General features: G+C 59.4%; 117 protein-coding genes and 2 tRNA genes (2 of these 119 running past the window's edge). 68 read left to right on the forward strand and 51 right to left on the reverse strand.

Annotation, left to right across the window (positions count from 1 at the left end):
- Positions 1–1,175 carry the 5' portion of an ABC transporter permease gene (locus AC0V6X_RS01905; protein ID WP_486182902.1) on the reverse strand. 460 nt of this gene lie to the left of the window's left edge, so the window shows 1,175 of its 1,635 coding nt (coding positions 1–1,175); its start codon is at positions 1,173–1,175; the stop codon falls past the left edge of the window.
- 89 nt (positions 1,176–1,264) lie between these two features.
- Here AC0V6X_RS01905 and AC0V6X_RS01910 point away from each other — a divergent pair, with 89 nt between their 5' ends.
- From AC0V6X_RS01910 to AC0V6X_RS01925, 4 genes are all read left to right on the forward strand, one after another.
- Complete coding sequence (locus AC0V6X_RS01910) at positions 1,265–2,284, forward strand: ABC transporter ATP-binding protein (protein WP_486182903.1); 1,020 nt, start codon at positions 1,265–1,267, stop codon at positions 2,282–2,284.
- Between the two features lie 80 nt (positions 2,285–2,364).
- A complete protein-coding gene (locus AC0V6X_RS01915) occupies positions 2,365–3,384 on the forward strand; it encodes a Fe(3+) ABC transporter substrate-binding protein (protein ID WP_486182904.1) in 1,020 nt (339 codons plus the stop codon).
- 170 nt (positions 3,385–3,554) lie between these two features.
- On the forward strand, positions 3,555–4,385 hold the full coding sequence (locus AC0V6X_RS01920) for a ferredoxin--NADP reductase (RefSeq protein ID WP_486182905.1): 831 nt from the start codon (positions 3,555–3,557) through the stop codon (positions 4,383–4,385).
- A gap of 87 nt (positions 4,386–4,472) precedes the next feature.
- Positions 4,473–5,615 (forward strand): acyl-CoA dehydrogenase family protein, encoded by a 1,143-nt coding sequence (locus AC0V6X_RS01925; protein ID WP_486182906.1) that lies wholly within the window; start codon positions 4,473–4,475, stop codon positions 5,613–5,615.
- A gap of 61 nt (positions 5,616–5,676) precedes the next feature.
- On the opposite strand, the gene AC0V6X_RS01930 is transcribed toward AC0V6X_RS01925, so the two are convergent.
- Positions 5,677–5,988 carry a GIY-YIG nuclease family protein gene (locus AC0V6X_RS01930; RefSeq protein ID WP_486185498.1) on the reverse strand — a complete coding sequence of 104 codons (312 nt, stop codon included), beginning with the start codon at positions 5,986–5,988 and terminating at the stop codon, positions 5,677–5,679.
- 64 nt (positions 5,989–6,052) lie between these two features.
- On the opposite strand from AC0V6X_RS01930, the gene AC0V6X_RS01935 reads away from it, so the two are divergent.
- A complete protein-coding gene (locus tag AC0V6X_RS01935; RefSeq protein WP_486182907.1) occupies positions 6,053–6,793 on the forward strand; it encodes an SDR family NAD(P)-dependent oxidoreductase in 741 nt (246 codons plus the stop codon).
- A gap of 227 nt (positions 6,794–7,020) precedes the next feature.
- Positions 7,021–8,043 carry an aldo/keto reductase gene (locus AC0V6X_RS01940; protein ID WP_486182908.1) on the forward strand — a complete coding sequence of 341 codons (1,023 nt, stop codon included), beginning with the start codon at positions 7,021–7,023 and terminating at the stop codon, positions 8,041–8,043.
- 3 nt (positions 8,044–8,046) lie between these two features.
- On the opposite strand, the gene AC0V6X_RS01945 is transcribed toward AC0V6X_RS01940, so the two are convergent.
- A complete protein-coding gene (locus AC0V6X_RS01945) occupies positions 8,047–10,773 on the reverse strand; it encodes a TonB-dependent receptor domain-containing protein (RefSeq protein WP_486182909.1) in 2,727 nt (908 codons plus the stop codon).
- Between the two features lie 125 nt (positions 10,774–10,898).
- Positions 10,899–12,446, reverse strand: a complete 1,548-nt coding sequence (locus AC0V6X_RS01950) for a hypothetical protein (protein WP_486182910.1) — start codon at positions 12,444–12,446, stop codon at positions 10,899–10,901.
- Positions 12,447–12,763: 317 nt separating this feature from the next.
- On the opposite strand from AC0V6X_RS01950, the gene AC0V6X_RS01955 reads away from it, so the two are divergent.
- The 11 genes from AC0V6X_RS01955 (at position 12,764) to AC0V6X_RS02005 (ending at position 25,307) form a co-directional block, all read left to right on the forward strand.
- On the forward strand, positions 12,764–13,192 hold the full coding sequence (locus AC0V6X_RS01955) for a tetratricopeptide repeat protein (protein ID WP_486182911.1): 429 nt from the start codon (positions 12,764–12,766) through the stop codon (positions 13,190–13,192).
- A 253-nt stretch (positions 13,193–13,445) separates the two neighbouring features.
- A complete protein-coding gene (locus tag AC0V6X_RS01960) occupies positions 13,446–14,144 on the forward strand; it encodes a lytic transglycosylase domain-containing protein (RefSeq protein WP_486182912.1) in 699 nt (232 codons plus the stop codon).
- Positions 14,145–14,192: 48 nt separating this feature from the next.
- Complete coding sequence (locus AC0V6X_RS01965) at positions 14,193–14,513, forward strand: TrbC/VirB2 family protein (RefSeq protein WP_486182913.1); 321 nt, start codon at positions 14,193–14,195, stop codon at positions 14,511–14,513.
- Between the two features lie 4 nt (positions 14,514–14,517).
- A complete protein-coding gene (locus AC0V6X_RS01970) occupies positions 14,518–14,826 on the forward strand; it encodes a VirB3 family type IV secretion system protein (RefSeq protein ID WP_486182914.1) in 309 nt (102 codons plus the stop codon).
- Positions 14,827–14,839: 13 nt separating this feature from the next.
- Positions 14,840–17,287, forward strand: coding sequence for a VirB4 family type IV secretion/conjugal transfer ATPase (locus AC0V6X_RS01975; RefSeq protein WP_486182915.1), 2,448 nt, complete (start codon positions 14,840–14,842; stop codon positions 17,285–17,287).
- Positions 17,284–18,465 (forward strand): TrbL/VirB6 family protein, encoded by a 1,182-nt coding sequence (locus AC0V6X_RS01980; protein ID WP_486182916.1) that lies wholly within the window; start codon positions 17,284–17,286, stop codon positions 18,463–18,465. Before AC0V6X_RS01975 ends, AC0V6X_RS01980 begins: the two co-directional genes overlap by 4 nt.
- On the forward strand, positions 18,462–19,250 hold the full coding sequence (locus AC0V6X_RS01985) for a TrbG/VirB9 family P-type conjugative transfer protein (RefSeq protein WP_486182917.1): 789 nt from the start codon (positions 18,462–18,464) through the stop codon (positions 19,248–19,250). Before AC0V6X_RS01980 ends, AC0V6X_RS01985 begins: the two co-directional genes overlap by 4 nt.
- 22 nt (positions 19,251–19,272) lie before the next feature.
- Entirely contained in the window at positions 19,273–20,397 is a 1,125-nt protein-coding gene (locus AC0V6X_RS01990; RefSeq protein ID WP_486182918.1) for a TrbI/VirB10 family protein, read from the forward strand.
- 7 nt (positions 20,398–20,404) lie between these two features.
- Complete coding sequence (virB11, locus tag AC0V6X_RS01995) at positions 20,405–21,442, forward strand: P-type DNA transfer ATPase VirB11 (protein ID WP_486182919.1); 1,038 nt, start codon at positions 20,405–20,407, stop codon at positions 21,440–21,442.
- A 98-nt stretch (positions 21,443–21,540) separates the two neighbouring features.
- Positions 21,541–23,751: an RNA degradosome polyphosphate kinase gene (locus AC0V6X_RS02000; protein WP_486182920.1), complete on the forward strand. Its 2,211-nt coding sequence runs from the start codon at positions 21,541–21,543 to the stop codon at positions 23,749–23,751.
- Complete coding sequence (locus tag AC0V6X_RS02005) at positions 23,748–25,307, forward strand: Ppx/GppA phosphatase family protein (protein WP_486182921.1); 1,560 nt, start codon at positions 23,748–23,750, stop codon at positions 25,305–25,307. The genes AC0V6X_RS02000 and AC0V6X_RS02005 overlap by 4 nt, the downstream gene beginning before the upstream one ends.
- A 3-nt stretch (positions 25,308–25,310) precedes the next feature.
- Here AC0V6X_RS02005 and AC0V6X_RS02010 read toward each other — a convergent pair whose 3' ends face one another.
- Complete coding sequence (locus tag AC0V6X_RS02010) at positions 25,311–26,195, reverse strand: queuosine precursor transporter (RefSeq protein WP_486182922.1); 885 nt, start codon at positions 26,193–26,195, stop codon at positions 25,311–25,313.
- A gap of 72 nt (positions 26,196–26,267) precedes the next feature.
- Here AC0V6X_RS02010 and AC0V6X_RS02015 point away from each other — a divergent pair.
- A tRNA-Arg gene (locus AC0V6X_RS02015) sits at positions 26,268–26,344 on the forward strand.
- A 170-nt stretch (positions 26,345–26,514) separates the two neighbouring features.
- On the opposite strand, the gene AC0V6X_RS02020 is transcribed toward AC0V6X_RS02015, so the two are convergent.
- From AC0V6X_RS02020 to leuC, 9 genes are all read right to left on the reverse strand, one after another.
- On the reverse strand, positions 26,515–27,303 hold the full coding sequence (locus AC0V6X_RS02020; RefSeq protein ID WP_486182923.1) for an NUDIX hydrolase: 789 nt from the start codon (positions 27,301–27,303) through the stop codon (positions 26,515–26,517).
- A 441-nt stretch (positions 27,304–27,744) separates the two neighbouring features.
- Positions 27,745–28,077 carry a Grx4 family monothiol glutaredoxin gene (gene grxD / locus AC0V6X_RS02025; protein ID WP_486182924.1) on the reverse strand — a complete coding sequence of 111 codons (333 nt, stop codon included), beginning with the start codon at positions 28,075–28,077 and terminating at the stop codon, positions 27,745–27,747.
- Between the two features lie 38 nt (positions 28,078–28,115).
- Positions 28,116–28,349: a BolA/IbaG family iron-sulfur metabolism protein gene (locus AC0V6X_RS02030; protein ID WP_486182925.1), complete on the reverse strand. Its 234-nt coding sequence runs from the start codon at positions 28,347–28,349 to the stop codon at positions 28,116–28,118.
- A gap of 5 nt (positions 28,350–28,354) precedes the next feature.
- A complete protein-coding gene (locus AC0V6X_RS02035; RefSeq protein ID WP_486182926.1) occupies positions 28,355–28,678 on the reverse strand; it encodes a DUF1476 domain-containing protein in 324 nt (107 codons plus the stop codon).
- A 67-nt stretch (positions 28,679–28,745) separates the two neighbouring features.
- The gene (locus AC0V6X_RS02040; protein WP_486182927.1) at positions 28,746–29,744 is read right to left on the reverse strand and encodes an NADPH:quinone oxidoreductase family protein; all 999 of its coding nucleotides are present in this window, start codon (positions 29,742–29,744) and stop codon (positions 28,746–28,748) included.
- Positions 29,745–29,774: 30 nt separating this feature from the next.
- Positions 29,775–30,374 carry a 3-isopropylmalate dehydratase small subunit gene (gene leuD / locus AC0V6X_RS02045; RefSeq protein ID WP_486182928.1) on the reverse strand — a complete coding sequence of 200 codons (600 nt, stop codon included), beginning with the start codon at positions 30,372–30,374 and terminating at the stop codon, positions 29,775–29,777.
- A 23-nt stretch (positions 30,375–30,397) separates the two neighbouring features.
- Positions 30,398–30,613 carry an isopropylmalate isomerase gene (locus AC0V6X_RS02050; protein ID WP_486182929.1) on the reverse strand — a complete coding sequence of 72 codons (216 nt, stop codon included), beginning with the start codon at positions 30,611–30,613 and terminating at the stop codon, positions 30,398–30,400.
- Between the two features lie 27 nt (positions 30,614–30,640).
- A complete protein-coding gene (locus AC0V6X_RS02055; RefSeq protein ID WP_486182930.1) occupies positions 30,641–31,435 on the reverse strand; it encodes a hypothetical protein in 795 nt (264 codons plus the stop codon).
- Complete coding sequence (gene leuC, locus AC0V6X_RS02060; protein ID WP_486182931.1) at positions 31,432–32,862, reverse strand: 3-isopropylmalate dehydratase large subunit; 1,431 nt, start codon at positions 32,860–32,862, stop codon at positions 31,432–31,434. The genes AC0V6X_RS02055 and leuC overlap by 4 nt, the downstream gene beginning before the upstream one ends.
- A gap of 138 nt (positions 32,863–33,000) precedes the next feature.
- On the opposite strand from leuC, the gene AC0V6X_RS02065 reads away from it, so the two are divergent.
- The 5 genes from AC0V6X_RS02065 to AC0V6X_RS02085 all read left to right on the forward strand — a co-directional run bounded on the left by AC0V6X_RS02065 (position 33,001) and on the right by AC0V6X_RS02085 (position 35,570).
- Complete coding sequence (locus AC0V6X_RS02065) at positions 33,001–33,402, forward strand: acyl-CoA thioesterase (RefSeq protein ID WP_486182932.1); 402 nt, start codon at positions 33,001–33,003, stop codon at positions 33,400–33,402.
- A 64-nt stretch (positions 33,403–33,466) separates the two neighbouring features.
- Positions 33,467–34,291 (forward strand): fatty acid desaturase, encoded by an 825-nt coding sequence (locus tag AC0V6X_RS02070; RefSeq protein WP_486182933.1) that lies wholly within the window; start codon positions 33,467–33,469, stop codon positions 34,289–34,291.
- Entirely contained in the window at positions 34,288–34,788 is a 501-nt protein-coding gene (locus AC0V6X_RS02075; protein ID WP_486182934.1) for a sterol desaturase family protein, read from the forward strand. Before AC0V6X_RS02070 ends, AC0V6X_RS02075 begins: the two co-directional genes overlap by 4 nt.
- A gap of 9 nt (positions 34,789–34,797) precedes the next feature.
- Complete coding sequence (locus tag AC0V6X_RS02080; RefSeq protein ID WP_486182935.1) at positions 34,798–35,148, forward strand: hypothetical protein; 351 nt, start codon at positions 34,798–34,800, stop codon at positions 35,146–35,148.
- Positions 35,149–35,177: 29 nt separating this feature from the next.
- A complete protein-coding gene (locus AC0V6X_RS02085) occupies positions 35,178–35,570 on the forward strand; it encodes a hypothetical protein (RefSeq protein ID WP_486182936.1) in 393 nt (130 codons plus the stop codon).
- 3 nt (positions 35,571–35,573) lie between these two features.
- Here the strand turns inward: AC0V6X_RS02085 and AC0V6X_RS02090 are convergent, their stop codons facing one another.
- The 14 genes from AC0V6X_RS02090 to AC0V6X_RS02155 all read right to left on the reverse strand — a co-directional run bounded on the left by AC0V6X_RS02090 (position 35,574) and on the right by AC0V6X_RS02155 (position 40,912).
- Positions 35,574–35,921: a YbaN family protein gene (locus AC0V6X_RS02090; protein WP_486182937.1), complete on the reverse strand. Its 348-nt coding sequence runs from the start codon at positions 35,919–35,921 to the stop codon at positions 35,574–35,576.
- A gap of 5 nt (positions 35,922–35,926) precedes the next feature.
- A complete protein-coding gene (locus AC0V6X_RS02095) occupies positions 35,927–36,343 on the reverse strand; it encodes a SufE family protein (RefSeq protein WP_486182938.1) in 417 nt (138 codons plus the stop codon).
- A 47-nt stretch (positions 36,344–36,390) separates the two neighbouring features.
- Entirely contained in the window at positions 36,391–36,642 is a 252-nt protein-coding gene (locus tag AC0V6X_RS02100; protein WP_486182939.1) for a hypothetical protein, read from the reverse strand.
- On the reverse strand, positions 36,639–36,986 hold the full coding sequence (locus tag AC0V6X_RS02105) for a hypothetical protein (protein ID WP_486182940.1): 348 nt from the start codon (positions 36,984–36,986) through the stop codon (positions 36,639–36,641). Before AC0V6X_RS02105 ends, AC0V6X_RS02100 begins: the two co-directional genes overlap by 4 nt.
- A 70-nt stretch (positions 36,987–37,056) precedes the next feature.
- Entirely contained in the window at positions 37,057–37,362 is a 306-nt protein-coding gene (locus AC0V6X_RS02110; protein ID WP_486182941.1) for a hypothetical protein, read from the reverse strand.
- Positions 37,362–37,736: a hypothetical protein gene (locus AC0V6X_RS02115; protein ID WP_486182942.1), complete on the reverse strand. Its 375-nt coding sequence runs from the start codon at positions 37,734–37,736 to the stop codon at positions 37,362–37,364. Before AC0V6X_RS02115 ends, AC0V6X_RS02110 begins: the two co-directional genes overlap by 1 nt.
- Complete coding sequence (locus tag AC0V6X_RS02120; RefSeq protein WP_486182943.1) at positions 37,733–38,089, reverse strand: hypothetical protein; 357 nt, start codon at positions 38,087–38,089, stop codon at positions 37,733–37,735. The genes AC0V6X_RS02115 and AC0V6X_RS02120 overlap by 4 nt, the downstream gene beginning before the upstream one ends.
- A complete protein-coding gene (locus tag AC0V6X_RS02125) occupies positions 38,089–38,403 on the reverse strand; it encodes a hypothetical protein (protein WP_486182944.1) in 315 nt (104 codons plus the stop codon). The genes AC0V6X_RS02120 and AC0V6X_RS02125 overlap by 1 nt, the downstream gene beginning before the upstream one ends.
- A gap of 33 nt (positions 38,404–38,436) precedes the next feature.
- The gene (locus tag AC0V6X_RS02130) at positions 38,437–38,694 is read right to left on the reverse strand and encodes a hypothetical protein (protein ID WP_486182945.1); all 258 of its coding nucleotides are present in this window, start codon (positions 38,692–38,694) and stop codon (positions 38,437–38,439) included.
- A gap of 30 nt (positions 38,695–38,724) precedes the next feature.
- Positions 38,725–38,985, reverse strand: a complete 261-nt coding sequence (locus AC0V6X_RS02135; RefSeq protein WP_486182946.1) for a hypothetical protein — start codon at positions 38,983–38,985, stop codon at positions 38,725–38,727.
- Between the two features lie 52 nt (positions 38,986–39,037).
- The gene (pspC, locus tag AC0V6X_RS02140) at positions 39,038–39,415 is read right to left on the reverse strand and encodes an envelope stress response membrane protein PspC (protein ID WP_486182947.1); all 378 of its coding nucleotides are present in this window, start codon (positions 39,413–39,415) and stop codon (positions 39,038–39,040) included.
- Positions 39,415–39,717, reverse strand: coding sequence for an envelope stress response membrane protein PspB (gene pspB, locus AC0V6X_RS02145; protein WP_486182948.1), 303 nt, complete (start codon positions 39,715–39,717; stop codon positions 39,415–39,417). The genes pspC and pspB overlap by 1 nt, the downstream gene beginning before the upstream one ends.
- Before the next feature lie 2 nt (positions 39,718–39,719).
- Positions 39,720–40,736, reverse strand: coding sequence for a phage shock protein PspA (pspA, locus tag AC0V6X_RS02150; protein ID WP_486182949.1), 1,017 nt, complete (start codon positions 40,734–40,736; stop codon positions 39,720–39,722).
- Positions 40,737–40,747: 11 nt separating this feature from the next.
- On the reverse strand, positions 40,748–40,912 hold the full coding sequence (locus tag AC0V6X_RS02155; RefSeq protein ID WP_486182950.1) for a hypothetical protein: 165 nt from the start codon (positions 40,910–40,912) through the stop codon (positions 40,748–40,750).
- A 179-nt stretch (positions 40,913–41,091) separates the two neighbouring features.
- Here AC0V6X_RS02155 and pspF point away from each other — a divergent pair, with 179 nt between their 5' ends.
- The 13 genes from pspF to rbfA all read left to right on the forward strand — a co-directional run bounded on the left by pspF (position 41,092) and on the right by rbfA (position 51,275).
- On the forward strand, positions 41,092–42,150 hold the full coding sequence (gene pspF / locus AC0V6X_RS02160) for a phage shock protein operon transcriptional activator (RefSeq protein WP_486182951.1): 1,059 nt from the start codon (positions 41,092–41,094) through the stop codon (positions 42,148–42,150).
- Positions 42,151–42,242: 92 nt separating this feature from the next.
- Entirely contained in the window at positions 42,243–42,500 is a 258-nt protein-coding gene (locus AC0V6X_RS02165; protein WP_486182952.1) for a hypothetical protein, read from the forward strand.
- Between the two features lie 51 nt (positions 42,501–42,551).
- A complete protein-coding gene (locus AC0V6X_RS02170; protein WP_486182953.1) occupies positions 42,552–42,860 on the forward strand; it encodes a hypothetical protein in 309 nt (102 codons plus the stop codon).
- A gap of 114 nt (positions 42,861–42,974) precedes the next feature.
- Positions 42,975–43,316: a hypothetical protein gene (locus tag AC0V6X_RS02175; protein ID WP_486182954.1), complete on the forward strand. Its 342-nt coding sequence runs from the start codon at positions 42,975–42,977 to the stop codon at positions 43,314–43,316.
- Between the two features lie 14 nt (positions 43,317–43,330).
- A complete protein-coding gene (locus AC0V6X_RS02180) occupies positions 43,331–43,726 on the forward strand; it encodes a PilZ domain-containing protein (RefSeq protein WP_486182955.1) in 396 nt (131 codons plus the stop codon).
- 160 nt (positions 43,727–43,886) lie between these two features.
- A complete protein-coding gene (gene rimP, locus AC0V6X_RS02185; RefSeq protein WP_486182956.1) occupies positions 43,887–44,453 on the forward strand; it encodes a ribosome maturation protein RimP in 567 nt (188 codons plus the stop codon).
- Positions 44,453–46,135, forward strand: coding sequence for a transcription termination factor NusA (gene nusA / locus AC0V6X_RS02190; RefSeq protein ID WP_486182957.1), 1,683 nt, complete (start codon positions 44,453–44,455; stop codon positions 46,133–46,135). Before rimP ends, nusA begins: the two co-directional genes overlap by 1 nt.
- Entirely contained in the window at positions 46,116–46,826 is a 711-nt protein-coding gene (locus tag AC0V6X_RS02195; protein ID WP_486182958.1) for a DUF448 domain-containing protein, read from the forward strand. Before nusA ends, AC0V6X_RS02195 begins: the two co-directional genes overlap by 20 nt.
- A gap of 80 nt (positions 46,827–46,906) precedes the next feature.
- Complete coding sequence (infB, locus tag AC0V6X_RS02200) at positions 46,907–49,435, forward strand: translation initiation factor IF-2 (protein WP_486182959.1); 2,529 nt, start codon at positions 46,907–46,909, stop codon at positions 49,433–49,435.
- Positions 49,432–49,830 (forward strand): hypothetical protein, encoded by a 399-nt coding sequence (locus AC0V6X_RS02205; protein ID WP_486182960.1) that lies wholly within the window; start codon positions 49,432–49,434, stop codon positions 49,828–49,830. Before infB ends, AC0V6X_RS02205 begins: the two co-directional genes overlap by 4 nt.
- Complete coding sequence (locus AC0V6X_RS02210; RefSeq protein ID WP_486182961.1) at positions 49,827–50,270, forward strand: PaaI family thioesterase; 444 nt, start codon at positions 49,827–49,829, stop codon at positions 50,268–50,270. Before AC0V6X_RS02205 ends, AC0V6X_RS02210 begins: the two co-directional genes overlap by 4 nt.
- Positions 50,270–50,815, forward strand: coding sequence for a DUF1697 domain-containing protein (locus AC0V6X_RS02215; protein ID WP_486182962.1), 546 nt, complete (start codon positions 50,270–50,272; stop codon positions 50,813–50,815). The genes AC0V6X_RS02210 and AC0V6X_RS02215 overlap by 1 nt, the downstream gene beginning before the upstream one ends.
- Positions 50,816–50,831: 16 nt before the next feature.
- Positions 50,832–51,275, forward strand: coding sequence for a 30S ribosome-binding factor RbfA (gene rbfA / locus AC0V6X_RS02220; protein WP_486182963.1), 444 nt, complete (start codon positions 50,832–50,834; stop codon positions 51,273–51,275).
- A 217-nt stretch (positions 51,276–51,492) separates the two neighbouring features.
- Here the strand turns inward: rbfA and AC0V6X_RS02225 are convergent, their stop codons facing one another.
- On the reverse strand, positions 51,493–52,068 hold the full coding sequence (locus AC0V6X_RS02225) for a YceI family protein (protein ID WP_486182964.1): 576 nt from the start codon (positions 52,066–52,068) through the stop codon (positions 51,493–51,495).
- Positions 52,069–52,166: 98 nt separating this feature from the next.
- A complete protein-coding gene (locus AC0V6X_RS02230; RefSeq protein WP_486182965.1) occupies positions 52,167–53,810 on the reverse strand; it encodes an AbgT family transporter in 1,644 nt (547 codons plus the stop codon).
- Between the two features lie 137 nt (positions 53,811–53,947).
- On the opposite strand from AC0V6X_RS02230, the gene AC0V6X_RS02235 reads away from it, so the two are divergent.
- On the forward strand, positions 53,948–54,541 hold the full coding sequence (locus AC0V6X_RS02235; RefSeq protein ID WP_486182966.1) for a thymidine kinase: 594 nt from the start codon (positions 53,948–53,950) through the stop codon (positions 54,539–54,541).
- Here AC0V6X_RS02235 and galK read toward each other — a convergent pair.
- The 4 genes from galK to AC0V6X_RS02255 are packed head-to-tail and all read right to left on the reverse strand — an operon-like array spanning position 54,538 to position 60,444.
- Positions 54,538–55,581: a galactokinase gene (gene galK / locus AC0V6X_RS02240; protein ID WP_486182967.1), complete on the reverse strand. Its 1,044-nt coding sequence runs from the start codon at positions 55,579–55,581 to the stop codon at positions 54,538–54,540. The two genes, AC0V6X_RS02235 and galK, sit on opposite strands and share 4 nt — an antisense overlap.
- Entirely contained in the window at positions 55,578–56,663 is a 1,086-nt protein-coding gene (locus tag AC0V6X_RS02245) for a galactose-1-phosphate uridylyltransferase (RefSeq protein WP_486182968.1), read from the reverse strand. Before AC0V6X_RS02245 ends, galK begins: the two co-directional genes overlap by 4 nt.
- Positions 56,660–58,168, reverse strand: a complete 1,509-nt coding sequence (glpD, locus tag AC0V6X_RS02250; RefSeq protein ID WP_486182969.1) for a glycerol-3-phosphate dehydrogenase — start codon at positions 58,166–58,168, stop codon at positions 56,660–56,662. Before glpD ends, AC0V6X_RS02245 begins: the two co-directional genes overlap by 4 nt.
- Before the next feature lie 8 nt (positions 58,169–58,176).
- Positions 58,177–60,444, reverse strand: a complete 2,268-nt coding sequence (locus tag AC0V6X_RS02255; RefSeq protein ID WP_486182970.1) for an alpha-galactosidase — start codon at positions 60,442–60,444, stop codon at positions 58,177–58,179.
- Between the two features lie 114 nt (positions 60,445–60,558).
- Between AC0V6X_RS02255 and AC0V6X_RS02260 the strand changes: the two genes are divergently transcribed.
- From AC0V6X_RS02260 to AC0V6X_RS02300, 9 genes are all read left to right on the forward strand, one after another.
- The gene (locus AC0V6X_RS02260) at positions 60,559–61,431 is read left to right on the forward strand and encodes a helix-turn-helix domain-containing protein (protein ID WP_486182971.1); all 873 of its coding nucleotides are present in this window, start codon (positions 60,559–60,561) and stop codon (positions 61,429–61,431) included.
- A gap of 231 nt (positions 61,432–61,662) precedes the next feature.
- Positions 61,663–64,575, forward strand: coding sequence for a TonB-dependent receptor (locus tag AC0V6X_RS02265; RefSeq protein ID WP_486182972.1), 2,913 nt, complete (start codon positions 61,663–61,665; stop codon positions 64,573–64,575).
- 457 nt (positions 64,576–65,032) lie between these two features.
- Complete coding sequence (locus AC0V6X_RS02270; RefSeq protein WP_486182973.1) at positions 65,033–66,502, forward strand: SLC5 family protein; 1,470 nt, start codon at positions 65,033–65,035, stop codon at positions 66,500–66,502.
- 31 nt (positions 66,503–66,533) lie between these two features.
- Positions 66,534–67,457: a tRNA pseudouridine(55) synthase TruB gene (gene truB, locus AC0V6X_RS02275; RefSeq protein WP_486182974.1), complete on the forward strand. Its 924-nt coding sequence runs from the start codon at positions 66,534–66,536 to the stop codon at positions 67,455–67,457.
- 12 nt (positions 67,458–67,469) lie between these two features.
- Complete coding sequence (gene rpsO / locus AC0V6X_RS02280) at positions 67,470–67,739, forward strand: 30S ribosomal protein S15 (protein ID WP_223071645.1); 270 nt, start codon at positions 67,470–67,472, stop codon at positions 67,737–67,739.
- Between the two features lie 293 nt (positions 67,740–68,032).
- On the forward strand, positions 68,033–70,324 hold the full coding sequence (pnp, locus tag AC0V6X_RS02285; protein ID WP_486182975.1) for a polyribonucleotide nucleotidyltransferase: 2,292 nt from the start codon (positions 68,033–68,035) through the stop codon (positions 70,322–70,324).
- Positions 70,325–70,496: 172 nt separating this feature from the next.
- Entirely contained in the window at positions 70,497–71,180 is a 684-nt protein-coding gene (locus AC0V6X_RS02290) for a spermidine synthase (RefSeq protein ID WP_486182976.1), read from the forward strand.
- A gap of 69 nt (positions 71,181–71,249) precedes the next feature.
- The gene (locus tag AC0V6X_RS02295; protein WP_486182977.1) at positions 71,250–71,810 is read left to right on the forward strand and encodes a phosphoribosyltransferase; all 561 of its coding nucleotides are present in this window, start codon (positions 71,250–71,252) and stop codon (positions 71,808–71,810) included.
- 13 nt (positions 71,811–71,823) lie between these two features.
- On the forward strand, positions 71,824–72,849 hold the full coding sequence (locus AC0V6X_RS02300) for an adenosine deaminase (RefSeq protein ID WP_486182978.1): 1,026 nt from the start codon (positions 71,824–71,826) through the stop codon (positions 72,847–72,849).
- Between the two features lie 8 nt (positions 72,850–72,857).
- Here AC0V6X_RS02300 and AC0V6X_RS02305 read toward each other — a convergent pair whose 3' ends face one another.
- The 3 genes from AC0V6X_RS02305 to AC0V6X_RS02315 form a co-directional block, all read right to left on the reverse strand.
- Positions 72,858–73,799, reverse strand: a complete 942-nt coding sequence (locus AC0V6X_RS02305) for a DUF481 domain-containing protein (protein ID WP_486182979.1) — start codon at positions 73,797–73,799, stop codon at positions 72,858–72,860.
- Between the two features lie 14 nt (positions 73,800–73,813).
- Positions 73,814–74,323 carry a DUF1993 domain-containing protein gene (locus AC0V6X_RS02310; RefSeq protein WP_486182980.1) on the reverse strand — a complete coding sequence of 170 codons (510 nt, stop codon included), beginning with the start codon at positions 74,321–74,323 and terminating at the stop codon, positions 73,814–73,816.
- Between the two features lie 81 nt (positions 74,324–74,404).
- Entirely contained in the window at positions 74,405–75,100 is a 696-nt protein-coding gene (locus AC0V6X_RS02315; RefSeq protein ID WP_486182981.1) for a GcrA family cell cycle regulator, read from the reverse strand.
- A gap of 95 nt (positions 75,101–75,195) precedes the next feature.
- Here AC0V6X_RS02315 and AC0V6X_RS02320 point away from each other — a divergent pair, with 95 nt between their 5' ends.
- Entirely contained in the window at positions 75,196–76,038 is an 843-nt protein-coding gene (locus tag AC0V6X_RS02320; RefSeq protein WP_486182982.1) for an ABC transporter permease, read from the forward strand.
- 3 nt (positions 76,039–76,041) lie between these two features.
- Here AC0V6X_RS02320 and AC0V6X_RS02325 read toward each other — a convergent pair whose 3' ends face one another.
- Together AC0V6X_RS02325 and hspQ are read right to left on the reverse strand one after the other, a co-directional pair.
- The gene (locus tag AC0V6X_RS02325) at positions 76,042–76,626 is read right to left on the reverse strand and encodes a hypothetical protein (protein ID WP_486182983.1); all 585 of its coding nucleotides are present in this window, start codon (positions 76,624–76,626) and stop codon (positions 76,042–76,044) included.
- A 60-nt stretch (positions 76,627–76,686) separates the two neighbouring features.
- Positions 76,687–77,067 (reverse strand): heat shock protein HspQ, encoded by a 381-nt coding sequence (gene hspQ, locus AC0V6X_RS02330; protein WP_486182984.1) that lies wholly within the window; start codon positions 77,065–77,067, stop codon positions 76,687–76,689.
- Between the two features lie 221 nt (positions 77,068–77,288).
- On the opposite strand from hspQ, the gene AC0V6X_RS02335 reads away from it, so the two are divergent.
- Positions 77,289–77,378: transfer RNA gene (locus AC0V6X_RS02335), tRNA-Ser, on the forward strand.
- Between the two features lie 385 nt (positions 77,379–77,763).
- On the opposite strand, the gene AC0V6X_RS02340 is transcribed toward AC0V6X_RS02335, so the two are convergent.
- The 4 genes from AC0V6X_RS02340 to AC0V6X_RS02355 are packed head-to-tail and all read right to left on the reverse strand — an operon-like array spanning position 77,764 to position 79,856.
- Positions 77,764–79,350: a recombinase family protein gene (locus AC0V6X_RS02340; protein WP_486182985.1), complete on the reverse strand. Its 1,587-nt coding sequence runs from the start codon at positions 79,348–79,350 to the stop codon at positions 77,764–77,766.
- A complete protein-coding gene (locus AC0V6X_RS02345; RefSeq protein ID WP_486182986.1) occupies positions 79,350–79,556 on the reverse strand; it encodes a DUF2924 domain-containing protein in 207 nt (68 codons plus the stop codon). Before AC0V6X_RS02345 ends, AC0V6X_RS02340 begins: the two co-directional genes overlap by 1 nt.
- Positions 79,465–79,725, reverse strand: coding sequence for a DUF2924 domain-containing protein (locus AC0V6X_RS02350; protein ID WP_486182987.1), 261 nt, complete (start codon positions 79,723–79,725; stop codon positions 79,465–79,467). The genes AC0V6X_RS02345 and AC0V6X_RS02350 overlap by 92 nt, the downstream gene beginning before the upstream one ends.
- Positions 79,722–79,856 carry a DUF3489 domain-containing protein gene (locus AC0V6X_RS02355; protein WP_486182988.1) on the reverse strand — a complete coding sequence of 45 codons (135 nt, stop codon included), beginning with the start codon at positions 79,854–79,856 and terminating at the stop codon, positions 79,722–79,724. Before AC0V6X_RS02355 ends, AC0V6X_RS02350 begins: the two co-directional genes overlap by 4 nt.
- Positions 79,857–80,117: 261 nt before the next feature.
- Between AC0V6X_RS02355 and AC0V6X_RS02360 the strand changes: the two genes are divergently transcribed.
- Positions 80,118–81,512: a site-specific DNA-methyltransferase gene (locus AC0V6X_RS02360; RefSeq protein WP_486182989.1), complete on the forward strand. Its 1,395-nt coding sequence runs from the start codon at positions 80,118–80,120 to the stop codon at positions 81,510–81,512.
- Between the two features lie 97 nt (positions 81,513–81,609).
- Here AC0V6X_RS02360 and AC0V6X_RS02365 read toward each other — a convergent pair whose 3' ends face one another.
- Together AC0V6X_RS02365 and AC0V6X_RS02370 are read right to left on the reverse strand one after the other, a co-directional pair.
- Positions 81,610–82,374, reverse strand: coding sequence for a DUF2189 domain-containing protein (locus tag AC0V6X_RS02365; protein WP_486182990.1), 765 nt, complete (start codon positions 82,372–82,374; stop codon positions 81,610–81,612).
- 52 nt (positions 82,375–82,426) lie between these two features.
- Positions 82,427–83,113, reverse strand: a complete 687-nt coding sequence (locus AC0V6X_RS02370) for an OmpW/AlkL family protein (protein WP_486182991.1) — start codon at positions 83,111–83,113, stop codon at positions 82,427–82,429.
- Positions 83,114–83,302: 189 nt separating this feature from the next.
- Between AC0V6X_RS02370 and AC0V6X_RS02375 the strand changes: the two genes are divergently transcribed.
- The 10 genes from AC0V6X_RS02375 (at position 83,303) to hemN (ending at position 93,732) form a co-directional block, all read left to right on the forward strand.
- A complete protein-coding gene (locus tag AC0V6X_RS02375) occupies positions 83,303–84,001 on the forward strand; it encodes a helix-turn-helix domain-containing protein (protein ID WP_486182992.1) in 699 nt (232 codons plus the stop codon).
- Positions 84,002–84,259: 258 nt separating this feature from the next.
- Positions 84,260–85,927 (forward strand): cytochrome-c oxidase, cbb3-type subunit I, encoded by a 1,668-nt coding sequence (gene ccoN, locus AC0V6X_RS02380; protein ID WP_486182993.1) that lies wholly within the window; start codon positions 84,260–84,262, stop codon positions 85,925–85,927.
- Positions 85,928–85,939: 12 nt separating this feature from the next.
- Positions 85,940–86,707: a cytochrome-c oxidase, cbb3-type subunit II gene (gene ccoO, locus AC0V6X_RS02385; protein WP_486182994.1), complete on the forward strand. Its 768-nt coding sequence runs from the start codon at positions 85,940–85,942 to the stop codon at positions 86,705–86,707.
- Entirely contained in the window at positions 86,704–86,865 is a 162-nt protein-coding gene (locus AC0V6X_RS02390) for a cbb3-type cytochrome oxidase subunit 3 (RefSeq protein WP_486182995.1), read from the forward strand. Before ccoO ends, AC0V6X_RS02390 begins: the two co-directional genes overlap by 4 nt.
- Positions 86,858–87,802: a cytochrome-c oxidase, cbb3-type subunit III gene (gene ccoP, locus AC0V6X_RS02395; RefSeq protein WP_486182996.1), complete on the forward strand. Its 945-nt coding sequence runs from the start codon at positions 86,858–86,860 to the stop codon at positions 87,800–87,802. The genes AC0V6X_RS02390 and ccoP overlap by 8 nt, the downstream gene beginning before the upstream one ends.
- Positions 87,756–89,330, forward strand: a complete 1,575-nt coding sequence (ccoG, locus tag AC0V6X_RS02400) for a cytochrome c oxidase accessory protein CcoG (RefSeq protein WP_486182997.1) — start codon at positions 87,756–87,758, stop codon at positions 89,328–89,330. Before ccoP ends, ccoG begins: the two co-directional genes overlap by 47 nt.
- Before the next feature lies 1 nt (position 89,331).
- Complete coding sequence (locus tag AC0V6X_RS02405; protein WP_486182998.1) at positions 89,332–89,799, forward strand: FixH family protein; 468 nt, start codon at positions 89,332–89,334, stop codon at positions 89,797–89,799.
- Entirely contained in the window at positions 89,800–91,953 is a 2,154-nt protein-coding gene (locus AC0V6X_RS02410) for a heavy metal translocating P-type ATPase (protein ID WP_486182999.1), read from the forward strand.
- Positions 91,950–92,102, forward strand: coding sequence for a cbb3-type cytochrome oxidase assembly protein CcoS (ccoS, locus tag AC0V6X_RS02415; protein ID WP_486183000.1), 153 nt, complete (start codon positions 91,950–91,952; stop codon positions 92,100–92,102). Before AC0V6X_RS02410 ends, ccoS begins: the two co-directional genes overlap by 4 nt.
- 319 nt (positions 92,103–92,421) lie before the next feature.
- Entirely contained in the window at positions 92,422–93,732 is a 1,311-nt protein-coding gene (gene hemN, locus AC0V6X_RS02420) for an oxygen-independent coproporphyrinogen III oxidase (RefSeq protein WP_486183001.1), read from the forward strand.
- Between the two features lie 487 nt (positions 93,733–94,219).
- Here the strand turns inward: hemN and AC0V6X_RS02425 are convergent, their stop codons facing one another.
- A complete protein-coding gene (locus AC0V6X_RS02425) occupies positions 94,220–95,047 on the reverse strand; it encodes a LytTR family DNA-binding domain-containing protein (RefSeq protein WP_486183002.1) in 828 nt (275 codons plus the stop codon).
- 528 nt (positions 95,048–95,575) lie between these two features.
- Here AC0V6X_RS02425 and AC0V6X_RS02430 point away from each other — a divergent pair.
- Positions 95,576–96,382, forward strand: coding sequence for an IclR family transcriptional regulator domain-containing protein (locus AC0V6X_RS02430; protein ID WP_486183003.1), 807 nt, complete (start codon positions 95,576–95,578; stop codon positions 96,380–96,382).
- A 19-nt stretch (positions 96,383–96,401) separates the two neighbouring features.
- Here the strand turns inward: AC0V6X_RS02430 and AC0V6X_RS02435 are convergent, their stop codons facing one another.
- The 3 genes from AC0V6X_RS02435 to AC0V6X_RS02445 are packed head-to-tail and all read right to left on the reverse strand — an operon-like array spanning position 96,402 to position 100,098.
- Positions 96,402–97,601, reverse strand: a complete 1,200-nt coding sequence (locus AC0V6X_RS02435) for a class I SAM-dependent methyltransferase (RefSeq protein WP_486183004.1) — start codon at positions 97,599–97,601, stop codon at positions 96,402–96,404.
- Positions 97,598–98,788, reverse strand: coding sequence for an MFS transporter (locus AC0V6X_RS02440; protein WP_486183005.1), 1,191 nt, complete (start codon positions 98,786–98,788; stop codon positions 97,598–97,600). Before AC0V6X_RS02440 ends, AC0V6X_RS02435 begins: the two co-directional genes overlap by 4 nt.
- Positions 98,789–98,832: 44 nt before the next feature.
- Complete coding sequence (locus AC0V6X_RS02445) at positions 98,833–100,098, reverse strand: hypothetical protein (protein ID WP_486183006.1); 1,266 nt, start codon at positions 100,096–100,098, stop codon at positions 98,833–98,835.
- A gap of 216 nt (positions 100,099–100,314) precedes the next feature.
- On the opposite strand from AC0V6X_RS02445, the gene AC0V6X_RS02450 reads away from it, so the two are divergent.
- The 8 genes from AC0V6X_RS02450 to AC0V6X_RS02485 all read left to right on the forward strand — a co-directional run bounded on the left by AC0V6X_RS02450 (position 100,315) and on the right by AC0V6X_RS02485 (position 108,750).
- A complete protein-coding gene (locus AC0V6X_RS02450; RefSeq protein WP_486183007.1) occupies positions 100,315–101,508 on the forward strand; it encodes a class I SAM-dependent methyltransferase in 1,194 nt (397 codons plus the stop codon).
- Positions 101,509–101,511: 3 nt separating this feature from the next.
- A complete protein-coding gene (locus tag AC0V6X_RS02455; protein ID WP_486183008.1) occupies positions 101,512–101,874 on the forward strand; it encodes a hypothetical protein in 363 nt (120 codons plus the stop codon).
- Positions 101,875–102,005: 131 nt separating this feature from the next.
- The gene (locus AC0V6X_RS02460; protein ID WP_486183009.1) at positions 102,006–103,418 is read left to right on the forward strand and encodes an MmgE/PrpD family protein; all 1,413 of its coding nucleotides are present in this window, start codon (positions 102,006–102,008) and stop codon (positions 103,416–103,418) included.
- Positions 103,415–103,825 (forward strand): nuclear transport factor 2 family protein, encoded by a 411-nt coding sequence (locus tag AC0V6X_RS02465; RefSeq protein WP_486183010.1) that lies wholly within the window; start codon positions 103,415–103,417, stop codon positions 103,823–103,825. The genes AC0V6X_RS02460 and AC0V6X_RS02465 overlap by 4 nt, the downstream gene beginning before the upstream one ends.
- Before the next feature lie 32 nt (positions 103,826–103,857).
- Positions 103,858–104,373 carry a DUF3598 domain-containing protein gene (locus tag AC0V6X_RS02470; RefSeq protein ID WP_486183011.1) on the forward strand — a complete coding sequence of 172 codons (516 nt, stop codon included), beginning with the start codon at positions 103,858–103,860 and terminating at the stop codon, positions 104,371–104,373.
- 151 nt (positions 104,374–104,524) lie between these two features.
- Positions 104,525–106,939, forward strand: a complete 2,415-nt coding sequence (locus tag AC0V6X_RS02475; RefSeq protein ID WP_486183012.1) for a TonB-dependent receptor — start codon at positions 104,525–104,527, stop codon at positions 106,937–106,939.
- 29 nt (positions 106,940–106,968) lie between these two features.
- Positions 106,969–108,012 carry a DUF1838 family protein gene (locus AC0V6X_RS02480; protein WP_486183013.1) on the forward strand — a complete coding sequence of 348 codons (1,044 nt, stop codon included), beginning with the start codon at positions 106,969–106,971 and terminating at the stop codon, positions 108,010–108,012.
- A 237-nt stretch (positions 108,013–108,249) separates the two neighbouring features.
- Positions 108,250–108,750: a hypothetical protein gene (locus AC0V6X_RS02485; RefSeq protein WP_486183014.1), complete on the forward strand. Its 501-nt coding sequence runs from the start codon at positions 108,250–108,252 to the stop codon at positions 108,748–108,750.
- A 93-nt stretch (positions 108,751–108,843) separates the two neighbouring features.
- Here the strand turns inward: AC0V6X_RS02485 and AC0V6X_RS02490 are convergent, their stop codons facing one another.
- Positions 108,844–109,533 carry a LamG-like jellyroll fold domain-containing protein gene (locus tag AC0V6X_RS02490; RefSeq protein WP_486183015.1) on the reverse strand — a complete coding sequence of 230 codons (690 nt, stop codon included), beginning with the start codon at positions 109,531–109,533 and terminating at the stop codon, positions 108,844–108,846.
- A gap of 29 nt (positions 109,534–109,562) precedes the next feature.
- Positions 109,563–110,374, reverse strand: the final stretch of a protein-coding gene (locus AC0V6X_RS02495; protein ID WP_486183016.1) for an MAC/perforin domain-containing protein. Its footprint extends 1,348 nt past the window's final position; the window shows 812 of its 2,160 coding nt (coding positions 1,349–2,160); the start codon falls outside the window, past its right edge; it ends in the stop codon at positions 109,563–109,565.

Below are 110,374 nucleotides of genomic sequence, written 5' to 3' on the forward strand. Positions count from 1 at the left end.
CCGAGGGGTGCGAGCAGGCCGACCGCTAGCAGCGCACCCGGCAGCGCATAGCCAAGGGTAGAGACCCGGATGCCAGCGCGCACCAGCTTGCTGTCCGAGCGCACCTTGGCAAAGGCGAGCACCAGAGCTGCGACACAGCACAGTGCAGACGCGGCAAGACCAAGCACAACGCTGTTTGTGACATAGTCCCAGACATTGGTGACGGGGTTTGTCGCCGAGGCGATGGCCGTCTCGCTCAAGGCAAGTGTAGCGAGATGCGCGGCGGGAAGCGCAAAGCCGAGTATCACCGGCAGTGCGCAGGCGACAACGGCTAGCGCTTTGCCCAAAGGCGAAAGCTCCACCAGCGCTTCACCCTCTGCAAGGCCATCCTTGCTCGATGTGCGGCCTGATCGCGTTCGAGCCTCCCACACCACTAGTGCGATGACGAACAGCAGCATGACCGCCGCCAGCTTCAGCGCCGCTTGCTTGTCGCCCATCGCGAGCCAGCTGCGGAAGATGCCGGTGCTGAAAGTGGGGATCGCGAAATATTGCGCGACGCCGAAGTCGGCGAGCACTTCCATCAGCACCAGAGCCAATCCTCCCGCTATCGCAGGCCGTGCGGTGGGCAAGGCGACTGTGCGGAAAGCGCGCAAAGGTGAGGCTCCCAGTGACCGGGCGGCGGCGAATTGACGCGCACTCTGCGTCGCAAAGGCCACGCGGGCGAAGAGGTAGACATATGGGTAAAGGACGATGCCGAGGACGAAGGCACCTCCGGGCAGGGATCTAATTTGCGGGAAGGCATAATCGGCGGCGGTCCAACCGGTGACCCCTCGCAGGGCGCTCTGCACGGGGCCTGCGAAATCGAGTAGGTCGGCATAGATATAGGCCGCAATATAGGCGGGCACAGCGAGCGGGAGGACCAGCGCCCATGCGAATATTGTGCGCCCCGGAAAACGCGTCGCGGCCACCAGCCATGCGCAGCCTGTGCCGACGATCACGGCGAGCCCTCCGGCCAGCGCCATCAGAAGCACGGTGTTGAGCACGTAATTCGGCAGCACAGTGCTGGCGAGGTGGGTTATCGCCTCGAACCCGCCGGCAGGAGCGGAGATGACGATGGCGAGGATTGGGAGCACCGCCAGCGCGGCGATGGCCAAGGCGCCCAATGTCCAGCCGTCGGGCAGGATGCTCGGGCGCACTTGAGGGCTTGTAGGTTGCAATACAGCGCTCATCTGGCCATGCACACTTGCAAGACAGACCACACAATCGTGCCAGGCAGGACCAGATTTTGAGCCTTGAGTTTCGACATATTGCCCATGCTTATGGCGAGGAACAGGCGCTTCACGACATCGCCTTCACCGCGCCTACGGGTAAGATTACTTGTCTGCTTGGGACGTCCGGCTGCGGAAAGTCAACCTTGCTGAACTTGGCGGCGGGGCTGCTCAAGCTGCAACAGGGCAGCGTGCATGTGGCAGGCGAGATGATCGCAGACCCGTCGCACAATCCTCCGCCTGAAGCTCGCCCCATCGGCCTTGTTTTTCAAGACGGCGCTCTGTTTCCGCATATGACCATCGCCGACAACATCGCCTTCGGGATGGATGCGGCGGCGGATGTTTCGATTGAGGAATGGCTTGAGCGCGTCGGTCTTGCAGGGCTGGGCGCGCGTTTCCCGCATGAGCTTTCCGGCGGCCAGCAACAACGTGCAGCGCTCGCCCGCGCCATGGCCCCGCGTCCGCAAGTCCTGCTGATGGATGAACCCTTTGCGAGCGTCGACATCGTCCTGCGGCGGCGGCTGCGGCGCGATTGTCGGCGGCTGCTGAAAGAGCGCGGCGCGACCACGGTGATGGTGACGCATGACCCTGAGGAAGCGCTTGACGTTGCCGATCAGATCGCGGTGATGGACGCAGGCCGGATCGTGCAAGTGGGCACGCCGGAGGATTTGCACGAGCGTCCAGCCACCGCCGCGGTCGGATCGATCTTCGGCGGCGCGCAGGTGCTCGAAGCGATCCGCGCTGGCGACACTCTGACCAGCGCGCTCGGCATCTGGCCGATTGCGAGCGTTGCGGGAGAGGTGCCGGAGCAAAGCGCGCTCGACCTCCTCATTCACGCCGAAACGCTCGATTGCGAGCCTGACGAAGCCGGCCTCGACGTGCTCGACGTTCATCCGTTGGGTGTGGCCAGTCGTGTGCTCCTGATCGGATCGGGAGGCGAGGAGATCACGGTCCAGACCACTTCTCCGGTCGAAGAGGGGCGCAAATATCGCGTCGTCCCGCGCGTCGGCAGCATCCGCGCTTTTCCACGCCAATAGAGCCTCACGCTAAATCAGCGCTTGCGTTCGCCTGCGCTTTATTGCAAACGGCTCGCAATAAGAAACGGAAGGGCTAATCCATGAAGAAACTGATTCTCGTAAGTCTCGCGGCGCTCACTGTGACGGCCTGTGCTGAGACTGCGGACGAAGAAGTGAACGTCTACTCCGCGCGCCACTACGACACCGATCTGGCGCTGTATGAGGACTTCACTGAGCAAACCGGCATCAAGGTCAACCTGATCGAGGCCGAGGCCGATGCTCTGATCGAACGCGTCCAGAACGAAGGCGAGTTCTCGCCCGCCGACATGCTCATCACGGTCGATGTGGGCCGCCTCTACCGCGCTGAGGAAGCCGGCATCCTTTCCGCTGTCGATTCCGATTTGATTGCCGAGCGACTGCCCGAACATTTGCGCCACCCCGATGGCCTGTGGTTCGGGCTCTCCACCCGTGCGCGCGTCATCATCTACAATAAGGAAGCGGGCGTGCCAGAAGGGCTCGACACTTATGCGGACCTCGCTGATCCGGCATGGCGCGGCGACATCTGCATCCGCTCCTCCTCCAACATCTACAACATCTCGCTGCTTTCAGCGATCATCGCCAATGAAGGGCCCGAGGCGGCCGAGGCATGGGCCAAGGGCGTCGTCGCCAACTTCGCGCGTGAACCGCAAGGCAATGACACAGCGCAGATCGAAAGCACGGCGCTGGGTGAGTGCCGCATCGCGGTCGTCAATTCCTACTATCTCGGCCGCTTTGCCGGTGGAGACGCAGAGCAGCGCGCGATTTTCGATTCCATCGGCGTGATCTTCCCCGATCAGGGCGAGGGCGAGAACGGCACGCACGTCAATGTCTCGGGCGCAGGCGTGGTTGCGAATGCCCCTAACCGCGAGAATGCGATCGCGTTTCTGGAATATCTGACCTCCGAAAGCGCACAGCGTTACTTCGCGGACGGCAACAACGAATATCCCGCAGCCATTGGCATGGAGGGCAACGCTGCCTTGCAAGAAATGGGCACTTTCCGCCCCGACACTCTAAACGCTGCCACGATCGGCGCTGGTCAGCGTGAGGCGGTGGAGATCTTCGACCGTTCGGGCTGGAACTAAGCCTCACCGCAATGGACTTTGTCGGAGGCGTAAAGCGTGCGCTCATCAAGCCGCGCTTTACGCCTCCAACTTTATTCTACCTTGATGCGGAGGCGTAAAATCGCCATTTGGCCACGCAATCACAGGGCGCAATTACGCCCGCAGACACGAATTTCCCGAAGGCCACGACTTTGACCGATACTGCAATCACAGCTCCTATCCCGCCCCGTGAGGCGTTTCAGGAAAGCGGCGCTCTGACCGTTGAGACGATCACCCACGTTCACCAGTGGAACGACGATCTCTTCACGCTCAAGATGACCCGCCCGGCTAGCTTCCGCTTCCGCTCGGGCGAGTTCATCATGATCGGTCTGCCCAAGGAAGACGGCAAGCCGCTGCTGCGCGCATACTCGGTCGCCAGTCCCTCCTATGACGAGGAGCTGGAGTTCCTCTCCATCATCGTGTCTGACGGCCCGCTGACCTCGCGCCTTCAACACATCAAGGTCGGCGATCCGATCTATCTCGGCAAGAAGCCGGTGGGGACGCTCGTCACGGACGCGCTGCTGCCCGGCAAACGGCTGTTCATGCTCTCCACCGGTACGGGTCTTGCCCCATTCATGAGCCTGGTTCGCGATCCGGAAGTCTATGCGATGTTCGACGAGGTCATCGTCGTCCACTCCGTCCGCCGCGTGGCTGATCTTGCCTATCGCGATCTCCTCGAAAGCAAGCTTGAAGGCGATCCGCTACTTGAAGACGAGGACCGGGCGCGCATGATCTATGTGCCGACCGTGACGCGGGAAGACTTCCACACGACCGACCGTATCCAGGTGCTGATCGATGATGGCCGGTTGTTCAAGGACTCCAAAGGTCCGAAGCATTTTGACCCCGAAAACGACCGCGTGATGCTTTGCGGATCGATGGCCATGATCAAAGACCACGCCGCCGATCTGGAAGCCCGCGGCTTCGAAGAGGGGGCGAATAGCAAGCCCGGCCAATTCGTCATCGAACGGGCTTTCGTGGGCTGAGGCCCGGCCACTCACCCCTTTACATTGCCGTCTCTCTGAGGTCAGTTGCTGCACGCAACTTAGACCCAATGAGAGAGACTATCCGCAATGCTGCAAACCGCCCACCGCACGGCTTACAACGAAGATCACGAAGCCTTCCGCGATACCGTTCGCAAAGTCTTCGCCGAGCATATGGAGCCCTATCTCGACGACCATGAGGCAGACGGCATCGTCCCACGTAAGGCTTGGAAGGCGCTGGGTGAGGCGGGGATGTTGTGTCCGACGGTCAAGGAAGAGAATGGCGGGCTGGGCCTCGATTTCGGCTTTAACTGCGTGCTGGCTGAAGAGCTAGCCTATATGGGTTCCTCCGCCGGATTTACGCTCCAGAATGATATCACCGTCAACTATTTCGAGCGGCTCGGTAGCCCGGAGCAGAAGGCCAAATACATCCCCGGCATGGTCTCGGGCGATATCATCACCGCGATTGCGATGACGGAGCCGGGGACGGGGTCTGACCTGCAAGGGATCAAGACCACCGCGATTGAAGATGGCAATCACCTTATCATCAACGGCTCGAAGACTTACATTACCAACGGCCAGAACGCCGACGTGGTGATCGTCGTCGCCAAGACCGATCCGAGCGCTGGAGCGAAAGGCACCTCGCTGGTGCTGGTCGATGCGGACACTCCCGGCTTTCAGCGCGGCCGCAATCTCGACAAGATCGGGCAGCATTCGGCGGACACGTCCGAGCTGTTCTTCGCCGATGTACGCGTGCCCAAGGCCAACATTCTGGGCGGCGAAGGCAGCGGCTTCATCCACTTGATGGAAGAGCTGCCGCAGGAGCGCCTTTCCATCGCGGTCAGCGCTATGGGCGGAGCTCAGCGTGCGTTTGACGAAGCGGTGAAGTTCACCAAGGATCGCAAGGCGTTCGGCACCACAATCTTCCAGTTCCAGAACACCAAGTTCACGCTCGCCGACCTGCAAGCCAAACTGCAAGTCGGCTGGGCGCATCTCGACTGGGCCATCGCCCGGCACCTGCGCGGAGAGCTGACCACCGGAGAGGCCTCCGCCGCAAAGCTCTGGCACACCGAGATGCAATGGGAGATGGTCGACGCCTGCCTCCAACTCCACGGCGGCGCGGGCTACATGAACGAATACGCCATCGCGAGGCTTTGGCGAGACGCCCGCGTTCAACGCATCTACGGCGGGACAAGCGAGATCATGAAGGAAGTCGTGAGCCGGGAGATTTGAGGTCAAATGCGGTGGTTGGTATTTGCTCGCACCGTCGCCCCGTGCTTGACACGGGGCTCGGCTACTTTGCTGTTTGGTCAACGCCAAACCAAGCGTCCCGCAAGTCATCCCACTCTGGGTTTTCATCTTCGATCAAGGCAAATTTCCACTCGCGTTTCCATTTCTTAACGAGCTTTTCGCGGGCGATGGCACTTTCAATCGTGTCATGGCGCTCGGCGAACACAAGTCGTGTTTTGCCGAAGTCACGCACATGGATGGAGCCAGTTCCTTCGAGGTGCTGGTGCGTTCGGGCGAGCAGATTGGCGGTGACGCCAACATACATCCCGCCTCGATAGCGGTTTGCCATAATGTATACCCAGCCACCCTTTGCCATCGTATCGATCAAAAGATAGCCAAGCCCCGTGTCAAGCACGGGGCGACGCTGATAGAGAGAAATCATGACCAACCCACTCGACTTCACCGGCAAACGTATCCTCGTCATCGGAGGCTCGGGCGGGATTGGGAATGGCATCGCGCAGGCCTTCCGCGCTCACGGAGGCGAAGTGATCGTCACCGGCACTCGGCCTGATGCGGGGGATTATCTGGAGGCGGAGGATAGCGACTTTAGCGGCCTCACCTACCACCAGCTCGATGTGACCAACCGGGCGGCTGTTGATGCTCTGCCGGACAAAATGCTCGAGCCTCATGTGCTGATCCAGTGCCAAGGCCTCGTGCGCTATGGGCGGGCGGAGTTTGGTCAAGATGGCTGGGATGAGGTCGTCGATGTGAACCTCAACTCGGTTATGGATGTGGCGCGCGCGTTCCATTCGGCGCTGGAGCATACGGGCGGGACGATGATCGTCATCTCCTCCGTCGCGGCGTTCAGCGCAGTGATCGGCAATCCGGCCTATGCGGCCTCCAAAGCGGGTGCGGCGAGCCTTGTGAAAACGCTTGGCGTGGCGTGGGCCAAACAGGGCATCCGCGTGAACGGCATCGCTCCCGGACTGGTGCCCACCAAGATGACGTCGATCATGACCGACCATCCCGAGCGGTTGGAAGCCATGGTCTCCGGCATCCCTATGCGCCGTCCCGGAACGCCAGAGGAAATGGCGGGCGCGGCCTTATTCCTCGCCTCGCCCATGAGCTCCTACATGACCGGGCAGACGCTGGTGGTCGATGGCGGGATGACTCTGGCTTGATGCAGGTGGCTGCGCGAGGGGCGTTTTCCTACGCTCGTCGAGCCTGCTATCCCGGTCATCCAGGGCTCTTTTTTGCCTGCGAACACCAACGAAATGAAAAGTCACACCTTGAACCACTCCATTTGCGCCTTTCTCTATATTTTTCATGAGCTTGAGGGGATTGGAGGATTCTTCAAACGCCTAGGATCAGTGTGTCAGGCACCGGCCAATCAGGAAGGGATATCGCGATGAAATACACCCGTTTGGGAACGTCCGGATTGGAGGTCTCCCGCCTCTGCCTTGGCTGCATGACCTATGGCGATACGACCAAGGGCTGGCATGGCGACTGGCTGCTGGGTGAGGAAGAGAGCCGCCCCTTCTTCAAGCAAGCTCTGGAAGCCGGGATCAACTTCTTCGACACGGCCAATGGCTACTCCGGAGGCACCTCGGAAGAGATCACCGGCAAGCTGCTTAAAGAGATGGCAAAGCGCGATGAGATCGTGGTCGCGACCAAGGCCTACATCCCGTGGCGCGGTGGCACTCCCAATACCGGCGGCCTTTCCCGCAAGGCGCTGATGCAGGCGGTCGATGACAGCCTAACGCGGCTCGGCATGGATTACATCGACCTCTACCAGATCCACCGGTGGGACGATTCGACCCCGATCGAGGAGACGATGGAGGCGCTGCACGACATCAGACAAGCGGGCAAAGCGCGCTATATCGGCGCGTCCTCGATGTATGCGTGGCAGTTTGCCAAGGCGCAGGAGGTGGCCAAGGCGAACGGCTGGACTCGCTTCATCTCCATGCAGAACCAGCTCAATCTCCTCTACCGCGAGGAGGAGCGCGAAATGCTGCCCCTTTGCGAAGATCAGGGTGTCGGCGTGATCCCATGGAGCCCGCTGGCGCGCGGCCGGCTGGCGCGGCCCTTGGGCGAGGAGACGGTGCGCAGCAAGACCGATGGCTTTGGCAAGGTCATCTACCCTGAGGATGCCGCCGACGATGCGACCGTCAACGCCTTGGCAGACCTCGCCGAGGCGCGCGGGGAGGCGATGGCGAGCCTTGCGCTCGCATGGCACTTCACCAAGCCGTCCGTCGCTTCGCCCATCATAGGCGCCTCCAAACCGCATCATATCGAGGCCGCCGTGGCCGCGCTCGACATCACGCTGAGCGCAGATGAAGTAAGGGCCTTGGAAGCGCATTACCGCCCCAAGGCCCCTACTGGAATGGGTATGGCTCTCCCGCCGACCTCTACGGTCAGCTTGGCGAGCTAAGTCTTAGAAGTCCGCCTTGATCCCGAAGGAGACCGAGGTGCCGACGTCAAACGAGTTGATCTCGACCCGGTTGCCGTTCAGCTCCTGGAACTCGAAATTGTCGCGGCCGAAGATGTTGCGCACTTCAAAGCTCAGCTCCATCGGGATGCCGAGTTCAACCTCGTAGCGGGTGACGAAGTCGACCGTCAGGCCAGGCGCTTCGACCACATCCGGCAGAGAACCGCCACGCAGGGTGACACGCTCGCTGGCGTAATTGACGAGGAAGGTGAACTGCTGGGTCTTCTCGGTGTCTTCGATCCCGATCGAGAAGTTGGCGATGTGGTCGGACTGGCCAACCAGCGGAGCGCCATCGTCGAACAGGTTGAAGGCCGACTGGTTCGGACTTCCCGGGATCGGTGCGATGTCGTCCTCACCCACGCTGATCTCTGACTGGGTGTAGGTGTAGTTCGCAAGGAACAGGAGCTGCTTGGTCTCAAACCAGCTGCCTCCCAGATTGTAGAGGTCGATGCCATAGACAAAGTCGAGCTCCGCCCCGAACAGCTCCGCCGACGGCGCGTTGGCGAAGCTGGTCTGGATCCGGCCCGAGGCGAGCGAGAGGAAGTTTTCGATCGGGTTGTCGATCTCTTTGAAGAAACCAGCGAGGCTGACGCGAGAGACACCGTCAATGTAGTACTCCGCGCGGGCTTCGAAGTTCAGCAATTCGCTGTCCTGAAGGAACGGGTTACCACGGAAACGACGGTTCGATTCAGGGTCGAAGTAGCTCTGCTCAACCAGCTCGCGGAATTGCGGACGGGCGATGGTTTGGGAGGCCGACAGGCGCAATTGCAGGTCAGGCATCGCTTCCCAGGTGATCGTGCCTGATGGCAGCAGATAGTCGTTCTGAATGTCGGTCGGCGACGCACCGGTGATCGGTGTGTTGAAGACCGTCTGGTCGAGGTTCACGAACTGAGCCGCCTCCTCATACCGAAGGCCGCCTTCTAGCGTGAGCGTATCGGTCGGAAGCCAGCGGAACATGCCGTAATAGCCCTGGACCTCCAGCGCTGCATCGAAAACCGGGAACGGGGTCGCTTCGGTTACAGTGACAGTGAAGCCTTCGAGCGTCGCATCGTTGATGATGAGGCCCGGCTGGCGAAGGCCGAGAGCCGTCGCAGCGGTTTCACCAAGCCCATTGCCGCTTGTGGGATCGGGCGAGATAAACGGACGGAACTCACGGCTCGACGAGCGGCGATCAGTGTCGGAATAGGAACCGCCGACGATCAGCTCAAAATTGTCAGTGACTTCGTAGGACAGGTCGATGCTGCCGAACCACAGCTCTTCCTTCAGATCGTCGAACGAAGCGGTCGAGATGCCAGCGTCTGAGAGCTGGTTGAAATACGCCACGAACAGATCGCCGAACTGGTTGCCGGAGAAGTTGGTGCGGGTGTAGCTGAAGTTGGTGTTGAACGGAGCCTCACGGTCGGTCCGCGCATAGCCAGCGCGAACGTCGACGCCGAAGCGGTCAAAGTCGAACTCGCCCACGAACTGCGTGTCCATCAGCTGGCGTTCGAACCAGGCGGTTTGCTGGTCGATGAAGTCGAAGCCGACCTCGCCAGGGAAGATGTCGAAGCCTTCCGACAGGCGCGCCGTCTTCAGCGTGTCGCGGATGTATAGGTTGGTCCAGCGAACGGTGTGGGGACCGAAGTCGAGGCCGAAGCTCAGCAGGCCGTTCACCAGCACGTTCTCATCGGTGATGAAGGTCTCGGTTTGCTGGAGAACTTCTTCGAGCGTTGTGCCGCCATTCTGCGTGAGAACCGAACGGTTTCGCAGGCTGTTCTTGATCGAAGCGGTGGCGATAATGCCGAGGAACGTGTCCTCGCCCAGCTCAAACGAGAGGCCCCCGGTGATCGAGCCGGAGAAGTTGGGACGCTGTGTGCCAACGCGTTGCAGGGTCACGAGGTTGGTCGGGAAAAGCTCTCCGGCGATGCCTTCCTGCACCGCGATTGAGGTTGCACCGATGCGCTCTCCGCTGTCGAGAAAAGCTTGCAGATTGGGCGGCACGTCGCGGTTGCCGGTGTCAAAGCCGAAGGAATCGAGGTCGGAACCGGAATAGGTCAGACCGTTCTGCCAGGTCGTCTCGGTATCGCCGCTGACGCTGAAACCGACGGATAGGAAATCCTCAACCGGTACAGCCTTGGTGGTGAGGTTGATGACGCCGCCGCCAAACTCTGCCGGGTAGTTGGCCGAATAGGTCTTCTGAACCAGCGAAGAGGCGATGACATTGGTCGGGAAAATGTCGAGCGGAACCACGCGGCTGAGCGGCTCGGGGCTGGGCAAGGGGAGGCCGTTGAGCAGCGCGAGTGAGTAACGATCGCCAAGACCGCGCACAAAGACGCGGCCATCGCCGACCAGCGACAGACCAGTGACGCGGCCCAGAGCGCCGGCAATGTCGCCTTCGCCGGTTCGGGCAATGTCTTCAGCCGACAGAACGCTCAGCACCTGTGTGGAGGAACGCTCAGGATTGCGGTTGCGGCGGCCGGTGACAATGATGCCCGAGCCTCCAGGAACGGAGATATCAGGCGCGTCCTGTTCGTCCTCTTCCGCGCCAACTTCGTCAACGTCATCGACGTCTTGCGGTGTCTCCTGCTCATCAGCCTCAGGCGCAGGATCAGCGTCCTGCGCGTAGAGAGCGGTCGGGAAAGTGAGCGACGTGGTGAGAAGCAGCAGTCCTGCTAAACGCGTGCCGGTGGACATAGTGCTAGGCCCCTTTGCTAGCTTGGTCTTGAAAAGGTCAGAGCCTCGAGATGGCTCTCTTTAGATGAAGTGAGAGGCGCCACGTCGATGCGCGGCGCCTCCCGGATCAGTTCAGCGCTGCGACCTTAAGGTGTCGGCAGCGAGGTGCAGGCTCCGCTGGCGCTGCCAAAGTCGAGGATCGACGAGTTGCAGGTCCAGTCGCCAAAGTCGGTGGAGAGGTCGCTCTCGACCGCGCCGACAAAGGTGGAGTTGCTGAAGAATGAAGAACGCGCGGTTGCATCGAACGGCGTGACACCGTTCTCATTCGCACCGTTCACAACACCGGTCAGCGACAGCGTGAAGCGGAAGTCGTTGTTGGTGCCAGCATTGACCTGCGCTTCAACGGCCGCATCGGTCGGCCCGCGGAATGGACGGGTGTCGCCGTCACACACGGTTGAGTCGACAGATGTGTTGGTCACGTTGTCGTCTTCGTCGAGACGCAGGCAAACATCGCCAGCTGTGTCCACGTCGATCACTGTGTTGGTGAGCGAGAGGGAGGCACCGCCACGACCGCGCACCGCTTGGCTCGAAGCCGAAGAGCGCTGGACGAAGGTCGCGTTGTTGACCTGGAAGTTCGACTGCGGAAGCGCATTGGCCGGTGTCGGCTGCTCGTTACCCGGTGAGTCGAGTTCGATAATGCTGTCGCCAGTGTTGGTGCGCTGTACGACGACAACCGTCTCAACATTCACGCGAGCGCCAGAGTCGACGTCGAGTGAATCGTCCGATGCGCCGACAACCGCGATGTTGTTCGCGTTGAAGGTGCCGCCGAAGAACTCAAGGCCATCATCAGAGCTGTTGAACGACTGAACGTGACTGATCGTCGTGCCTGAACCTACGCCGCCAGTGGTCAGCGACTGAAGTTCACTGCCCTGCAGCAGTTCGAAGCCCGAATAGCGGATCTGGTTGTAGGTGAAGGAGCCCGAGCTGTCCTCGTCAAACTCACCGCCGAACAGGATCGTGTTGGCATTGCCTTCCAGCTCCATCTGGCAGTCATTGGTGAAGCTGCCGGGCGTGGTGTTGAAGGTCTGGTCGAAGCAATCCGAAACGCGGCCACGGCCGAGCAGAACGACGCCGCCCCACTGGGCTTGGCTTGCATCGGTGGCGATGCCGAGGATGTTGTCGCGGCTGGTCCAGATGATTGGGTTGGTCTCTGTGCCGTCAGAGAAAAGCTGGTTGCCGCGCGGAACGACCAGGAAGCTTGCGGCTTGCCCGAAAAGGATCGCGCCCGGCTCAATCGTCAGGCTCACACCTTCGCCAATGTCTCCGGCGCCGCCATCAAAGCCTTCATCGACGCCAACAGAAACCTGATCGGAAATCTCGTAGACGAGGCCGTCGATGGCGGGGAGGGTGTCGTCGGTGGTAAAGGTCGCGGGCAGGGTGCAGACGCGATATTCACCAGTCGGACCAGAAATCGTTCCAGCGTCGGTAAGGCCGCCTGGGGTGAGGATGGTTGGGCAACCTGCTGCTGGGGTCACGCTGCCTGTACCGCCTGTCGGGGTCGGCGTTGGCGTCGGCGTCGGATTGTTGATGATGATGTCGCCGTTTGTACCGGGCGAAACAATTTCATCAGCGCCGCAGCCAGCAAGAGCTACAAGACTAGCGCCAAGAACGAGAGAGCGTTGGATACTTTTCACAGCGAGCGGTCCCCTAAAAACCATGAGAATCGGTTGGTACGCGTTTGGTACGCGAGGCCTCGCTAGGGCTGCTAAATGACAGAATTTTTTCGGGCCGCCGCTTTTTGCGTCACATTTGTCACACAGTCGAAATATGACTCTTTTGCCTCAGGAAAGACACCTAAGTGTCACAATTTGAGCGTTCGTCGTGTCAAATAAGCATCTGAAAGGTGGAGGGAAATGGCGTGAAATTGTCGCAACGATGACAATGTGACAGTTATGTTGCATTCAAAAGAAACTTCTGTCATATAGCGTGCAACGAGAAGGAGGACATTGGCATGTCTTACACATCAACACGCACTTTCGGTCTCGCTGCCATCGCAGCTGCAGGCCTTTGCCTTACCGCCCCGCTTGCCGCGCAAAATGCGCCCGTAAATGCAGCGGAAGAAGACGCTGATCTGGCAGCGCAAACTCTGACAGAAGGGCAGGCTGAGCAGGCTATCACTATGCTTGAAGCTGAGCTTGAGCAGGCACCGGGTGATCCCGCTTTGCTGATCAATCTTGGCATTGCTCATGCGCAAACCGGCAATGACGGCGAAGCGCGGGCCAATTTCGAAGCTGCAATGCGCAGCCGCGATGTGATCGATCTGGAAATCGCGAGCGGAGACACGACCGATTCTCGCCGCCTTGCACGCCGGGCTCTCTCAATGCTTGAACGCGGTGAGTTTCAGGGCGAACGGCCAGGCCGCCTGACTCTGCGCGACTAAACGCACAAAGCACCTCAACAAAAGGCGCGAGAGGCATGTCCTCCCGCGCCTTTTGTTTTGCGCTGAACGCTTTTGTTTGCGGCGCGAGACAGGCCGTTGCCAGATGATACAAAGCGTCACCGCAACCCGTAAACGCCCGATATTGCGTCGCTTCCTTCGGGTGCCCTGAAGCGCCAAGACGTCACACATCATGCCCAAGACTGTCACCTCCCTGTCATTTAGGCTAGACAAGGGGGGAGCAGGAGAACGGCTAATGATTCTCGCGCGTGCGAGTGGACAAGGCACTGCCCGAAAGCTGACCGGCCCATCAATGGTGGCTGCCGTGGCTGTTGCTTTGAGCGCTACGAGCGCGCAGGCCGACGTTCTGGAAGTGAGTTCGCAAGGTTCCCGCTGGGTCGCTGGTGGCCCCGAAACGCAAGCCGATGCTGCAACAAGCAACCAGTCCCAGACCTTCCTGACCGAGGAAGAGCGCACCGCTTTGAGCGCGATGATCGTCCCTGATCGCATCGTCGCTGATACAGCTGAGCATGCTGCGGACATTCCACCCGAATATGCGGCCAAGATCCAAGAACTCGCCATGCGTTTCGACCTCAGCCCCAGCCTGCTTGAAGCGGTTGTGTGGCAAGAGAGCCGGTGGCGTGCCAATGCCGTTTCGCCCGCTGGAGCGAGGGGGCTTGCACAGTTGATGCCGGGAACGGCGCGCGATCTGGGCGTTGATCCCGATGATCCGATGCAGAACCTGGAGGGTGGGGCGCGTTATTTGCGCGAGCAGTTAGACCGGTTTGACGGTGATCTTGAGAAAGCGCTCGCAGCTTATAATGCAGGGCCGGGCCGGGTCATCCGCGCGAACGGCATTCCGAACATCCGCGAAACCCGCGAATATGTCGCCGCCATCATGGGGCGGCTTTCCGATCATTCGCGGGTCGAACATTCTGGGGTTGAACCGCAATAAATGCGGGTCAGCTCCGGGCAATCCGTCTTGAAGGATATGGACACACAAATGAAATCGCTTCTTCAATCTGTGACTGAGACTTTTGCGCGTTTCGCTGCTCTGCTGACGCTGGCTGTGATGCCGAGCGCGGCATTGGCTCAGACCGCCAACAACACGACCGGCGGAGACCCGATCACCAGCGCGCTGCAATGGATGCAGGGCATTCTGCTTGGCCCCATCGCGACAGCTGTGGCGGTGATGGCTGTGGCAGGCGTCGGCTTTATGATGCTCACCGGAAGGATGAACTGGCGCTATGGCGGCACGGTCATCATCGGCGTCTTCATCATCTTTGGCGCGCCGCGCTTGGTCGCAACGATTGCCGGGGTCTAAGCATTTGAGCGACCTTATCCGCCATCCCGTGCACCGCACTTTGACCCGCCCGCAGATGTTTATGGGCGTGACGGCAGTATTCTTCATCATCAACATCATGGTGTCGATGATTGCGTTCCTGATCCTGTCACACTTGTTCACCAGCATTTGGGGGGTCCTCGGTTTCATGATGGTGCCGGTTACGATGCATGTGATCGGATATTTCGCGTCGCTGCGTGAACCGCGCATCTTTGACCTTTGGATCACCAAGGTCTCCAAATGTCCCCGCGTGCCGAATTTCCGGCGCTGGGGCTGCAACAGCTACGCGCCGTAAGAGAGCGAGACGAATGGCAAAGTGGATCGGACCTGCAGCATGGAGCGCCAAAGAAGCGCTGGCTGGCGATCGCCTGCCCTATGAACGGCTGATCGACGAGAACACCGTGCTGCTGCGCGATGGCTCTGTCATGAGCGCCATTCAAGTGCCTGGCCTGCTGTTCGAGACCGAGGATTCCGCTGCACTCAACGCCCATGCTGCGACCCGTGAGGTCGTGCTGCGCTCAACGCTTGATGCGCGCTTTGTGCTCTACCACCACGTTATCCGGCGGCGGGTCGAAGTGGAGCTGGATGCGGAGTTTCCCGACGCCCTTTCACGCCATATCGACGCGCGTTGGAAGGAGCGGTTGGCTGGCGGCTCGCTGTTTATCAACGACCAATTCGTGACGCTCATCCGCCGCCCTGCGCGCGGCAAGGCGGGCCTGCCGGAGCGGATTTCCAAGTTCTTCTCGCGCACGGCCCAGGAAGAACTGGAGGCCGACCCCAAAGATATTCGCAGCCTCAAATCCGCCGTAACCGGCCTTGTCGCTTCGCTCGCTCCCTATGGAGCAGCGGTGCTCGGCGACTACAGCGCTCCGGGCGGCAAACGCGCGACCAATTCGGAGATGCTGGAGCTGCTTTCCGCGCTCTACAATGGTGAAATGCGCCCTGTGCGTCGTCCCGATGCGGACACCGATATTGGCCATATGCTCCCCTATCGCCGCGTCAGCTTTGGTCTCGATGCGATGGAGACCAGGGCCGAGGGTGAACCTGTGTTCAGCGCGGTTCTTGGCCTGAAGGAATATCCCGAGGCGACCTCTCCCGGACTGCTCGATCCGCTGCTGCGGCTGCCGTTCGAAATGATCGTCACGGAAAGCTACGCGCCTAACGAGCGCACGACTGCGCGTGAGCGGATTGATCTGGCGCTGCGCCGCTCGCGGTCCGTCGACGAAGAAGCGATGGCAGAGCGCGCCGACATGATGGCCGCGCGTGACGAACTGGGCAATGGCAGCGTCGGCTTTGGCGACCACCATCTGACGGTGCAGGTGCGTGAAAGCGCGCTCGATCGGCTGGACGAAGCCTGTGCAGCGGCGGCAGCAGCGCTGGCGGATACCGGCGCGATTGCGGTGCGCGAAGACACCAATCTTGAGCCGTCCTTCTGGGCGCAGTTTCCGGGTAATGAGAGTTATGTGGTGCGCCGCGCGCTCATCTCCTCGGCCAATATGGCAAGCTTTGGCAGCTTCCATGGCTTTGCGCTGGGGCAGGCCTCGGGCAACCATTGGGGCGATGCGGTGACATTGCTGGAGACGACCAGCGCGACACCGTTCTTCTTCAACTTCCACAATGGTGATTTGGGCAATTTCTCGGTCATCGGCCCGTCGGGTTCTGGCAAGACCGTGGTGATGAATTTCCTCGCTGCCCAAGCGCAAAAGTTTCAGCCGCGCACTATCCTGTTCGACAAGGATCGCGGGGCGGAGCTGTTTATTCGCGGGATCGGCGGGAACTACGACCGGATTTCTCCGGGAGAACCGACCGGCTTCAACCCGCTCTCGCTGCCCGATACGCCTGCCAACAAAGCCTTCCTGCGCGATTGGCTGGGCGTGCTTTTGGAGGCGCAAGGGCCTGAGGAGCTCGCGACGATCAGCGCGGCGGTCGATGCGACCTACGCCAATGATCCGAGCCTTCGCCGCCTGCGCCACTTCCGCGAATTGCTCGCCGGTGCGCGCCGTCCGCAGCCGGGCGATCTTGCGGACCGTTTGAGCGCGTGGATCGGCAGCTCATCCGGCGATGGCGGGGAGCATGCCTGGCTGTTCGACAATGCCAAGGACGCGCTCGACCTCGATCAGCGCGTGCTCGGCTTTGACATGACGCAGCTGCTCGACAATCCGCGCCTGCGCACGCCGACCATGATGTATCTATTTCACCGCATTGATGAGCGGTTGGATGGCGAGCCGACCATGATCCTGATTGATGAGGGGTGGAAGGCGCTGGATGATGAGGTGTTTGCAGGCCGCATCCGCGATTGGCTCAAGACCTTGCGGAAGCGTAATGCGCTGGTGGGCTTTGCCACGCAGAGCGCGCGTGATGCGCTCGAAAGCCGGATATCCACCGCTCTGGTCGAGCAAACCGCGACCATGGTCTTCATGCCCAACAGCCGCGCGCGGGCGGAAGATTATTGCGACGGATTTGGCCTTACCGAACATGAGCTGGCGCTGATCCGCTCGCTCCCTGCACACTCGCGCTGCTTCCTTGTGCGCCAACCCGATGCGAGCGTCGTGGTGCGGTTGGACCTGTCAGGCGCGCCTGAAGTGCTGACGATCCTATCTGGCCGCGAAGCCGCTGTCCGTCGCCTCGACCTGCTGCGCGAAGCGGTGGGGGATGAGCCGAGTGCTTGGTATCCGGCGCTCACCAATGCAGCGTGGCCCGATGGCGGCGCGCCGACAAACCCGGACGGTACGCCCGTCCGACAGGCTGCCGAATGACGACCAGCTGCGACCTTGTTGCCGAAGACATGGGCACAGGCGTTGCCGCCGCACTGACGGCGGTGGACTGCATCGCCAATCAGGTGAGCGAGGAAGCATTCCTGCGACTGTCCGAAGGTCCGATGGGGACATGGCTGCCCATTTTGCTGATCTTCTTCGTCGCATTCTTCGGCATCAGCCTGATGCTGGGGCGCTCGAATCTATCGCTGAGAGCGGCCATCCCCAAGATGGTCACAATCGGCCTGGTGACGACCTTTGCGACCAGCTTCTTCATCTTCCAGCAGTTCTTCTACAACATCTTCGTGCTCGGCCCGGACTCGATTGCGGGGACACTGACGGGCAGTCCGGGATCGGCCACAGCAACCTTCGCGGCCAAGCTCGACGTTGTGTTTATCGCGGTCCAAGAAGCCTCGACCGGTCAGCAGGATATCAGCGCTTTCTCCCCGCCCGGCATGATGTGGATCGGAGCGATGTTGCTGTTGCTCGGCACGGTCGGATTGCTGGTGACAGCACGTATCGGCTTGGCTCTGCTGCTGGCTGTGGGGCCGATCTTTGTGGTCCTTGCCTTGTTCAACGGCACACGCGGGCTGTTTGTTGGCTGGCTCAAGGGGCTGGTGATGCTGGCCCTCGCGCCGCTCTTCGCGATTGTCGGCGGGTCTATCATGCTGGAGATGGCTGTCCCAATCCTCGCCGCGCTCGTTGCAGTGCCGGGGCAGATTGACCAGCAAGCGGCGATGGCGTTCTTCCTGGTAGGGGCGGTCCACATGGCGCTGATGTTCATGGTGCTCAAAGTGTCCTCGAGCATGGTCGCAGGCTGGCAGGTCTTTGGCCTCGCGGACCCGGAAAGAGCCGACTTGAGAGGAAAAGACGCGTCCAGAGCTTCTGCGAATGCTGGCGCAAGGTCCGCTGCTCAGCCTATCGCCGTGCAGCCGCGACAGGCGCCGGCCACCGCGGCTCCGCGCCGGGTTGATGTTGCGATGGCCAGCGTCGCCGCTGCGAACGATACGGGCACAACCACCACCGTTACCACGCGTGAGACCAAGGTCTACGCCACCGGCTCTGGCAGTGGCCAAAGCGGCCCTTCGAGCCAAGCCGCCTCGCGTACGCGCGGGATAGGCAACCGTTTCCGCTCCGCTTCGACTACAAGCGCAGCCCCCAATTCGGAGAATAAAGCATGATCCGCGCCGACTGGATCCGGCTTCCTGTGATTGCAATGGCACTTGCCATTTCTGCGCCCGCTTCAGCGCAAGAGGTCGAGCCTGTGCCCGATCGCCCCTCCGACCCGCGTCTTGTGACGGAGATTTTTGACGAGGGCCAGGTCTTCACCATCACCGGCAAAGTCCGCGTGCAAACGACGATCAAGTTCGCTCCTGATGAAGCGATCCAGAACGTCGCGATCGGTGACAGCAATGCCTGGCAGGTGCAGCCCAATCAGGCGCAGACGATCTTGTTTGTGAAGCCGCTCCAAACCAATGCCCGCACCAATATGACGGTCGTGACGAGCCGCCGGACTTACCTGTTCGACCTCGTCGCTTCGCCCCGCAACGCGCCGCTTTATGTGATGCAATTCCGCTATCCCGAGCTTGAGGCGGCAGCAGAGGAAGCCGCTCTGGCCGCAGCCGCAGCGGCGGAGGCTCAGGCCGCGAATGAGCTCGCCGAGGCACCAACCGCAAACGACCCCTATGCGGTTGACGATCCCGCCCTGCTGAACTTTGCGTGGGACGGTGAAGGCGACCGCAAATTGCTGCCGACCCGCGCCTATGACAATGGCCGCGTCGTGTTCCTGACCTGGCCCGAAGACACAGCCATCCCTGCGATCCTTATCACCAATGATGATGGGGATGAGGGGCCGGTGAATTTCACCGTCCGGGGCGACACAGTGGTGCTCGACACCGTCCCGCGTGAGATCATTTTGCGGTCTGGCGGGGACCGAGCAACTTTGACCAGCGGCCCGCGCGGCTGATGATGAACTGGGAGATGAAGTGATGCGTCTTGCCATGCGTTTGCCGTCCAAGAAGGGCGATGGTGGCGGCCCCTCAGAAGGTGATCCACGCGAAGGTCAATCGGCAGAGGTTATCGACCTTGCCAGCCGCAATGGCTTCTCCGCCGTTGCCGAGCGCAAGACCAAGACCGAAGGCGTCGGACTGGCGCTGGGTGCGGTTATGGTTCTGCTGCTGGGCGGTGTGACATGGTGGGCGATGGAAGCAGCGCAATTGCCTGAGGAAGGCGCTGGCCAAGCGGCTTCTCCGCAAGCCGCGACCCAGCCCGCTGTCGTCCCGTCGCCGCAGCCTGCGCAAGTGGCACCACCCGTGCCGCAGCCTGATCCTGCGCCTGCCCCTGTGCTTGCGAGGCCCCCGGGCGGAGCTCTTGCTCCCGCGACCAATCCCTATGCCAGCCCGACCATGGTGTTTGACGCCAGCGCGAATGCTCAGCCGGCCCAGGCAGCGCAAGCCGCCGGTGCAACCGCGCCGGGCGCTAGTGCGGGCGACGGCGGCGCTACGGGCTCCGCCGCTCAGTTTGCAAGCCGCATTGGCGGAGTCGGCGGCGCGCCCGCCCAGGCTCGCCCAATGACCAATCCGGGCACGACGGTGACAGAAGGGACGATCATTCCGGCGGTCCTCGAAACCGCGATCAACACTGATATTCCCGGATATGTCCGCGCGATTGTGAGCCAAGATGTGCTAAGCTTTGACGGCACGCGCGTGTTGGTCCCGCGTTCCTCGCGGCTGATCGGCCAGTACCAATCCGGCGTCGAGCAGGGGCAAAAGCGCGCTTATGTCGTGTGGACGCGGCTGATCCGGCCCGATGGCGTCTCGGTCAATATCGCATCGCCAGCGATTGCCTTTGACGGGACAACCGGCCTGCAAGGCGATGTCGACACGCATTTCTTCAGCCGTTTCGGCTCCGCCATGTTGCTGTCGGTTGTCGGCGGGCTAGGCGCGATTGCCTCTGGCGGAGCATCGGTTGTCATCGGCGGAGCAGGGCAGAGCGCTGCCAGCACCGCTTTGCAGCAGGACGGCCAGCGCAGCCCGACGATCCGCGTGCCTCCCGGTGAGCCGATCCGCGTCTACACCGCGCGCGATCTCGATTTCAGCACGGTCACCAACTAAGTTCTCGATGACCGCCGATATTCATCCCTTACCCTCGAATGGTGGAGACGATGCAGAGGCTGCTGATCCGGCGAGCCTTGCAGCGATCACGGGTGAGCGCAGCGTCTATCTCGACGCCTATCTCGCGCCGTTCAAGCGCTGGCTTGACCGCGACACGGTGACGGAGATCATGGTCAACCGACCGGGTGAGGTGTGGGTCGAAGATGCCTCTAATCCCGGCATGCAAAGGGTTGATACGCCAGAGATTGATGACCGCCTCGTCCAGCGCTTGGCTGAACAGGTCGCGCGGGTCAGCCACCAGGGGATCAACCGTGAGCATCCGCTGCTGGGCGCGACTTTGCCTGACGGCGCACGCGTGCAGTTCTGCGGGCCTCCGGCAAGCCGAAAGCATTGGGTCATGGCGATCCGGCGGCACCGGCGGCTCGACCTGCCGCTCGATGCTTATGACACCGGACCATTGGCAGGCGAGCGGGCGGTGCAACTGCCCGATCCACAATCCCAACCGATCGATTACCTGCGCCAAGCGATCCGCAATCGCCGCACGATCCTGATTTCCGGCGGGACGAGCACGGGAAAGACCACTTTCCTCAACGCCATGCTGGGAGAGATCCCGCAGCAGGAACGCGTTGTGCTGGTCGAAGATACGCCTGAACTGCGCTTTCCGGGTGAGAACACGGTGGGCCTCGTCGCGGTGAAGGGCGAGTTGGGGGAGGCCAAAGTCACCCCCAACGAATTGCTCCAGGCCGCTTTGCGTCTGCGCCCTGATCGCATCGTGCTGGGCGAGCTGCGCGGGGCAGAGAGCGTTTCTTTCCTGCGCGCGATTAACACGGGCCATCCGGGCAGCTTCTCCACGATCCATGCAAACTCTTTGCGGGGCGCGCTTGAGCAATTGTCGCTGATGGTGATGCAGACCGGCATCGGCCTCACGCGCAGCGATACTATTGCTTATGCCGCAAGCGTCATTGACGTGATCGTCCAGCTGGGCCGCGACGCCAATGGCAAGCGCGGGATCACGGCGATTGCGGACAGCCAGTCGCTCGTCTGAGGCCTCCCGTTAGCGGGCATTCACATTTATGTGACAAGACGCTTTGGGTGTTTTACATCCCCGCCAAACTTGCCCCTTGAGGAGCCCCGCGCCGCGTAATGAGCAGCCAGCCAATCTCGAATGAACAGCCCGTCTCTGCTGCGTCCCCGCCTTCGGTGCCAGCAGCCGCGATTGCGCCTGGGGGAGAGGCTTATTTCAACCGCGAATTGTCATGGTTGGCGTTCAATGAGCGGGTTCTGGCAGAGGCCTGCAATGCAAAATATCCGCTGCTCGAACGGCTGCGGTTTCTGTCGATTTCCGGCAGCAATCTCGACGAGTTCATGATGATCCGCGTCGCAGGGCTGGTGGGCCAAGCGCAGCGCGGAATCGACAAACCGGCGATTGACGGGCGCACCCCGACCCAGCAGCTCTCAGCCATCCGGGAAAAGCTCGCGGACCTGTCTGCACGTCAACAGGACATCTGGCGAGATCTTCGCGATCAACTGGCTGAGACCGACATCCACATCGCCGACGAACGCCGGGTGAAACCCGCCGCGCATAGATGGCTGGAGGCGTTCTTCCTTGAAGAGATTCTCCCGGTCATCACTCCGCAGGCTTTGGACCCCGCACATCCGTTCCCCTTCGTTCACAATGAAGGGATGGGGCTGCTCTTTACTCTGAGCCGGGATTCAGATGAGGAGCAGATCCTTGAGATGATCCTGATCCCGACCGCACTGCCGCGCTTTGTGCGTGTGCCCGGCGATATCGCGGGGCCGGGCGAAGCGGTCTATATCTCGATTGCGAGCCTGATCCAGCGCTACGCCAAGAACCTTTTCCCCGGCTTTACCATCGTCGGCGACGGGCTGTTCCGCGTGTTGCGCGACAGCGACATCGAGATTGAGGAAGAGGCAGAGGATCTGGTCCGCACCTTCCGCAGCGCGATCCAGCGGCGGCGTCGGGGGCAGGTGATCCAGTTGGAGCTGGAGGAGGATTTCGACGCTCAGGGTGAGGCGATCCTGCTCGAACAATTGGGCGTCCACGAAGCTGCCGTCATCAAGACCGACGGCATGATTGGCATCGACGGCCTGGCAGAGATCGTTGACGAGGACCGGCCCGATCTCAAATTCGACGCCTATTCCCCGCGCTATCCTGAACGGATCCGCGAACATGACGGTGACGCCTTTTCCGCCATTCGCGAGAAGGATATCGTCATCCACCACCCTTACGAAAGCTTCGAAGTGGTGGTCGACTTTATCCGGCAGGCCGCTGCTGACCCCGATGTCGTTGCGATCAAGCAGACGCTCTACCGCGCAGGCTCACAATCGGCTGTCATCAACGCGCTGATCGAAGCGGCGGAGAACGGCAAGTCCGTCACCGCCGTGGTTGAGCTGAAAGCGCGTTTCGATGAGGAGCAGAACCTGAAATGGGCGACCAAGCTGGAGCGGGCGGGCGTTCAGGTGATCTACGGCTTCACCGATTGGAAGACGCACGCCAAAGTCGCCATGGTTGTGCGGCGTGAAGACAGTGGTTTCCGGACCTATTGCCACTTTGGCACCGGCAACTACCACCCGATCACCGCCAAGATTTACACCGATATGAGCTTCTTTACCGCCGACCCCAAACTGGGGCGCGATGCGGCGAAGATGATGAATTTCGTCACCGGCTATGTCGAGCCCAGCGAGCTGGAGAGGATCGCCATCGCGCCGCTCAACCTGCGTGAGGAAATCTATAAGCGGATCGATGCTGAAATCTCCAACGCGACCAAGGGCAAGCCCGCTGCGATCTGGATGAAGTGCAACCAGATAACGGATAGCGGCGTCATCGACCGGCTTTATGCGGCGAGCAATGCGGGCGTTCAGGTCGAGCTGGTGGTGCGCGGCATTTGTTGCCTTCGCCCCGGCGTTCCAGGCCTGTCTGAGAATATCCGGGTGAAGTCGATCATCGGCCGCTTCCTTGAACACTCGCGTATATATGCCTTTGCCAATGGCGAAGCGATGCCGGGGCCGGGCGCCCATGTCTATATCTCCTCAGCCGACCTGATGGGGCGCAACCTTGATCGCCGGGTGGAATCGCTGATCCCGATCACCAACCGCACGGTCCACGATCAGATTTTGCAGCAGGTCCTGCTCGCCAATATGCTCGACACAGAACAAAGCTGGTGGCTGCACGCTGACGGCAGCTACTCGCGAGTTGAGAGCGACATGACGGACGGCAAACCCTTCAACTGTCACCGCTATTTCATGACGAACCCGTCGCTGTCCGGGCGCGGGGGAGCGTTGGAAGCGGGCGGAGTGCCCAAGCTTTCCTTGCGCCGGGGCCGCGCTGGATGAGGGCACGGAAAAAGCGCGTAGAGCGCGACGGAACTTTCGGCGGAAGCACGCCGGGCCGCGCGATAATCGACATCGGTTCGAACACGGTGCGCATGGTCGTTTATGGCGGCACCATGCGCGCGCCCACCGTGCTGCTGAACGAGAAAGTCACCGCCCAGCTTGGCCGCAACATGTCGCCCGAAGGCGCGCTCGCAAAAGAGGCGGTGCAGATCGCTATGCGCGGGCTCAAACGGTTTGCGTTGCTGCTCGAAGACCTTGGCGTAGACGATGTGGAAACCGTGGCCACCGCTGCCGTGCGTGAGGCGAGCAATGGTGCAGACTTCATCGCTGAGCTGAGAAAGCTGGGTTTCGACCCGCGCGTCCTCTCTGGCGAGGAAGAGGCCTGCATCAGCTCGCACGGCGTTGCAGGGGCGTTCCCGGACGCGCATGGCAGCGTCGCGGATCTCGGCGGTGGGAGCCTTGAACTTGTCACGCTGAACGAAGGCGAACCGGGCGGGGCGGTTTCGATGCCGCTTGGCTCGCTGCGCCTGCCCGCATTCCGCCCGGAAAGCGGCAAGGATGGCGATGCTCAGATGCGTAAGGCGCTCGAAAAGGTCATTCGCAAAGCCGGCTGGGACCTTAGCGAGGATGAGGAGAGGCGTGACCAACCGCTCTACCTCGTAGGCGGCACATGGCGCGCAATGGCGGTCTTCGCGATGGAGACGAGCGGCCATCCGCTGTCCGATCCGCATGGCTTTGAACTCTCGCCCAAGCAGGCTGGAAAAGTCGCCAAAAGGCTGGCGGAGGAAACACCGGAAAGCCTGAACGCGCTTGATCGCATTTCGACCATGCGGTCCGAAATGTTGCCCGATGCGGCGGTGCTTTTGCAGGCTTTGCTGGGACAGCTTCGTCCAAGCCGGATCATAGTCTCCTCCTGGGGGCTGCGCGAAGGGCTGCTCTACGACCGGCTGGAATCGCATGCCAAGGCGCAGGACCCACTGCTTGCCGGGGTCTCCGTCTTTGCCACTCAGCGCGGCGCGCCGCCGACCTTGGCAGCGCGCATTGCGGGTTGGACCGCCAAGGCTGCACCGCCGCGCAAATCGGGCAGTGAGCGCCTGCGTCTGGCCGCGACGACCCTGTCGCTCGCGTCGATGCAGATCGAGCCGAACATCCGCCTGCCGCAAGCCATCGACTGGGCGCTGCACAAGCGCTGGATCGCGGTGGATGGAGAAGGGCGCGCGATGCTGGCGGCGGCGATTGCTGCTAACGGAAACGCACTCGACCTGCCCAAGAGCGTCCGCTCGCTCGCCAGTGAAGAGGCTTTGGAGGAAGCAATGTGCTGGGGCCTCGCCGTTAGGCTTGCCCGGCGGCTGGGTGCGCGCTCTGGCCGGTCGCTTCAGGAAAGCCGCTTACTGGTTGAGGATGGCTCTCTCGTCCTGCGGCTGGCTGACAGCCACGCCGACCTGTTCGGCATTCCGACCGAGAAAGACATCAAACTGCTCGCAGGACGCCTGGGCCTCGATTGGAGGGTCGATATCGTCCCTGCCGATGACCTACATGCGGAGCGCGAAGAGTAACCCTCAGGCGCTCTGCTTTTCGCCTCCAAAAGGTGAGAAATCGGTGTCCGTGTCGAACAGATCGACGCCTTCCGCCTTCTTGAGCTTGTTCACGACCAGATAGGTCACAGGCGTCAACGCCGCCTCCCAAATCACTTTGAGCAGCCAATTGGTGATCATCACGGTGATCACCGCCTCGGTCGTCCAGATGCCCAAGAAAGCGATCGGGTAAAAGATGATGCTGTCGACGCCTTGTCCCACTACGGTCGAGCCGATTGTGCGGCTCCACAAGGCCTTGCCCTTGGTCCAGACCTTCATCTTCGCCATGACGTAGGAGTTGACGAACTCGCCCGCCCAAAACGCGATGATTGAGGCCGCCACAATCCGCCAGGTGCTGCCGAAAACGCTCTCATAGGTCGTTTGGCAGATCGATCCGGTGGAGCCATCGGGGTTGGTGGTGGAGGTGAGGGGGCCTTGCCCGTCAAACCCACTCGCTGCGCAGGCCCAACCATCAAAGGCGGGTAGGCTGACGACAACATAGCTCATGATGGCGAGGAAGATCATCGCCGCAAAGCCCGTCCAAATGACCCGGCGGGCGCGGGCGAAGCCGTAAATCTCGGTCAGGATGTCGCCGATGACATAGCCCAGCGGGAAGAACAGGATGCCTGCGCCATAAATGAAGATGCCGTCGGGCGCGGGCCACCATCCAGCGGGCCACCAGCTGACTTCCAGAAAGGTCAGTTTCGCTGCGCCGATAATGTTGGAGAGCAGCAAGATCGCGACAAAGGCCGCCATCACGAACTCGTAATAGCGGAACGTTACCGGGGCATGGCTGGTGGCTTGCACGCCATCATTGGGATCGTCGTCAAATTCGGCGCCGGGGTCAGCTGGGGGATCAGGCTTTTCCATCGCCCTTGCACTAGCGCGATTTGAAACTCGGGCAAAGCACGCTATTGGGCACAGCCCCATCTGTTGGGGAGCGCGCCCTTAGCTCAGCTGGATAGAGCACGGGACTTCTAATCCTGAGGTCGCAGGTTCGACTCCTGCAGGGCGCGCCAAAAAGGGGACTGTCCGAAAGGGCAGTCCCCTTTTTGGTGGGAGGCTTTTGTTTGTGCAGCCCCATCCGGGGCTGCTCCTCGGCGCTAATCCTCCGCTACGCTCCGGGCACCTGCGGGCGCGCGGTCGCGCTTGCGGCCTTGCAGGCCGTTTCTTGTGCCTCCGTTTAGACTCACCCCCGCGCAACCGTCTCCAACAGCTCGGCGGTGATGGGGTAGCCTGCATCTTCCATGATCCGCAGCATCGGCTGCTCGCCGCTCGTGTCGACTTGGGGGATGATCGTGCGCACGGGGATCGCCTCTGTCTGGGCGCGCGCTTCCTCGAAATTGGCGAACAGGGCGAGCCGTTCAAGGTTGCGGCGGGTGGGGAAGATGAGCTTGATCTCTCCTTCCTCTGCCATGTCGAGCGCGCCTTGAGCCGAGGTCCAGAACAGTCGCGTGGTCTCCGAATTGTCGGCTGAGACATCGACCGCACCAGTGCCCAGATTGGCGAGGTAAAAGCGCGTATCGTAAACGCGCGGGATGCGTTCATTCTTGGGATACCAGCGCGCAAACGGCACGATCTGCGCAAAGTCGAGCGTCCAGTCGAACGCGTCGAGTACGGGCGCGAGCTCGTTCTTTTCCTCCAGCATCGCGCGGGCGGCTGCGGCCTTGTCACCGTCGATTGCTCCGCTGAGACCAAGCGCGAGGCCCGTTTCTTCCAGAGTTTCGCGGATCGCGGCGATTTGATGCGCGGCTTCGTCGATGGACATGTCGAGGTTTTGCGCAGCGCAGACCTTCTCAGCCAGAGCGAAGTCGGCTGCATCCACCCGCCCACCGGGAAACACAGCCATGCCGCCTGCAAAGGCCATTGAACGCGCCCGCACCGTCATCAGGACCTGTGCCGCGCCCCCGTTGGGGTCGTCGCGATAGATGATGATAGTGGCGGCGGGAATGGCGTCAGGCGTTGGGTCGGAACTCATGGCGTAGAGTGATGGCCTGCTCACCTCCGCTTGCCAAGCCCGCACGTGTAGCCCTGTCGAGATTCCTTACAGCCCGGCAAGAGGTTAAAGCGCGATAACCATCTAAAGAGCTGTTTTTGCTGGGGTGGAGACTTTTGGCACGGTCGGTGCATAGTAGTTTGCGAAGAAAGTGGTCTTCGATTTGGGGTGAGGCCTTCCTGGTCTCTGGGTCTCACCTCCCCGTTTTATAAGATAGCCGCCTTGCATTTACCCGGTGCAAGGCGGTTTTCTTTTTGGGCAGCCAGTTTTTTGTCCATTTCCTTGACCACCTCCGTGGCCCTGAACAGAAACGGGCTCCCTATGGGAGCCCGCAAGGCCGACCGGCCGCCCGCAGTGACGCGACCTTCAGGTCGCATGAGCGAGGATATCGCGCCCCGGATGGGGTGCGGAAAACAAGGCCTCTCAGCCTTCCATCTTGGCCACGCCGCTCTCGTCCATCATCTGTTGCAGTTCGCCTGCTTCAAACATTTCCATCATGATGTCAGAGCCGCCGACAAATTCGCCCTTGATGTAGAGCTGCGGGATGGTTGGCCAATCGGAGAACGTCTTGATCCCCTGGCGCACTTCCATGTCCTGAAGCACATCGACGCTTTCGTACTGCACACCGCAATGGTCGAGGATAGCGACCGCGCGGCTGGAAAAGCCACATTGCGGGAAGAGCGGGGTGCCCTTCATGAACAGAACAACGTCGTTGTCGCTGACGAGGGTGGAGATGCGGTCGTTGATATCAGCCATTTGAAAAGGGCCCTTGAAAACGTGAATTGTGTTGAAGGTTAGGTGGGGACCACGGTCGTGACTTGCAAGGCGTGCAATTCCCCGCCCATGCGTCCACCCAGCGCGGCATAGACCATCTTGTGCTGCTGCACGCGGCTTTTACCGACAAATTGCGGAGCTGTGACCTTGGCGGCCCAGTGATCGTCGTCACCGGCGAGATCGGTCAATTCAACCGTTGCTCCGGGGAGGGCAGCAAGGATCGCCGCTTCGATGTCTGGACCGGCCATGGGCATCGCGGTTAGCCTTGGCTCATATACTGGCGCTTGGCTTCAACAGCCATTTCTTCGAGCTTGGCTCGGATGTCAGCCTCACTGATGTCAGCTTCCGCGGCGGTCAGATCGCCGAGCAGTTTGCGGATTACGTCTTCGTCACCGGCTTCTTCAAAGTCAGCCTGGACGACGGCCTTCTTGTAAGCCTCGGTCTCTTCCGGTGTCAGACCCATCACGCCAGCAGCCCACTCGCCCAGCAGCCGATTGCGGCGCGCGGCGATTTTGAAAGCTGTTTCTTCGTCCATTGCGAACTTGGCTTCTTCAGCGCGTTCGCGGTCACCAAAATCTGTCATATCAATCCCTTTTGAATGTCTCTTGCCAAATAGGGCTGAGCAGCCCTTCCGGCAAGGTGCGATCCGTTTAGTCTATCGTGACGACCAGCTTGCCCACAGCCTCACGGTTTTCCAGCTTGGCAATCGCTTCCCCTGCGCGTTCGAGCGGGAAGGTTTCGGAGACCAGCGGGTCGATCTTGCCTTCCTTCATCAGCGCGAAGAGTTCTTTGACCTGCTCGACAAATTTGGCCGGTTCGCGGGCGGTGAACGCGCCCCAGAAGACGCCGCAAATGTCGCAGGACTTCAGCAGAGTAAGATTCAAAGGCATCTTGGCGATCCCTGCAGGGAAGCCGACCACCAGGAAGCGGCCCTCCCATGCGATGGAACGCAGAGCAGGCTCGGAATATTGCCCGCCGACAATGTCATAGACGATGTTCGCGCCGGTCGGTCCGCAAGCCGCTTTGAAAGCGCCCGCGAGCTCCTTGGAAGCGGCCTTGTCCATCTCCTCACGCGGGTAGATGACCACTTCGTCTGCGCCGGCCTTGCGAGCGACTTCGCCCTTGGCTTCGCTTGAGACAGCGGCGACGACGCGCGCGCCATAGGCTTTAGCGAGCTCGACAGCAGAGAGGCCGACGCCGCCAGCAGCGCCAAGCACCAGCACGACGTCGCCTTCCTTGATATGGCCGCGATCTTTGAGGCCGTGAATGGTCGTGCCATAGGTCATCAGCAGCGAGGCGGCTTTTTCGAACGGTACACCGTCAGGAATTGGGAACATGCGGCCAGCAGGCACAATCGCTTTCTCGCGCAGGCCTCCATTGCCAATCCCCGCCATCACGCGGTCGCCGACTTTGTAGTTGTCGACCCCTTCGCCAACCGCTTCGACCACTCCAGCGAGTTCACCGCCGGGGGAGTAAGGGCGCTCAGGCTTGAACTGGTAAAGGTCGCGGATCATCAGCGTGTCGGGATAGTTGATCGCGCATGCTTTGACTGCGACCAACACCTCGCCCTTGCCCGGTGTCGGCGTGTCGATCTCATCCAGAGTCAGCGTCTCTGGTCCACCGACTGCATGCGTCTGGATGGCTTTCATGTGGTTCTCTCCCTTAAACCGCGTGTTCGGCTATATTTGTGTCCCGGTAGCAACCCAATTTTGGGCGGCAGCGCGTGTGTCTTCGAACTGCGTGATGGCAGCCTGGCTTTCGAGCGTCAAAGCCACTTCGTCCAGGCCATTGATCAGGCAGTGTTTGCGGAACGGGTCGATGTCGAACTCGAAACGGTCCTGAAATTCGGTTGTCACAGTCTGGGTTTCGAGGTCCACGTGGATCGGATGCCCTTCGTGAGCTACCTCCAGAAGTCGGTCCACCGCCTCTTGCGGGAGGACGACGGGCACGATGCCGTTCTTGACAGCGTTGCTAGAGAAGATGTCCGAATAGCTCGGCGCGATGATCGCGCTGATGCCCAGGTCTCCGATCGCCCATGCAGCGTGTTCGCGGCTGGAACCGCAACCAAAATTGTCGCCCGCAATCAGGATTGGCGCGCCTGCATAGGCCGGATCGTCAAAGACATTGCCCTCTTCCTCGCGGATGCTCGCAAAAGCGCCTTTGCCAAGCCCCTCGCGGGTGATGGTCTTGAGCCATTCCGCTGAAATGATGATGTCGGTGTCGATGTTCTTGGCGCCAAAGGGGATGGCTTTGCCGGAGACTTGGGCGAGTTTCTTCATGGGGCTGTCCTCAATGCGTCGCGTCAGTCGGTTTCAGGTGGTTCGCCAGAGGGGGCCTTGTCCGACTGGTCGGGGCCGTTCGAGCTGTCCTTGGGCTTCGCAAGGAAGCGCTTGCCGGCATAAAGCAAAGCGGCGGCCACAGCAGCAGAGCCAATGCCGATGGCGGTGTTGCGTGCTGTGTTGGACTTGGGTTTATCGCCGGTTTCTTCCGGGGTCTCGTCGGGGGTTTTCTTGGTCATGGGATCAAGATGGTTCCTATTATAGATCTAAGCAAGCATTGAGGGGCGCAGGCTTGAAGATACTAGCCCATGTCCCGACGCAGCAAGTTTCTTCGCCAGATCCGCGCGCGCTGCAGCGCGGCCTTCGATTACATAATCGGTTTCATCGGGCAGCAGAATGGTCAGGGAGATGATGCGAATGCGCACATTCTCGGCCAGATCACAGAATTCGGGCCGCTCTGGCACCGTGATGTTTAGCAATGCACCAACACTGCCTCGCTGCGTGACCCAACGATCAGGTATATTGGCGGGGGCCGGCAGCTCGAATGAGATGACGCCCAACCGATCAAGATTGTCATTGATGCCGCCAAAGTGCGCGACATTCTGGGCAAATGTCCGGATGATGTCGAACTGCCAGCTGCTGGCCAGATCGTCGAATTTGGCCCCGACAAGCTCGTCGCTTTCGAGATAGACTTCACACTCGAAGCCGGCATCTTGTATGGTGGCATCGACGAACAGGTCGCTTAGGCCATCGGAGGCAAGGATAAGGCTCCGTTCGGTCCGTACTACGCGATAGGCTTGACGCGTGGTGGGCCAAGCTGGCGCGCCATTAAACTCCGGGCTCACGACGTAGGAAATGACTTCGTCATCGACAGTTCCGATGTCCGACCAAAAGGCCGTACGGGCGTTGAAGAACTGCTCGTAGCGGGGATCGTCGATCGAGATCGGGCCGGGTTTCCCCTTGTCGGGCAGGGTGTTTTGCCGAGCAGCGACAGGGCCGAAGCCAAGCATGGCAAGCTTCACCGCAAGGACTGCGGCAAAAGTTCTGCGGCCTATGCTCATGTCAATTCGCGCACATCGGTCAGCTTACCCATCACCGCGGCTGCGGCGGCCATGGCGGGGGAGACGAGATGCGTGCGCGCGCCCGGACCTTGGCGGCCAACGAAGTTGCGGTTGCTGGTCGAAGCGCAGCGTTCGCCGGCGGGTACTTTGTCAGGGTTCATGCCGAGGCAGGCCGAGCAGCCCGGCTCGCGCCATTCAAAGCCAGCATCGGTGAAGACTTTGTCTAGTCCCTCTTCCTCCGCTTGTCGTTTGACCAGGCCTGAGCCGGGAACGACGATGGCCCAGCGCACCCCCGGCGCTTTGGATCGGCCTTTCAGGACCGCAGCTGCAGAACGCAAATCTTCGATGCGGCTGTTGGTGCAACTGCCGATGAAGACGTTTTCAATCGGTACATCCGTCATCGCGGTGCCCGCTTCTAGGCCCATATAGTCGAGGCTCTTTTGCGCTGCGACCCGCTTGCTTTCATCGGCAAAGTTGGATGGGGAGGGGACCGAGCCGCTGATTGGCACGACATCCTCAGGGCTGGTGCCCCAGGTGACGGTGGGCGCAATGTCCGCCGCGTTGATCGTGACCGATGTGTCGAACTCAGCGCCCGGATCGGAGTGCAGCGTCTTCCAATAGGCGAGCGCTGCCTCCCATGCTTCGCCCTTGGGTGCCATTGGCCGACCTTTGAGGTAGCGAAACACTGTCTCATCCGGAGCGATCAAGCCAGCGCGCGCGCCCGCCTCGATGCTCATATTGCAGACCGTCAGGCGCTGCTCGACGCTCATCTCCTCGAACACCTGCCCGCGATATTCGATCACGTGGCCGGTCCCGCCAGCCGCGCCAATGACGCCAATAATGTGGAGGATCAGGTCTTTGGCAGTGACGCCTTCGCCAAGCGTCCCTTCGACCTTGATCTCCATCGATTTGGAGCGTTGCAGCAGCAGCGTCTGTGTGGCGAGCACATGCTCGACCTCGCTTGTCCCGATACCGAAAGCGAGAGCGCCAAGGCCGCCATGGCTCGCCGTATGCGAGTCGCCGCAAACGATTGTGGTGCCGGGGAGCGAAAAGCCCTGCTCGGGTCCGACCACATGGACGATCCCCTGCTCTTCATCCGCATCGCCGATATAGCGGATGCCAAATTCCGGCGCGTTCTTTTCGAGCGCCGCAAGCTGAGCGGCGCTCTGTGGGTCGGCAATCGGGATTTTGCCTCCGCTTGCATCGCGGCGCGCGGTGGTGGGCAGGTTGTGATCGGGGACAGCCAGAGTGAGCTCAGGACGGCGGACGGGGCGGCCCGCTGCGCGCAACCCTTCAAAGGCCTGAGGGCTGGTGACTTCGTGGACGAGGTGGCGGTCGATATAGATGATCGCCGTCCCGTCATCGCGGGTTTCGACCACGTGATCGTCCCAGATCTTTTGATACAGTGTGCGGGGTTTGCTTGCCATTTGGGAGCGCCTTCGGGGATCGTGCTTTACGCAGGTTTCATTCCGATTAGCGGCCTCTTGGCAACACTGGCAAGGTACCAGTTCACTACGGTGCGGATTGTCATGGAATTGAAGGCAGTTTGCGCTTAACTTACACCCATGTCAGCAACGCCCTTCCGATTCCCTATCACTGTGACCCCTGACGACATCGACTTCATGGGCCATGTGAACAATGCGCGCTACTTGAACTGGGTGCAGGATGCGGTGCTGGCCCATTGGCAAGGGCTCGCCCCGGCAGAGGAGGTGGCGTCCAAAGCGTGGGTCGCTCTCAAGCATGAGATCACCTATCGCAAGCCCGCTTTCCTCGACGACGATGTGATCGCCCAGACGGTGTTGGAGCGCTTTAACGGCGCGCGCGCTTTCTATCATACGGTCATCAAGCGGGGTGAGGATGTGCTCGCCGAAGTGCAATCAAGCTGGTGCTGCATCGACGCGGAAACCCTGCGCCCGGCCCGCATTGGAGAGCATCTGCGCGAGTTCTTCCTGCCAGACAGCGACTGACGCACGACGCATTGTTATCGCTGCACTTTGCGCGATGGCCAATGGCGCACTATATGCTCTTGTAATGTCTGACGTCGCCTCTCCTTCCAAAGCGCCATTTGCTCTGCCTGCCCGCGGTATGCAGGGGGTGATCGGCTTGGCTCTGGCTGTTGCCATCGCCGGGACCTGGATTGGCATTCACATCTACGGCATGTTTATCTTTGAGCTGAGCTGGTCGAACTTGCCCTACGCGCTTGGCCTGGCGGTGGTCCAATGCTGGCTGTCGGTTGGAGTTTTCATCGTTTGCCACGACGCGATGCATGGCACTTTGGTGCCGGGCAAGGGGCGGCTCAATGCGGCTATCGGAGCGGTTCTGCTGTTCCTGTACGCAGGTTTCCGCTGGAGCATCATCCGCGATGCGCACCACACCCACCATGACCTTGCCGGGCACAAGGGTGATCCTGATTTTGATGAGGACAATCCGACCCGCTTCTTCGCGTGGTACTGGACCTTCTTTAAGCGCTATTTCGGGTGGCAATCGCTGGTCTTTGTGCACACGGTGGTGGGCATTTACTGGCTCGTCCTTGGTATCCCCATGGCGCAGATCGTTGTCCTGTATGGAGCCCCCGCTTTGCTGTCCTCTCTCCAACTGTTCTACTTTGGCACCTATCGCCCGCATCGCCATGTGGAGCGCGACGGGGAGCCCGCCATGCCCTTCGCCGACCATCACAATGCGCGCTCGGATGATTTCAGCACTCTGACCAGTCTCGCCACATGCTTCCATTTCGGCTATCATCTGGAGCATCATCACCGGCCTGATGTGCCGTGGTGGGCGCTGCCGGCGGCTCACAAAGCGCAGGTGGCGCGTCCGGTGCAGAATAGGAACGACACGAAAGAGATCGCTGCATGAGCTGGTTTGAAGCCATCGCCATCACCTTGGCCGCTTTGTGCGGGATGGAGCTGTTTGCCTGGTGGGCGCACAAATATATCATGCATGGCTGGGGGTGGGGCTGGCACCGCGACCATCACGAGCCGCATGACAATTATTTTGAAAAGAACGACCTTTTCGCCGTCGTCTTCGGGACCATCAATGCGACCATGTATATCTTTGGTGCGCTCTATTGGGAAGCGCTGTGGTGGGCGGCTTTGGGCGTGAACCTGTATGGCGTGATCTATGCGCTCATCCATGATGGGCTGGTTCACCAACGCTTCTTCCGCTGGGTCCCGAAAAAGGGTTATGCCAAGCGGCTGGTGCAAGCACACAAGCTGCACCACGCGACGATTGGCAAGGAAGGCGGCGTCAGCTTCGGCTTCGTCATTGCGCGCGATCCTTCCAAGCTGAAAGCCGAACTCAGAGCCCAACGCGAAGCGGGGGCAGCCATCTTGCGCGACAGTGTGAAGGTGTAGCTTCAGGCCATGTCAGACGCGATCGACATCAAAGGCATGTGGGAGGGATCCTACAGCTACTCCGCCACCGCAGAAATGGGCGCCACGGCGTTCAAAGCCCGTCTGGCAGAAGGTGCAGATGGCGCTGTCACCGGCATCGCGATTGAGCCAGACGAGAATGGCTTTGGTGAGGTAAAATCGGAGCTCGCCGGGACCAGAGACGGGCGCGATCTACGCCTGACCAAAAGCTATATCGATGGTGGTGAACGGTATCGCCGCCCAGTCGAATATGAAGGTCAGATCGCGGCCGACGGTCAAACGATCCAAGGCCGATGGATGTTGCCTGATGACAGCGGCACGTTTGAAATGCGCCGAGCATAAAGGGTCGTCAGTCTAGGGCAGGAGCTGGTGTGAGTGATCCGTTCAATCTGACCGGCAAATGGGATGGGGTGTTCCGATACTCTGGCTCTCCGCGCTTGCCGACTACGCCCTTTGTGGCTGACATCACGGATGATGCGGGGGCCTTCTCCGGAACCACTATTGAGCCGTTCCTCTTCACCTCCATGCACATCAGCGCGCGCATCATAGGCTGTTGCAGCGCACGAGGTGTCGATTTCACCAAGACCTATGCCGATGATGCCATCGGCTATCAGAACCCGGTGGACTATGTCGGCCAGCTCAGTGAAGACGGCAATCGTATAACCGGTGTGTGGTCATTGCTCGATGCGATAGGTGAGTTCGAAATGACCCGTGAGACGGTGGTTGAAATTGAGGTCCAAGACTCAGCTTCTGTCGATGTCTAAATCTCATTCATTGCGCGTCACGATCCAGCTGCCGATAACCACCAAGGCTCCGACTGAGAACCAGACATAGGGCTCTCCGATTGTGAAGCCGGTGAAGGCGACTCCAGCCACCAAAGTCACCACTGCGCCGATTTTGGCTTTGCGCGAAATGGCTCGGCGTTCGCGCCAGGCGATGATTTGAGGGCCAAAGCTGGGATGCTCCAGAATCTTGCGCTCCCATTCCGGATTGCTGCGCGCAAAGCAGAAGGCAGCTAGCAGAAAGAAAGGGACAGTTGGGAGCAGAGGCAGCACGGCTCCCGCGGCTCCCAAGGCAACGCTGACGATACCGGCGGCAAGGTAGAGCCACCGCATATCCTCTATTGCGCCTGAGAAATGCGAGCAGCGTGCTCTTGCACCAAAGCGATCATGTTGGGGACGCCCTGGGTGCGATTGCTCGACAATTGGTTCTTGAGATCAAACGGAGCAAGCGCGCTCATCACGTCCATTTGTGCGACATTGGCTGCGGGTTGGTCCTGCACGGCTGCGATGACCAGTGCGACGATGCCTTTGGTGATCGCGGCATTGCTGTCGGCGAGGAAGTGCAAAGTTCCCGCTCCGCCAGCATCGGTTGGATAGACCCATACCGCAGCCGAGCATCCGCGCACCAATGTTGCATCGGTCTTGAGCGCGTCGGGCATGGGTTCCAACTCACGTCCCAGCTCGATCAGGAGCGAGTACCGCTCATCGCCTTCGAGAAATTCGTATTCTTCGAGAATGTCTTCCAGAGTTCGCATGGCGTGCCATCTAGTGAGTGCAGATGGGTTTGCCTAGGACGCTGACTTTACAACTCCACGCCGCTGGCGATCGCTTCGAGCTTCTTGATCCGCTCTTTCATGTCAGCCAGCTCAATCCGAGCTGCGCCCACGCCTGCGCCGCCTTCGATCTCGGGCGAGGGGTGAGTGATGCCACTGCGCTCCATCTCCTGACGCTTAAGCTCAAGCCAGCCCTGCCAGCCGCGCAGCAGCGCAAAGGCGACGACGCAAATTCCAACCAAACAGGTGGCGGCGATAACGAGAGTGGGTTCGAGTATCATTTGCTTGTATCCTCCTTGGGGAGAGAAGGGGTTTGGGTTGATGAGGGGTCTTCGGGCACACGAAGCGCCTCAATTTCAGCGGCAATGCGCGCGCGTTCGCGGGCATCGGTGGAATTGTTGTCAGTGGCGATGCGTTCAAGGACGTGGAGCCGTTCGCGCAATTGTTTGATCTCTGCTTGGGTTTCCTCGATCTCTTGGCGGCTGGGGGCGTCTTCATCGCGCTGGCTGCCGATAAAGGTCTCATTGCCGTCTTCATCCGAGATGATCCCGGCGCGCGCCTTGGCCATCTGGACAACGCCCCAAATGACAATCCCGACGATGGCGACGATGGCCCAACCGCTCATTGTGCTGTCTCCTTGGCGGGCTGCGCGTCACGCAAGGCGTCGATGACCAGTGGTGTGTCAGCTCCAAACATCAGCCGGGCTCCTTGTCCGTCTTGGCAGCTTCAAGGGCCGGAGAGGCGCGCAGCGCTTCGATCTCGTCCGAGAGCAAAGTGCCACGATCCGTGGCAAGCCGTTCAAGCACGCGCAGGCGGTCTTCGATCATGTCGGTGCGGTCGGACAGCTGGCTTACCGCGCCTGTGTTCTTCGCCTCGCCAAACGTGCCCTCGCGTTCCCAGCGTTTGTGGGCCAGGACTTTACTGACGATCCCGTTGATCGACAGGCCAAGTACGATCAGCATCACGATGACACTGGACATGATGATCGCGATCTCAGGCATCAGGCGCTCCCTTCATCCTTGCGGTGTTCAAGACTGCGATCACGCAGGGCTTCGAATTCATTGGTGAGTTGGAAGCCACTATCCGTCACGATCCGCTCGACATTGGCGAGGCGGTCTTTCACCGCGCCGACTTCCGCGCGCAGCTCGGCGTTTTCCTGCGTCAGCAAGGCCACGCGTTGCTTGGCTTCAGGGTCGGAGACCGGATGCATCGCCTTGCCCCAGGAGTTCTCCAGCGGGTAGCCATGCTTGATCCGCAGGCGGGTCGTGTGGATCCAGCCGAAGACCCCAGCGGCGCCAAGGGCAAGGCCTCCAGCGATGATCCAGGGCAAGTTGGGGATGATGACAGCAGCTGCGTCTACGGCCTGAGGGCTCATCGTTGCTTTTCCTTTGATCCAAGGTTGAGGGGGACGCCAGCGTCGGAGGACGAGGCTCTAGGGGAGGGCGTGTCGCGGAGGGCTTCAATCTCGTCAGAGAGCGAGTAGCCGCGGTCAGTCACGATCTTCTCCAGCACGATCATGCGGTCCTGCACCTGATCGAGCTTGTCGTGCAGTTCGCGGTTTTCTTCCTTCAGGCGCTTGGTTTCCTGACTGTCCGATTTCTCGGTCTTGCCGAAGAATTCATCCTCCAGATCATAGCCATGCTTGGCGCGGATCCAGTTGTTGATCACCCATCCAGCGGTGCTGATTGCAATGATCGCGATGACAAAGCTGGGCCCACCCCAATCCATTATACCTGTTCCTTTTTGTCCATTTTGAGCGGCACACCGCTGCTGGTTTCTTCGACCGAGCGCGTGTCACGCAGAGCTTCGATCTGGGTTGCCACGTCATAGCCGCGGTCGGTGACGATGCGTTCGAGGACAGCGACGCGGTCTTCGAGCTTCTGCACCTGAGCTGCATATTGCGCCGCTTTTTCAGCTGTCGCGTCTGCGGTTGTGCCGATTTGCATCTCGGCGATCTTTTGTTTGTGCTTGGCCCAGATTGCTACAATCGGGATGGTGCAGCCAAAAACGATCGCGAGGATCGGGATCATTGTCGCATCCATGAACTTTGCCCTCCAATTCCTACCCTTTGCGCCTCAGCGCAGTTTCTCGATCTCTTCGGCCGTCCGCCGCGCGGGATCGACCGCGATTTGTTCGAGCACAGCAATCCGGTCCTGCATCAGGCTGACGGTTTCCTTGAGTTCGGTGTTTTCATGTTCGAGCGCCGGGTTGCCCGTCTCGCCGGACTTGATCTTTGCCATTTCGCGGCGGTGCGCCAGAACGGTGCTGATCGTCATGAAGAAGGCCGCGCTAAGGAAGCAGACAATCAAAAGTGCAACAATCTCATCTGGCATTGGATATGCTCCCCTTGAACCTCGCGCCGATCAGCGCAGGTCTTCGATCTCTTTGGCGGTGCGGGTGGCGGGATCGGTGGCAATGCGTTCGAGGACGGCGAGGCGGTCCTCCATCATCTCCATCCGGTCCTGCATCTGCGCTTTCTCGCTGGTGAGTTGTTCAACCTTGCGGCTGTGCTGGTAGTCGAGCGCCTTTTCGCGGTGCCGCAGCCAGCTGTCCCACATTCCGTAGATGGCCGCTGGAACGCCTACTCCGGCGAACATCAGTCCCAGCATTATTCCGGTTTCCATCGCCCTAGCTCTCTCTTCTGTGCCTTCTCGTCAGTGACCCCGCCCAAAGGGTTCAGCGCAGCTCTTCAATCTCGGCTGTCAGGCGCGGATTGTTGCTGACGTAATAGGTCTCCACATCCGCCAGCCGGCGATCGATGTCGCGGAAGCGGGCGCGGATTTCGCGGGCCGAGCGGCTCGGGCTTTGACGCACGCGCTGCCAATACTTCTCTTCCTGCTTGTCAGCGTAGAGATGCGGCGGCTTCTTTTGCAGGACAAAGCCGGCGATCAGGTAGCAGACCGCTGCCAGACCTTGGCTAGCGACGGTCAGACCCACAGCGCCAACCCGGACCCAAAAGCGTGGCACGCCTGTATATTCGGAGATCCCGGAGCAGACACCAAACAGCTTGGCGTTCAAAGTGTCGCGGTAGAGCGTTGTGCGGGGGCTATTCATCAGGCGGCTCCTTTCTTCTCAGCGATGAGCTGTTCCAGCTCTCGCAATTGTTGGTTGTCTTTGTCCTGGTCGGCCTGGAGGCGCTTGACCGGGTTGAAGCTGGGGTCGTCATGCGCAACGAGGCGCTCGACCGTGTCCATTCGCTCATCCAGCCGTTTGGCGAGGTTGTAGAGTTCCTCCAGCAGTACCTCATCATCAGAGGTGATGGTGGCGGCGGTCTTCCACCGGGTCACGTAGTGCAGGATCAACCAGGGGAGGCCGATCAAGACAGTCGGGACAACAAGGGCGGCAGTCCAATCCATTGCTATTCTCCCTTCTTCTCGGCATCGGGTTTGCCGAGGGCTTTCTTCATTTGCTCAAGCTCGTCGTCGATGGCGTCCGAGCCTGCGAGAGCTGCGATTTCGTCAGAGAGCGACGGGCCGCTCTCCTGTCCGATTTGGATCGAGTCAGCACGCCCTTCGGCGTAATCGACACGGCGTTCGAGCTGGTCGAATTTGGCCAGAGCCTCATCCGTGCGCTCAGTCGTCATCAGCGTGCGCAGCTTGACGCGGTTCTCCGCGCTTTCGAGGCGCGCTGCGATCTGCGTCTGGCGGCTGCGCGCTTCACGCAGGCGGTGCTGGAGTTTCTGGATATCCTCCTCATACGCCCGCAATGCATCGTCCAGCACAGCGATCTCAGCCTTCAGCTGGTCGGCCATGTCGGTCGCTTTCTTCTTCTCGACCAAAGCGGCACGGGCCAAGTCTTCGCGTTCCTTGGACAGTGCCAGCTGCGCTTTCTCGCCCCAATCGGCCTGGAGCCGGTCGAGCTTGATCACATGGCGGCGCATTTCCTTTTGGTCCGCAATTGTACGCGCTGCCGAAGCACGGACTTCCACCAGCGTCTCCTCCATCTCGAGGATGATCATGCGGATCATCTTTGACGGGTCATCCGCCTTGTCGAGCATGTCAGTGAAGTTCGCGGCGATAATGTCACGAGTGCGGCTAAAAATGCCCATAAAGGCTACTCCATCCAGAAACGGGTTGGTGCTGACTGCTTTCGAACCTGCAGTGTTCGAGTCGTCACCATCACTATAGTTACCGTAAGTTTGCGTCGGAGTGGGGCTTTGACGCAAGGCTTCGATTTCAGCGTCGAGGCGAGAGAGCTTGCTCTTCGACGATCCCTCTTGGCCCAAAAGGGGGTGGACCGGAGCGCTATCGGCGTTGGAACTGCTGCGCGTCGGGGTAAGCGCATCTGCGTTCTCGCCATTCGCGACTGGAGTGTTGCGCTCCGGCCCAAGTCGATCAGCGTGGGGATCTTTTGAAGGGGATTTGCTCTTGGCCACGATCAGCGCGTTCAAGCCAGCTCAACCATGGCGGGGGTGTTCGCATCCGGCCCGGCCAAGTGCGCGCTGTCATTCAGCGTCATCTGGCTGGACAGTGCGATCATCGCGGTCATCGCAGCGATGCTGACCAGAGCGGCCTGGCCGAGCTTGGTGCGGAAGAAATCTGCGGTGTACATTGTGGGTCTCCGAGGTGTGTTTGTGTCTTGCCACCAACTTTGCAACCGGCGTGCCAAACTTGAAAAATCGCAGAATTCCGGGCTTTTTGGAACTCTCCTCAAATGGCTATATGGCCTCTATTGCCAAACATTGGGAAAATTCCCTATAGGTTGGTCACGGACACGGAATCAGGGGAATCATGGAGCGCGAGAACCAGTTTATCGGCCAGTCCGGCGCGTTCCTTGACGCGGTTGAGCGCGCCTCGCGTGCCGCGCCAATGCAGCGGCCCGTGCTCGTCATTGGTGAGCGTGGAACAGGCAAGGAACTGATCGCCGAGCGCCTCCACCGCCTGTCCACCCGCTGGGATGAGCCACTGGTGACGATGAACTGCGCAGCGCTGCCCGAAACTCTGATCGAAGCCGAACTGTTCGGTCACGAAGCGGGGGCTTTCACCGGGGCTACCAAAGCGCGCGCCGGTCGGTTCGAAGAAGCCGACAAAGGCACGCTGTTCCTCGATGAATTGGGCACGCTGTCGATGGGCGCACAAGAGCGGCTGCTGAGAGCGGTCGAATATGGCGAGGTCACGCGGATCGGTGCCTCGCGGCCTGTGCGGGTCGATGTGCGGATTGTTGCGGCGACCAATGACGACTTGCCAGCGCTGGCTGGTTCCGGCGAGTTTCGCGCCGACCTGCTTGACCGGTTGAGCTTCGAAGTCATCACGCTGCCTCCTTTGCGCGTGCGCGAAGGCGATGTGGCTGTGCTGGCGGAATATTTCGCGCGGCGCATGGCGGCAGAACTGGACTGGCATACCTGGCCCGGCTTTGCGCCCCATATCTCCAAACAGCTCGACGAATATGCCTGGCCCGGCAATGTCCGCGAGCTGCGCAATGTGGTGGAGCGCGCGGTCTATCGCTGGGATGATCCCGAAACACCGATCAGCCATGTGCAATTCGACCCGTTTGACAGCCCGTGGAAGCCAATCGCGCCTTCGCACAGGGTTAGCGCTGGTGCCCCGGCGCCCGCGGCCTCTGGAGGCGTGGCGCCTGCTAGTGGCGCTCCAACGCCCGCAGCGCTTGACTTTGAAGGCGTCGATGATCTGCGAGCCGCAGTTGACTCCCACGAACGCGCCATTGTTGAGCATGCTCTGGGCAAACACCGCTGGAACCAGCGCCAGACCGCCAAAGCCTTGGGGCTGAGCTACGACCAGCTACGCCATGCGATCAAGAAGCATGGGCTGATGGAAGAAGCATCGGAATAGACCCAATCGGTCAATTCAGCGCCGCTTAAACCTCCCCTTTACCAAAACCCGCTAACCCCTTTTGCGTTTGAACAACAAGGGGTTCGGGTTCGATGGATATGGTCAAGGGCTTGCTGATGGGCTGCGGCGTTGTCGCTATCCTTGGCACAGTGGGTTGTGTTGGACTGGTCGGTGTAGGCTCTTACGCCGTCGATCAGGCAGTGGCGGAATATGAGCAAGACCTCGAAGAACGTCGCGCCTTTGCTCCGCCAAAACGCGACAGCGCGCCAGCCAGCGATCCCTTCTCTGACTACAGCGGCAATTCGGATGATACGTCTTCCAGCGGCGATTGGGGCAAGGGAAGCCGGTAACTGCGCGGTTGCGCAAGGGCAGATGTTCAACAGGGATAACTGGACAATCCAATGGCTTTTTCTCTCTTCGATGCCGCCTTCGATGTCCTCGACCTTTATGACGAGGCGACCGAGTTCAAGAATGGCAACGAGCAGACCCGAAAACGCCAGTTGAAAAAGTGGGCGTGGATTCTGGGGGTGACTGTTGCGGGATTCGTGGTCGTCGCAATGATCAAGGTCAGTTTTTCCGCTGGGCCTGAGCCCCTAAATGAAGAACAGATCCGTGCCGAGGCCAAGGCCGAAGCGATTGCGGAGATGCAAGCGGCTGGCGCTGTCGGCGACCCTTGCGCCCGCGACCCGTTCCTCGACGAGTGCAAATAGGCTCAGATTTGACTGCCCAAAACGCCTCTCGCATCAACCCCTTGTTTACCGCTGTGGCATAATCTGCCGCGCGTAAGAGGAACGCACTCTGCGTTCGGCGCAAGGGCAGGTGTCATGCAACCGTTATTTGACATGGTGGACCGGATTACCGGGGTCATGCGGCTGATTATCGGCGGCATTGTCCTGGTCATCATGGTGGCCTCTTTCGCTATGAGCGCCGGGCTCTCCCTTTTCATGCCGACAATGTTCGAAGGCTTCGGCAGCGAGGCAGAACGAGAACGCTCGGCTGAACGGGCGACACAGCGAGCCAATGCGAAGCGCGAACAGCAACAGGCCGAAGCCTTGGCCGAAGATGGCTGGGGCTATGAAATGTCGGCCAACGCACCAACTTCGGACAGGCGCTCCAGCAGAAGTTCAAGCGAGGATGATGGCGGCTGGGGCCCAGCTGCTCGATAGGAACGAAAACGTCGATGGGCTTCCACGATCCCAATTTTGGCCAAGCGCCTCAATCAGCCGAACGCAATGCTCCGCGCCTGCCGCTGAGCCTCGCCGGCAAGTTTATCGCCGCAAAGGGCAATTTCACCTGCATCATCACCAATGTGTCCCGCACAGGGGCTTTGGTGGCGATGAGCACATCCCTGAAAGTGGGCGCCCACGGCTATCTGCGCGCAGGGCCCGTGGACCGCTTCGTGACGGTGACGCGCAAGGACAAGGGCGTGAATGCGGTTGAGTTCGATATCCCCTATGACGACCTCTTCATCGCAGACCTGCGCCGCTATCAGGAAGGTCTGGAAGAGCACTTGCAGGCCGAAATGGCCGAAACAGTTCGCAGCTGGACCATGGGCGAAAATCAGGGCCGCTGGTAAAGTCACGGCCAAAGCTCTTGCCAAACCCGGATTGCAGGCCTAACTGCACATTCATCCCGACATCGTCGACACTTTGAAGGGGCTGGCGCCGCAAGGGGCCGGCGCTAATCGGCCTGTGGTTTTCGATGGTGTCACAAGTAAAGAGTATCCTCGCACCCGCATGACCGACATTGCGCGCCTTGAAGACCTGATCGCACCCGAAGCGGAAGCTCTCGGGTTTGAACTGGTGCGCGTCAAGATGATGCCTTCCGAAGCCGGAGACGGCGGCGAAGCGCTCCAGATCATGGCGGAGGATCCGGCAACCGGCCAGCTGGTGATTGAACAATGCGCTGCTTTATCGCGCCGTATCTCAGACATGATGGATGCGCGTGAAGAGGCAGGAGAAGTGCTGGTCGAGGGGGCGTATCACCTCGAAGTCAGCTCACCCGGCATCGACCGTCCGCTGACCCGGAGCAAGGACTTTGCCAATTGGGCAGGGCACGAAGCGCGCATCGTTATGGTCAAGGACTATGACGGAAAGCGGACCTATAAAGGCGAGCTGGGCGGGATCACGGACGGCATGGTCAATATCACCGATGCCAAGACGGGCGAGGTCTCCTTGCCGCAAAAAGAAATACACAGTGCAAAGCTTGTCCTGACAGACGCGCTGATCGCTGCTACTAAGCCGCTCGATACGAGTGGTGCCGACACCATTGAAGAAGACTCAGAAGAAAAGGCAGACGACTGATGGCCAGTGCCATTTCCGCCAACAAGGCTGAACTGCTCGCGATTGCGAAATCCGTTGCATCGGAAAAGATGATTGACGAATCCATCGTTATTGAAGCGATGGAAGAAGCGATCCAGAAATCGGCGCGCAACCGCTATGGTGCCGAAAACGATATCCGCGCAAAGCTTGATCCCAATACCGGCGATCTGACGCTGTGGCGCGTGGTTGAGGTGGTTGAAGAGGTCGAAGACTATTTCAAGCAGGTGGACCTGAAGCAGGGCCAGAAGCTGCAAGAAGGCGCGGCGGTTGGTGACTTCATCGTCGACCCGCTGCCTCCAGTGGACCTTGGCCGCATTGACGCTCAAAGCGCGAAGCAGGTGATCTTTCAGAAGGTCCGCGATGCTGAGCGTGAGCGTCAGTTCGAAGAGTTCAAGGATCGCGCAGGCGAAGTCATCACTGGCGTTATCAAGTCGGTCGAGTTTGGCCATGTGATCGTCAATCTTGGTCGCGCCGAAGGCGTGATCCGCCGCGACCAGCAAATCCCGCGGGAAGCAGCCCGTGTGGGCGAGCGTGTTCGCGCGCTGATCACCAAGGTGGAGCGCAACAACCGCGGTCCGCAAATCTTCCTGTCACGCGCTGCGCCTGATTTCATGCGCAAGCTGTTCGCGCAGGAAGTGCCCGAGATTTACGACGGCATTATCGAGATCAAGGCCGCCGCCCGCGATCCGGGCAGCCGTGCCAAGATCGGCGTCATCTCGCATGATTCCAGCATCGACCCTGTCGGCGCTTGCGTCGGGATGAAGGGTTCTCGCGTTCAGGCCGTTGTGCAGGAATTGCAAGGCGAGAAGATCGACATCATTCCGTGGTCGGAAGACACTGCGACCTTTGTCGTGAACGCGCTTCAGCCTGCGACCGTGGCCCGCGTTGTCCTCGACGAAGAAGATGGCCGGATCGAAGTGGTTGTCCCTGACGACCAGCTTTCGCTTGCCATTGGTCGCCGTGGTCAGAACGTGCGTCTGGCAAGCCAACTGACCGGCCACCAGATCGACATCATGACCGAGGAAGAGGCTTCCGAGAAGCGCTCCAAGGAATTCGCCGAACGCTCCAAGATGTTCGAAGAGGAACTCGACGTCGACGAAACGCTTTCGCAGCTGCTGGTTGCAGAAGGTTTCGCGGAGCTTGAAGAAGTCGCCTACGTCGAACTAGCCGAACTCGCCAGCATCGAAGGCTTTGACGAAGAGCTCGCCGAAGAACTGCAAAGCCGTGCTGTCGAAGCGCTGGAGCGTCAGGAAGAAACGCACCGCGCTGCTCGCCGTGAGCTGGGCGTCGAAGATGCGATTGCCGAACTGCCGCACCTTAACGAGGCAATGCTGGTGACGCTCGGCAAGGCAGGTCTCAAGACGCTCGACGATGTGGCTGATCTGGCCACCGACGAGCTGATCGCGAAGAAGCGTGAAGCACCCCGTCGCCGCAACAACAATCCGGACGGTCCGCCAATGCGTCGTCCGCAGCGTGAGCAGGACAAGGGCGGCGTGCTGGGTGAATACGGCCTGTCAGAAGAGCAGGGCAACGAGATCATCATGGCAGCCCGCGCGCACTGGTTCGAAGACGAGGAGCCGCAAGCGGCTTCATCAGGATCCGAAGATGAGGAGCCCGCTGGGGCTCCCACTAAGGAGGCCGCCGATGCGGACTCCACCCAATGAGCGCGTAAGTTCCGACATCGCTGATCTACCTCCTCCCGGAGCCACTTCCGGGAGCGAGAGGCGCTGCATTCTGTCAGGGGAAACGCTCCCCCGCGAAGAGCTGATCCGTCTCGCCATCGCGCCAGACGGCAGCATTCATCCTGATCCGGGCGCCAAGGCTCCGGGGCGCGGGGCATGGATTGCGCCGGACAAGGCTGCGCTTGAAAGCGCCATCGCGGATGGCCATCTCAAACGAGCCTTGATGCGTGCATTTAAGGGAGGTGGTGATGGTATCACCCTTTCCTACAGCGACGATTTGCCCCAACGCATCACCGCCGCGCTGATCCGCAACCTGACCGACAGGCTTGGTTTGGAGTGGCGCGGTGGCAATATTGTGCTCGGCTCCGCCAAGCTTGCAGAGCATGCGCGAACCGGCCGGATCGGCCTGCTGCTTCACGCAAGCGATGCCAGCGAAGATGGGCGCAAGAAGCTCGATCAGGCGTGGCGTGTGGGGCTGGAAGAAGAGGGGTCAGGCAAGCGGGGAGACGTCTTGCCTCTGGACCGCGAGGCTCTGTCTGTGGCATTGGGCCGCGAAAATGTCGTCCATTTGGGCGTGTCGGCCAGTCGCAACCCGCGCAAGAGTGCGGTGTCTCGCATTGGACAGGCGGTCACGCGTTTGTCGCGCTATTTAGGGAGCGACCCTCCCGATTAGCCGCCTGAATACAAAGACAAAATGCGAGAGGCGCCTCTCTCGCCGGACGACCGAAGAATTTTGAAGGAATAACGAGCTAGATGAGCGACGAAGAGAAAAAACGCACCCGGAAACCTTTGGGCCTGAAACGGGCGGTTGATGCTGGCGAGGTCAAGCAGACCTTCAGCCACGGCCGCACCAACAAGGTCGAGGTTCAGGTGAAGCGCCGCCGCAAGCTTGTGAAGCCCGGCGAAACGCCTGCCCCTGAACCCGTGGTCGAGGCAGCTCCTCCGCCGCCGCCCCCACCGCCTCCAGCGGCTCCGGCTGCGCCCAAAAAGCCCGCTCCGGCTGCGGAAACCCCGCAGGAACGCGTCGCGCGTTTGCAGCGCGAGGCGGAAGAAGAGCGTCTGAAGCTCGCCGAAGAAGCGCGCAAGCGTGACGACCAGAAGGCGAAACAAAACGCTGAGGCTGAGAAGAAGCGCGCTGAGGACAACAAGAAGGCCGAAGCCGAAGCTGAAAAGCGAGCCGCTGAAGAAGCCAAGGCGGCTGCTGAGGCGGAAAGCGCCGCTCCCGAAGGTGAGGCTGAGGTCGCACCCGCTGACCCCGGCAGCCCAGCGCCCGCCGCGCGCAAGTTCACGCCGGTCGCCCGGCCTGAACCCAAGCGTCCGGAAAAGAAGAAGAAAGACGACAAACGCTCCGTCAAAGACACCAGCAGTCCCAAGGACAAGCGTCGCGGCGGCAAGCTGACTGTCTCCAAAGCTTTGAACGAGGACGAAGGCCGCCGTGCCCGCTCGCTCGCCGCGCTCAAGCGTGCGCGTGAGAAAGAACGCCGGATGCAAGGCGGCGGCTCCTCCAAGCCGCGCGAAAAGCAGGTTCGTGACGTTGTCGTGCCTGAGGCCATCACCGTTGGCGAACTGGCCAAGCGGATGGGCGAGAAGGGCGCAGACCTGGTCAAAGAGCTGTTCAATCTCGACATGATGGTCACGGTCAACCAGACCATTGACCAGGACACAGCGGAATTGCTGGTCGAACAGTTCGGCCACAATATCCAGAAGGTCTCCGAAGCCGATGTCGATATTACGACCGAGCAGGATGTTGATCCGGAAGAGACCCTGAAAGAGCGTCCGCCGGTCGTTACCATCATGGGCCACGTCGATCACGGCAAGACGTCGCTGCTCGACGCTCTGCGCGGTGCCAACGTTGTGAAAGGCGAAGCTGGCGGGATTACCCAGCATATCGGCAGCTATCAGATCACGACGAAGGACAAGCAAAAGATCACCTTCCTCGACACGCCGGGCCACGCAGCCTTCTCCGAAATGCGTCAGCGCGGTGCGAATGTGACGGATATCGTGGTGCTTGTGGTTGCCGCTGATGACGGGATCATGCCGCAGACGATTGAGGCGATCAATCACACCAAAGCGGCTGGCGTCCCGATGATCGTCGCGATCAACAAGATGGATAAGCCAGAGGCTGACCCGGACAATGTCCGCAGCCGACTGCTCGAACATGAAGTGATCGTTGAGAAGATGTCGGGCGATGTGCAGGACGTCGAAATCTCGGCCACCAAGAAAACCGGCCTGGATGAGCTGATCGAGAAGATCGCGCTGCAGGCCGAACTGCTTGAGCTGAAAGCGCGTCCCGACCGCGATGCTGATGCAACCGTGATCGAAGCGCAGCTCGACAAGGGCCGTGGCCCGGTCGCGACCGTGCTGGTGACGCGCGGCACTCTGAAGCGTGGCGACACCTTCGTGGTCGGCACCGAAAGCGGCCGTGTGCGCGCTATCGTCAACGACCAAGGCAAGCAGATCAAGGAAGCCGGGCCTTCGATGCCGGTTGAAGTCCTTGGCCTTGGCGGTGTGCCGTCGGCCGGCGATCAGCTGACCGTCGTGGAGAACGAACAGCGCGCCCGTGAAGTCGCGCAATATCGTCAGGAGAAGGCAACCGAGAAGCGCACCGCGCTTGCTCCGACCAGCTTCGACACGATGTTCAACAACCTCGCCTCCAACGTCATCGAATGGCCGGTTCTGGTCAAAGGCGACGTTCAAGGCTCGGTCGAGGCCATCGTCAATGCGCTGCACAACATCTCTACCGACGATATCAAGGCCCGCGTCCTGCACGCAGGTGTGGGTGCGATCACGGAAAGCGATGTGACGCTTGCAGCCGCATCGAACGCGCCGATCATCGGTTTTGGCGTTCGCCCCAACGCGAAAGCGCGCGAGCTGGTCAAGCGCGACGGTGTGCGGATGATGTATTACGATGTGATCTATCACCTGACCGAAGAGGTCGCGAAGGAAATGGCCGGTGAGCTTGGTCCAGAGCGGATCGAGACGGTCGTTGGCCGGGCAGAGGTCAAAGACGTCTTCAAGTCGGGCAAGAAAGACAAAGCCGCTGGCCTCCTCGTCGAAGAGGGTGTCATCCGCAAAGGTCTGTTTGCGCGCCTCACCCGCGACGATGTCATCGTTTCGGCGACGACCATCGCCTCGCTGCGGCGCTTCAAGGACGACGTCGACGAAGTCCGCTCAGGCCTCGAATGCGGCGTGGTGCTGGAAGACACCAACGACATTCAGGCTGGCGACCAGCTTGAAGTCTTCGAAGTCGAAGAGCGCGAGCGCACGCTGGAGGTGGGGTGAGCTGGAAACTCATTGAGGCAGTAAGCTCCCAGCCCGAGTTTGGTATCTCCGATCCAGACTTTGGTAAGGAGATGGCTAGAGCTATCGGCGTCATTCTAAATGACGACGATAGGAGCCGAGAGGAGTTTGCTGAAGAGCTGTCAACATTCCTCAATGAGCAGGTTAGTAAATTCATGCTCGATGCCTATTCCAGCAAAGCTCGACCTGACCATGCAGTGCCGGCTCACCGACTGTTCGGAATTGTCGCGGTTTCTGGCCGGTGGGATGTCTTGGATGCACTCTTGCAACGCTTCGGAGTTCGCATTGCTACACAGTCTGACGTTGCGCTGATGCAGACAGGTGATGCTTATAAAGCACTTAAGACTTTGGAGCGCTCGCTGGATCGATACGAATGACTTGGCGTGACCAAATCCAGGCGGGCACCGAAGGCTCTCCGCACTCCAACCTGCTGGGCTCCAAGTTTCTCGGCTTTGACGAGGAGACCGCGACCGCGACGATGGAATTCACTGTTGCCAAGCAGATGACGACTTGGCGCGGCGGTGTGCAGGGTGGGCTGGTTGCGGGCTATCTCGACGATGTGATGGGCTATGCCTTTGTCGCGATGACTGGCGGTGTGCAAGCGCCGCTTAATCTGGAAATCTCGATGCAGCTACTGGGCCTCATCCCCGAAGGCGCGACGATCATCGGCAAAGGCCGCGTGGTGCGCGCTGGACGCAGGGTGATCTTCCTCGAAGGGGAGCTGCAGACGCCGGAGGGGCAGGTGCTCGCCAAGGCAACCTCCACTGCAATCCCGACCATGCGTCCCTCTCAGGATGAGACGGGAATGGGACGGTGATGCCGACCGTCCTGGCCCTCCTCGGCAGCATCAATATTGGTGGCAATCGGATCAAGATGGTCGACCTGAAAGAGGCGCTCGCCAAAGAGGGGTTTAGGGACGTCACCACGGTCGCGGCGAGCGGCAATGTGATCCTCACCACCGACAAAGAGCCGGCCATGCTCGAAATCCAGCTGGAGAGCATTGTCGAGCGCAGCTTTGGCTTCAAGAGCTGCGCCATGGTCCGCACGAAGGAGCAGGTGCACAGCGCCATCCACGACAACCCTTTCCACGGCACCGGCGAAGAGCATGGCTCGGACAAGATGGTCCATTCCATCTTCCTTTCCGCTCAACCGGAACAGGAGGCGTTTGACGCGCTGCTGCAGGAGCATAAGGACAAAGGGAGCGAACGGCTCGCACTGGGTGACCGCGTACTCTATCTCGATTATGTTTATGGCGTTGGCGTATCGGACCTGTCGAACAAGCTGCTTGAACGGCGGCTCAAGGTCAAAGGCACGGCGCGCAATATGAACTCGCTGAAGAACATTATTTCAAAGATGGCCTGACCCAAGGACTACCCGAATGGCCCGCAGACAAGATCACACCTCCGAACAGCAAAGCGTCCGCGTCCTGAAAGTGGGCGAGCGGGTGCGGCATATCCTGTCCGAGCTTCTCGCCCGGCAGGAAGTGCATGACGAAACTGTCAGCGCCTCCAACATCTCGGTGACGGAGGTGCGGATGAGCCCGGACCTGCGCAACGCGACCGCCTATGTGAAGCCGCTGCTGGGTGCGAGCGACGATGACGTCGTGAAGGCCCTGCGCCAGAACACGGCTTTCTTGCAGCGCGAGGTCGCCAAGCGGCTAGGCCTGAAATTCGCGCCCAAGCTGAAGTTCCGCAAGGATGAAAGCTTTGCCGAAGCAGATCGGATTGAGGCTCTGCTGCGCGACCCCAAGGTTGCCAGAGACCTGGATGACGATCTGGATGACGACCTTGAGGCCCGCTCAGATGGCGACTTGGGCGGCTAAGGCCCGCCTCGCTGCATGGTCCCCGCATTGGATTGGGGCTTTCCTACACGCTCGGCAATGTGGCACCCACCGATGATGGAATTTGGTGGGCTCATCGACTTTTCCCGCCAAACCTTTACGCGTCGCCTTTGGGTCTAAGTCACTGAAATATAGAGACAGGTTAGGGCGACACTGTGTCGCCTTTGTCGCCCATCTGTCGCCTTTGGCCGCCTTATCCTCACCCCGGTACCATCCGCGCGTTGAGGCGGATCTTGACCTTGTTGCCCACGATCAGCTGATAGCTGCGCATGCCATAGTCGCGCCGGTCGATCTCCATCTCTCCGGTGAAGCTCACCGCGTTGCCTGTCGATCGGGTTGGGTCGCTGGTGAAGGTCACGCTCAGCGTTTCGGTCTTGGTGACGCCGCGCGCAGTTAGCTCTCCGGTCAGCGTCCCTTGCGTGGGCGAGGACATGGAGAGCGAACGCCCGACAAAGCGGATGGACGGGTAGCGTTCGACCCAGAAGAACCTTTCACCGCGCAGGCGTTCCAGAGTGGTCTGATCCGGAGCTTCCAACTGGCGCGCGTCGAAAGTGACGTCGATCTTCGCGTCCTGAGGCGCTCCCGGCACGATGGTGACATTGCCCCGCATGCTGGGGAAAAGGGCGGTCTTGCTCGACAGGCCGAAGAAGGGCACGCGCGCCGTCACCTCACTGGCGGAGGCGTCGAGTGTGTAGTTCAGGGTCCCGCTGCTTTGTGCCGAGGTGCCAACCGGCATCATCAGCGCGAACAATGCGACAAGGATCATACGGAGCATAAGTGTTCCTTTCTCTCCATTGACCCTCTCACGAATATATACGCGAAAAATCGCGCGCAGGTTTCACGCCGCAGCGTGTTTTCGCCCCGCTTGAGCCGTTAGCCGCCTGCGCCCGGCAGGCTATAGCCCACCGGCGCATCTGGCCCCAAGGGGAAGCCGAGAAAGAGCCAGGCGACGATCAGCAGCGTGCCTGAAATCAGCAGCCAGATCGAATAGGGCAACATCATCGCGGTCAGACTGCCAATCCCGAAATTGGGCTGCCAGCGCCGTGCGAAGATCAGGATCAGCGGAAAGTAGACCATCAGCGGCGTGATGATGTTCGTCGCGCTGTCACCCACGCGGTAGGCTGCCGTCGCGCCTTCCGGGCTAATCCCCAGCAGCATCAGCATCGGCACCAGGATCGGTGCGAGCAGGCCCCACTTGGCGCTCGCCGAACCCACGAACAGGTTCAGGATAGCTGAGAAGATCACCATCAGGCCCAGCACGATCGGCAGCGGCAGGCCGGTGGCCTTGATCGCGTCCGCTCCATGCACCGCCGAGATCAGGCCCAGATTGGACCAACTGAACATCGCCACAAAGTGCGCAGCGGCAAAGGAGAGGACGAGGTAATAGCCCATGTCCTTCATGCTCTCCGTCATCATCGCGACCAGGTCCTTGTGATCGTTGATCGTGCCGACCGCTTTGCCGTAGGCCCAGCCGGTTGCCAGGAACATCAGGAAGAAGGCCGCGACCAGCGATTGGTATAGGGGCCCAAGTTCAGTGTGGATCGAGCAGTCGGCAATGCGCGAGCCGTCTTCGGCGAGGCAAGCCCCTTCGTTCACCAACGGCGTGCCCGGTGCAAACACCATAGCGACCCAAAGCGCAACAATGCCCAGCGCGGCAAGCCCTGCGTAGCGCAGACCCTTTGACGTAAGAGCTGGATCTCCGGCCGTGGGATCCGGATTGGCGTCATCCTCTTCGGCGACGGCGGTGACTCCGGCAGTCCACGGGCCAAGGCGCGGTTCTATCACCTTGTCGGTCACGTACCAGATGATCGGCAGATAGAGCACGGTCATCACGCTGATGAAGTACCAGTTGCCAGCAATGTTCATCGTCCAGCTTGGGTCGAGCGAGCTTGCGACCACAGCCTCTTCCGTCAGGCCAAACAGCAATGCGTCGAGCTGGCCGGGGGAGATATTGGCTGAGAAGCCTCCGGAAACCCCTGCAAAAGCTGCTGCGATACCCGCCATTGGATGGCGTCCTGCAGCGGCGAAGAGAATGCCAGCCAGCGGGATCAGGACCACATAGCCCGCATCCGCCGCGTGGTTACCCAGCATCGCCACCAGCGCCACAACTGGCGTCAGCAGAGCCGTAGGTGCGGCCTTCACCGCCTTGGCCATGCCGGCTGCGAAGAAGCCGGAACGCTCGGCCACCCCTGCGCCCAGCATCACCACCAGCACATAGCCGAGCGGGTAAAAATGGGTGAAAGTCTTGGGCATCTCGACCCAAAGCCTCTGGATGTTCTCCGGCGAGAGTAGACTGACCGCTCGCTCCACCTTCAATTCGCCCGTAGCCGGGTCGATTTCGGCAGGGTGGATGGCGGAGACGCCCAAGGAAGACGCGACCACGCTGATCGCGATCAAAATGATGATGAGGTAGAAGAACAGGAAGACCGGGTCGGGCAGCTTGTTTCCGCTGCGCTCAATCCAGCCCAGAATGCCGGTCATGCCTTCGGTTTTCGGCGCCTCTGCGGCACTTGCCATATCGGTGATCCCCTAATCTCAAATACGTTTGATGCGTGGCTAGCATTGCCTTGTTGCTGTGTCACACCGCTTTAATCAACAGGCGCTGAACGTGGTGACATTGGCGAGGGGCACGCGTGCGCGCTAAGCTTTGCGCCATGGCCAAGCTCTATTTCTACTATTCCAGCATGAATGCGGGAAAATCGACGACGCTGCTGCAAGCCGACTTTAATTATCGCGAGCGCGGCATGGCGACGATGGTGTGGACGGCGGAGCTTGATACGCGCTCGGCTGGCATGGTGCAGAGCCGGATCGGGCTGGAAGCGGGCGCCCATCTCTACACGCCGGAAACGGATATGTTTGCAGCGATTGCAGCGCAGCACGGGGAAACGCCGCTCGACTGCGTGCTGGTCGATGAAGCGCAGTTCCTGACGAAGGATCAAGTGTGGCAGCTCGCCAAATTGGCGGACGAGGCGTCGATCCCCGTGCTCTGTTATGGCCTGCGCACAGACTTTCAGGGCGAGCTTTTCCCGGGCTCTGCTGTCCTGCTGGGCGTTGCGGACGCGCTGGTGGAGCTGAAAGCGGTGTGCTGGTGCGGGCGCAAGGCGAGCATGAACCTGCGCGTCGATGCTGAAGGGCGCGCCGTGGACGAGGGCGAGCAGACCGAAATTGGCGGGAATGACCGCTACGTCGCCCTATGCCGCAAGCATTTCAGCGCGGCTCTGGCGGGCGATCCGGGAACGCTAGGTTAGGCGCTGACCGCGTCGATAAAGCGGGCCTGTGGGTGCCGGGCGAGCAGTTCGGATAACCATGCTTCGCGCTTCCCCGCTTCGACGCAGGCGACGATGCAGCCGCCAAAACCGCCTCCGGTAAGCCGCGCGCCCAAGGCGCCGAGTTCCTGCGCGCTCGCAACTAAGGCGTCGATGTCCGGCACCGACATCTCGAACAGATCGCGCATCGAGACGTGGCTTTCATTCATCAGCGTGCCGAACCGCGCCATTTCGCCAGCTTCAAGCGCGGTGATGGCCTGCAAAACTCGCTGATGTTCGGTGACGCAATGGAGTGCTCGGCGTTTGGGGATTTCGTCAAGCTGTGCCGTCTCGACCTCCTCGCGGGGGAGGAGGCAAAGGTCTCCGGTCCCGAAATGCGCCTTGGCGGCGTCGCACTCGACCTTACGCGCGGCGTAACGCCCGTCGGTCAGCTTGCGTGTGACGCCGGAGTGGATGACGACCATGTCGAACCCTTGAGGGATCGCAACGATGCGCCAATCTAGCGACTTCGTATCAAGCGCCATGCCTGTGCCGGGAGAGGCTAGGGCGACCGCCATCTGGTCCATGATCCCGCACGGCACGCCCATATATTCGTTCTCGACCCTGCGTGCCGCTATGGCGAGATCTACGTCGGATTGCGCTCCGTTTGAGGAAGTGCGTGCTGCCTTGAGGACCGCGACGATCAGCGCCGCTGAGGAAGATAAACCCGACCCCTCCGGCATGGTCGAGTGGATGGCGACCTGCGCTCCTCCTTCCAGCAGTCCCATGGCGTTGGCCTCCCTCAGAGCGCCCACCACCGGGTCCGACCAATCGCCTGAAGCGGTGTCGGAGAGTTCGCGCGACGAGGGCGCGTCATAGTCGTTGGAGCTTACCTCGACGGCACTGTTGCCCAGCCGGGTCAGAGTGACCTCGATCCCGATGGACAATGCAGCGGGCAGGACCATGCCGCCATTGTAATCGGTATGCTCGCCGATCAGATTGACGCGGCCCGGAGAGCGGGCCGTAAAGCTCGGCCTGCTCATCGCGCATACTCGCGCAACTTAGCCGCCGCGCTTTCGGGCATGACATCGACGGTGAAGGTGCCAGTGTGCTGCTCGACCGAGGCGAGATATTTCATCCGCCCAGGCGCGCGCAGAAGCGGGTAGAATTGGACGGTGAAGTGGTAGCCCGCCGAGCCGCCTTTGGGCGCCGCATGAAACGCCATCATCGTCGCAGCCGGTTGCTTGAACAAAGCATCATAGCGCCGCGTCACCTCGCCGAGCCAATATCCGAGCGCCTCCAACTCCTCATCCGAGCAGTCCCACGGCCCTTCGCGGCGCGTCATGGGCGCGAGCCACGTCTCATAAGGGAAGCGGGCAAAGCGCGGGACGAAGGCGGCGATGCCTCCCTCTTCGCCGAGGCCGTAGGCGGGCATTGCGGCAGAGATCTCGCTCGCTAGGTCATAGCCGCCCGCAAAGGCGTCGATGGCACGTTGCTGGACTTCCGGCGTGCGCTGGAAGCCGTAAATCTGACCGTGCGGGTGGTGGAGGGTGACGCCAACTTCGTCGCCGCGGTTTTCAAATGGCAAGACATAGTCGCAACCAGCGGCGAAGTGCGTCTCGTAACGGTCGATCAGCGCGCTGAGCAGCACTTGGCGACGGTCGCTGCCGATGGTCTCAAGACTGCCTGTCGCGTCCGGCGCGTAGACCACGACATCGCAGGCGCCTTTGGCCGGTTCGCTTGCGATCCCTTCAAGATCAGCGGCGTCAGAGGCGCTGGGGTGGAAGGCGGCGAATTTGTTCTCAAAAATCGCGCATTCGAAGTCGGTAAAGGGGATTTCCGTCAGCGGCCCTCCCGGCACTGTGGGCGCAAGCGGATCGTCGGCGGCCGAGGGCTTGAATGTGCGGTTCTGGCGATGCGCGGCGTAGACGTTCCACTCTTGCCGCAGGGGATGCCGCCGGATTTCTCCGCCTTGCGAGATGTCGTCGTCAGCCTCTGCCTGAAGCGGGAGGTCGTGCGCGTTGCGGCCATAGAGGTGCAGCATCCGCCCATCCGCCTTGCGATGGTCGCGGCGAAAGGTGGGCGCGCCTCCGACGCTGCGGGCGAGTTCCACAGGGGCGGTCATGCCTTCACCTGTTTGGGGACCTTGCGGGCTTCGAACCAACGCTCGACCCGTTCGCGCGCGGCCTCGTCCAGATGGAGCTTCAGCTTGCTGCGCCGCCACAGGGCGTCTTCTGCGCTGCGAACAAATTCATGTTCGACGAGATATTCGAGCTCACGCGCATAGAAGTCGCCGCCGAAATGCTCGCCCATATCGTTGAGGCCCTTTGCACCGCCAAGCACCGTGTCGATCCGTGTCCCATAGGCGCGGGCAAGGCGCGTGATGGCTGAGGGCGGGAGCCAGTCATATTGCGCGGCCTTGTCCGCAACGAAGCGGTCAAAGCCCATCGGGTCAATCTCTCCGCCGGGCAAAGCTGCATCGGCTGTCCAACTTGCGCCTGAAACCTTCAGCTTTTCAAGCGCATGTTCGGCGAGTTTGCGATAGGTTGTGATCTTGCCTCCGAAGATGGAGAGCAACGCGGCCTCATCGCCGGTCTCTCCCCGGTCTACCTCAAACACATAGTCGCGCGTCACGGTCGAGTTCGACGCAGCCTTGTCATCATAGAGCGGACGCACCCCGGCATAGCTCGACGCGGCATCGGCGGGCGTCACGTCCTGGCTGAGATATTCGTTCACCGCGTCGCAGATATAGTGCGACTCCTCGGCCGAGATCTCGATGCCTGTCGGATCGCCCTCAAAGCCCACATCGGTGGTGCCAACCAGTGTGAAGTCACGCTCGTAAGGTATTGCAAAGACGATACGATCATCCTTGTTCTGGAAGATGTAGCAATGCTCACCTTCAAACAGTTTGGGGAAGATCAGATGGCTGCCTTTAACGAGGCGCAAGTTATCGTGCTCGCCTCCCTTATCGGCACGGCCGAGGACCGTATCGACCCATGGCCCAGCGGCATTGACGACCATGCGGGCAAAGACCTCACTCTCGCCATCGGCATCGCGCAAAGTGGCTTTCCAGCCATCCCCTTCGCGCGCCAAACCGGTGCATTCGGTCCGCGTCCGAATGTCCGCACCGCGCGCTTTTGCGTCCATGCAATTGAGCACAACAAGCCGCGAATCTTCGACCCAGCAGTCGGAATATTCAAAGCCCGTGGTCAGCCGCTCTTCGAGCACTTGCCTATGCGGAGCGTCACGCAGATTGACTGTCCGCGTCGGCGGCAGGAGTTTGCGCCCGCCCAGATTGTCATAGAGGAACAACCCCAGCCGCAGCATCCATTTGGGCCGCAGCCCCTCGTCATGCGGCAAGACAAAGCGCAAAGGCCAGATGATGTGCGGAGCGATCTTCAGCAATCGTTCCCGCTCAATCAGGCTCTCTCGCACCAGCCGGAACTCGTAGTGTTCCAGATAGCGAAGCCCGCCATGGACCAGCTTGGTCGAGGAACTGGACGTCGCCTGCGCCAGATCATCCTTCTCCACCAAGCACACCGAAAGCCCGCGCCCCGCCGCATCGCGCGCAATGCCTCCACCGTTAATGCCGCCGCCGATCACCAGCAGGTCGAAAGAGCTTTGCGTCACAGTGGTGTCTACTCGCTGGCTTCGAGGTGGTAGATCAGACAGGTGTCCGGGAAGGTGAGGGGTGGCTGCATGCCATAGCCCATCAAGGCCGCTCCTGAAACCAGCGTCCCTTTGCCCTGCAATTCGGCCGCGTCGACGATTGACGGGGTCGATATCGAAGGATTGTGCTGAGGCCAGACCAGTCTGACGCGGTACTGCTTTGCTGCATCGAGCCCTGTAAAGTGGATGCGGCGCGGCAAGGTTGCTGTCTCGGTTTCCAGCACGGCGTAGGAGAACAGCGCCTCTGACTGGTCCTTCGCCACGCAGCCAACCACGTTGGTCGTCTCGCTGGAGTCCACGCGCCAGAAGGTGCCGCCATGAATCAGATCGCGGTGCTGTTTATGGAGGGCGATGCCGGCTTTGAGGACAGCGAGATCCGCCTCCCGCTCCGCCCGCAAGTCCAGCTCCATCCCCATATGGCCAAAGATCGCGCTTGCAACGCGGAAGGCCATGGAAAACTTGCGGCCCGTAATGTGGCAGGTCTTGGGACCGACATGGGTGCCCAGAACCCGCAGCGGGAAAAAGTGCGAGGCCCCGCGTTGGATCGCCTGACGCGCGCGCGCATCGTTGTTGTCGGAGGTCCACAGCCGGTCGGTGTAGCGCAATATGCCAAAGTCTGTCCGCGCGCCGCCCGATGAACAGCTTTCAATCTCAAGGCTGGGATGACGCTCTCGCAATTGCTTGAGCAATTCATACACGGCCTGTGTCTGGTGATGCATCGCCCCGCGCCCATTGCTGGCCGGGTGGTTGGTGTCGCGGTTCATGTCCCACTTGATGTAGGCGATGCCATATTCGCTCACCAATGCGCTGATCTTGTCGAACAGATAGTCAAACACTTCGCGCTTGGTGAGGTCGAGCGTCAGCTGCCCACGGAACGGAATGGTCTCAACCCCGTCGGCCTGAAGCACCCAATCGGGATGGTTGCGGAACAGGTCGCTGTCGGGATTGACCATTTCGGGTTCGAACCACAAGCCGAACTCCATGCCGAGCTCTTTGACCTTGTTCACGAGCGGGTGGAGGCCTTCGGGGTAGATGTCCTTCGATACCCACCAATCGCCAAGACCCGCAGCATCGTGCCGCCGCCCGCCGAACCAGCCATCGTCGAGGACGAAGCGCTCTGCGCCTACATCGGCGGCGGCCTCTGCCAGCTCGATCAGAGTGTCGGTGTCGTGGTGGAAATAGACCGCTTCCCAGGTGTTGTAGTGGACCGGGCGGGGGGAGCTGAAGCTGCGTTTTTCCAGCACCGAATTGTGCAGGTGATCGTGGAAGGCGTGGGCGAGGCCGTTGAACCCCTCGTTCGACCACACGGTGAGCATGTCCGGCGTACGATAGGTCTCACCCTGGCCAAGCCGGATTTCGCCGGGGAAGGTTAGTTCACCCATTTGCACAAAGCCGCGGCCATCGCTGTGGCGGTCGACACGCAGGCGGTGATTGCCGCTCCATGCAAGGTGGAAGCCAGCGGCGAGGCCCGTTGTCTCGCTTGCCTCGGGCGTGGCCAGAATGCCTCCGGGGAAGACGTCATGGCTGGTGCGGCCGGCCTTGTTCTCGCGCACGATGCTGCCTTGAAAGGCGGGCACTTCCTCAATTGCAAATTCACCCGACCAGCGCCCGGTGAAGCTGAGGAAGCGGTTCATGCGCGGGTCGAACGGAACGCAGATGGCCGCGCACCAGTCGAGCTCGAATTCAGCCTCAGATAGGTTTTCGATCTGGGTCGAGGAGCGCAGGATTCCGGTCGCAGGGTCGACGGCAAAGTGATGCTTGGTCGCGATCGAGAAGTTGCTGTCCTTGCAGCGGATTTCGAGCGTGTGCTCGCCTGACTGCTCGACCGCCTCAATCCTGAGGTCGAGCGCCCAATCTTGCCCAGCGCGGTGGCCAATCAATCCAGAGGGGCCCGAGATACCGGTGCCGATTTCATTGAGCAGTGATCCGCGCAAAGGCACAGAGGCGCTACCAGGGGCATGTTGGCGTGTGGCGAGCAGCGCCAGCTCGCTCGCCTTCACCCCCTCAAGGTCGGGGCCTGCATAGAGAATGATTGGTCGCGACCCCCGCGAACATTCGATCGCCAGCATCGTGCCGCCGCCGCGCAACTCGCAGAAAGAGTGCGCCTCTCCCTGCCGCTCAACCGGATCGGATACAGGCACCGGGCGATGTTCGTGGATCGCGGAGATCCCGTCCGCGTGATCTTCGACTTCACTGTGCGGCGCATCCGCCGGATTTAGTTTGGCGTCCTCAGCCATCCAAACAGTCCATGCCTCCCAACGATCCTGATATTCATAGCCGACTTCTAAGGCCAGCCTGCAGCGATATTCGCGCGATTTATCCCCTTATGTGAAGTGGGATTTTGGCGCTCCATGAAGTTTTTGGTAATACGATCTCTCAATTACGGAGCGAACGCCCCGATGTGGGAAGAGAAAGTCTATAAACAGAATATGCATCTCTCCGCCATTGGGGGGATCAAAATCGCGTGTTTTCTGACCGATGGGGTCGGCGTGCTCACAGCGCGGCGCACCTTGCCGCATTACACTTTGGTCTATGTGACGCGCGGCCACGGCACCTATCGCGATGAGCGGGGCGTCTCGCTAAGAGTGCAGGCGGGTGATGCTATCCTCGTGCATCCCGGCATCGAGCATTGGTATGGACCTGCGCGTGGTGACACATGGGATGAATTCTATCTCGTTTTTGAAGGGCCGGTGTTTGATCTGTGGCAGAATGCGGGCTGCCTTGACCCCGATAACCCGGTGATCTCCCTGCGCCCGATGGACTTCTGGCGTGATCGTATCCTCAGGCTGATAGGTGGGCCTGGCGCGCGAACAGAGGCTGAGCTGATCCAGGAAACCGCTGGGCTGCAAGCTCTGCTTGCTGACATCGCCAAGGCGGGTGAGGACGATATGGCGGACGACAATGCGTGGCTTGCGCAGGCCAAGGACGCGATCCGATCAAGCCTCGATGTGCGTCAGGCGGCGCGATCTATGGGCCATTCCTACGAGGCATTTCGCAAGCGATTTCGCAAGCTCTCCGGGCGCTCTCCTGGGCGATACCGGACCAGCATCTTGATGGAGCAAGCCTGTGATATGCTGACCGATCCCAACATATTGCTGCGCGATATTTCCGATCGGCTGGGCTATTGTGACGAGTACCATTTCAGCCGCCAATTTAGCAAAACTGTGGGTTGGTCTCCGTCGGAATATCGCTCCCGCATTGCTCGCGATAAAGCTGCGTTTTAGCTTTTGGCAGCTAACAAGGGCCGCAACGCCACTGTCAAAAGAGGCAGCGTTGCAAAATTATGACAGGCACAGTTTCTCCACCGTAAACCCGCGCCGTCGATCCCAAAGTCTTCATGGCGGTCCAATCCGTCTATGGCAATCACTCCCGTCTTCGTCAGGAATTGGGCTACGGCCGAAAGAGGCCTAGTCCACATGCCCTAGCAATAAGGGGCGTGGGTAAGGGAGAAAGCCATGTTGATTTCGAAGCGGGCCATTCTGGCCCAGTCCGCTGCCTTTGCAGCTATCGCAATTTCCACCCCCGCCGTCGCACAAGACGCTGACGACACACAGGTCGCTGAAGAAGAAGGCAACGCAATCGTCGTTACCGGCTTCCGCCAGAGCCTTGAAAGCTCGATCAACCTCAAACGCAGCAGTTCCGCTGTTGTTGATGCCGTCTCTGCAGAGGATGTCGGCAAATTCCCTGATCAGAACGTCGCAGAATCGCTCCAGCGCATCACCGGCGTCGCGATTGACCGTTCCGGTGGTGAGGGCCAGTCGATCACGGTTCGCGGCCTTGGCCCAGAATTCAACGCCGTTTTGCTGAATGGCCGTACCCTTGCGACCGACAATCCGGGACGCGAATTCTCGTTCGACGTTCTTTCCGCTGACATCATTCAAACCGCAGAAGTCTACAAGACCGGAGTGCCCAGCCTGCAATCCGGCGGTATTGGTGCACTCGTCAATATTCAGACCGCGCGTCCGCTGGACCGTCCGGGCCTGAACATGTCGATCTCGACCGCTGGTATCTATGAGAACCTGAGCGAGGATTTCGGCGCCGACATTTCGGGTGTGTTCTCGTACTCGAACGACACGTTTGGCATCATGCTCGGCGGTTCGTACCAGATGCGCAACTCGCAATTCGACCGCAATATCACCAACGGGTATGCGCTGCGTGACAATCCGAGCAATGACCCGAATGATTCCGACGTAGTCATTCTGGCTCCCGAAAGCTCCACCGGTCTGACTGACGCAGCCTTTGGTTTCCTGCCCGACGGGTCACGCGTCCAGCAGCAGGTGATCTTTAGTCGCGACGTCCAAGATCGCGAGCGGATCACGCTGAACGGCGCGGTGCAGTTTGCGCCGAGCGATGCTGTCACCTTCACTGTCGACGGTCTCTACACGCGTCTCGACATCGAATCGTTTGACCAGCAATTCTCCGGCTTCTTCAGCCCACCCTTCATCAACCCGCAGGTTGACGCGAATGGCACGGTGACATCGTTCAGCCGTCCCAGCATCGACTTCCAGAACCGCAACCCGGACATCGCCGGCGCGGTGGGCCTGTCGCAGAACGACAACGTGCTGACGTCGAACAACCGTCTGGCAGAGACCTTTGCGATTGGCGGGAATGTGGAGTTCGAAGCGAGCGACAGCCTCAGCTTCGTCGCTGACATTTCCTATTCGCGAGCAACGCGCGATGGGACCAACCCGTTCGTGGTGCTGGGTGCGCTTGCGCCGACGTCGCCGCTGATTGAGTCGACCAGCGATACAGGCATTTCGACCATCACCAACATCAACGACGCTGACTTTGTCGACACGTCGATACAGCGTCTGCACTTCGTCAACGTCAACCGCACGCAGGTTGAAGACGAAGTGTTTGAAGTGCGCCTTGATGGTGAATGGGACGTCGATGCGGGGCCGCTCGAAACGGTCCAGTTTGGCGGGATCTACACCGACCGTGAAAAGGTGCAGAACCTGTTCGACAACTTCGCAGCACCAGACTTTGGCAACATTCAGGCCGGTCAGATTTTCTGCGCCTATTGCGGTTATACCGTGGGCTTCGATGAATCGATCCTCAGCCCGTTCTCCTTTGACGGGTTCCTGAGCGGCGTTGAGGGTGCGGACACAGTTCCAGCGCAAATCCTGACCGCCAGCTTCGAAGATGCCTTCGCGCAATTGAACGACATTGCAAATCTGCAAGACCCAAACCGCACCGGCGGCAATACGGCTGAGCTGATTGACTACCTAAACAGCGGCCAGCTTGACCCGGTGCTCGGCATCTACACGCCGACCTTTAATCCGGGCGGCAGCTTTGCGGTGGAAGAGCAGATCTACTCTGGTTACTTCAACACCGTGTGGGGCGGAGACTTTGGCGGAGACCTGCCATGGTCGGCCAATGTCGGCTTCCGCATTGCCTTCACCGATGTCGTGTCGAGCGGGATTGACCAGCCAGTCATCGAATTCCGTGAAACGGTTGGCGACACGCAGCTCGCTCCGGTCTTTGGACCTGCTTCCGCGATCAGCGTGCCGAACGACTATGTCAACTTCCTTCCATCGGTGAACTTCAAGCTGGAGCCGACCGAGGATATCGTTCTGCGTTTGAGCTATGCCCGGACCGTGACCCGTCCGACGCTGACGGCTCTGGGTGTTGCCAACACATTTGGTGGGCGTTCGGATGCACCGCTCAGCAGCGGCGGCAACCCGCTTCTCGAAGCGTTCGAAGCAGATAACTTTGACGTTTCGTTCGAGTGGTATTTCGATGCCCTGAGCTATTTCAGCATTGCTGGCTTCCACAAGGAACTGGGCGGCTTCCTCGAAGAATTGACCCTGCCGGTTCCGGGCACTGTCATCATTCCGGCTGGCAATGTGTTGGGCGGCAATGTGGTGACGGTCGACACGCCGACCGATGTTGAGTTCCTCGACACCCGTCAGCGCAACGGCCTCTCGGGCAGCATCACCGGTGCAGAGATCGCCTTCCAGAAGACGTTCGACAACGGCTTTGGCGGCATCATCAACTACACCTATGTGAGCTCAAGCCAGGACAACGCGCCAGTCGGAGACCTTGGCTTCAACGGCTTCACGCCGCACACGGTCAACCTCACCGCGTTCTACGAAGGTGACCGCCTGTCGGCGCGTGTGTCCTACAATTATCGCGATGGCTTCCTGGTGCAGGAGGACGACGTGCAAAGCGAACCGCGTCAGCGTGAAAGCTTTGGCCAGGTCGACTTCTCAGCCAGTTACGAGCTGACCGACACGTTCCAGGTCTTTGTTGAGGGTCTCAACATCCTCAACGAAGACACGCGTGACTTCTCCCGCTTCTCCAACCGCGTGCTCACCTATGAGCGCACCGGAGCGCGTTACACCGCTGGTGTTCGGGCGAAGTTTTAAGACAACGCCCAACAAAGCCGGCGCTCGCCTGGTGAGCTGAGCGCATGGCTAGTGACGGCGGGCATTTCCGAAGGGGGGAAATGCCCGCCGTTTTCTTAAAAGGCCGCGTGGACAAGTTCGGCATGGCCCCGGCAGGTCAAGAGACCGCCAATTCGAGGAGTGAGGACGAAGGACATGCTCTTGCATATTCGAGGACGAAGGACGCTGAAGTGGTGGTCTCTTGACCTGCCCCAAAGGGGTTTGGCCAAAATTCGCTCTCGCAGCGTTACTCATGCTCGAAAGTGCGATGCACTTCCTTCGCATTCGTGCCTCGTGAGAACAAAGTTTGACTCAAACCGGGGCCGTGCTGAACTTGTCCACGCGGCCTAACGCAGGACTTGCGGTCGAAGCCGCGTCTTGAAACAGTGGGATCAACGCCTGACGCGGCACGATGCGCGCGGGCGAGGGAGAGAATATAATGAGCACGACCCAGCTGGTGGTCTTTCTGGTCATCACCGCTCTGATCGCGTTCGCGACCTATATGCATTGCCGGGGCAAGCGCGGCGCGGGCGGGGGTGATGAACGCGATTACTTCCTCGCCAATGGCGGCCTTGCCTGGTATTTCGTCGCCGGCTCCATCACGCTGACGAACCTGTCGACCGATCAGCTAGTCGGCATGAATGGCAACCAGATGGCCTTGCTGGCTTGGTGGGAGTTTGCCGCTGTGGTCGGCCTCTTCATCCTCGCCTTCGTGTTCTTGCCGATTTACTACAAGAACAACTGCACGACGACGACAGAGCTGTTGCAGAAGAAATATGGCGACAAGCATATTCGCGCGCTGATTTCGCTGCTGTTCCTGTTTGGCAATCTGTTCATTTTCCTGCCTGCGATCCTGTATGGAGGTTCGCTCTTCCTGCTGTCGCTGGTGGGCATGGATACGGGCCTCGCCAATGTGCTGACATTGTCGGTTATCCTTGCCGGCGTTGGCGCCGCTTATGCAATCTTTGGCGGGCTGCGCGCGGTGGCTGTTTCTGACACCTATTCCGGTGTGCTCATCCTTGGCCTTGCCCTGCTGGTTGTGTTTCTCGCGATGCAGGCGATCGACTTTGACTTCAGCGGTATTCCGGCAGAGCGGCTGACGCTGATCGGCGATGATAACAGCCCGATTCCTTGGCACACTTTGCTGACGGGCATGATCTTCATCCAGACCTTCTATTGGTCCACCAACCAGACGATTACGCAGCGCGCCATGGCGGCGCCCAACATTCGTGAGGCGCAAAAGGGCGTTGTTGTCGCTGCGGGCATCCGGCTGCTGATTGTGCCTGTCATCGTGGTGGTGCCGGGGATCGTGTCTTACAAATTGTTCGGTCAGGTCGGCGATCTTTCCTACGGTATGATCGTGGGAGAGGTCTTGCCCGTGTGGCTATCCGGTGCCTTTGCTGCGGCGATCTTTGCGGCGGTGCTGACGACCTTCAACTCAATCCTCAACGCCTCTGCTGCGCTTTATGTCTGCGACATGCACGAAGCCTATATTGGCAAACCCAAGAAGGTTGGCGCTTTGGGGGCTGTGGTTTCCATCGTGATGAGCGTCCTTGCGCTTGCGCTGGTGCCGTTTTTTGCGAGTCAGGAGAGCTTGATTAACACCGTGCAGCAGCTTTACGGTCTGCTCTCTATGCCGATCCTCTCGGCCTTCGTGGTGTGCTTGCTGTTCAAGAACGTCCAAGCGGGAGCGGCGATGATCGGAGTGGTCACGGGCGTCATCTTCTACGGCATCTGGTCCATGGCGTGGGAGCCTGCGCACTACATTCACGGCATGGCGGTGACGCTGGTCCTGTCGATCGCAACCTCGCTGGTGATGAACATTCTGATCTATCGCCAGACGCCGGTGTTCTCGATTGGCGGCGCGGATACGGAGGGTAAAGACCCGATGGTGGAGACCTTTGCTTGAGGGCTATGCGACAATCCCCTAGCGGGATCGCATGACCGATAAAAAGCCCCCTCCAAACGGCTGGATCATCCTCGACAAACCGCGCGGGCTGGGCTCGACGCAGGCTGTGGCGGCGGTGAAGCGGAACCTGCGTGAGGGCGGATATGCTAAAACCAAGGTCGGTCACGGAGGCACACTCGACCCGCTGGCAGAGGGCGTACTGCCGATTGCCTTAGGCGAGGCGACGAAACTTGCCGGGCGGATGCTCGATGCGAGCAAGGTCTATGATTTCACGATCAAGTTTGGGGAAGAGACCGATACGCTAGACACAGAAGGCGAGGTGGTGGAACGCTCTGACGTAAAGCCGACGCGTGCCGAGATCGAAGCCGTGCTCCCCCAATTCACCGGCTCGATTGAGCAGGTGCCGCCGGCCTATTCCGCACTCAAAGTCGATGGCAAACGCGCCTATGATCTGGCGAGGGCAGGGGAGGAGGTGCAGCTCAAGACGCGCGCAGTCACGATCCATGCGCTGACGATTGCGGGCGAAGAGGAGGCGGACAGCGAAGTCAAACTTACAGCCCACGTCTCCAAAGGCACCTATATCCGCTCTCTCGCACGGGACATCGCCCATGCCCTTGGAAGCTGCGGCCATGTTACCTACCTACGGAGAACGAAAGCGGGCCCGTTCCTCGAACGACAAGCGATTTCGCTGGACAAACTGAACGAAATCGCTAATGGCGCGCAATTATCTGACCTCCTCCTGCCGTTAGAGGCGGGGCTGGACGACATCCCGGCCCTCAACCTCACCCAGACAGACGCGCAGGCGGTCCGAACGGGCCGGGTCTTGTCTGGATTGCCCCAACCATCCGGGCTGTATTGTGCGATGCTGGAAACAGTTCCGGTGGCGCTTGTGCAAATCGAGGATGGGACGGCGAAAGTCGTCAGGGGTTTCAACCTACCCGATGTCGCTGAGTAGAAAGAGAATATCATGTCGGTAGCACCCGAACGTAAAGCTGAAATCATCAAGGACAACGCCCAAGGCAAGGGCGACACCGGTTCTCCTGAAGTCCAGGTCGCGATCCTCACCGAGCGTATCCGCAACCTGACCGAGCACTTCAAAGCCAACCATAAAGACAACCATTCGCGCCGCGGCCTTCTGATGATGGTCAACAAGCGTCGCAACCTGCTCGCCTATCTCAAGAAGAAAGACGTCGAGCGCTACAACGCACTGATCCAGAAGCTGGGTCTGCGTAAGTAAGAGTTTCGGGAAAGGCGGCTCTTGGACGGGCCGCCTTTTTCGCATCTGGGGAGGGAAATTGGCTGCCGATTCACGGCGGCTCTCTTCTCATATATAAGGGAGTATCGCAGCGAAAAGCAGTTACAGCTTTTCACGACCGCGATACGACTAAAATAAAGGGGCACGACCTGCAATTCGGCAGGTCCGCCTTGGGGCTTTGCAAACCACGCCCCATACCGGCGCGGGTCCGGTTTAACCCGCAAATGTAGGCCCCGTGCACGCAATAAGGCGGCGCGGGTCATAAAGGAAAATCCATGTTCGACACGAAAACCGTATCGCTGGAGTGGGGCGGAAAAACCCTCACTCTGGAAACCGGCCGTATTGCCCGTCAAGCCGACGGCGCTGTGCTGGCCACCTATGGCGAAACCGTGGTGCTGTGCGCCGTGACCGCCGCCAAGAGCGTCAAGGAAGGCCAAGACTTCTTCCCGCTGACCGTTCACTATCAAGAGAAATTCTCTGCAGCTGGCCGGATCCCCGGCGGCTTCTTCAAGCGCGAAGGCCGCGCGACGGAAAAAGAGACGCTCACCTCGCGTCTGATCGACCGTCCGTGCCGTCCGCTGTTCCCGGAAGGGTTCTACAACGAAATCAACGTTATCTGCCAGGTTCTCTCCTATGATGGCGAGACTGAGCCTGACATCGTTGCGATGATTGCAGCCTCCGCTGCTCTCACCATCAGCGGCGTTCCTTTCATGGGCCCGATCGGCGCTGCCCGCGTCGGCTACACCAATGATGGCGAATATGTCCTCAACCCCACGGTTGCTGACTCGCTTGGCGAAGATGGCAATCTCGACCTTGTCGTGGCCGCTACGCAAGACGCGGTGATGATGGTTGAGTCCGAAGCGAAAGAACTGACCGAAGAGCAGATGCTCGGCGCGGTGATGTTCGCTCACGAAGAAAGCCGCAAGGTCATCGGCGCAATCGTCGAACTGGCTGAGCAAGCCGCGAAAGAGCCATGGCCGCTCGATCCGGTGGAAGACAAGACCGAGAAGATGGACAAGCTGCGCGCTGCCATCGGTGCGGACTTGGAAGCTGCTTACAAGATCACCGACAAGTCGGCTCGTCAGGACGCCGTCAACGCCGCTCGCGAAAAGGCTCGCGAAGCTTTCGCTGACCTCGCGGAAAGCGATCCAGCGGAATATCTTGGCACGTTGAAGCTGGTGAAGAAGCTGGAAAGCGACATCGTTCGCGGCTCCATCATCAAGGACGGCACCCGGATTGACGGTCGTAAGCTCGACCAGGTTCGCCCGATCGAAGCGATGGTCGGCCTGTTGCCGCGGACCCACGGTTCGGCGCTGTTCACCCGCGGTGAAACGCAGGCGATCTGCACCACCACGCTTGGCACCAAAGATGCTGAGCAGATGATCGACGGGCTCGAAGGGCTCTCCTACAGCAACTTCATGCTGCACTATAACTTCCCGCCCTATTCGGTCGGCGAAGTGGGCCGTTTCGGCTTTACCAGCCGCCGCGAAACCGGCCACGGCAAGCTCGCCTTCCGCGCGCTTCGCCCGGTTCTGCCGACGGTTGAGGACTTCCCCTACACGATCCGCGTTCTGTCAGACATCACCGAGTCCAATGGCTCGTCTTCGATGGCGACCGTCTGCGGCGGCGCATTGTCGATGATGGATGCAGGTGTTCCGCTGGCACGTCCGGTCTCCGGCATCGCCATGGGCCTGATCCTTGAAGGCGAGGACTTCGCGGTTCTCTCCGACATTCTGGGTGACGAAGATCACCTGGGCGACATGGACTTCAAGGTGGCCGGTTCTGAGGAAGGCATCACGTCGCTCCAAATGGACATCAAGGTCGCTGGCATCACCAAGGAGATCATGGAAAAGGCGCTCGATCAGGCGAAAGCTGGCCGCGCGCACATCCTGGGCGAAATGGCCAAGGCGCTTACCGGCGCTCGTAACGAAGTGTCCAAGCACGCTCCGCGTATCGAGACGATGCAGATCGACAAGTCGAAGATTCGCGACATCATCGGTACAGGCGGCAAGGTCATCCGTGAAATCGTTGCTGAAACCGGCGCGAAGGTCGACATTGACGACGAGGGCACGATCAAGATCAGCTCTTCCAATGCCGATGAAATCGCAGCGGCACGGGCATGGATCGAAGGTATCGTTGAAGAAGCCGAAGTCGGCAAGATCTACACCGGCAAGGTCGTCAACATCGTCGATTTCGGCGCGTTCGTGAACTTCATGGGTGGCAAGGACGGTCTCGTCCACGTCTCCGAAATGAAGAACGAGCGGGTTGAGAAAGTCACTGACGTTGTCAGCGAAGGCCAAGAGGTGAAGGTCAAAGTCCTCGAGATCGACCAGCGCGGCAAAGTCCGCCTGTCGATGCGCGTGGTTGACCAGGAAACCGGCGAAGAGCTGGAAGACACTCGCCCGCCGCGTGAACCACGTGGCGACAAGCCGCGCGGCGGTCGTGGTGGTGATCGTCGCGGTGGCGGCGGTCGTGGCCGTGGTCCGCGTCGTGATGGCGGTGGCAAGGGCGGCGACGGCGGTGGCAATGATGGCCCCGCAGCCATGCCCGACTTCCTGAAGGACTAAGTCCGCTCGGAAATCTGTATAGGAAAGGGCCGCCTGAAAAGGTGGCCCTTTCTTGTTTGTTGCGGCCTCGCCAGCCCGCTCCCTCCGCCCTTCCACCCGGATCGTAACCCGGTGTGATAATCCGGGTGGAAGGGCGGAGGGAGCGGGCTGGCTCTGGCACCACGGAGATAAGATGCTCAAACGCGAACTTTTAGACACCGCTGCGATCCAGGATGGAGAGACTTTGGAGCTCTACTCCCACGGTCGTGATTTCATGATCGTGCTGGGCCGCAATGAACTGATGTCCACGCGGATGCGGTTCTCCGAAGAGCAGCTGGCGGAGCTTACGCTTGACCGGCTCTCTGGCGAGAATCTGCGCATCCTGATCGGCGGCTATGGCATGGGCTTCACGCTCCGAGCGGCGCTTGCCCGTGTGGACGAGGGAGCCGAGATCGTCGTCGGAGAAATCTCCGAAAAGATCATCGACTGGGCCAAAGGTCCGATGGCCGAGCTGACCGGAGAATGCCTCTCCGATCCGCGGCTAGAACTCGTCATTTGCGATGTCGCTGCGTTGATCGATGATGCGATTGATGGGACGTGCGAGCCGTTCGATGCGATCCTGCTCGACGTTGACAATGGCCCTGACGGCTTGGTGCGAGAAGACAACAACCGCCTCTATTCGCGCACAGGCCTTGGCAAAGCGCGCGACGCTCTCAAAGTCGGAGGGATTGTCTCCGTCTGGTCCGCCGCGCCCGATCCCTCTTTCCGCCGCCGGATGAAGGATGCCGGGCTTGAGGTGGAGGAGCGCGGTGTCCGCTCCCGCCCCAACAACAAGGGCGCGCATCACACAATCTGGTTCGGCCGCAAGGTGCGCTAGAGCGTAAACCCGTCCTTCCATTGGCCCGTGTCATTGTGCAGAAGGAGCAGACGGCAATCAGGAGCTAGCGTGGACAAAAAGATATTCCTCGATGGGAACGAGCTGCTCGACCTGTCCTTCGCGCTGGCCAACCAAATCGTCGAATCGGGCTTCGTCCCCACCCACATCGTCGGGATATGGCGCGGCGGTGCGCCGATTGGGATCGCGGTTCAGGAACTGCTCGAATATCGCGGGATTGAGTGCGACCATATCGCGATCCGCACCTCCTCTTACATGGGCATCGGCCAGCAATCACGCACGGTGAAAGTCTATGCTCTGGGCTATCTGATCGACACTTTGGAGGCGGAGGACGCGTTGTTGATCGTCGACGATGTGTTCGACACGGGCAAGTCGGTTGAAGCCTTCATTGCCGAGCTCAAAAAGCGCTGCCGCAAGAACACGCCCGAGACGATCAAGATCGCAACCGTGTTCTACAAGCCGTCCAAAAACCAGACCGATCTGGTGCCGGATTACTATATGCGTGAGACCGAGGACTGGCTGATCTTCCCGCATGAAATCAACGGCCTCTCCGAAGACGAAATCCGCGCCAGCAAACCCAGCGCTGATCAGATTCTCAAGGCCCCCGAGTGATGGAACAACGCCCATGACGCACACCACCAAAGCCCAGCGCGACGCCCTGATTGCGAGCCTCCCAAAGGCGGAGCTGCACCTGCATATCGAAGGCTCGCTTGAGCCGGAGCTTATGTTCGCGCTCGCCCAGCGCAACGGGGTCTCGCTGCCCTATGACAGCGTTGAAGCGGTGCGTGAGGCGTACAAGTTTTCAAACCTGCAGGAATTCCTCGACCTCTACTACCTCGGCATGGGCGTGCTGGTGGAGGAACTGGATTTCTATGACCTCACCATGGCATACCTTGAGCGGGTTCACGCCGACAATGTGCGCCATGTTGAGATATTTTTTGACCCTCAAGGCCATACGGAACGCGGCATTGCCTTCGACACTGCGATCAAGGGTATCCTGCGCGGGCTGGAGGAAGGCGAGGCGCGGCTCGGCATCTCCTACAAGCTCATCATGTGTTTCTTGCGCCACCTCAGCGAAGAGGACGCCTTTGCGACCCTTGAGGAAGCCAAGCCTTGGCTTGACCGGATCGAGGGTGTGGGACTGGACTCGTCGGAAGTCGGCCACCCGCCAGAGAAATTCGCGCGCGTCTTTGCCAAGTGCCGCGAGCTGGGTCTGAAGCTGGTCGCCCATGCAGGGGAGGAGGGGCCGCCGGAATATGTCTGGCAGGCGCTCGACACGCTGGGCATCGACCGGATCGACCACGGCAACCGCGCGCTGGAGGATGACAAGCTGGTCGCCCGCATTGTCGAGGATGGACTGACCCTCACGGTCTGCCCGCTCTCCAACCTCAAACTGTGTGTGATCGACGAGATCGGCGAAAGCCCGGTCAAACGGATGCTCGATGGCGGGATCAAGGCGACGGTCAATTCCGACGATCCGTCCTATTTCGGCGGCTATATCAACGACAATTACCGCGCCATCGGTGACGCGCTGGAGCTAAGCTCCGAGGACATCGTGAAGCTCGCGCGCAATTCCTTCACCGGCTCCTTTCTGGAAGCCAGTGAAGTTGAAGCAAGACTGGCCGAAATCGACGCCGCGCTCAGCCAGTAAGCAGGCGCTTAGAAGTCGTAGATGATCGTGAAGCGGCTGAGCGTGTCGGTCTTGACTGCGCCCAGCGGCGGATCGGTGTCGTGCTCGACCGAGTAGGACAGGCGCACAGAGACATTGTCGGCAATCCCGGCTTGGAGGCCGGTGTCGGAGATGATGGTGCTGCTTTCGGTCTCGAGAAAAGCGGTCACATCCTGCGTGAAGGCGATGTTGTCGCTGATCTGCCAGTCGAAATCGGCGCTGACTAGCCCAGAGAGGTTGCTGGTTGAGGTGCCATCGGTGAAATCGGTCTGACGATAGGCTGGGCCGGCTTGGGCTGACAGCGTCATGCTCTCATTCTCGATCACCTGCCAGCCTAGACCTCCAGAGACGGAATAGCGCGCTGAGAAACCCTGAAACCGGTCGCGTTCATACTGTGCCAGGGCAAACAGGAACAGATTATCTGTGATGTCGATATTGGGTTCGTAGGCGGCTAGGAATTGCTCACGCGTGGTAACGCCATTGCTGCGCTGGAAATCTGCCCGCGCGCGCAATTTGTGGCGCCAATTGATGCCGGTGCGGGTGAGCGCAAGTGAGCCGGTGACGCCGGTGTTGCTCGAATTGCCGGTAGAGTTGAACGCGCCCAGTTCTCCGCGCCCGCTCCATCCTTCCAAGAGGCCCTGACTGCGGATTGCGGCTTCCTCAGCGGCAGCTTGCGCTTCCGCATCGGCTGCAAGCTTGGCTTCAACCCGGGTGCGATAGGCAGACATGATCGCGTTCAATTCGTCCGAATTGCCGGGGAACGTCTCATCCGCCAGGTCGATGATCACCGCCATAGCTTCAATGTCGTCAGCTTCTTGCGCCTTGGCGATCATGGCCTGCACTGCCTCGGGCAATTCGGCATGAGCGGCAGTGGGCAGGCCCACAAGCAACGAGGCCGCGAAAGCGGCGTTCAAAGTCGTCAGTTTTGGCAAATTTCTACTCCCGATCAGCCGCCTGTGAAGTCGCGTTTGCCCAAGGCTAGGCCCTTCATGCGCAGGATGTCGTAAAAGGTTGTTGCGTGAAAATAGAAGTTGGGTTGGTTGAAAGAGAGCAGGAAGCGCTGCGCTGGCATATCCAGCAGCCGCTTGCCGCCCAGCACGAAATGGATCGTGTCGCCGGCCATGGCTTCCAAAGCTTCCGGATCAACCGCGTCGAGCTTTGCCTGCGCGTCATCCACCATCTCGCGCATCGCGTCCCAATCCTTGGGTAGGTCAGTGAAATCGGGTGAGAATTCGCCAGTTTTGTACAGCTCCAGCGCAAAGCCTGAATGGACCCAAGCCGCGCGCACATGCCAAGGCAGCGTCCACATCGTTTCAGCCAGAGTGGCCTCGTAAAGCTCGCTCGCATCCATGCCGGTGTCTGCGCAATGGGCCTCGGCCTTGTCGATGATCCCACGCATCCCGCCCAGGATTTGCTTGGCGGTGGGGACGAAAGCTTCGTGGAGTGTCAGTGGCATTGTGTCTCTCCGTGTTGTGAAAAGGCCCGGCAGCTTGGGAGCGACCGGGCCTTTTGGCTATTTGCTTCAGCGAACGCCCCTTTAGCGTACTCGCGGCCCGCCAAAGGGCAGGGGCGGTGGGGGACGGCGTGCGCCGCGGGGGAGCTGAGCCTGATAGGCACGCCCGCAATGTTCAACACAATAGGGGAAGCCGGGGTTCACTGGCTTGCCGCAAAAGTGAAAGTCCGGCTCACCCGGATGGCCCATCGGCCAGCGGCAGACCTTGTCCGACAGGTCGAGCAAGCTGGTCTTGTCCGCGATCTCTGGGCTGGGCTTGGCAGGCACCAGACGGCGTGGCGGGGCAGGGGGGATCGGCGCTTGCTGATCGCCCGGACCCTGACGCAGAAAGCCGCCGGGGCCGACGGACACGATCTTGGGCAGATCGGGCGTCGGGTTGGGGACGGGCTGAGAATTGCCATCCTTGGCTGAAGCGGCTGTCGCAGGCTTGGCCTTGGCCGCAGGCTCAGCCGCTTTGACAGGCGCCTTGGCGGCGGGTTTCGCTGCGGGCTTGCTCGCTGCCTTTTTGGTCGTCGTAGTCTTTGCCGCAGGTTTCTTGGTCGCAGCCTTCTTGTCCTTCGCCTTCACCGGCGAGGGGCGCGATTTCAGACCCAGTCGGTGCGCCTTGCCGATCACGGCATTGCGGCTGACCCCGCCCAGTTCTTCAGCGATTTGGCTGGCGGTCGATCCGCCTTCCCACATCTTTTTGAGCGTTGCGATACGCTCGTCAGTCCAACTCATAACCTATCCGTTCTTTGCCCGCCTTGCTGCCTTCCACCAGCCAAACCTTCGCGCTGCTTGTCACATCGGACGAGAAGCCTTAGGCGGCTGAGCCCATGGCAGACGAGCTTTCAACAAAACCCAATTTTCCCCAGCGCGGCGTTCCGGTGATTTCCGGGATCAACCGAATTGGGTTGCTTGCCCTCTATATGAAGGAGGTGCGACGGTTTCTCAAGGTCCAGACGCAGACGATTTGGGCTCCAGCCGTCACAACTTTGCTGTTTTTGGTGATTTTCACTGTCGCTTTGGGCCGTGGAGGCCGCGAAGTGCTGGGTGTGGAGTTCGCAAGCTTCGTCGCGCCCGGTCTGATCGTGATGGGAATGATGCAAAACGCCTTTGCAAATTCCTCCTTCTCGCTGCTTGGCGGAAAGATCCAGGGGACGATCATCGATTACCTGATGCCGCCACTTTCTTCCGGAGAGCTGATGGCCGGGATCGTCGGAGCAGCTGTCACGCGCGCGGTGCTAGTCGGGGGCGCTGTGGCGCTTGCGATGGTGCTGTGGCCGGGCGTTTCGATGAACATCGAGCACGCCTGGGCGGTCATCTGGTTCGGCCTGATGGGGTCGGCAATGCTCGCGCTGATCGGCCTTGCAACGTCGATTTGGGCAGAGAAGTTTGATCACAATGCGGCGATCAGCAATTTCGTTGTCGCGCCGCTATCGCTTTTGTCAGGCACTTTCTACGTCATCGACAATCTGGCCCCGGCCTTTCAGGCGGTGAGCCGACTGAACCCGTTCTTCTACGTGATCTCTGGCTTCCGCTATGGATTCCTGGGACAGAGCGATATTGGCGATAGCGGCGCGGTTGTTGCAGCGGCAATTGGCATTGGCGTATTCAACATTGTCATCGCGCTGATTGTCTACGCGCTGCTGCGCAAGGGCTGGAAGCTGAAGAGCTGACCTTTAGGCGCTGAGCGCCTCGACCGCGCGGTTGGCGGCCATGATGTCGGCAACGCGGCCAAGGTCGAAGCTTTCTGTGTGCTTGTCCCCGTCGCTATCCGTGCCCACACGCACCGATAGTTTCAGCGATCCTGTGCCATCTGGACTTTCGTTGCGCACCCATTCGCCAATCCGCTCTGCCGGGACCGATTTTACCGTGAGGCTGCGCCCAAGCGTGATTTGCAACACGCGCTGATTGGTCACGGCGAACAGCACGCGCCCCCTGAAGAAGATCGAGGCAAAGGGCATCGCCATCATCCCAAAGCCTATGAGCACAAAAGGCAGTCCAAACAGTGGGAAGGCCCAAGCGAGGATGCCTGCGTCATTCTTCTCGATAGAGCCGATACCGGCAGCTGCCATAATGGTCCAGAACAGCGCAAAGGCGGTCCAGGGAATGGCAAAGGCATAGATCCCAAAATGGGTCCACTCGACCCGGGCAAGCTTCATGCCTGACCATTGCACACGCTCACCCACGCGCAATTCGCGCGAAAGAGCAAGGTCAAGACGTTGCCGAAGCGACCCGTGCTGATGGGAGAGCCGTGTTGCCATAGGGTTTTCCTACGACAACAACCTTATCAATCCGTGAGTGTGGCGATTAGCTGTTCTAAATCAATGGGTTAGAGATCGCCGCATGCGATAGCGGCCATCCTTGAACTGTTCGAACAATTGCGGGACGGTGGGATGATCGACCGGACCGCCGACTGCGTCAGAGACCAGATTGCCCTGGCTGACATAGGCGACATAGCTCGATTCCTCATTCTCCGCGAGGAGGTGATAGAACGGCTGATCGCGCGGCGGGCGCATGTCTTCTGGGATGGATTCGTACCATTCCTCGCTATTGGCGAAGACCGGATCGACATCGAACACCACACCGCGAAAGTCGAGCAGGCGGTGGCGGACCACTTCGCCAATACCGAAGCGGCTGCGGGTTTGGCGGGGAGCATTGATGGTGCGCCCGGCCTGGCTGGAGAAGAAGTGCGCGCGTTCCATAGTCACTCGAATATGGACCTGTTCCTCTCCAAAACAAGCGGTTTGGGGACGGGCGTCCCAAGATATGCCCGAATTTCGGAGCGCCACAGGTCCAATCAGCTGCGCAAGGGGGCTTGGCAAGCGAGGACCCTTGCGCTAACCGGCGCGCTTCCAATGACCAGCCACCACGCCTATGAGCGTAGTGGCAGTGAGTTTAGCGTCAAAGCTGCTCGCAGGAATGCGGAGAGATGCCGGAGTGGTCGAACGGGGCGGTCTCGAAAACCGTTGTGCTCTCACGAGTACCCAGGGTTCGAATCCCTGTCTCTCCGCCACCCACTCCCAGCACTAGTCTCTGGTTTCAGGGGGCTTCGCAACCTGCTGAGAACCGGCGCTTATTCAGGCTCAATCCGTAACGCCCGCATCATTCGGACAGTCTCTGGGCGCGATTCAGGGCCCGATTGCAGCCCTCGTCTCTTGGCTAGCGAACATCGGTTCGGTTTCCCTGTTAAACAGGGAAAGAACAGGGAAATTTGTAGATTTGAGGCCCATAACAGATGGTTTCGAGCTAAGCTGGGCCATGTCGCTCGGATAAATCGCCCACTTTCCAGTATGTTATGTACTCAGATTCGGCGTTTCCCTGTTCTTCGCCGGAACAGGGAATTTGTTTGCCCAGAACAGGGACTTTAATCACCGATATCAGGGTATTTGATCGCCGGATCAGGGAGCGCTCGGATCTGCAAAACCCAACGCTTTGCGCTGCTTCGACCAAGCCAACGGTATCGCTATCTTCTTGAGCGCCTCGAGGTTGAGGTGGAGCGGCTGGCGACCATCGAAGATCGCACGCTGAATGTCGGGTGCGAGAAACGCTAACCGAAGGATATTGCGATCGTAGGGTGAGCTTGGCGCGGTCTTAATGAGTGGCATCCCGCGTTCGTTTCGCAGCATCCAGTGCGCCTTGCGCAGGGCGGTGATCAATACGAGATCAGGCTGCGGCGGTCGTGAAGTGGCCGAGACAATCTGTTGCTTGCTCCCGCGCGATGCGAACAGGATCGGTAGCAGCACCGTCAGCCTGTCTCCAATGCGATCAAGGATAATCTCATCTTCTGCGAGCCTTGCCACGATGCTTGTGGCCGGCGTTCTATCGATCGTGATTTGCAGGCCTTGCTCGCTGAGGCGGGCTGATCGGATGATCGAAAGTGGATCTTCGATCTTGTGCACCCATCGTCCAATTGCATTGATGAGAACCTGCTCAATTTCGGGCGCCGACACACGCTGCAAATGATCGGCATCGGCGGTTCGAGTACCCTGTTGGAGCGAGGCCGACACATAATAGCGATAGGACTTGCCTGACTTGCCGCGCGATATGGTCGGGCTCATCGGCCCGCCGGTGCAATCGAATAGCTTGCCGACAAGCGGCGCGCGAATGGTGCGTTGGGCAGCCTTTGTCTTGTGTCTCCTCACCTGTGCATCGAGCTTTGTTTGTACCCGCCCGAACAACTCGGTGCTGATGATGGCTTTATGCTCACCGTCATGCACCTCGCCCTTGTGCGTGATCTGGCCGAGATAGATACGGTTGCGAAGCATATGAGACAGCGCCCCGCGGCTGAACGGCTTGCCGCCGATGGTGCGCCCCTTGGCAGTGATGCGCTGCTTTGAAACGATACCGCATGATCTGAGGTCATGAACCAGGGCATGGACCGAGCCAGGCTCAAGGTAGCACTTGAAGATGTAGCGGACGCTGTCGGCTTCGATGTTGTTGACCCGGAGCTTGCGGGTGCCTTCGCTCGGCGCATCATACCCCAAGGGTAAGTTGCCGCCCATCCACATGCCCTTGGCTTTTGAGGCTGCAATCTTGTCGCGGATGCGCTCGCCTGTGACCTCACGTTCGAACTGCGCAAAAGAGAGCAGGACATTGAGCATAAGCTTGCCCATGGATCCGGTGGTGTTGAACGACTGGGTGACCGAGACAAAGCTGCAGTCGTTCTGCTCGAAGATCTCGACGATAAGCGCAAAGTCCGCAAGGCTGCGGGTGAGCCGATCGATCTTGTAGACAACCACGATGTCGACCGTCCCTGCTTCGATGTCAGCGAGCAGCCCCTTTAATCCCGGCCGCTCAGTGTTCCCGCCTGAGAACCCGCCGTCATCGTAGCGGTTCGGCATTGCTTCCCAGCGCTCGCAGGCCTGGCTCAGGACATAGGCCTCACAGGCTTCGCGCTTTGCATCGAGGCTGTTGAAGGACTGGTCGAGGCCTTCCTCGGACGACTTGCGGGTGTAGATCGCGCAGCGCTTGACCTTGCCCTCCATCAACTGTCTCGCAAGCCGAAGAACCGCGGGCCATTCCAGCGGGAACCGGCGATTGCGGTCGCAGCGGCGGAGAGGCTGGGAAACACCTCGTCCTCCCACCGGAACCCCTTCTCCTCATCCACCACAGTGACCTCGCGACCCTTCCAGATGCTTGCCTTCAGGTTGGACAGGACCAGATCGAGCGAGAGCCTTGCGGGTATCAGCATCCAGCCCGCCCACGGCCTGCGCCTGGACGCGCCATGCCACGAGCTGCCGCATGATCGGCTCTGAACGCAGAGGTGGAGGGGCGCCGTAGCGTTCCGTCCAGAAGCTGCGCAGTCCATCGAGTTCGAGCTCCTCGATCTGGGCAACCAGGTGTTCAACCCGGCCGGTCATTGTGTGGCCTCGATCCGGTAGCGGCGCGTGCCCTTGGTCTTCTCTGATGCAATCATGTGACCGCGCTTCTTGAGTGCGGCTGCCATTGCGCTGCGTACTGAGTGCTGCTGCCATCCTGTGGCCTTGGCCATCTCTTAGATAGTCGCGCCGTTCTTGCGCCCGAGGAGCTTCTCAAGCGTATCGAGCTTGGTTGCTGGCGCTCTCGTAGTTGGGCTGGTCATGTCTGTCTCCGGTTGACCCGGCGGCCAAAATGGTCGCCGTCACCGAGACCAGCCCGAGAAGCCGGGCGCGAGTGACACAGATGCTCGGATCGGGGCGGAAGTCCAGTCGACACTCGCCGATCCCCGTAATCCACAGGCGGATGTCGAAAAATAATCCGCAGACCCCTCCGAATGCCACTTTGGGCATGGTCTGTTCACTATATAACCAAATCCACTCCCAAGGCATCCTCTCATGCCAATCGCGCGCTCGAAGTGGTCTACAGGCCGCTGACTGAGCTCCTCCCCGACCCTCGCAACGCAAGGACCCATTCGAAACGCCAGATCGAACAGATCATTGCTTCAATCGAGGCGTTCGGGTTCACTAATCCCATTCTCGCAGATCCGGAAGGCAATCTGACCGCAGGCCATGGTCGCTTGCGGGCCGCCAAAAACATTGGCCTCGAAAAGGTCCCGGTGATCACGCTTGATGGTCTGAGCGAAGCGCAGAAAAAGGCGCTCCGGCTTGCCGACAATAAGATCGCGCTCAATGCAGCTTGGGACAGCGAGATCCTCAAGCTTGAGCTTGCCGACCTGGCATTGCCGGAGGTCGAGATCGATCTTGGTCTAACTGGCTTTAGTCCCGGTGAGATCGATGTGGTCTTGGCTGAAAGCAATGATCCGGATGATGAGGTCATCCCGCCCATGCCAAAAAGCCCACGTGTGCAGTTCGGTGATATCTGGCAGCTTGGCGAGCATCGCATAGGATGTGGTGACGGGCGCGATTTCGCGTTCCTGAAGCGCATCATCGGCGAGAATGAATCCATCGACTGCGCATTCCTCGATCCACCTTACAACGTAAAGATCAACGGCCATGCCAATGCCAAGGGCCGCCACCGCGAGTTCGCAATGGCCTCGGGCGAGATGAGCGAGGCTGAGTTCCGCGCGTTCCTAGCTGACACCTTGGGGGCGTGTGCCACAGTCTCGCGCGATGGTGCGGTCCACTTTGTCTGCATGGACTGGCGTCATATGGACGATGTAACCGCATCGGTTGAGGATGTTTATGACGAGTTCCTCAACATCTGCGTGTGGAACAAGAGCAATGCCGGGATGGGATCGCTCTATCGCTCCAAGCACGAAATGGTGTTCGTCTATCGTGTTGGCAACGCTGCCCACACCAACAATGTTGAGCTGGGTAAACACGGTCGCAACCGCACGAATGTCTGGGATTATCCAAGCGTGAACTCGATGAAGGGATCGCGCGGCGAGGATCTGACGTTACATCCCACGGTCAAACCGGTCTCCATGGTTGCCGATGCCTACAAGGATATCACCAAACTGGGCGAGCTTGTGCTCGACATCTTCCTCGGCTCGGGCATCAGCCTGATCGCCGCTGAACGTGTGGGGCGGCGGTTCCGCGGTCTCGATATCGATCCTGCTTACGTTGATCTTGGGCCCGTACGTCAATCAACTGCATTCGCAAATCGAGTGTGGCGATCGAGATCGCTCTCGCTTTTGGCAATGAGGAGAGTTCGTCTTAGGGGCAGCAGTTGGGTCGTTTGTGGACTGTCCGCTTCTGGCAATTCATAAATGGAAAGCAGACCTTCCGCTATCGGCCCAAAATCGGATGCAAACTGGCACCGCGATCACGCACACTGATTGAACGAGGTCTGACCTCTGCCGTCCCTTAGGTGCGGCTCCGACGATACAAATGCCAGGTCGCATGCCCAAGGACAGGCAGCACCGCCAGAAGGCCAAGAAACCCCGGTATCATGGCTGCAAACAACAAGCCGCCAATCACAATCGCCCAAGCAAGCATCACGGCAAAGTTGCGGCGAACAAGCGAGAAACTTGTGAAGATCGCGGTGAGGACGTCCACTTTCTGGTCCACTAGCATGGGTAAGCTAAAGACGGTGGCCGCGAAAAAAACAAACGCGATGACAGCGCCAAACACCCCCCCTACGCCTAGCATTACGAGGCCAGCTGGGGTTACGAGAAAGGCGAGCGATTTAGATCCAGCGCCTGCGCTAACAATGGCGATAGAAGAGATGGCATGGGCAACAATCACCCAAAAGCCGCACGCCACAAAAATGATGACGCCCATGCTCAAAATCTGCTCATCCCCGCGACCGCGTACAGCGCCAAGGATTCGAGACCACAGCAGTGGCAAGCCCAACTCGCGCCGACGACTGACCTCGTATAGGCCCACGGCTGTGAAGGGAGCGATGAGAGGAAATCCCGCAATCGCGGGGATCCCCCAAGTGTATTGACCAAGAGCAATCAAAACGTAAGCGAGACCAAGCCCACCCACGACGAAAATGCTAGCAAAGAACAATCCGAACAGCGGGGCAAAACGAAAATCATCCCACCCCGCGATCAGTGCAAGCCGTAAGTCATCGACTGTGAGCTTTTTCTCCGTCCTTTTTGGGTCGTCGGCCAAACTCTCTTGCAAGTCCCTCTCCTTAAAGGGACGGCCCACCAATCAGAACCGTCCCGTCCGCGCGTTAAAAGCGAAAAGACACGCCAGCGCTTACAACCCATGGATCAAGCTTGTGGTCTGTCTCAAGCACCAGCGTATTGCCCGCACTCACCTGCAGAGTGGTGTCTATAAAATAGCGCTTGGCATCAAGTGTCACTCCAAATCCACTATCACCGATGGGCACGTCAACGCCGGCTTGCAGCACGAAGCCAAACTCATCCGACAGATCCGCATCGGTCGCGCCTAACGGAATGATACCTGCACCTTCACTATCCTTTAGCCAGATAAAATAGGCACCGCCTGCCCCAACATAGGGTTTCACTCCGCCCACATCGAAGTGCGCTTTTGCAGTGACGGTCGCGGGCAAAAGAAGGGCGTTCGAGACCACTTCGGTGCCGGCAGGCAGGCCGGACACGGCGTCGACATCATGCTGCGTGGTGCCAGCGATGGTCTCGATCGAGAAGTTGTCGGCGACAAAATATTCAATCGCGATTGTCGGCACGAAGTTGTCGTTTGCTGCAGTATCAGTGCCAGCAGGAAGGCCCACCGCGTCGGTCACGACTGTTTCGATCCCGCCATCAGGCGCAACGAGCGTACCGACAACTTTGAGCTGAAAATCGCCCGCTTCATATCCGCTGGATTCCTGCGCAAGGGCTGGTGAGCTTATGAGGACTGCTGCGATTGATCCCATACTAAGCAGTATCTTTTTCATTTCCTTTTCTTCCATGACAGCAGCGGCCACCCGTCGCGGCCCAGGGTTTTTGCTGTCGAGGTCGAAATAGAGCCGCGAAAAATTGCCAGCATTGATTCAGATCAATGTGGAAGTCTCCATATCACCTCAAACGGGAGAGGCTTTCTGGCGATCGTTGCCAGAGCCACACTTATGTAGAGGCTCCGTGCCATGACCTTTCCTGACCTGTTTGAACGATTTGCTACCAAGGTCTTACCCCTCAATGTGAGCGATGCGACTCATCTCAAGTTCCAATCGGTCGCCCGCTATGCAAGCGCGCGTGCAGGGGATGCGCCATTCAAAGGTAATGGCTCAGATCAAATCATTTTTGTCGCGCGTGGCAGCACCAAGTTGGTCGCACAAGCCTCACAAGGGCGAGAGCAAATTGTCGCCTTCAACTTTGAAGGGGACCTGGTGTCGGTCCCGGCAAGGGGTGCGCATGCCTACTCCCTGATCGCTCTGGAGGATTGTGAGCTCATCTATTTCCCTGCCGACAAGTTCTTTCAATTGGCGCAGGAAGAGGCGCTAATGATCTCCGATATGTTGGAGCGCGCGCTGAAGGCGCTTGCCCGGTGCCGCGAGAAGACAATCTCGCTCGGCCGCAAAACTGCAGGCGAGCGCATCGCGAGCTTCTTTATCAGCATGGAGGAGCGCATCGGTTTCCACTCGGACGATGGCATTGCTTTAGACCTGCCCATGTCCCGGCGCGACATCGCTGATAGTCTAGGTCTCACCATCGAAACGGTCAGCCGCCAATTGACCGAATTGCGAAGCGAAGACGTGATTGAAACACCGGGCCGATCGCGGGTGCTCTTAAGAAATCTGTCTAGGTTGAGGGAGCGGGCTGGCCATGTGCAGGAAGCCGCCTGATTAAATTTTAAAATTTGATGCAGATCAATGAAATCGCTGAAAGTGTATGCCAATTTGTGTCAACTTGAATGGACAGTTTTGCGCCACATGGACGGGAATACGGCGCGCTGTCTGAACCGATTGTCTGAGCAACCTGACAGTTTGAATGGGCCGATTGGGGCAAAAGTGACCAGAAATTCTGCGGCACTTTGATTTGAGTCAAATACGGGATCGATCTGCGGCTTCATTGGTGCCTCAGATCAACAAGGGATCGAAATCATGGAATCTGTACTCGGACGGTTCGCGCTATGGGCCATTGTGCTGTTAGCTGCGATTGCGGCGATGGCGGGCGCACAAGACGCTGGCTTTGCCGTGCATATGGGGATCATCGCATTGGTCGCCTTCATTGTGATCATTGCCACTTTGCGCAGCTATGATCCGCTGGCGAGCGCGCAAGGCCTCTTCAAGATGCCCACAGGCCCGGAAAAGTACGACGATGACGTCGTGCGCTGGGGTGTGATTGCGACGATGTTCTGGGGTCTGGCGGGATTGCTCGCCGGGCTTTTCATCGCGTTGCAACTGACCTTCCCGGTTCTGAACCTTGAGCCCTATCTCACCTTTGGCCGCGTTCGCCCGCTGCACACCAGCGCGGTGATCTTCGCCTTTGGCGGCAACGCTCTGCTCGCAACCAGCTTCTACGTCGTCCAGCGCACCTGTCGCACGCAGTTGGCCCTGCCAAGCGTGGCGCGGTTCGTGTTCTGGGGATACCAGCTGTTCATCGTTCTCGCGGCAACCGGCTATCTGCTGGGTGTCACTCAGTCGAAGGAATATGCAGAGCCTGAATGGTATGTCGATCTGTGGCTGACCATTGTCTGGCTTGCCTATCTGGCAGTATTTGTGGCCACTCTGCTGAAGCGCAAAGAGCCCCATATCTACGTCGCCAACTGGTTCTTCCTCGCCTTCATCATCACAGTCGCCATGCTGCATGTGGTCAACAACCTGTCGATGCCGGTGAGCCTGCTGGGATCGCGCAGCTACTCTGCCTTTGCAGGGGTGCAGGATGCACTGACTCAGTGGTGGTATGGCCACAATGCGGTCGGCTTCTTCCTGACCGCGGGCTTCCTGGCGATGATGTATTACTTCGTGCCCAAGCAAGCGGGACGCCCGGTCTATTCTTACCGGTTGAGCATCATCCACTTCTGGTCGCTGATCTTCCTCTACATTTGGGCAGGCCCGCACCACTTGCACTACACCGCTCTGCCCGACTGGGCGCAGACGCTGGGCATGGTGTTCTCGATTATGCTGTGGATGCCCAGCTGGGGCGGGATGATCAACGGGTTGATGACGCTGAACGGCGCATGGGACAAGGTCCGCACCGATCCGATCATTCGCATGATGGTCATGGCGCTCGCCTTCTACGGGATGAGCACCTTTGAAGGCCCAATGCTGTCGATCAAGGCGGTGAACTCGCTGTCGCACTACACCGACTGGACCATCGGCCACGTCCATTCCGGCGCACTGGGATGGAACGGCATGATCACCTTTGCCTGTGTCTATTACCTTGTTCCCAAGCTGTGGAAGAAGGAGCGTCTGTACTCGCTGCGGATGATCAACTGGCACTTCTGGCTCGCAACGCTCGGCATCGTTTTTTACGCCGCCAGCATGTGGGTCGCCGGGATCACCCAAGGTCTGATGTGGCGCGAATATGGCTCCGACGGATATCTGGTGAACAGCTTCGTCGACACCGTCACCGCGCTGCACCCGATGTATCTGATGCGTGCCTTTGGCGGCCTGCTCTACCTCTCTGGCGCGATCATCATGACCTACAACATCTGGATGACCATTGCCGGGAAGGTGCGCAACGAAGCGCCCATGGGCGACATGTCTTACGACGAGGAGGCGGACCGCCCGCTTCCTTCAAACCCCCAACCACAACCCGCAGAATAAGGAGCCCAGCAGATGAGCAATTCCTCACCAAATCAGGGCGCTTTCGAGGGCCACAAGAAAATTGAAAAGAACGTCACCCTGCTGGCCGCCGGCACGCTGGTGGTGGTCGCGATTGGCGGGATCGTAGAGATCGCCCCGCTCTTCTGGATCGACAACACAATCGAGGAAGTAGAAGGCATGCGTCCTTACACTCCGCTCGAGCAAGCGGGCCGCGACATCTATATTCGGGAAGGGTGCTACACCTGTCACAGCCAGATGATCCGCCCGTTCCGCGACGAGGTTGAGCGTTATGGCCATTACAGCCTCGCGGCTGAGAGCATGTATGACCACCCGTTCCAATGGGGTTCCAAACGTACAGGGCCGGATCTGGCGCGCGTGGGCGGGCGCTATTCGGATGACTGGCACGTTCAGCACTTGAAAGACCCGCGCAGTGTGGTGCCGCAGAGCATCATGCCGAGCTACTCTTTCTTGGCGGAGACCAAGCTCAAAATCTCGGACATCTCCGCACACCTCACCGCGCTCCAGCGCGTCGGCGTACCCTACAGCGATGTTGATATCGAGATGGCGGAGAATGACCTCTTCGCTCAAGCCGATCCGATGCGCGATCCGGGCGATCTGGAGGAGCGGTATCCCAAGGCGCAAATCCGCGATTACGATGGCGATCCCGAGACCGTGACGGAGATGGATGCGCTGGTCGCCTATCTCCAGATGCTTGGCACTCTGGTTGATGTCGACAGCGCGGCCGCCCAGGCGGTTCTGGCAGAGGAGAGCGGCCGATGACCTTTTACGAAACCCTTCGCCACTTCGCCGACAGCTATTGGCTGGTCATGATTTTCGGCCTCTATCTGCTGCTGTGCGGATGGAGCTTCCTGCCTCGCTCACGCGACAGTGTGGAGCGCGCCAAACATTCAATTTTCGAAGGTGACGATCATGCCTGAGAACAACCGTATTGATGAGCCCACGGGCACCGAATTTGTCGGCCATGAATGGGACGGAATTGAAGAGCTCAACACTCCGCTGCCGCGTTGGTGGCTGTGGACCTTCTATGCGACGGTCGCATGGTCGGTCGTCTATGTCGTGCTCTATCCGGCCTGGCCGCTGATCTCTCAGGCGACCGAAGGCACGCTGGGCTGGTCCAGCCGCGGAGAGCTGAATGCAGAGATGACCGCCGCTGAGCAAGCGCGCGCTGGCACCTTTGCGCAGATTGCGGCGACCGATCTTGATGACCTTGCCAACAATCCAGAGCTGCTGAACCAAGCCATCGCTGGCGGCGCTTCGGCGTTCAAGCAGCACTGCGTCCAGTGCCATGGCGCGGGCGCGGCTGGGTATGAGCAATATGGCTATCCCAACCTAAACGATGATGACTGGCTGTGGGGCGGATCGCTCGCCGATATTGAGTATACGCTTACCCATGGCGTTCGTTGGGAGGGATCGGATCAGACCCGCATCACCTTCATGCCAGCCTTTGACGGCATCTTCTCTGATGGAGAGGTCGACGCGCTGGTCGCTCATGTCCAGTCCCTGAGTGGAGAGGGATCGAGCAGCGCCGCTGGCGCTCAACTCTACACTGACAATTGCGCCGCCTGCCACCAGCCCGCCGGCGAAGGCGACCGGGCGCAGGGCGCGCCTGCCTTGAACGATGCGATCTGGCTCTATGGCGACAGCGAGGCGAGCATTCGTCAGCAAATCCTCGCCCCGCGCCACGGCGTCATGCCGGGATGGAGCGACAAGCTCGATCCGGTCACGATCAAGATGCTGAGCATCTATGTCCACTCTCGTGGTGGCGGCGAGGCGGCAGAGGTGGAGGGGCCCGCTGAGGAAACTCCAGATGAAGTCGCTTCTTCAACCGAGGTCGGAGACGATGAGCGAGGCTGATCTCAAGCCAGCCTCCAAAGGAGAAAAGCGCGATTGGGGCGCGGCGCTGAACACGCATCAGCCCGACCCCATCGCGGCCAAGCGGCTCGACAATGCGCCGCCTCCGGTGAAGCTCTATGAGAAACGCAAGGCAGTCCATAACAAACGAATCGACGGGCCCTTCCGGCGTTTCAAATGGCTGATTATGCTGGTCACCTTGGCTGTCTATTACGTCACGCCCTGGATCCGCTGGGATCGCGGTCCCTATGCGCCCGATCAAGCGGTGCTGATCGACCTTGCCGGGCGACGCTTCTACATGTTCGATATCGAGATCTGGCCGCACGAATTCTACTTCGTTGCAGGGCTCTTGATCATGGCAGGCATTGGCCTGTTCCTCGTCACCAGCGCCGTAGGCCGGGCATGGTGCGGTTATGCCTGTCCGCAAACCGTTTGGACCGATGTCTTCCAGCACGTCGACCGCTTTTTCGACGGCGACCGCAATGCCCGCATCCGGCTCGACAAGGCGCCGTGGGGCGTCTCTAAAACCACTCGGCGTTTGAGCAAATGGGCCGTCTATCTCCTCATCGCCTTTTGGACCGGCGGGGCGTGGATCATGTATTTCGCCGATGCCCCCACCCTGACCTACCAGTTCTGGCGCGGAGAGGCTCCGTTTGTGGCCTACGCGACCGTCGCGATCCTGACCGGCACGACCTTCTGGCTCGGCGGATTTATGCGTGAGCAAGTGTGCATCTATATGTGCCCCTGGCCGCGCATTCAGGCGGCGATGCTCGATGAAAAATCGCTGATCGTCACCTACAAGGACTGGCGCGGGGAAAAGCGCGGCAGCATCAAGAAAGCCGCCAAGAACCCGGAGGCTTACGGTGACTGCGTCGACTGCCTCCAATGCGTTGCGGTCTGCCCCACCGGCATCGACATTCGCGAAGGCCAGCAAGTCGGCTGCATCACTTGCGGGTTGTGCATCGACGCCTGCGACCGGGTGATGAAGGATGTGGGGCGCCCCCGCGGCCTCATCGACTACGCAACGCTCGAACAATGCGAGGCGGAGGCGGCGGGCGCTGCTCCAACCCCCGCATGGAAAGCTCCCTTACGCCCGCGCACTTTCATCTATTTCGGCATTTGGGGAGCTATCGGCGTTGCGATGCTGTTCGCGCTCGGCACACGCTCGCACACTGACATCACCGTCTCGCCTGATCGCAATCCGCCCTACATGCTGATGAAGGACGGTTCAGTGCGCAATTCCTACACGTTGCGCCTGCGCAATATGGAGGCTCGTCCGCGCGATATGGAGATCGCTCTGGTCGGCTTGCCGGATGGCGCGGCCATGTGGACCGACCGGATTGGGCGGGAGAGCGCGGCGAGCTCTCAGACCGTCTTAGTCCCCGCAGACGAAACCCGCATTGTTCGCACCTATGTCGTCGTTCCTGATGGCTCGGATGTGGACGGCTTCACCTTCCAAGTGACCTCGCTCGACGAACAGCGCGAGCAAGACAGCGCCGAAACCACCTTTGCCTCTCCCGGAGATGATTGAGATGACGCATGAGACAACCAGGCAAGCACCTAGCAAATTCACAGGACGCCATATGGCCGGTGTGCTCATCATCGGCTTTGGCATTGTGGCAGCCGTCAACTTCTACATGGCGAGCCGCGCGGTCGGTGGCTTTCACGGGATTGTGGTCGAGAACTCCTATGTCGCCAGCCAGAATTTCAACGGCTGGCTGGAAGCTGCCGAGGCTTCGAAAGCGTTGGGGTGGAACGCCTCGGCCGCGCGTGATGAAGCAGGCCTTGTGACGATCACGACGCTGGACGTGCCTGATGGCGCTACAGTGAGCGCCGAGCTGCGGCGCCCGATTGGAGAGCATGCCTTTGCAAGCCTATCGTTCTCACCCGGCGAAGATGGCACTTTCGTCTCTACCAGCGCGGTTGACGCAGGCCGATGGATCATGCGCCTCACCATCACTTCTGGCGAAGACATCTGGATGAGTGAAAGCGAGCTTTAAGTGAACGCACCCACCGCCCTTGCTGCACCAGAGCTGACCGCAACGCGCTTTACCGTGCCCGGCATCAAATGCGCAGGCTGCATAGCGAAGATCGAACGCGAGCTCGCAAAGGTCGAAGGTATCGCCAGCGCGCGCGTCAATTTCTCCGCCAAGCGCGTCGCGATTGAGCACGCGCCACGGATCGACGAAGCGGCCCTGACACAGGCGTTAGAGCAGCTCGGGTTTGAAGCGCAGGCGGTTGAGGAAAACCCGCTTGGCGCTGACGACAATGAGCGCACGCAGCTGGTCCGCGCGATGGGCGTGGCGGGCTTTGGCATGATGAACATCATGCTCCTGTCGATCAGCATATGGTCTGGGGCAGAAGGAACAACGCGTGAGCTCTTCCATTGGCTTTCCGCCCTCATCGCACTTCCCGTTATCGCCTATTCCGGAAGACCCTTCTTCGCCTCGGCCCTGATGGCTTTGAAGCATGGGCGCACCAATATGGATGTGCCTATTTCTATCGGTGTGCTGCTCGCAACCGCGCTTAGCGTCTATGAAACCGCAACCGGCGGCGTTCACGCCTATTTTGAGAGCGCTGTGATGCTGCTCTTCTTCCTTCTTGCAGGGCGCACACTTGATGCTGTGATGCGCGACAAGACCCGGGCAGGGATTGGAGCACTGCTGGGGCGGATGGGCAAATCGGCCAAAGTCATCGGTGCAGATGGCGCCACTCGCACCGTTGCCGCAGCGGACCTTGAACCTGGCATGATCACGCTTGTCGCGGCGGGCGAGGCTTTGGCCGCCGATGGTGAGATCATCGAGGGCACGAGCGCCATCGACAACTCCATGCTGACGGGCGAGAGCCTGCCTGAGCCTGTCACAGTCGGGAGCCATGTTCTCGCCGGCGCAATCAACCTTGCAGCCCCCATTCGCGTGCGTTTGACCGCAACAGCCGAAGACACCGCTATCGCCGACATCGCCCGGCTGATGGACGAAGCGGGCCAATCGCGCAGCTCCTATGTCCGCATCGCCGACCGGGCGAGCCGCGCCTATGCGCCTGTGGTGCACAGCCTCGCTGCGCTTGCCTTTGTGGGTTGGATGATCGCAGGCGCTGGCTGGCACCAATCGCTCGTCATCGCCATCGCGGTGCTCATTATCACGTGCCCCTGCGCCATGGGTCTTGCCGTGCCCACCGCTCAGGTCGTTGCTTCAGGTGCGCTCCTCAAACGTGGGCTTCTCGTGAAAGACGGTAGCGCCCTCGAACGCCTTGCAGAATGCGATGCGGCGCTGATGGACAAGACCGGCACGGTGACCGTGGGCGAAGCTGTGCCGCAAATTATAGGGCTCAGTGCAACGCAGCAATCCATTGCCCTTGCGCTCGCCCAGTCGAGCGCGCATCCCTTGAGCAAGGGCCTTGCGAGCCGCCTGCGTGCCAATGGCGTCGAACCAGCCGCGCTTACCGATATCACCGAAGTGCCCGGCGAAGGCATACACGCGCTTTGGGACGGGCAAAGCGTGACCCTTGGTCGTCCTGCAACAGGTGCAGATCAGGCTCCGGATCAGACCCCAGATCAGGCTGGGCCAACCGGCCTCACCAGCTCGCTTAGTATCGGCAATGAGGCCCAGACCATCACCTTCCATGATCCGCTTCGCAGCGATGCACGCGAGACCCTGGAGGCAATACGCGAGCTCGGGATGGAAGCATCGCTCCTTTCCGGCGATCGCAGCGCCGCCGTAGAGACCGTCGCTAAAACGCTCGGCATCCGCGGCTATGGCGATGCGAGCCCCAAAGACAAGTTGGATACGCTTGCAAAACTCAAAGACGCAGGCCGAATGCCTTTGATGGTCGGTGATGGTCTGAACGATGGCCCTGCCTTGGCCGCAGCCCACGCCTCGATCGCGCCGGGCACGGCAAGCGATGCCAGCAAACAGGCGGCTGATGCCGTGTTTCTTGGCGAGAAGCTGATGCCTGTCGCGCTCGCGATCAAAGCCGCTCGCGCCACCATGCGCGTGGTGCGTCAGAACTTTGGCTTTTCCATCGCATATAACGTCCTCGCCGTGCCGCTTGCCCTCTTTGGCTACGTCACCCCGCTTATCGCTGCCATCGCCATGTCAGTGAGCAGCCTTGTGGTGGTCGCCAACTCCTTGCGCCTGAACGGAGCTACCAAATGACAATTCTCATGTTCCTTATTCCCATTGCCCTTGGCATGGGCGCAGCTGGCCTTATCGCCTTCTTTTGGGCGATGAAATCGGGGCAGTACGAGGACATGGAAGGCGCTGCTGCGCGCATTCTCATCGATGAGGAAGGGGATGAGCTGTGATCAAAGCGCTTCTTGGGATCGCCGCCCTTGTACCGATGGTGACGGGGCCGCTTCCACACGAAGAGAAATCGCTCCTTGTTGAGCTGTGCGGCGGTGGGCAGACCAGCATTCCGCTGGGTGATAACAACCCCATGAAGGACCACCCCTGCGATCCCCAAGCATGCCATGCAGGCACCTGTCGGGAGAAGAGCAAAGGGAGCAATTTGATCTAACGCAAAGACGCCGCATTGGCTTGGTCCCATAGCTCTGTTTCGGCATTGCTCCCTCCGTTCCTGCGAGGGCAAATGCCGGATCCAAACGATGATGGAGCGATCCCAAGATGTGGCCCTATTACCCGGAACTTCTCGAAACCCCTGTCCCGCGCTACACAAGCTACCCCACAGCTGCCGACTTTAGCGAGTTACCTCCCAGAGCGCTGGAGACGCAGATCGAGCAGACCACAGGCGATATCTCGCTCTATGTGCACATCCCCTTCTGTGAGAAAATCTGTTTCTATTGTGGCTGCAACACTGCGGCGAGTGGAAAGCGCCAGCGGGTGGAGAGTTATCTGAGTGCGCTCCATACGCAGATCCAGGCGGTCGCTAAACTCCTCCCGCGCGAGGCGGGTGTGCGCCGCATCGCCTTTGGTGGGGGCAGCCCCAATGCGATCCTGCCATCGGAGTTTATCGAGCTTGTCGATTCGCTGAACCGCAATTTCTGGCTGCATGAGACCGAATGGTCGATAGAGATCGATCCGCGCACGATGACGGGCGATTGGTCAGAGGCTATTGGCGAGGCTGGCATCTCCCGGGCAAGCCTTGGCGTGCAAACGTTCGCTGCGCACTGCCAGAAAGCGATTGGCCGCGAGCAGGGTGATGGAGTGATTTGCAGGACTATTGACTGGTTGCGCAGCGCGGGCGTGTCATCGCTTAACTTCGACCTTATGTACGGCCTGCCCTTCCAAACTCAGGAAGACCTTGCCGATACACTAGAATACGCAAAGTTGCTGGAGGCGGATCGGATCGCCCTATTTGGCTATGCCCACGTGCCGCATCTAATCCCGCGTCAAAAGGTGATTGATGGGGCTGCACTGCCCGGCAAGGATGTGCGTTTTGCAATGGCCCGGCAAGGCTTCGAATATCTTACTGCGCAGGGCTATCAGGCGGTTGGCTTTGACCACTTTGCGCGTCCGAAAGACCCCTTGGCCGTGGCCGCACGCGCGGGTGCCCTTAACCGCAATTTCCAAGGGTTCACAGATGACCCATCGCCTGTTTTACTTGGCTTGGGGGCCTCGGCGATCAATATCTTCCCCGATCTGATCGCTCAAAACGAGAAGAACTCGGGCCGCTATCGGATGCTTTCATCACAAGGCCTTTTGAGCGCGTATGAAGGAATCGTGCGCAGCCCCAAGGACCAGATGATCGACGAGGTTATCATGGGCCTGCTATGCAAGAATGCAGCAAAGCTGAGCCCATGCCTTTTGGCCGAACAGCGCGATCACCTATTGCCTTTCATCGCGCGTGATTTAGCCCGGCTTGAAGGCCTGACTTTGATCGTAACCCCCGAAGGCCTGCCATACGCTCGAACCATCGCGAGTGTGTTCGACACTTACCGGCAAGAGGCGACACAGCGTTTCAGCTCCGCTATTTAGCGTCGTTTCCATCACTATGTTTGTTCGGTGAACCCATATTGAGAACAAAGCGCCATAACTGGCCTTTTTTGCTGCGCCTGAACTCCCGCTCCACCGAAATCACCGTGATTATCGGCTAGGGACTATCGTCGTCCGCTTTTGCCTCTGGTAGCCGACCTTTGGAAAGCATGAGCATGTCACCAAAAGCGGGCACAAGTTAGAGACAAGTTCGCTATCTGACTGCCTCCACCGCCACCTACCTGCTCTTTTGGGATTTCCATGATTGGTAAGGTCTTGTCAGACTAACTGTTCCCGATTGAGTAGGTGTACGAGGCGGCGAGGGCTGGTCGAACGCATCACTTCAGGCCAGCCGGCTCGGGGTTCGTGGATGCGGTTTGGTCTGCTGTTCGAAACGGATATCAGCTGCCAGCGCACGCGTCGCTAACGTGGCATCACGCAGGAGCGCTGACTGCGCTCCGAGCCCCACTGGATCACCAGACCGGGTAAATCATGCGAGATCGGCCCATTTTCGACGGACGATACCAATGTTCGTTTGGCTGACCGGTACGCTGCGCCCATCTTCAAGAAGAATACTTAAAGCCTTGCCATCGTCTTCCAGCTTCTTGACGGCATCCGATGCGACCCACCAGGAACGATGAACCCGAATACCAAGGTCCATTGCTTCCAGCTCAATGACTGCATCGCCAAAGCGATAAAGGAGACGGGCATTGCCTGTTGCGCCGTACACCTCGATATAGTGCTTATCAGCCTCGAGCGCCAAAATATTGTCGCGCAGGTGGTTCGGGACCTTGGTCAGGAAGACCGAGGCTGAAGGCTCGGCGTTGTCGGCGCCGCCCGCTGCTTTGTTGCGAGACAACCAGCGGAAGAAGACCCCGTCACCGGATCCCCATTCATAGATGAAGTGCATGGCGATCCAGAACGGCCCAAAGTAAATCTGATCCGGAGTCAGGAAGGCCTCGATTGGATCACCCCAGACAGCCCGTCCATCGCGAGTTGTTGCCTCTAGCAGGCCGGGGAAAAACGGATCCAGCAGGCGCATATTCAGGTTGGAATAGAAGTACCCAAGGACGATCGCGAGCACCGTTCCAATAACCAGCGCTATCAACGGTGAGATCGAAAGCCTGCGCGTGGCTGCTAGCAAGAGATAGATGCAGCCCGCACCGATCAGGAACATTGGCAGAAGAAAGCCTGTGAAAAGCAGGATCGATTCAGACCTTGATAGGTCGGGCATCCATGCACTTCCACGCGCACCAAACAAGGCCGCTAGTGCAAGGGGTAATGCAATGTAGAGAATGGCAAAGCGGCGAATAACCATCACAAGAGCCTAGTTTAACGAACGGCAATCGACAATCGGCTTGGGGCGAACTTGACGCTTCTGGCAAGTGTGGATCGGCATTGGCCTGTTCCTGAGCCGAAGATTGCGCTGGATGCAACTCTATAGCGCCACGCGTTCCGCCGCAATTATGCAGGGTTTGGTGGTGATGCGCGCAGCGAGCCGAGCCATCCGGTTCTTGGACCAGTCCAAAAGAGCGAATGCAGAACGAATCACGCGCTCAGCTGGTTTCGAGGTCACAAAGACTTTTGCACAAGCGGCGAAAAGCACGGATCGTTCGTGCTGCACGAACGCGATTTCGTGCTTCCTATTGGCTCGCTTGTGCATCCCCTTCGAATATCGGGTCAGGCCGCGATTGACGCCTCCGGCACTTCTCGGCCCTCATCCTGACTAACTGCACTTTTGCCGTTTCCGGGTATCGCCACAACGGGCCGCGCAGCAACGGGTCGCAACGTGGGGTCTTGCGAGACTTCGCGAGAAGTCCGCTCATCAAGAGGAGGCCGTAACTCTGTGTCCATCCATGAACCAGATCGCGGGATACCCATTCGCGCATTGAGCCGCGGCCTGACCGTCATTCAGATCATCAGTCGGCTGGGACCGATTTCAATGATGGAGATCTCGCGGGAGGTCGATCTTCCCTATCCCACGGCTGCTCGGATCGTGCAGAGCTTGATGCATGAGGGGTATATTGAGCGGGAGCAGACGCGCAAACACTATCGTGTCACGGGACTGGTCCAGACCCTTTCGACCGGATTTCAGGCAGCGGATCGCCTCGTGACCTTAGCCCGCCACCATTTGGCAGACTTGACCGAGGAAGTGGGTTGGCCAGTTTCACTCGCGACGAGAGTTGGCACCAGCATGATGGTGCGAGAATCCACGCATGGTCAGTCTTCGATGACCTTCGCAAACTATTTTGCAGGCTTTACGCTTCCCATATCACAATGCGCCTCAGGCAAGGCCTATCTCGCATTCTGCGACGATGCGGAGCGCGCAGCAATTGTCGATGGTTGGCAATTTGGTGAAAGTGAGGCCTCGGAGATTGGCCTTGCTTTGGTTTGCGATGATGTCGCCCTCGCGACCATTCGCCAGCGCGGATATGCCGTCAATACACGCAATGCCTACACGGCCGATGCTGGCAAAACGTCTGCGATTGCTGTGCCAATCCTTTGGCAATCAGGTCAGATCGCAGGGACATTGTCGCTGATCTATTTCGCAACCTCGATGAGCCATCAAGAGGCGGGCGAAAAATACTATCACTTGCTCAACGAAAAGGCGGAAAAGATATCCGCAGAACTCGCCTTCGCCGGCGGCATGTAGCGATCCGCATTTGGCTTTCTCAAGATTTCCAAGCGCCAAAAGCATGCCATGCTGGAGCGCGACCGTGATCTTCGGTTTCCCCGTTGGTTGCAGTCAGTGAAAAAACCGTTTGATCCACTTCGGCCCGCACGTGGGTTTCGAACAATTCATCCTCGTTGAAGCCAGCTTCGATCATGACGGCGTTCAGATCAATCGAGTGCATCGAAGACCAGAACGGCTCGTTGTTGTTGAACGCGTCCCAATCGCGGATGAACTGTTCATAGAGTGGCATTTCGTCGGTGTAAGCGGGCTGCTCTAGGTGGAACATTACCCCACCAGAGGCGAGCGTTCGGTATCCCTCGGCAATAATCCGGGGGAGTGCAGTGCGGCTGGTCTCATGCAGAAACATGGTTGTTTGAACCCAGTCAAAGCAGCCATCGTCAAACCGCGAAAGATCCTCCGCGTTGAGTTGGAGGAAGGTTATATTATCTGCGCCCAGTGATTTCGCCCGCGCATGGCCATAGCGCAGCACGGGCGCCGCTGTATCGACTGCGATGATTTCTGTTTCCGGGAACGCCAACGCCAGCGGGACAATGTTGTGGCCGACAGTGCAGCCAATATCGAGTATCCGGCGCGGGACCCAGCCCGGCTTTGTCTCCTTGATCCATTTGACCAGCGCTTGCCCACCACCATCAGACAATGCGCCGATGCTGCCAGCGGTGGTGGCGAAGATACCGCAATCATAATTGGCCCCAGCCGACACATCGCCAGGGAATTCTTCGCCATGATAGCTGCCGGGCATGCAATGGATGTCCACCGCTGCCTGATAACGCGGCGTTTCGACTGTGGGGTCGAGCACCAGCCGATTGCTTCCATCATTCAGCGCCTCGACGTGTTCAACGATGTGATCAATCTGGCTAAGCGTTTGCATGCGCCCCTGTTGCTGACGATATTCCATGGAATTGCGCCTTATTGCGCTCCACGCCTGGTGCCATGGGTTGCGGTTCATCGCTTTGCGGATCTCAAAGCGATCCTTGGGCTCGCGGCCATGCTCTTTCACAAATTCCGGCAGGACTTGCTTGTCATAGGCCAGCTTGTTTCCCGGACCCAGCGCGCTTGAGAGATAGCGATTGAAATTGGCGAGGAAATTGAAGCGCGCCGCATCATCATGGCGCGGCTTGGGGAACACGTCGTGCTGCTGCACCGCAGTGTAAGGCGGGGCACTATCAGGGCGCTTCATTTGTGTTCTCCATCCGCTTTGCTGCTCCAGTTTGGATAGCGGCCAAGGACGAGCAGAACGAGCCCGCCAAAAGCAAACAACCCCATCGCTGTCCAAAGAGCCAGGTCATAGTTGCCCGACTGGTCCCTTATGCTGCCATAGAGCGTGGCCGACAGCGAAGAGAAAATGCCAAAAGGCATGTAGAGAAAGCCATAGATCCGGCCATAGGATTTCATCCCGAAATATCGGCTGGCCAAGTAAGCGATCATATCGCTTTCCGCCCCAGCGGCAAAGCCAAGGCAGTAGGCCGCGACAAAGATAACACTGGCGGGCGTTGACGTGCCAATCAGGAAGTAACACGCAATCACTGGCAGGAGGAGGACTGGCACCGCAACACCGGGCGCCCAGAACCGGTCGAACAGCAAGCCAACGATAATGCGTCCAGAGAAGATACCGGCGGCAACGATGCTCATTACATTGGCGGCGGAGCCCGGACTGATGCCGTGAAACTGAACCATCTGCACCATGTGAATATGCGCCCCTCCGTAAGCGAGCGCGATGCAGGTGATGGAGATGAAAAGGACCCAGAAACGGTATCCAAGCAAGGTTTCACGCAAGGCGAGGCCGACAAGGTCAGAAGCAGCTTTTGCATCGCTATTTGGGCGCTCTTCAGGGTGCGGATCCCTGAACAGAAAGAGCGCAAGCGGAAAGCCGATAAAGAGCGGCAAAGCGGCGAGCACGAGAAAAACATTACGCCAACCATCGGCAGAAAGCGCTGCATTGGCAATCTGCGGCACGACCAGCCCTGCAAGGCTGGTGCCGAGTAGCAGAATGCCGAGAGCCAACCCTCTATTTTGGTCGAACCACAGATTGATAGTGCGGCTCCATGAGACAGGCGTTGAGCCAATTCCGACCACTCCGATCAGCGCCCAAATCGCGTAAAAGGCGGCTAAGCTGTCGGGCACAAAGGCCATCGACCCGAAGGCGAGGCCAAAGCCTATCAGCGATGCAAGCGCGACTGGTTTGGTCCCAAAGCGGTCTGCCAAGGCTCCGACAGCGGGGGCAAGCAGCGCGCCGACCGTGCCGTAGATGGCAATGCCGATACTGATCTCTTGGAACGACCAGCCCATCGCCCCATTGATCGGGCCGATTACTATGGGGAGGGTGTTGAAGGGAACCGGCGATGCGCCAGTTGCTACCCCAGTCATCCCGGCGAAAAGAGGTTTCCACCCGCGCTTGAATTCACCTGACTTCACGGAGCAGGCACTTCCTCAACCGCATCACCCATCGTTTCTTTCTTGAGGATATTGATGAGAGCTGCGCGCCGGGCCGGATCTTCCTCATTCCCCGACGAGACGATCATTGTCGTACCCGGAGCAAAGACATCCGGATTTGCGATCAAGGCGTCCATCAGCTCATCAGTCCATACCTCTCCTGCCCTTCCGTGGGCCGCCATGCCTTCGGTGTAATTGAAATTGGGCACAGTCCCGATCTCACGGCCGAAGATCCCATAAAGATTGGGGCCAGCCAGGTGTTTCTCGCCTTGCTTCATCGTGTGGCAGAAGGTGCACCATTTGTAATTTTCAACGCGTACGTCTCGTTCCAGATCGGTCTCTGGTGTGACTTGGACGGTGATGATCGGGTCGGGGTGCGACGTCACGCCTTCGGGCGCTACGACCATCACCCCGCTTTCGATGGGGCTCACACGGAACATGCCATAGGGTCCGTAGATCCCAACTAGGCTGAGCGCGAAGGCAAGGGAAACTGCGATCACTCCCATGCCGGGCAAGTTTTCCGCCCTGACTTCGCCTGAACCAGGAGCACGCTTGAACAGCCTGGCAAGGCCCCAGACCACTGCGCAAATCCCGACAAAGATGAGAACCGCAAACGGGCCTTTCTCATAGCCGTCAAAGGTGGCCGAAACAAAGAACGTGAACGCGCCGTTGAGAAAGGTGAAGAGGCCAAATCCCATCGGGAAGGAAGCATGCAATCCCTGACCGTAAACAAACAGAAAGACCGCTGCTGTCAGCAAAGTCACCAATGTCAACACAAGCACCGCAAAGCCCAAAGCGGCGTGGAAATAGCCATTGAAGAGCCATATCGCGCGGTCCTCGCCGATCAGGGCAGGGAGGTCTATAAAGCCGAAGAAATAAAGGTCATATCCGCTTCCCCAACCGCTCAAAATGCCAAAAATCCACGCGCTTGAGAGTAGCAGCGCTGTGATGAACGCGAGTGCATGCGCCCACTGATTGGCTCTCACGCTTAAGCGCGGATTGGCGGGTTCCTTGCGAGACTTCCAAAGCCGGACCAGCACCCAAATACTAAGCACAGTAAGCACAAGCCCGATTGAATAATGCCAACCGCGATAAATCTCGCGCATCGCATTGGCCTTGTCCTCACGCGGCATCAGCATCGTGGTGATGCTCATAGCGAAATAGGCGAGCGCCCAAGCATTGCCTAGCAATGCGTTGGAGATGGGCCCTTTCGAAGCCGCCGCGTCGCTTGTGTCCTGCTGCATATTTTTCGCTCGCTTCCCACTGAATTGCTGTGTGCGGAGCCGCGACCGAAGGCTGCAAGTTCCACTTTCATTTGAAGCAGTCTGCACAACAACACCGAGACTTGCGAATTTTCGCGACGAATCCTCGCAGTTCGAGAAGAACCAAAAAATGCACCTTTAGGCACCAGCTTTGGACCGACAGTGTAGTTCCCAATCTCTCGTCAGGACAGTCGCCAAATGGAAGAATTTGTCTCAGGTCAAGCCGCCCATGATCTCCTGGTTTCGGGCAACCACGATGATCGCTCGCGGCAGGAATTTGCGATGAGTTTGAAGGGGTTTACTCAGGATGAGCTGCTCCCCGGGCTGGAGCCCATATTTGCAGGTCGGGTGTCCAAATCGTTTGCCAAAGAGCATGGCCACCCCCCAAGCGACCGCCACCAGATCCGCAAAGGCATGGTTCAAGATCCGTACTTTCAGACGTATGCCATGACCAACCGGGTCGCTCAGGAATTGCTATGGGCATCGGTGCAAGCGCCGATTGAGCGCGACTTTGATGCAATCAACCAAAAGGCAGCTGAACTATCGGCAAGCACTAACGCGACGCTTGAGAGCAGCGAGGACTTTGACGTTCCCAAGTATGTGAGCGCGCTTGATATCCACTGCATGCCGGGCGGATATGTAACCGCAGAAAACGCACAAGATGTTTCCGCTGGCGCGCTCTATGACCGCGGCGTCTATCTTTATTCGATGGGCATGATGGGCCCTGACAATGACGATATGGGCCGCTCTGTGTGTCACTATATCCAGCGCAATCTCGACGGGTTCGAGCCAACTGCGATCCTCGATATGGGCTGCACAATTGGCCATTCGACCTTGCCGTACAAGGAACTCTTCCCGGATGCCGAAGTCACCGGAATTGACGTAGGAGGGCCATGTATCCGCTATGCCCATGCACGCGCAGCGGCGAAGGATTTGGAAGTCGCATTCCTTCAGCGTGACGCCTCACAAACGGGATTTGCCGATGAGAGTTTTGACCTCATCGTCAGCCATATCCTGCTGCATGAGACCAGCGGCAAAGCGATGCCTGCGATCTTCCACGAATGCCATCGGCTGCTCAAACCCGGTGGCTACATGATCCATGCCGACCTGCCGCCCTTTCACAAGATGGGGCCGTATATGCAGTTCATTCTGGACAACGAGACTTACTACAACAACGAGCCCTTCTGGGGCGCTATGCGCGAGCTTGATCAGGAGAAGATGGCCAAGGACGCTGGGTTTCCTGAAACGAGCGTTCGCTTCGACACAGCTCCGATGGCTATCCTGGAAGCGATGGGTGCGCATCCACCCGCCAGTCCAGAAGACGACGACTTCGCCGCAGGTGAATTCGCACCCGGCGGGGGCTGGGAAGTGCTGATCGCACGGAAAGGGTAAGCCATGGAATTTAGCGCCAAAACCAACCGCATGCCGAAATTCGCTAAGGGCAAACGCCCGCAATTCTACCGCGAAGACGGGCTCGATGAAGCGATGTCCATGATCCTCGTCCTGGCGAGCGAGTTTTCCGCTATGCGCGACCGGCTAGACACGATCGAAAAGATCGCCGAGGCCAAAGGCATCATTCTCGCCGATGAGATCGAGCAATACGCACCTGACCAAGCGACCGCTGCGGCGCGCGTGGATCGGCGCAAAGCGTTGTTGGATCAGCTCTACTACCTGACGTTGAAACGCGCTGAAGAGCAATCCACGAATGACGATTTCAAGCGCTACGAAACCGCACTTGAAGAGATTGCGCGCGGCTAGAATTGCTCGAGCTGGCAAGGGCCGCCACAGCCGGGATTGTTCGCCAGTTGAGCAGTGATGCTCGCTCCGCGATGAAGGCCAATGTGAGGCCCGCCTTTCGCGTTTGACGCTTGTATTGGGACAGCATGACGATGGCGTTTCACAACCCTTCTGCCGAGAAGAGACGATCGGGCGAGACAACCGGCGATCTGGTCGACCAGATCCTGAGCCTGCGCGCGCAGGGTTTGCCTGAAAATGCGCTGCGTTCCGCGAAGATGTTTCTCGCCGATACTTTGGCCACTGGCGTTGCAGGCAGAGCGAACGCGGCTAGCGAGCGGGTTCAAGCTGCAGCCCAGAAGTGGGACGCGCAGCGCAATGGGAGTTGTGCGGTACTTGGCCGTCCAGGCCTTAGCCTCTCACCCCATTCCGCTGCTGTTCTGAACGGATTTCAGATTCATTGCCTTGAATGGGATGGCCTGCATGAGCCTTCGGTGGTGATCGCGCTTTGCACGCCAGTGGCTGCGCTTATCAGCGATGCTCAAGTCGATGACCAAGCGCTTGAGGATGTGATCCTTGCCTTTGCCATTGGGGTGGAAGTCGCCGTGTTGTTCGGAGCCGCCGCTGCACAAGGCCCGCGCTTCTTCCGCCCTTCAGCGGCTGGGTTGATGGGGGCTACGGCCGCTCTGGGAATTCTGAGAGACTTTGACGCGCCCACCATGACGCGCGCGCTGGGCCTTGCCTATAGTCAGGTGTCGGGCACGATGCAGGCCCATTGGGAGGGCGCCGAAGCGCTGCCACTTCAGATCGGCATCGCGGCTCGAGCTGCCTTGAGCGCGGCGGACTTGGCCGAGCTTGGCCTGACTGCGCCGCACGATTTCGTGGATGGAAAATTTGGCTATTTCAGCCTCATTGAGGCGGGGGGAGATCCCGCAGCCTATATCGCCAAACTCGGCAAGCCTTGGGCGATCACCGAGGTGGCGCACAAACCCTTTCCTGCCGGTCGCGCGACCCAGGCCACACTCACAGCTCTGCTCGATCTCAAGGCAGAGGCGGATTTTTCGATGGAGGATGTCGCGGACATAAATGTCCATGTGCCGCCATTGACCAAGCTGCTGGTTGGGCGACCCTATGATCCGGAGATGGAAGGGGCTTATGCCCGCCTTTGCCTTGCTTGCATCGCGCCGATGATGATCCGCGATGGTCGGATTGATCCTCGCAAGTTCAACGCGGACTATTTCGCCTCGGCCCAAGCCATTGCGGATGCGGAAAAGGTCCGCGTCGCGCTCGATGAAAATCCAGATCCCAACGCGCTTGGACCTCAGCGTATCAGCGTAACCTTTGCCGATGGGCGGGTGGTCGAGCGGATTGTTGACATTCCGTTTGGTTCACCCGGCCGAGCGATGACGCGTGAGGACCAGATGGCGAAAATGCGTTTCTGCTTTGAGCTTACGGAGCTTGACGGCGATCCGGCGGAGATCTTCCGCGCGATCGAAGAGGCGGAGGCTTCGACGTCTTTCCGCGACTATCTACGCTTCTTCACTGTGGGAAAGGTTGGTGCTCCATGACCATCACTCGCGAACAATTGGTCACTGCTGGCGTTGGAAATTTCTTCAAGAAGTTGAACGCGCATGACCTTGAAGGTGTCATGGCGGGCATTGCCGAGGATTGCGAAATGCGCATTCCCTCAAGCGGCTTCACCTATACTGGCAAAGCGGCCCTGCGCGCGCATCTCGATGACTTTCTGCAAAGCTTCCCGATAGTCTGTTTTCGCGACTTCATCGTTGCCGCAGACCCTGTCGAGAGCCGCTTGGCGGTTCGCTTCAACATCTCGCTGACCGAAGAAGACGGCAACGAGACCCACATGTCGAACTGCAACTTCTTTGAAGTCGATGAAGCGGGTCTGCTCACTGACATCCTGATTTTTGCCTCCGCCCCGCTCAGCAAGGGTTTTGAGGTGGGATCGAGCACGTAACGGAAAATTTTGGAAACACAGGATTTGATACCATGAATGCTATAACTCCTATTCGAAAGTCCCTGCCGCTTCTTGCTGCCGGGGAAGGTGTTTGGGAAGGCGTCTATCGCTATTACGATGCCTTTACCGGCGAGAAGATCGACGAGCACAAGTCGCGCCTAATTTGCCGTCTTCCTGACGATGGCGACCCTGCTGACTACCATCAAACGAACCACTATTACTGGGCAGATGGGCGTCATGAGACGCGCGATTTCCCTGCCGAGTTTAGCGATGGTCGGATCTGGTGGGACAATGAACACATCAAGGGTTGGTGCACCCGCATGACCCCCGATGAGAACGAGATCAGCATGTGTCTCCACTGGCATCGTAAGAACGAAGAGGGCGTCTATCTCTATGAGATGATCCAGCACGATGCGTCCGGCCAATACAAGTCTCGCACTTGGCAATGGTTCCGCGATGGCCGGTGCTTCATGCGCACCTTGATCGATGAGAAGTTCGTCACCAAAGACTGGCGGAATTTCACCGAAATGGGCCCTCCAAGCGATTAATTCAAAACGATTGATGGCCACTTTCATCGACGTGCGAGGAAGGTGCGATAAACTCCGTTTCCCTCCGATCTGCTGACTAAGCTTCAGTGATCTAGAAAAATCACAATGAGCAAATCAGCCCATAACTGGGTCCCAAAAAGAGGGGGTAGCGGTGAGCACTACAATCAGATCAATCTTCCTGAGTTCGGTCGCAGGTGTGATCGCACTTCCGGCTTTTCCAGCATTGGCCCAAGACGCCGATTCTGGTGCCGAAGAAGCGGAGGTCAGAGGCAATCAAATCATCGTGACGGCGCGTAAGGTCGAAGAGAGTGTGCAGGATATTCCTGCCTCGATCACCGCTCTGTCTCAGCAGGATTTGGAAGATCGCCAGATTGTCCAGCTGGAAGATGTCGCACTTCAAACCCCCGGTCTGGTTTTCGAGGATTTCTCAAACGGGGGTTTTGGTTCGCCAACGATCCGTGGAACCAGTCAATTCAGCGTGACTTCGCTGGAGACCAATGTCGCTCTGTTTATCGATGGGATCAACATTCCGCGTAACTATGCATTTGATATCGGTGCGACCGAGTTTGAGCGCATTGAGGTCGTAAAGGGCCCGCAAAGTGCGCTATACGGCGCCAACGCGTTTTCCGGCGTCATCAACTACATCACGACAGAGCGCAGCCTTACCGATCTCCAAGTCGGTGGCAAGATTTCGGCGTCTGAGAATGGTGGCCTGGACCTTTTCGGGGAGCTTTCTGTCCCCGTGGTTGAGGATGTCTTCTCGCTGCGTTTCGCAATTGGTCATTCAGAATTCGATGGTGATTTTGACAATCTCCATCCGCTCGCTTCCTCCGCGCCCGATCCCGGCACCGATGAAAGCATTGGCGGTTATGAAAAATCCTCTGTGCAGGTGGGGGCAAGCTTTAGCCCGTTCGACGCGCTGACTTTGGACTTTGACTATTACCGGTTTGAGACCCTGAGCGAGCAGCAGGCCACATATCGCCTGACCCGCAATATCGATCCAGCGGTTGCCGCGCTGGGCGCATCGGCCATTCAGGATGCCAATTGCAGCAACCCCAACGGTCAAGGCTTCCAGCTGTTTTGCGGCACATTGCCTTCCACTCCTCCGACCAGTTCGCTGGGCGTGGATGGATTTGTGATTGATCCGCGTGGTTTTGGACTCGATTCAGAAGCAGAATTGTTCCGCGTCGCAGCCAACCTCGACATCACTGACGATCTCAGCCTCAGCTACCTTTATGGCGGCTATACCGGTGAGGTGTTCTCTGCAGGAAGCAGTGATCGCGATCCGCTGGTAGGCACCCGGCTGTATTTCAGCCAGTTCTTCCAGTTCCCATTCGGTGTTGCTCAGAACGCGTTTACATTCTCGCCTGTTGGCGATTTTGACTACGACACACACGAGCTGCGTCTTGCCTATGATGGCCCCAACGGCCTGTTCTTGATGGTCGGCGTCTATCATCAGGACGGTTCCGACTTCAATCAGTTCAGTGGCAACTTCATCCCGCTCGGCGTGGACAGCACGGCTGCCTTTACTGAGCCGCAAGGCAACCCAACTTCGAGCGCGATTACCGACACGGAGAAATTTGCCATCTTCGGTCGCGCGGCGCTGGCGCTGGCGGATGACCGGCTCAATATCAGTCTTGAAGGTCGCTATACCGACGAAGAGATATCCTTGACCAACTTGCTGTCTGCAGCTGGCGAAGTGTTTGTGCGTCCTGATGACTACTTGACTGGTCGTGGCAGCATCGATTTCCGACTGACGGATGATAATCTGCTCTACGCGTCCGTTGCGCGCGGCTTCAAATCGGGCGGTATCAACTCACCGGACGGCTTGGTTGATGAAGACCGGTTCTTTGGGTCAGAGACCAACTGGACCTACGAAGTGGGTTTGAAGAACAGCTTCCTCAACGGCGATGCCACCCTGAACATCGCGGCTTTCTATATCGATTGGGGCGATCTTCAGATCAACCGTCAGCCAACAGTGCCGGCGCCCTTCGTCAGCCTCATCACTGACAATATCGGAAGCGCATCGTCCAAGGGTGTCGAGATTGAGGGGTTCTGGGAATTCACCGATGGTTTCACGATCAATGGCGGTCTCGCCTACATCGACGCGACCTTCGATTCAGGCACAGTCTCTGACCGTCTGCTGACTTCTGGTTCTAGCACGTTTGGCGCAATTCCAATTTGCGATGACATCGTGTGCAACGCCAGCGGCGAAGTGGGTGGCAACTCTGTTCCGAGGAACTCGGATTGGCAATGGAATGTGGGCGTGTCGGGCGAAGTCCCCGTTACCGACAAATTCGATGGCTTTGGCCGGATCGATGTCGTCGGTCAGTCAAGCCAGTTTGTCTCCGAGATCAACTCAGCCGTTATCGAGGGCCGGACCCTTGTGAACACAGTTCTGGGTGTCCGTGGGGAGAATTGGTCAGCATCGGTCTGGGCGCGCAATCTGTTCGATAAGGAATACGTCTCCAACGCGTTCTTCATCGCTCAGTCGTTCCAGCTTGAGTACATTCCAACGCTGGGCAATCGCCGCCGGATCGGCGCGACACTTTCCTTCGACTTCTAAGCTTAACTTCATACCCCTCGGAGAACCCCATGCATCGTAGAGAGTTCGTCACCGCAGGTGCGGCCGGCACCGCAGCCCTTCTTCTCTCCACTGGTTGCGCTCAGGCACGGCCTGTGGTGGCGTCATCAACCTCGGGCGCGAGTGGCGCTGGTAGGAATATCGATGGCGACTTCCTTGACCTTACCACGCCGCGCGGGAACCGTGATGCGCTCGCCCGGATCATGGGCAATGTGGACATGAAATCGACCAAGATCGGTTGGTATTCCGGCATCGTCCAAGGCGTGCGGCCTGGGGAACCTGTGCGTGATCTGATGGGCTTCACAGGCTTTTCCTGCGCCAAGCTTCTGCCTTCTCTCGAAGGGAAAGATCCCGGCTATCGCAAAGTGCTTCGCGAGGTTGGCTATTACACCGATCTTAAGACCGGCGAGGTGATGGACACATGGTTTAACCCCTATCTCGAAGAAGAGGTGAAGGTTGTTCATATCGCTAACGACCCCTTCAATTTCGAGCTGACGGATTATGTCCCGCTTCCGCCCAATTATGGCGGCTTGAACGACCAGGAACCTCCGAAAATCCCACTTCAGTTGAATTGGGAGCGCAGAGGTGACTTTCTCGGCATGGCGCAGCGGATCAACCTGTTTTACCCATCCGCACTCCAGCCCGACAAATGGCCTCGTGAAAGCGGCGGGCCTTTCAACCGCGTGACAGAGAATTTTCTCTATCAAATGGATTGGAACGAGATGCAGGACCCCAATGCGACAGTCGTGAAGACAACGGGGTCATGGAACCGCATTACACCTTGGTTCCCCTGGATGCTGATGGGGCCGAGCGAAGGGCATATCGTCTATAATTGCTTCATGGGTTCAGGCGACACATTCGACATCGTAGATCAGGTGGCGCTTGACTATGCGGAGGCGACGCATCCCAAATATCTGACCGCTCCCGATGTCTGGGAAGAGCCATCGCTATCGTCGCTCGAATGGTATGCACGGGAGCAAACGCCTGTGCCGCTTCCAGATGATGGCGTGATCCCGGTCGCCCCCCTGGCAGAACCCACACTGCCGCGCTGGTAGTCGCGATAGGCCGGCAGCACGGCCACCTGCTCCCAAGAGTTAGCGCATCTGGTATTCATCCCATTCGCCGTGTAGTTTACAGGCCACTCCATGCTCGGAGCGGCGTTCAGGTTAGACGCCTTGAACCTGAACGCGAGACTGAGATAGGGTACCGTTTGCGTACATCTAGCCAGCAATAGAACGCAAAAGGGTTAGATGAAGCCGCGCAAGATGCGGGTGTAATGAAGGGGAAGTACGATGAGGAAGACTGCAATTCTCATGGGGGCTGCGTTGCTCACCGGTTCGATTGGCGTGGCGGTTGCTCCGCTTGAAGCACGTGGCGGGCCAAAGACCACTGCAAGCAGCGCCACTGCCAAACCGATCACCGGCAAGGGCGTCTACATCACCGCCACCACCACTCGCAAACCAGCTTCGCAGATGCGCTTGAAGCCGTCACAGCGGGCACCCAAGATTTCGCCGGCTCGCCAGGTGACTTTCAAGGAACGGGTCATCGACAAGTCGGTTGCATCAGCCACGCGCACGCTGGGACCAAAGCGGATCGCCAATCCGACGACCAGAGGCTCTGCAACCCGGACGCGCCCGGACAGTTCAGGGCCAGGCCTTGGCACACGGATGATGAATGGTATTCGCGGCTTCTTCGGTATGACGCCTAAAGCCTACCAGCAAACCGCCGCATCAACGATGATGGCGCGGGCAAGGCGGGACATGAGCTCAAAGGTGATCTTCAACGCGAAGTGAGCCTTTAGGCAAAGCCAAGCGGCAACGCACAAAAGAGGGGCAAGTCAAACCGACTTGCCCCTCTTTTTATGGTCCCAGATTGGCCGGAGCCGGTCACTCGTTGAAGACTATGCGCTGATTGGCGAAGTCGCTCATCAGCTTCATCTCAGAAAGATCGGGATGCGGATCGTCACCCAGCACGTCCGCGCGGGCGTATTTGGCGAGCATTTCAGGCTCCACCGCGACGTTCCAAATCCGCAGCGCGCCGATTTTGCCTTCGAAGGCATCATCCCCGCCACTGCCGGTTCCGATGAACAGGCCGCTTGAGGGATAGCTTTCAAAGGTCACAGGGATGTCGGCGATCAATTCCAGATCAACAGAGACGCTGATCGAGTTGCCGTAGTCGACCAGCGACACGAAGTGCAGCTCTCCATCAGTGAAGTCGAACGGCACGGCTTCGATAGCCTCGCCTGAAATGACGATGATCCCATCGCGCTCCGACGTGATCGCAACGGCATAGCTGGTGCCATCTTCGCCGGTGTTGGAGACGACGACAGGATCATAGCCTGGGTCATCGCTCCATTCAGGCTGGACCCAGAATTCGATGGTCGATTGCTCAGTTGGCGCCAAGCGATCATCGGCACCAAATGCCAATGTCTCGCTGCCATCCAGATTCAGGATGTCGATGACATAGCCATCACCGGCTTCAACGATCTCGCTATCCAAACCGCCTCCGCATGCAGCAAGGCCAGGTAGAGCGAGCCCGAGCAGGACTGCGCCGAGCATGGATTGTGTCGACTTCATTGGTGTGTTCCCCCTTTGCATTTCAACCATCAGCGAATGCGCCTGACATCGACCCGGATGCGGATTTCCGGCGCATTGCCATCGCTGCGGATGGTCTTTTCGACTGTCTCTTTGTCACCAACTTTCATGTTGCGCGGAATGCCAAACGCCCAGCCAGTGTCTCTAGCATAGCGAATGCGTTTGCGGACCAACGTAACCCGCTCACTGAATAGATCGAGATTCCAGTTGAACGTCGCTGCTCGAGCCTCGCCCAGCGGTCCCGTGACCGTGATCGGAGTGGTGCTCAAAGCGGACGTACGTCCCCCGTTGCCCCAGCAATTGATTGTCTTGTCTTCCCACCGGCCATAGGTGCGCGAGGTCACGTCGGCGAACCCTGACCCGCGCCGAGCGTTCAAAGTTATGCTGCCATCGATCAGGTGGCGTGGATTGGTCTCTAACCCGGCAGGCAGACCGCGGCTGCCTTTGTGGCAATAGAGTTCGCGCGGCGTCACCGTGTACTGTTCGGTAATGGCTGGGGCCACATCGGTTAGGTCTTGCCCAAACTGCGCGAGATATTTGGCGGTCTCAACCCGCAGACGTTCGCGAACCTCGGTGTAGACCTCAGGCTCTCCCGGAAAGTTCAAAGGGCTGAGCAATTCGTGGATCGGGCGCAGATCGGCGAGGATTGGATAGGCCGTCGGCCCGGTTGAGTGCCCTTCCTCGCTGAAGCTGCCGGTGCCGCCAACCGCTTCGAAATATTTGTCAGAATGGCTGTCGAACCGTTCATTGCCTTCGCTGCCTTCGGTGAATTGTCCTCCATTCACCGAGACGCCAAATCCGCCGATTGCGACGCCCGCCTGGC

It is taken from the genome of Erythrobacter sp. S267 (assembly GCF_057365045.1).

Bases quoted from the DNA above. Each gene is read 5' to 3' on its own strand.
- AC0V6X_RS01915 (WP_486182904.1), top strand. From the start codon at position 2,365: ATGAAGAAACTGATTCTCGTAAGTCTCGCGGCGCTCACTGTGACGGCC.
- AC0V6X_RS01925 (WP_486182906.1), top strand. From the start codon at position 4,473: ATGCTGCAAACCGCCCACCGCACGGCTTACAACGAAGATCACGAAGCC.
- AC0V6X_RS01930 (WP_486185498.1), bottom strand. From the start codon at position 5,988: ATGGCAAAGGGTGGCTGGGTATACATTATGGCAAACCGCTATCGAGGC.
- AC0V6X_RS01935 (WP_486182907.1), top strand. From the start codon at position 6,053: ATGACCAACCCACTCGACTTCACCGGCAAACGTATCCTCGTCATCGGA.
- AC0V6X_RS01940 (WP_486182908.1), top strand. From the start codon at position 7,021: ATGAAATACACCCGTTTGGGAACGTCCGGATTGGAGGTCTCCCGCCTC.
- AC0V6X_RS01945 (WP_486182909.1), bottom strand. From the start codon at position 10,773: ATGTCCACCGGCACGCGTTTAGCAGGACTGCTGCTTCTCACCACGTCG.
- AC0V6X_RS01955 (WP_486182911.1), top strand. From the start codon at position 12,764: ATGTCTTACACATCAACACGCACTTTCGGTCTCGCTGCCATCGCAGCT.
- AC0V6X_RS01960 (WP_486182912.1), top strand. From the start codon at position 13,446: ATGATTCTCGCGCGTGCGAGTGGACAAGGCACTGCCCGAAAGCTGACC.
- AC0V6X_RS01965 (WP_486182913.1), top strand. From the start codon at position 14,193: ATGAAATCGCTTCTTCAATCTGTGACTGAGACTTTTGCGCGTTTCGCT.
- AC0V6X_RS01975 (WP_486182915.1), top strand. From the start codon at position 14,840: ATGGCAAAGTGGATCGGACCTGCAGCATGGAGCGCCAAAGAAGCGCTG.
- AC0V6X_RS01980 (WP_486182916.1), top strand. From the start codon at position 17,284: ATGACGACCAGCTGCGACCTTGTTGCCGAAGACATGGGCACAGGCGTT.
- AC0V6X_RS01985 (WP_486182917.1), top strand. From the start codon at position 18,462: ATGATCCGCGCCGACTGGATCCGGCTTCCTGTGATTGCAATGGCACTT.
- AC0V6X_RS01990 (WP_486182918.1), top strand. From the start codon at position 19,273: ATGCGTCTTGCCATGCGTTTGCCGTCCAAGAAGGGCGATGGTGGCGGC.
- virB11 (WP_486182919.1), top strand. From the start codon at position 20,405: ATGACCGCCGATATTCATCCCTTACCCTCGAATGGTGGAGACGATGCA.
- AC0V6X_RS02000 (WP_486182920.1), top strand. From the start codon at position 21,541: ATGAGCAGCCAGCCAATCTCGAATGAACAGCCCGTCTCTGCTGCGTCC.
- AC0V6X_RS02005 (WP_486182921.1), top strand. From the start codon at position 23,748: ATGAGGGCACGGAAAAAGCGCGTAGAGCGCGACGGAACTTTCGGCGGA.
- AC0V6X_RS02010 (WP_486182922.1), bottom strand. From the start codon at position 26,195: ATGGAAAAGCCTGATCCCCCAGCTGACCCCGGCGCCGAATTTGACGAC.
- AC0V6X_RS02020 (WP_486182923.1), bottom strand. From the start codon at position 27,303: ATGAGTTCCGACCCAACGCCTGACGCCATTCCCGCCGCCACTATCATC.
- grxD (WP_486182924.1), bottom strand. From the start codon at position 28,077: ATGGCTGATATCAACGACCGCATCTCCACCCTCGTCAGCGACAACGAC.
- AC0V6X_RS02030 (WP_486182925.1), bottom strand. From the start codon at position 28,349: ATGCCCATGGCCGGTCCAGACATCGAAGCGGCGATCCTTGCTGCCCTC.
- AC0V6X_RS02035 (WP_486182926.1), bottom strand. From the start codon at position 28,678: ATGACAGATTTTGGTGACCGCGAACGCGCTGAAGAAGCCAAGTTCGCA.
- AC0V6X_RS02040 (WP_486182927.1), bottom strand. From the start codon at position 29,744: ATGAAAGCCATCCAGACGCATGCAGTCGGTGGACCAGAGACGCTGACT.
- leuD (WP_486182928.1), bottom strand. From the start codon at position 30,374: ATGAAGAAACTCGCCCAAGTCTCCGGCAAAGCCATCCCCTTTGGCGCC.
- AC0V6X_RS02050 (WP_486182929.1), bottom strand. From the start codon at position 30,613: ATGACCAAGAAAACCCCCGACGAGACCCCGGAAGAAACCGGCGATAAA.
- AC0V6X_RS02055 (WP_486182930.1), bottom strand. From the start codon at position 31,435: ATGAGCATAGGCCGCAGAACTTTTGCCGCAGTCCTTGCGGTGAAGCTT.
- leuC (WP_486182931.1), bottom strand. From the start codon at position 32,862: ATGGCAAGCAAACCCCGCACACTGTATCAAAAGATCTGGGACGATCAC.
- AC0V6X_RS02065 (WP_486182932.1), top strand. From the start codon at position 33,001: ATGTCAGCAACGCCCTTCCGATTCCCTATCACTGTGACCCCTGACGAC.
- AC0V6X_RS02070 (WP_486182933.1), top strand. From the start codon at position 33,467: ATGTCTGACGTCGCCTCTCCTTCCAAAGCGCCATTTGCTCTGCCTGCC.
- AC0V6X_RS02075 (WP_486182934.1), top strand. From the start codon at position 34,288: ATGAGCTGGTTTGAAGCCATCGCCATCACCTTGGCCGCTTTGTGCGGG.
- AC0V6X_RS02080 (WP_486182935.1), top strand. From the start codon at position 34,798: ATGTCAGACGCGATCGACATCAAAGGCATGTGGGAGGGATCCTACAGC.
- AC0V6X_RS02090 (WP_486182937.1), bottom strand. From the start codon at position 35,921: ATGCGGTGGCTCTACCTTGCCGCCGGTATCGTCAGCGTTGCCTTGGGA.
- AC0V6X_RS02095 (WP_486182938.1), bottom strand. From the start codon at position 36,343: ATGCGAACTCTGGAAGACATTCTCGAAGAATACGAATTTCTCGAAGGC.
- AC0V6X_RS02100 (WP_486182939.1), bottom strand. From the start codon at position 36,642: ATGATACTCGAACCCACTCTCGTTATCGCCGCCACCTGTTTGGTTGGA.
- AC0V6X_RS02105 (WP_486182940.1), bottom strand. From the start codon at position 36,986: ATGAGCGGTTGGGCCATCGTCGCCATCGTCGGGATTGTCATTTGGGGC.
- AC0V6X_RS02110 (WP_486182941.1), bottom strand. From the start codon at position 37,362: ATGCCTGAGATCGCGATCATCATGTCCAGTGTCATCGTGATGCTGATC.
- AC0V6X_RS02115 (WP_486182942.1), bottom strand. From the start codon at position 37,736: ATGAGCCCTCAGGCCGTAGACGCAGCTGCTGTCATCATCCCCAACTTG.
- AC0V6X_RS02120 (WP_486182943.1), bottom strand. From the start codon at position 38,089: ATGGATTGGGGTGGGCCCAGCTTTGTCATCGCGATCATTGCAATCAGC.
- AC0V6X_RS02125 (WP_486182944.1), bottom strand. From the start codon at position 38,403: ATGGATGCGACAATGATCCCGATCCTCGCGATCGTTTTTGGCTGCACC.
- AC0V6X_RS02130 (WP_486182945.1), bottom strand. From the start codon at position 38,694: ATGCCAGATGAGATTGTTGCACTTTTGATTGTCTGCTTCCTTAGCGCG.
- AC0V6X_RS02135 (WP_486182946.1), bottom strand. From the start codon at position 38,985: ATGGAAACCGGAATAATGCTGGGACTGATGTTCGCCGGAGTAGGCGTT.
- pspC (WP_486182947.1), bottom strand. From the start codon at position 39,415: ATGAATAGCCCCCGCACAACGCTCTACCGCGACACTTTGAACGCCAAG.
- pspB (WP_486182948.1), bottom strand. From the start codon at position 39,717: ATGGATTGGACTGCCGCCCTTGTTGTCCCGACTGTCTTGATCGGCCTC.
- AC0V6X_RS02155 (WP_486182950.1), bottom strand. From the start codon at position 40,912: ATGTACACCGCAGATTTCTTCCGCACCAAGCTCGGCCAGGCCGCTCTG.
- pspF (WP_486182951.1), top strand. From the start codon at position 41,092: ATGGAGCGCGAGAACCAGTTTATCGGCCAGTCCGGCGCGTTCCTTGAC.
- AC0V6X_RS02165 (WP_486182952.1), top strand. From the start codon at position 42,243: ATGGATATGGTCAAGGGCTTGCTGATGGGCTGCGGCGTTGTCGCTATC.
- AC0V6X_RS02170 (WP_486182953.1), top strand. From the start codon at position 42,552: ATGGCTTTTTCTCTCTTCGATGCCGCCTTCGATGTCCTCGACCTTTAT.
- AC0V6X_RS02175 (WP_486182954.1), top strand. From the start codon at position 42,975: ATGCAACCGTTATTTGACATGGTGGACCGGATTACCGGGGTCATGCGG.
- AC0V6X_RS02180 (WP_486182955.1), top strand. From the start codon at position 43,331: ATGGGCTTCCACGATCCCAATTTTGGCCAAGCGCCTCAATCAGCCGAA.
- rimP (WP_486182956.1), top strand. From the start codon at position 43,887: ATGACCGACATTGCGCGCCTTGAAGACCTGATCGCACCCGAAGCGGAA.
- nusA (WP_486182957.1), top strand. From the start codon at position 44,453: ATGGCCAGTGCCATTTCCGCCAACAAGGCTGAACTGCTCGCGATTGCG.
- AC0V6X_RS02195 (WP_486182958.1), top strand. From the start codon at position 46,116: ATGCGGACTCCACCCAATGAGCGCGTAAGTTCCGACATCGCTGATCTA.
- infB (WP_486182959.1), top strand. From the start codon at position 46,907: ATGAGCGACGAAGAGAAAAAACGCACCCGGAAACCTTTGGGCCTGAAA.
- AC0V6X_RS02210 (WP_486182961.1), top strand. From the start codon at position 49,827: ATGACTTGGCGTGACCAAATCCAGGCGGGCACCGAAGGCTCTCCGCAC.
- AC0V6X_RS02215 (WP_486182962.1), top strand. From the start codon at position 50,270: ATGCCGACCGTCCTGGCCCTCCTCGGCAGCATCAATATTGGTGGCAAT.
- rbfA (WP_486182963.1), top strand. From the start codon at position 50,832: ATGGCCCGCAGACAAGATCACACCTCCGAACAGCAAAGCGTCCGCGTC.
- AC0V6X_RS02225 (WP_486182964.1), bottom strand. From the start codon at position 52,068: ATGCTCCGTATGATCCTTGTCGCATTGTTCGCGCTGATGATGCCGGTT.
- AC0V6X_RS02230 (WP_486182965.1), bottom strand. From the start codon at position 53,810: ATGGCAAGTGCCGCAGAGGCGCCGAAAACCGAAGGCATGACCGGCATT.
- AC0V6X_RS02235 (WP_486182966.1), top strand. From the start codon at position 53,948: ATGGCCAAGCTCTATTTCTACTATTCCAGCATGAATGCGGGAAAATCG.
- galK (WP_486182967.1), bottom strand. From the start codon at position 55,581: ATGAGCAGGCCGAGCTTTACGGCCCGCTCTCCGGGCCGCGTCAATCTG.
- AC0V6X_RS02245 (WP_486182968.1), bottom strand. From the start codon at position 56,663: ATGACCGCCCCTGTGGAACTCGCCCGCAGCGTCGGAGGCGCGCCCACC.
- AC0V6X_RS02255 (WP_486182970.1), bottom strand. From the start codon at position 60,444: ATGGCTGAGGACGCCAAACTAAATCCGGCGGATGCGCCGCACAGTGAA.
- AC0V6X_RS02260 (WP_486182971.1), top strand. From the start codon at position 60,559: ATGAAGTTTTTGGTAATACGATCTCTCAATTACGGAGCGAACGCCCCG.
- AC0V6X_RS02265 (WP_486182972.1), top strand. From the start codon at position 61,663: ATGTTGATTTCGAAGCGGGCCATTCTGGCCCAGTCCGCTGCCTTTGCA.
- AC0V6X_RS02270 (WP_486182973.1), top strand. From the start codon at position 65,033: ATGAGCACGACCCAGCTGGTGGTCTTTCTGGTCATCACCGCTCTGATC.
- truB (WP_486182974.1), top strand. From the start codon at position 66,534: ATGACCGATAAAAAGCCCCCTCCAAACGGCTGGATCATCCTCGACAAA.
- rpsO (WP_223071645.1), top strand. From the start codon at position 67,470: ATGTCGGTAGCACCCGAACGTAAAGCTGAAATCATCAAGGACAACGCC.
- pnp (WP_486182975.1), top strand. From the start codon at position 68,033: ATGTTCGACACGAAAACCGTATCGCTGGAGTGGGGCGGAAAAACCCTC.
- AC0V6X_RS02290 (WP_486182976.1), top strand. From the start codon at position 70,497: ATGCTCAAACGCGAACTTTTAGACACCGCTGCGATCCAGGATGGAGAG.
- AC0V6X_RS02300 (WP_486182978.1), top strand. From the start codon at position 71,824: ATGACGCACACCACCAAAGCCCAGCGCGACGCCCTGATTGCGAGCCTC.
- AC0V6X_RS02310 (WP_486182980.1), bottom strand. From the start codon at position 74,323: ATGCCACTGACACTCCACGAAGCTTTCGTCCCCACCGCCAAGCAAATC.
- AC0V6X_RS02315 (WP_486182981.1), bottom strand. From the start codon at position 75,100: ATGAGTTGGACTGACGAGCGTATCGCAACGCTCAAAAAGATGTGGGAA.
- AC0V6X_RS02320 (WP_486182982.1), top strand. From the start codon at position 75,196: ATGGCAGACGAGCTTTCAACAAAACCCAATTTTCCCCAGCGCGGCGTT.
- AC0V6X_RS02325 (WP_486182983.1), bottom strand. From the start codon at position 76,626: ATGGCAACACGGCTCTCCCATCAGCACGGGTCGCTTCGGCAACGTCTT.
- hspQ (WP_486182984.1), bottom strand. From the start codon at position 77,067: ATGGAACGCGCGCACTTCTTCTCCAGCCAGGCCGGGCGCACCATCAAT.
- AC0V6X_RS02340 (WP_486182985.1), bottom strand. From the start codon at position 79,350: ATGGAGGGCAAGGTCAAGCGCTGCGCGATCTACACCCGCAAGTCGTCC.
- AC0V6X_RS02345 (WP_486182986.1), bottom strand. From the start codon at position 79,556: ATGCTGATACCCGCAAGGCTCTCGCTCGATCTGGTCCTGTCCAACCTG.
- AC0V6X_RS02350 (WP_486182987.1), bottom strand. From the start codon at position 79,725: ATGACCGGCCGGGTTGAACACCTGGTTGCCCAGATCGAGGAGCTCGAA.
- AC0V6X_RS02355 (WP_486182988.1), bottom strand. From the start codon at position 79,856: ATGGCCAAGGCCACAGGATGGCAGCAGCACTCAGTACGCAGCGCAATG.
- AC0V6X_RS02360 (WP_486182989.1), top strand. From the start codon at position 80,118: ATGCCACTTTGGGCATGGTCTGTTCACTATATAACCAAATCCACTCCC.
- AC0V6X_RS02370 (WP_486182991.1), bottom strand. From the start codon at position 83,113: ATGAAAAAGATACTGCTTAGTATGGGATCAATCGCAGCAGTCCTCATA.
- AC0V6X_RS02375 (WP_486182992.1), top strand. From the start codon at position 83,303: ATGACCTTTCCTGACCTGTTTGAACGATTTGCTACCAAGGTCTTACCC.
- ccoN (WP_486182993.1), top strand. From the start codon at position 84,260: ATGGAATCTGTACTCGGACGGTTCGCGCTATGGGCCATTGTGCTGTTA.
- ccoO (WP_486182994.1), top strand. From the start codon at position 85,940: ATGAGCAATTCCTCACCAAATCAGGGCGCTTTCGAGGGCCACAAGAAA.
- AC0V6X_RS02390 (WP_486182995.1), top strand. From the start codon at position 86,704: ATGACCTTTTACGAAACCCTTCGCCACTTCGCCGACAGCTATTGGCTG.
- ccoP (WP_486182996.1), top strand. From the start codon at position 86,858: ATGCCTGAGAACAACCGTATTGATGAGCCCACGGGCACCGAATTTGTC.
- ccoG (WP_486182997.1), top strand. From the start codon at position 87,756: ATGAAGTCGCTTCTTCAACCGAGGTCGGAGACGATGAGCGAGGCTGAT.
- AC0V6X_RS02405 (WP_486182998.1), top strand. From the start codon at position 89,332: ATGACGCATGAGACAACCAGGCAAGCACCTAGCAAATTCACAGGACGC.
- ccoS (WP_486183000.1), top strand. From the start codon at position 91,950: ATGACAATTCTCATGTTCCTTATTCCCATTGCCCTTGGCATGGGCGCA.
- hemN (WP_486183001.1), top strand. From the start codon at position 92,422: ATGTGGCCCTATTACCCGGAACTTCTCGAAACCCCTGTCCCGCGCTAC.
- AC0V6X_RS02425 (WP_486183002.1), bottom strand. From the start codon at position 95,047: ATGGTTATTCGCCGCTTTGCCATTCTCTACATTGCATTACCCCTTGCA.
- AC0V6X_RS02435 (WP_486183004.1), bottom strand. From the start codon at position 97,601: ATGAAGCGCCCTGATAGTGCCCCGCCTTACACTGCGGTGCAGCAGCAC.
- AC0V6X_RS02440 (WP_486183005.1), bottom strand. From the start codon at position 98,788: ATGACTGGGGTAGCAACTGGCGCATCGCCGGTTCCCTTCAACACCCTC.
- AC0V6X_RS02445 (WP_486183006.1), bottom strand. From the start codon at position 100,098: ATGCAGCAGGACACAAGCGACGCGGCGGCTTCGAAAGGGCCCATCTCC.
- AC0V6X_RS02450 (WP_486183007.1), top strand. From the start codon at position 100,315: ATGGAAGAATTTGTCTCAGGTCAAGCCGCCCATGATCTCCTGGTTTCG.
- AC0V6X_RS02455 (WP_486183008.1), top strand. From the start codon at position 101,512: ATGGAATTTAGCGCCAAAACCAACCGCATGCCGAAATTCGCTAAGGGC.
- AC0V6X_RS02460 (WP_486183009.1), top strand. From the start codon at position 102,006: ATGGCGTTTCACAACCCTTCTGCCGAGAAGAGACGATCGGGCGAGACA.
- AC0V6X_RS02465 (WP_486183010.1), top strand. From the start codon at position 103,415: ATGACCATCACTCGCGAACAATTGGTCACTGCTGGCGTTGGAAATTTC.
- AC0V6X_RS02470 (WP_486183011.1), top strand. From the start codon at position 103,858: ATGAATGCTATAACTCCTATTCGAAAGTCCCTGCCGCTTCTTGCTGCC.
- AC0V6X_RS02480 (WP_486183013.1), top strand. From the start codon at position 106,969: ATGCATCGTAGAGAGTTCGTCACCGCAGGTGCGGCCGGCACCGCAGCC.
- AC0V6X_RS02485 (WP_486183014.1), top strand. From the start codon at position 108,250: ATGAGGAAGACTGCAATTCTCATGGGGGCTGCGTTGCTCACCGGTTCG.
- AC0V6X_RS02490 (WP_486183015.1), bottom strand. From the start codon at position 109,533: ATGAAGTCGACACAATCCATGCTCGGCGCAGTCCTGCTCGGGCTCGCT.